The following is a 111,658-nucleotide window of genomic DNA, read 5'->3' as shown; positions in this document are numbered from 1 at the left end:
CGCAGCAGCTTGACGCCGGGCGCCGCGCGGCCGGGCTTGGTCGGGGTGGGCCAGACCGGGCCGGCGCAGAAGTAGTCGACGCCGGGCTCGGCCGCGGCGGCCGCGGCCTGCTCGTCGGCGTGCGTCGAGCGGCCGATCAGGATGTCCTCGCCGACGATCGCGCGGGCCGCGGCGACCGGCAGGTCGTCCTGGCCGAGGTGCAGGACGTCGGCGTGGACGGCGTGCGCGATGTCGGCGCGGTCGTTGACGGCGAGGAGGGCGCCGTGCCGCTCGCAGGCGGCGCGGAACACCCGCAGGTACTCCATCTCCTGCCGGGCCTCGAGGCCCTTCTGGCGGAGCTGGACGATGTCGACGCCGCCGGCGAGGGCGGCGTCGAGGAACTCGGGAAGGTCGCCCTGCCGCTCGCGCGCGTCCGTGCAGAGGTAGAGACGGGCCCGGTCGAGCCGGGCGCGCAGGGCCACGGCCCGGTCGGAGAGCAGGTGCCTGGACACGGTGGGGGCGGGTTCCTTCCTGGCGTGCCGATCGCGGGACCGCGCGCGGCGGGCGGCCGCCGCGGGCGGCCCCGCAATCCTGTCACGTGCGTCCGGCCGGGCCTTACCGGGGTGGCCCCGGCCGGGAAAGGCTCAGAACGCCAGTGCCTGGGCGCGCCGGCGGACCTCCGTCCCCCGGTTCTCGCTGAGCGCCTGGACGGGCGTCCCCGGCAGCGTGTCGTCGGCGGTGAACAGCCACCGCAGGGTCTCGACGTCGTCGAAACCCGCGTCCGACAGCAGCGTGAGCGTGCCGGAGAGGCCCTTGATGACCTGCCCGTCCTGGATGAAGGCGGCGGGCACCATCGGCTTCCCCTCGCGGCGGACCGACAGCAGCTTGCGCTCGTTGAGGAGCTGCTTGATCCGGCCGGGCTTGATACCGAGCCGCGCGGTCGCCTCCGGGAGGGAGAGCCACTCCCCGGCGAGGGCGTCGGTGTGGGGGTCGAGAGCGCTTTCTACGGTTGCGTGCAGTTGCGTCACGCCCCCTTGCTACCACGCCCCCACGACGCTCAAACCCTCACGGCCGGGCGGCGTCCCGTACCGGCACCGAGGGGTCGGCGAGCGCGGCGGCGTCGACGGGGGTGCGGTTGGCGATGAGCCGCTTGGCCTGGACCATGTCGCGGGGGGCGCCGACCGTGAGGATCGCCTCCAGCCGGTCGCCGGTGAGCCAGCAGACGGCCCACTTGGCGCCCGCCGGGTCGCCCCGGCGCACCATGCGCTCGGCGACGGGGTGGTGGCCGACGTACTGCACCATCCGCCCGAACTGCTCGGACCAGAAGTACGGGACGGCGTCGTACGCCCCGTCCTCGCCGAGGAGCGTCGCGGCGGCGACGGCGGGGGCGTTCAGCGCGGTGTCCCAGTGCTCGACGAGCAGCCGCCGCCCGAACCGGGCGGACCACCAGGCGGCGCAGTCGCCGACCGCGACCACGTCCCGCCGGTACGGGCCGTCCTCGCCGCCGGTGGAGACGCGGAACGAGGCGTCGGTCACGACCCCGCGGTCGACCAGGACGCCGGAGCCGTCCAGCCAGCCGAGATCCGGCCGGACGCCGATGCCCACCACGACCTCGTCGGCGTCGATCCGCTCGCCGCCCGCCAGCAGCAGGCCGCCGGGCTCGACCGCGGCGACCTTGACGCCGGTGCGCAGCTCGACGCCCGCCTCGGCGTACCAGGGGACGGTCAGGGCGCCGACCTCGGGGCCGACCGCGTTGGCGAGCGGGGTGTCGGCGGCCTCGACGACCGTCACCGCGCAGCCCTTCTTCGCGGCCGTGGTGGCGACCTCGGCGCCGATCCAGCCGGCTCCGACGATCACCACCCGGGCGCCCGCGGTGAGCCGGCCGCGCAGCGCGCGGGCGTCGTCGATGGTCCGGACGACGTGCTGCGGGCCGTCGCCGGGCAGCGTGACCGGGGTGGCGCCGGTGGCGATGACGAGGCCGTCGAACGGCAGGTCGCCGGCCGCGGTGGCGACCGTCCCGCCGCCGCCGGGAGCGAGCCGCAGGCCGGTGGCGCGCTCGCCGAGCAGCAGCCGCGCGCGCAGGGCGTCCCAGTCGGCGTCGACCGTCGTGTCGTCGCTCTCCCCCGCCAGCACGGCCTTCGACAGCGGCGGCCGGTCGTACGGCCGGTGCCGCTCGGCCGACAGCAGGGTCAGCTCGCCCTCGTACCCCTTGCCGCGCAGGGCCTCGACGGCGCGCACGCCGCCCAGCCCGCCGCCCACCACGATCACGCTCTCCATGGCCGTCAACCCTAGTCGGCGGGCCCGGACGCAGACCAGACAGGTGTCCAGACGGGTGACCAATATCATCCCGGTCGCGGGCGGACGTATGGTGGGGGTGCAAGGAGCGCGGGAGCCCGGTCCGACCGGGCTGAGAGGGCGGCTGACCGGGCCGCCGACCGCTGGAACCTGATCCGGATCATGCCGGCGAAGGGAGCGAGGATTGGACATCGCCATCATCGGCGCGGGCGTCGTCGGGCTGGCCGCCGCGTGGCGCACCGCCGCCCGCGGCGCCGCCGTCACCCTGATCGACCCGGCCCCCGCGAGCGGGGCCTCCGCCGTCGCGGCGGGCATGCTGACCCCCGTCAGCGAGCTGACCTACGGCGAGGAGCCGCTGCTGCGCCTCGGGCTCGCCTCCCGCGACCGGTACGGCGCGTTCGTCGCCGAGCTGGAGGAGCTCACCGGGCTCGGCACCGGTTACCGCACCGACGGCATCATCGAGGTCGCGTTCGACGCCGACGACCTCAGGCACCTGGACGACCTGCGGCGCTTCCAGGAGTCGCTCGGCATCCCCGCCGAGGCCCTGAACGGGCGCGAGTGCCGCAGGCTGGAGCCGATGCTGGCGCCCGGCGTCCGCGGCGGCCTGCTCGCCCCCGAGGACGGCTCGATCGACCCCCGGCGGCTGGCCCCGGCGCTGCTGGCCGCCGCGGAGAAGCACGGCGTGCGGCTCGTCCGCCGGAAGGCCGCCGCGCTGCTGGTGGAGCACGACGCCGCCGCGGGCGTCCGGCTCGACGACGGGTCCGAGGTCCGCGCGGACAGGGTGCTGCTGGCCGCCGGCCCCTGGTCGGGCGACCTGGAGGGGCTGCCGCCCGGGACCGTTCCACCGGTCCGCCCCGTCAAGGGCCAGGTGATCCGGCTCCGCACCCGCGTGCCGTTCCTGCGGCGCGCCACCCGCGGGCTGGTGAAGGGCTCGTCGGTCTACCTCGTGCCGCGCGCCGACGGCGAGATCGTCCTCGGCGCCACCCAGGAGGAGATGGGCTTCGACACCCGCGTCACCGCCGGCGGGCTGTGGGAGCTGCTGCGCGACGCCCGCGAGCTGCTGCCCGGCATCACCGAGCTGGAGTTCGCCGAGGTGACGGCGGGGCTGCGGCCCGGCTCGCCCGACAACGCCCCCGTGATGGGCCCCACCGCGCTGCCCGGCCTCGTCCTCGGGACGGGCCACTTCCGCAACGGCATCCTGCTCACCCCCGTGAGCGGCGACATCCTGGCCGAGGTGCTGCTGGACGGCACCGTGCCGGACGTCGGCCGCCCCTTCACCCCCGACCGCCTGACGGAGACGGCATGAAGATCATCATCAACGGCGAGCCGCGCGAGCTGCCCGCCGGCACCAGCGTGGCGGCCGCGGTGGCCGGCTACACCGGGCGGTCCGGCCCGGCCGAGGCCGGGCTGGCGGCCGCGCTGAACGACGAGGTCGTCCGGCGCTCGCAGTGGGAGGCGACGACGCTGAAGGAGGCGGATCGGCTCGAGGTGCTGACCGCCGTGCAGGGAGGTTGAACATGAACGGCACCGACGGCACCGGCGTTCCCGGCGGCACCTCGGGCGGCGCGGCGGACGGCCCGCTGGTCATCGCGGGCGAGGAGGTCGGCTCCCGGCTGATCATGGGGACCGGCGGGGCGCCCAGCATGAGCGTGCTGCGCGAGGCCCTGACCGCGTCCGGCACCGCCCTCACCACGGTCGCGATGCGGCGGGTCGACCCGTCGGCGCGCGGCTCGGTGCTGGACGTCCTGCGCGAGTGCGGCATCCGCGTGCTGCCCAACACCGCCGGCTGCTTCACCGCGGGCGAGGCCGTGCTCACCGCCAAGCTGGCCCGCGAGGCGCTCGGCACGGACTGGGTGAAGCTGGAGGTCATCGCCGACGAGCACACCCTGCTCCCGGACCCGATCGAGCTGGTCGAGGCCGCCGAGCAGCTCGTGGACGACGGGTTCACCGTGCTCCCGTACACCAACGACGACCCGGTGCTGGCCCGCCGCCTGGAGCAGATCGGCTGCGCGGCCGTCATGCCGCTGGGCTCCCCCATCGGCTCCGGCCTCGGCATCCGCAACCCGCACAACATCGAGCTGATCGTCGAGCGGGCGGGCGTCCCGGTCATCCTGGACGCCGGCCTCGGCACGGCCAGCGACGCCGCGCTGGCGATGGAGCTGGGCTGCGACGCGGTGCTGCTGGCGACCGCCGTGACGCGGGCCCAGTCGCCGGCCCGGATGGCCGCCGCGATGCGGCACGCCGTCGAGGCCGGGCGGCTGGCGCGGCTGGCCGGGCGCATCCCGCGGCGCAAGTACGCGCAGGCGTCCTCGCCCTGGGAGGGCCTCAGCACCTGAACCGCGAGCGTTAAGCAACGCTACAGCCACGGTTGTAGCAGATTTAACTGGACCTGAAGCGCAACCACGGGCGATCGTTCGGTGTCCGTCGAAACGATCCGTACCTAAGGTTCAGCGCATGATCCAGCAAGAAGAGGCCGTGCCGGCCGGACCAGGGCGGCGGGCCCAGCGGCTCGCCGTGGCCGCCGCGACCGTCACGGTCGTCCTGTGGGCGTCGGCGTTCGTGGCCATCCGCAGCGCGGGCGAGGACTACGGGCCCGGCGCCCTCGCCCTCGGCCGGCTGCTGGCCGGCACGGTCACGCTCGCCGCGTTCTGCCTGATCCGCCGCGAGGGCCTGCCGCCGCGCGGCGCGTGGCCCGGCATCGCCGCCTCCGGCGTGCTGTGGTTCGGCGCGTACATGGTCGCCCTCAACTGGGGCGAGCAGCTGGTCGACGCCGGCACCGCCGCGATGGTGGTCAACATCGGCCCGCTGCTGATCGCCCTGTTCGGCGGCTGGCTGCTCAAGGAGGGCTTCCCGCCCGCGCTGCTGGCCGGGATGGCGGTGTCGTTCGCGGGCGCGGTCGTGGTCGGCCTCTCCATGTCCGGCGAGGGCCGGTCGCCGCTGCTGGGCGTCCTGCTGTGCCTGGTCGCGGCCGTGACGTACGCGGCGGGCGTGCTCAGCCAGAAGCCCGCCCTCCGGCACGGCTCGGCGCTCCAGGTCACCACCTGGGGATGCGCGATCGGCGCGCTGACCTGCCTGCCGTTCGCCGGGCAGCTGGTCTCCCAGGCCGCCGACGCCTCGTTCGGCTCCACGCTGAACATGATCTACCTGGGCGTCTTCCCGACCTCGATCGCGTTCACCACCTGGGCGTACGCGCTGGCCCGCACCTCGGCCGGGAAGATGGGCGCCACGACCTACGCCGCGCCCGCCCTGGTGGTCGGGATGTCGTGGGTCCTGCTGGACGAGGTCCCCGGCACCCTCACTCTCGCCGGCGGCCTGCTCTGCCTGGCCGGTGTCGCCGTCTCGCGCCGCCGGGGCCGCGCCCCCGTCCCGGCCGCCCCGGCCCCGGTCGCGGCCGTCCCGACTTCTGGGGCGGAACCCGTACAGGCCGGGAAAGAACCCGTACCATAGGGTCCGGCGGCCTGAGCAAGGCCCGGCCCCGCCGCCGAAGATCACCCGGAGAGGTCATCCTCCGGGCTGATGGGTTCCGTCCGGGAAGGCCTTTACACTCGCTCTGATGGACACTACGGTCGCTGATCCACTCGTCGGGCAGGTGCTCGACGGGCGCTACCGCATCGAGTCCCGGATCGCCCGCGGCGGGATGGCGACGGTCTACGTGGCCCGCGACATCCGGCTCGACCGCACCGTGGCGATCAAGGTGATGCACGCCGGGCTCGCCTCCGACGAGGACTTCGTCCGCCGCTTCATCGGCGAGGCCAAGGCCGCCGCGGCGCTCTCCAACCCCAACGTCGTCGCGGTCTACGACCAGCGCACCGACGGCGAGCACGTCTTCCTCGTGATGGAGTACGTGCGCGGGCGCACCCTGCGCGACCTGCTGGCCGAGCGCGGCCGGCTGGGCCCGCGCGCCGCACTGGAGATCATGCAGCCGGTGCTGGCCGCGCTGGGCGCCGCCCACCGGGCCGGCCTCGTCCACCGCGACGTCAAGCCCGAGAACGTCCTGATCGACCAGGACGGCCAGGTCAAGGTCGCCGACTTCGGGCTGGCCCGCGCCGAGACCGCCAGCGGCATGACCAAGACCGGCATGATCATCGGCACCGTCGGCTACCTCGCCCCCGAGCAGGTGCTGTCGGGCAGCGCCGACGTCCGCTCGGACGTCTACGCCGCCGGCATCCTGCTGTTCGAGCTGCTCACCGGCGAGCTGCCGCACCAGGGCGACACCCCCCTGGCCGTCGCCTACAAGCACGTCAACGACCGGGTGCCGCCGCCGTCCACGCTCGCCCCCGGCCTCCCCCACCCGGTGGACGCCCTGGTCGAGCGGGCGACCGCCAAGGACCCCGCGTACCGCCCCCAGGACGCCAACGCCTTCCTCGGCGAGGTCGCCGAGGTCCACGCCGGCCTGCCGCGCGACATCGACGAGCGCCTCCAGGCCGCCGCGCCCGCGCCGGGCCGCACCGCCGTCATGGAACCCGCCGCCCACAGCGGCACCCGGGTGTACGAGGACGTCCTCACCCTCCCCCGCGACGCCGGCCCGCCGCCCCGCCCGTCCGCCGGCGAGCGCACCGTGCGCGCCCTCACCGGCCGCTACACGCTCATCGCCATCGGGGCGGTCGCGGCGATCGTCCTCGGCTGGGCCATCTGGTACCAGACCTCCGGCCAGTACGACCACGTCCCCGAGCAGATCATCGGCAAGCCGGTGGCCGAGGTGCGCGACCAGTTGGAGGCCGGCGGCCTCGACGTCCAGGTCGCCGAACCCGCCTACAGCGACCGCGTCCGCAAGGGCGGCGTCGCCGCGTCCGACCCCGGCCCCGGAGCCCGGATCACCGAGGGCGGAACGGTCACCCTGACCCCGTCCAAGGGCCTGACGCCCAAGGAGGTCCCCGACGTCACCGGCAAGCCGGTGGACGAGGCCAGGCGGATCCTCCAGGAGAAGGGCTTCCGGGCCGGCCAGGTCAGCACCTCGCCGTCCCAGACGGTCGCCAAGGACAAGGTCATGCGCACCGACCCGCAGGCCGGCGAGACGCAGTCCCCCGACGACCCCGTGAAGATCGTCGTCAGCAGCGGCATGTCGATGCCGTCGCTCCTCGGCCGCAACGGCGACGAGGCCCAGAACCAGCTGCGCTCCATGGGCCTCGACGTCAAGGTCGAGAAGCGCCGCGAGGAGAGCAGGCGCCCCGGCACCGTCATCGGCCAGGACCCCGAACCCGGCACCGGCGTCTCCCGCGGCGACGACGTCACCCTCGTCGTCAACGAGCGCGACTGCCTGTTCGGCAACTTCTTCTGCGACGAGGGCGACCGCGGCGACGGCGAGCAGATCCCCGTCCCCCGGGTCATCGGCCAGTCCTTCGACGACGCCCGCCGCGCCCTCCGCTCCTCCGGCTTCAAGATGAAGATCGGCAGCCGGGTCGGCGGCCGCGTCCTGGGCCAGAACCCGGTGTCGGGCACGGCCCCGAGAGGCTCGGAGATCACCGTCTGGGGCTGACTCTTCGTGGAGGGGCGACCCTCCACACCACCCGGCCCGGGGCGGCCGCCCTCCGCTCGTTCCTCGCCGCGGGCACCCACCCCGGGGCAGGGGACTCCGTCCCCCGCACCCCCTGCTGGGGACTTCGTCCCCTCGACCCTCTTTTGGCCCTCCGGCGCTCGCGCGGCTTGGCCGGGGCTGTCGGGGGGCGCGACTAGGCTGGTCCGGTTATGACTTCTCTGAATAACCCCGTCGGGGGGCATGTTCCGGTGGCCGGAGGGCTGGCCACGGGCGGGCTGAAGTACGCCGCCGAGATCGGGGCCGAGACCGTCCAGGTGTTCGTGTCCAACCCGCGCGGGTGGGCGCTGCCGGAGGGCAAGCCCGCCGAGGACGCCGAGATGCGCGAGCAGGACGCGGTCTCCGTGTTCGTGCACGCGCCCTACCTGGTCAACTTCGGCTCGCCCAGCGCCGAGACGCTGGAGAAGTCCGTCGCCACCGTGCGGCACTCGCTGCGCCGGGGGCACGCCATCGGGGCGCGCGGCGTCGTCGTCCACACCGGCTCGGCGGTGAGCTGGTCGTACGAGGAGGCGATGGACCAGGTACGCGAGCACGTGCTGCCGCTGCTGGAGGAGATCCCCGAGGACGGGCCCGACCTGCTGCTGGAGCCGATGGCGGGCCAGGGCAAGATGCTGTGCGCCCGGGTGGAGCAGCTGGGGCCGTTCTTCGAGCGGCTGGAGCGGCATCCCAAGCTCGGCGTCTGCTTCGACACCTGCCACGCGTTCGCGGCCGGGCACGACCTGGCCGCCCCCGGCGGGGTGAAGGAGACCATGGACGCCCTCGTCGCCACGGTGGGGGCGGGCCGGCTCAAGCTCGTGCACGCCAACGACTCCAAGGACGACTGCGGCTCGTTCAAGGACCGGCACGAGAACATCGGGGCCGGGCGGATCGGCGAGGCGCCGTTCGCGGAGCTCTTCCGCCACCCGGCGGTGGCGGGCGTGCCGTTCATCATCGAGACGCCGGGGCGCGGCGCCGAGCCGCACGGCAAGGACGTGGCGACGCTCAAGCGGCTGCGCGACGGCTGACGGGCACGGAAGAAAAAGGGCCCGGACGCCGCTGAACAACCCCCCGACTGTCCAGCGGCGCCCGGACCTGCCGCCGCCTGATCCCACCCCCCCGGTACGGGATCTGGCGGCTCTGATCCGGCGTTCGACGCAACGTCACGCCGGATCTCCAGTTGTGTCCATCACCGGAGGTTCGCGCCCTCCGGAAGCTTTGATGCGGTGTTGTGATGTTGCACCGTGCGCCTGCACTTTCCGATGCGCGGTGCCACTGAGAACACTAAGCCTCCGCAATACCGATCGGGACCCGTGACCCGCCGCACGCGATAAACGGTCAGTAGCGATCGGTGTACGTAGCGTAGTGGCCGGACGAGCGGTCGATTCCGCGCGACGAGCGGCATCGGGAACGGTCCACCCGCCCGGACGAGCGGTGTCGAAAAATCACCGGGCCCATGTCAACGCCTCCCCCGCCGCCTCCCGGCCCCCCGCCGCCACGGAGGGTGAGCACCGGAAGCCCCTCAGCGCGCCGCACAGCGCCTCCCGGCCCGCAGGACGAACCCGCGTCCGGCCCGGCACGGACGGCAAGACGTACGGCGCGCAGAGCCGCCGGCCCGCAATACTGCTGCGGCGGCCGGAACCCGGGCGGGACGGCACGGGGATCAGTTCGGGGTTTCGGGCGGCGGCGCGGCGTGCCGGAACCGGCGGACCAGCAGATCGCGGACCTCCCGGGTGTGGCGCCGGCTCACCGGGAGCAGCTCGCCGCCCACCTGGACGGCCGCGCGGCCGCCGTCGAAGCGCAGCTCGCTGATGTGGGCGGACGCGACGAGCGTGCTGCGGTGGATGCGGATGAAGCCGGCCGGCTGCCAGCGCCGGGCCAGGGCGGCCAGCGGCATCCGCACCAGGAAGCTGCCCTCCTGCGTGTGCAGCCGCACGTAGTCGCCGTGGGCCTCGACGTGGGTCACCGCGCGGCGGGACACCAGCCGGGTGCGGCCGGCCAGCTCGACCGGCACCATCTCGTCCTGGTCGGGACGCTCGGCGCCGTCCTCCGCCGCGGCGTTGCGGCGCACCACCTCGTCCAGCCGCCGGACGGCCTCGGCGAGCCGTTCCGGCCGGACGGGCTTGAGGAGGTAGTCGAGCGCGCCGAGATCGTAGGCGGTGACGGCGCAGTCGTCGTGCGCGGTCACGAACACCACGTGCGGGGGCGCCGCGAAGCCGGTCAGCAGCCGGGTGAAGTCGAGCCCGTCCAGGCCCGGCATGCGGATGTCGAGGAAGACGGCGTCGAGGCGCTCGCCCGCCACCAGGACCCGGCTGACATCGCGGAGCGCGGCGGCGGAATCGGCGGCGCAGCCGACGTGGGAGATCCGCGGATCGGCCCGGAGGAGCCGGACGAGCTCCTCCAGAGCGGGCACTTCGTCATCGACGGCCAGTACGCGCAACATGAGATGACCTTGCCGCGATTACCGTACGTCCGCAATCGGTTTCGCTAGGTGAGTCTGTGTTTCTACAGCGGCGGCGACTCGTCCGCGTCCTCCTGGTACGAGTAGCGCTGCTCCCGCCAGGGGTCGGCGACGTTGTGGTAGCCGCGCTCCTCCCAGAAGCCCCGGCGGTCCTTGACCATGTACTCGATGCCGCGCACCCACTTGACGCTCTTCCACGCGTACAGGTGCGGGACGACGAGCCGGATCGGGAAGCCGTGGTCGGGCGACAGGCGCTCGCCGTCGCGGTGGGTGGCGAACATCGTCCCGTCGGCCAGGAAGTCGCTCATCCTGATGTTGGCGCTGTAGCCGTACTCGGCCCACACCATCACGTGCGTGGCGGCCGGCTCCGGCGGCGCCGCCTCCAGGATCGCGGCCGTGGACACGCCCTCCCAGAGGTTGTCCGGGATCGTGAACTTGGTGACGCAGTGGAAGTCGGCGACGGCCTTGGTGCGGGGCAGCGCCTCGAACTCGTCCCAGGACCAGCCGTACTGGCCGCCCGACGCGGTCGCGCCGAACACCCGGAAGTCCCAGTCCTTGGGACGGAACTTGGGGACGGGGCCGTAGTGCAGCACCGGCCAGCCGCGGGGGACGTACTGCCCGGGCGGGAGGGCCCGCTCTTCTTCATCGGGTGGGGACATGACGCGGGCAATACTGCCATCCGTAGTGAGCTGAGCCATATTCGCCCCCCGTCCAGGCGGACCGGCGGGGCCCATGGGCTACGCTGTGGGCCATGCGCAACGTGGTGTATCTCTTTTGGTTCGACCGGCCCGGGAGGCTGGTCTGCCAGGCGTTGCGCTGACAGACCTCGAATGACGAAGCCCCGGGCCGCAGGCCCGGGGCTTTTCGCGTTCAAGGGTGATTTCCGCGGACCTCGCGAGGAGGTGCCGCGCCACGAGGAGAGGCAGCAACCATGGTCGTCGTCATGGCTCCGGAGGCCACCGAAGCCGATATCAAGGCCGTCGTCTCACTGGTCGAGACGGCGGGCGGCGACGCCTTCGTCAGCCGCGGGGTGGAACGCACCATCGTCGGCCTGGTCGGGGACGTCCAGCAGTTCGGCTCGCTCAACCTGCGCGGCATGGGCGGGGTCAGCGACGTCATCCGGATCTCGGCGCCGTACAAGCTGGTCAGCCGGGAGAACCACGCCGAGCGCTCGGTGGTGCGGGTCGGCGGGGTGCCGATCGGCCCCGGCACGATGACGCTGATCGCCGGCCCGTGCGCGGTGGAGACGCCGGAGCAGACCCTCCAGGCGGCGCAGATGGCGCAGGCCGCGGGCGCCACGCTGCTGCGCGGCGGCGCGTTCAAGCCGCGCAGCTCCCCGTACGCGTTCCAGGGGCTCGGCGAGGCCGGGCTGCGGATCCTGGCGGACGTGCGCGCGGAGACCGGCATGCCGATCGTCACCGAGGTCGTGGACGCGCAGGACGTGGAGCTGGTCGCCTCGTACGCCGACATGCTCCAGATCGGCACCCGGAACGCGCAGAACTTCGCGCTGCTCCAGGCCGCCGGCGAGGCGGGCAAGCCGGTGCTGCTCAAGCGGGGCATGAGCGGCACGATCGAGGAGTGGCTGATGGCGGCCGAGTACATCGCCCAGCGCGGCAACCTCGACATCGTGCTGTGCGAGCGCGGCATCCGCACGTTCGAGAAGGCCACCCGCAACACCCTGGACATCTCCGCGGTACCGGTGGCGCAGCGCCTCTCCCACCTGCCGGTGATCGTGGACCCGTCGCACTCGGGCGGCAGCCGCGACCTGGTGCTGCCGCTGTCGCGGGCCGCGATCGCGGTCGGCGCGGACGGCGTGATCATCGACGTGCACCCGCACCCGGAGACCGCGCTGTGCGACGGGCCGCAGGCGCTCGTGGACGGCGACCTGCGCGAGCTGGCCCGGCTGGTGCGCGACCTGCCGCCCATCGTCGGCCGGTCGCTGGTGACCCCGGACGACGCCGCCGTCCCCGCCTGATCACCTCGCCTCTCCTCGCCGCGGTTCCGCGCGGCCGGCCCGCCCGGCCGCGCGGGACGGCTGGTAGCCTCGGCGCCATGGACTACTGGACGCCGAACTGCGGGCCGCCCCGCGCCTGAGGGGCGCGGCGATCATTCCCTGAGTTCTCGCGGTCCCGGCGCGCGCACGCGCCCGGACCTCTTTTCCCTGCGCCCCGAATCCGGATTCCTTCGTCCGATTCGAGTCCAGGAGCGTTCTCCTCGTGTCCGCATCTTCAGGCCGGTACGCCCGCGCCGCGACGCCCGGCGCCGGTACTTCCGCCGCCTCCCACTCCACCTCCCACTCCGGTTCCCACTCCCCCGCCCACGCCTCCCGCGGACCGCGCCGGTCGCCGGCCGGCGGCGGGGGCCTGCACATCCTGGTGGCCGCGTCCCTGTGGGGGACGACCGGCACCGTCCGCACGTTCGTGCCCGAGGCGTCCAGCGTCTCGATCGCGGCGGTCCGCATCGTCATGGGCGGCCTGCTGCTGCTCGCGCTCGCCGCGTGGACGGCGCGCGGTGCCGGGCTGCGCCGGCTGCTGGCCGTCGGCGGCCACCGGTGGTGGCTCTGCCTGGGCGCGGTGGCGCTCATCGCGTACCAGACGCTGTTCTTCGTCGCGGCCGCCCGGACCGGGGTCGCGGTCGGCACCGTGGTCACCATCGGCGGCGCGCCCGCGTTCGCCGGGCTGATCGGGCTGGTCACCCGGCAGTCGGCGTTCAGCGGCCGCTGGGCACTGGCCACGGCGGGCGCCGTGGCGGGCTGCGCCGCGCTGGTGCTCGGCGGGTCGGACGCCGGCGCGGACCCGCTCGGCATCGCGCTGGCGCTGCTGTCGGGGTTCTCGTACGCCGTGTACGCCACGATCGCCGGGATGCTGATCGCGCGCGGCGAGGACGACCGGGCCGTCGCCGGCGCGCTGTTCGGGATCTCCGCGGTGCTGATCCTGCCGGCCCTGCTGGCCACCGGCCCGGGCTGGGCGTTCGGCGGCACCGGCGCGCTGGTGGCCCTCCACCTGGGCGTGCTCGCGACGGCGGGCGCGTACGCGCTGTTCGCGCGCGGGCTGAAGACCACGCCCGCGACCGCGGCGACCACGCTGACGCTGGCCGAGCCCGCCGTCGCGGCGGTGCTCGGCACGGCCGTGCTGGGCGAGCGGCTCGGCGGGGTGGCGCTGGGCGGGCTGGCGCTGCTGGCGCTGAGCCTGCTGGTGCTGATCGTTCCGGCGCGCCGCTGAGCGTCCGCGCCCGGCGGCCCGCGCGGCCGCCGGGCGCGGATAACGGGAACGGAAAATTGGTCTGAACCACTGGGCAGCACGGGCCATGGCGAGGATGATGTCCGGCATGACAACGGGCGACGGGGACGCCGGCGGGCGGCTTTTCCCCGAGGACCTGGACGGCGTCGATCCGGTCGCGGCCGTGATGCTCGCCGACGCCTGCCGATCCATCGCGGCCTACCCCGAGCTGGTCGCGGTCGGCGCGCTGTTCACCGCGGCCGAGCGGGTGCCGGGCGGCTGGCAGGTCGTCTGCCCCTGCGATCCGCTGCCCCAGGGCGCCCGCGAGCTGCTGGCCGACCATCTGGAGGACGGCCGCGCGCCCGGCGCCGGGGACGGCCCGCTTCCGCGCGCCGTACGGCGGCTGCGGCTGGAGCCGGTCGACGAGCTGGCGGTGGACGGCCGGCACTTCCGCGTCATCAGGATCGAGCAGCTCGTCCGGACCGGCCCGGACGGCCCCGAGCCGCCCCGGCCCACCGACTTCGACCCGCATCCCGCCGACCGCCGGCTCCCCCGCCACCGGCCGTACGACCTGCTGGACGACGGGCAGAGCACCCCCGACCTGGCCACCGCCGAGCTGCTGTGCCAGCTGCTGGACGCCGCCGCGCGGGCCGGCACCGAGCCGTCGGAGTCGTTCCTGACGCCGGTGCAGCTGGCCCCCGCGTTCACGGTGGCGGAACGTTCCCACGGGCACTGGCGGCCGGTCGGCCGGCTGCACGACACGCCCCAGCAGGCGCGGGACGCGCTGGCGACCTACTTCCGGCACGTCGTCCCGGCGATCGAGCGGCCGGGCGAGGCGGAGCTGGCCGACTACGCCGAGGCCGCCGCGCTGATGTCCGGCGCGGGCCGCCGCAACGGGATCGGGGTGGCGGGCCGGCGCTTCCGCATCGTCCGGCTGGAACGCCTCACGCTGCTGGGCCCGGACGGGCCCGAGCCGCCCCGCCCGGGCGACGCCGACCCGCGCTGAGCCCGCCCGCGAAGGCCGGCCGGGTCAGCCGTCGCCGTAGACCGGGCGGTGCTCCTGGACGGACTCGGCCAGCTGCTCGGCGAGCTCCTCCACGTCCAGCCGCTTCTCGATCCTCTTCAGGTCGTCGATCTTCGCGCGGGTCTCGGCGCGGCGCGGGGCCAGCATCGAGCAGCAGTCCTCGTCGGGCAGCTCGGAGATCGAGAGCGTCCGGATCCGGCGCGCCTGGTCCATGATCTCGGTCTTGTCCATGCCGATCAGCGGCCGCATGATCGGCAGCTCGACCGCGTCGTCCAGCGCGGTGATGTTGGTGAGCGTCTGGCTGCTGACCTGGCCGAGCGCGTCGCCGGTGATCAGCGTGCCGCCGCGCAGCCGGCGGGCGACCAGCTCGCCGGTGCGCAGCATCAGCCGGCGCTGCGCGATGACCGCGAGCCGGTCGGCGCCCGACGACTTGATCTGCTGCTGGGCCTTGCCGAACGGCACCACGAACAGCCGCGACCCGCCCTGGAACTTGTCCAGCTCGCGGACCAGCGCGTACGCCTTGTAGATCGACTCCGGGCCGGTGAACGGCATCCCGGAGAAGTGCAGGTAGTCGACCCGCAGGCCGCGGCGCATCATCCGGTACGCGGCGACGGGCGAGTCGATGCCGCCCGACATCAGCACCAGGCCGCGGCCGCTCATCCCGACCGGGAGGCCGCCCTGTCCGGGGAGCCCGCCGGAGTAGACGAACGCCTCGTCCCGGTCGATCTCGATCGAGAGCGTGTGGTCGGGGTTCTTCAGCTTGACGCCGAGGCCGTACTTGACGGCGATGCTCGCGCCGATCCGGCGGTCGAGCTCGGTGGAGGTGAGCGGGAAGCGCTTGTCGCGGCGGCGGGAGCGGACGGCGAACGTGCCCTCGCGGCCGGCCATCAGCTCCAGGGCGGCGCGCTCGACGCTCTCCACGTCCTTGCCGACCCGCCACGCGCGGTGCGCCCAGACGATGCCCATGACGTCGCCGATCCGCGCGGCCAGGGCGTCGATCTTCTCGACGGTGGCGTCCTTGGTGCGGACGATCATCACGCCGTGCCGGCGGATCACGTCCACCCGGGCGATCGGGCGGACGGCGAGCCGGACGTTGTCGGCCAGCCGCCGCTCGAACTGCTCCCGGTTCTTGCCCTTGAGGACGACCTCGCCCAGCTTGAGCAGCACGCACGGCTCGCCGTCGACGGGTGCCTGCGCCGGCGCCCGCTCGGTGACGGGGGCGGGCGCGGCGTCGAGGGTGGTCATGCGGGATCCTCCTGGGGGAACACGTACGGGGGCGGGTCTCTAGTGTGACCCACAGACCGCAACGCCGCGACCGGGAAAGCTGTTCCCCGGCGCAGGCCGCCGTTCCCCCAGGAAGGAGGCCCGGCGGTCAGCCGAAGAAGACCTCGGCCTCGGCGTAGCGCTCGACCGGGACGGTCTTGAGCTCCTTGGTCGCCTCGTCGAGCCCGACGCGGACGATGTCGGTGCCGCGCAGCGCGACCATCTTGCCGTAGTCGCCGTCGCGGACGGCGTCGATCGCCTGGAGGCCGAACCGGGTGGCCAGCACCCGGTCGAACGCGGTGGGCGTGCCGCCGCGCTGGATGTGGCCGAGCACGGTGGCCCGGGCCTCCTTGCCGGTGCGCCGCTCGATCTCGTCGGCGAGCCGCTGGCCGATGCCGCCCAGCCGGACGTGGCCGAACGCGTCCTTCTCGCCGGTCTGCAGCTCCATCTGCCCGTCGATCGGGTGGGCGCCCTCGGACACCACGATGATCGGCGCGTACCGGGTCTTGAAGCGGCTCTCGACGTAGGCGACGACCTTGTCGATGTCGAACGGCTGCTCGGGGATGAGGATCACGTTGGCGCCCGCGGCCATCCCGGCGTGCAGGGCGATCCAGCCCGCGTGCCGGCCCATGACCTCGCAGATCAGGGCGCGGTGGTGGCTCTCGGCGGTGGTGTGCAGCCGGTCGATGGCCTCCATCGCCACGCCGACGGCGGTGTCGAACCCGAAGGTGTAGTCGGTGGCGTTGAGGTCGTTGTCGATGGTCTTGGGGACGCCGACCACGTTGACGCCGTTGGCGTACAGCTCGCGGGCCACCCCGAGGGTGTCCTCGCCGCCGATGGCGATCAGCGCGTCCACGCCGAGCCCGGCCAGGTTGTCCTTGATCCGCTCGATCCCGCCGTCGACCTTGATCGGGTTGGTCCGGGACGAGCCGAGGATGGTGCCGCCGCGCGGCAGGATGCCGCGCACCGCCTCCACGTCGAGGGCCATGGTGTCGCCCTCCAGCGGGCCGCGCCAGCCCGCCCGGAAGCCGACGAACTCGTAGCCGAAGACCTGCACGCCCTTGCGCACCACGGCGCGGATGACGGCGTTCAGGCCGGGGCAGTCGCCGCCCCCGGTCAGCACTCCGACGCGCATGCCCTCTCCCTCAGCAGACACCGGGCTCCTCCCTCGATCTCACGGCCAAGACTAGCGGTGCGCGCGCGGTCACACAGGGCATTCGCCCTCCGGCCGCGCGCGCCCTATTGGTCTAGACCATAGCCCGTCGCGCGCCCGCCGTGGCAACTTCCCCGACACGGCCGAGGACCTGGAGGGCGAACCCGCCCGGAACGCGCCGCACGGCGGCCCGCCGGCGGCGCGGCGGGGCCGTCCCGTCATAGGACCACCGCACCTCCGCCAGGGCCAGTTCCCGCGCCGCCGCGGGGTCCAGACCGTCCCGGTGCGCCCGCGCGAAGTCCCATCCGTCCCGGAACGACCCGCGCACCGGCCGCTCCCGCGCCCACGCGGTGAACGCGCCCCGCCAGGACGTCCCGAACGACGCGGCCAGCGCGGGCCAGGCGCGCGCCACCTCGCCCGCGCGCTTGAGGAGGATGCCGTCCGCGGCGGCCCGGACCGCCCCGGCGTCGAAGCCGGCCGGCATCGGCCCGCCCGCCGCCATGGCCCGGACGAGCGCCTCCTGCGCCGCCGCCAGCCCGGGATCGTACGGACCGGCCCCCTCCGGCGGATCGTGCGAGGCGGCGGCCTTCGGCGGGTCGTGGGGGGCGGTCATGTGACGGGGGCCAGCCCGGCGGCCGCGGCGATGGCGTCCAGCTCGGCCCGCAGCTCGGCGGCGGGCGGGTAGCGGCCGTCGCGCTCCAGCAGGAACGCGGGCGGGCGGTGCCGCGCGCACAGCTCCCCGATCAGCTCCAGGACCTCGCGCGGCACGGGCGCGGTGTGGGTGTCGTGGTACCGGCCGCCCGCCTCGGCGCCGCCGGCGACGTGGCAGTAGGCGACGCGTTCGAGCGGCAGCCGGTCGAGCAGGGCGGCGGGGTCCGCGCCGCGGTTGCGGGCGTTGGCGTGGACGTTGGCGACGTCGAGGAGGAGGAAGGCACCGGTGCGTTCCGCCAGCTCGGTCAGGAAGTCGCCCTCCTCGTACTCGGCGTCCGGCCAGTCGAAGAGGGCGGCGATGGGCTCGACGGCCAGCGGCACGGGCAGCCCGTCCTGGGTGCGGCGGATGTTGGCGGTGAGCGCGTCCAGGGCGGCCCGGGTGCGCGGCACGGGCAGCAGGTGCCCGGCCTCGATCCCGCCCGCCCGGACGAACGCGACGTGCTCGCTGACCAGCGGCGCGCCCAGCGCCTCGGCGCAGGCGGCCAGGTGCGCGACCCGGCCGGCGGCCACCGGCTCGGCGCCGCCGAGCGACAGCTTCACCCCGTGCGGGACGATCGCGGCGCCGCGCTCGCGCAGTTCCAGCAGGGCGGGCGCGGGATGCGCCGGATGCACGGACTCGGCGATCACCTCGGTGAAGCGCAGCCCGGGCAGCGCGGCGACGAAGCCGGCGATCTCCGGCCGCCAGCCGATCCCGACGCCCACCTCGGGAAGGCCCATCAGCCGCCACCGCCTCCACCGCCACCGCAACCGCCGCCTCCACCGCCGCCCCCGCCGCAGCCGCCACCGCCGCCCGAGCCGCCGCCTCCGCAGCTCGATCCCCCGCCGCACGAGCCGGACGAGCACACCGCCGCCGTGGAGGAGCAGGACGAGCCGCCGTGGCCGCCGGAGGCGGTCGGGACGCCGGTCAGCGCCAGGTAGCGGCCCAGCCCGGCGGTGTGGGCGAACAGCGGGTCGACGGCCATCAGCGCCGCCGTTCCGAACAGGGCCACGCCCGTCAGGACGGCGGCGGGCGGCAGCCCGGTGTAGGAGGGCGAGTACGCGGGGTCCAGATGGGTGTGGGCGGCCCGCACCGCCTCCAGCGCCCGCTCGCCCTCGCCGGTCGGCTCCTTGCCCGGGCCGAGCGCCTCGGACGCGAGGTACAGCCCGAGCAGTGTCGCGAACACCAGCAGGACCTGGGGGAAGTCGCTGTAGACGTCCGCGATGACGAAGACCACGAAGCCGAGCACGCCCCAGCCGCGGACCGTCCACTGGAGCGCCCGCAGCCGGGTCCGCCCGGCGGGCGCGACCACCAGCCCCAGCGCCGCCAGCCCGTCGCGCAGCTGGCCCACCGCCGCCCGCACGCCCGGCTCGGCGGTCAGCTCGGCCAGGGTGCCCGCCCGGCCGGAGCCGAGCGCGCCGTAGACCGCGGCGTCCAGCGGCATCTCCGCGGCGCGCGGCCCGCCGGCCGCGCGCGGCACCGCGACGAGCCGGCCGTCGGCATGGACGTCGACGGCGCCGTCCAGCCGCATGGCCGTCAGCGAGGCGGCGATGGCGTGCCGGCCGCCGCCGTGCATGTACGCGATCTCGTACGGGTGCGGCTCGCGCTGCGGCGGGCTCCCCCGCCGGACCCGCCGCCGGACGGCCCCGAGGACGGCCAGCAGTAGCAGGCCGGCCAGGAAGTGGGCCGCGACCGCCCCCAGGGCGGGGGTCCAGAACTCGTCTCCCATCGCGCTCCCGTCCTCGATGCTCTCTGTCGCTCAGACGCCGGAACGGCCGGGCCGGTTCGGGGCGGGCGGCTACTCCCGGTCCAGGCCCTTCTCGATGGCGTAGCGGACCAGCTCGACGCGGTTGTGCAGCTGGAGCTTGCCGAGGGTGTTCTGGACGTGGTTCTGGACGGTGCGGTGGGAGAGCACGAGGCGCTCGGCGATCTGCTTGTACGTCAGGCCCTTGGCGACCAGGCGCAGCACCTCGGTCTCGCGCTCGGTCAGCCGCGGGGCGCCGTCGTCGGCGCGCGGCGCGGCGGCCAGCCGGCGGTACTCGCCCAGCACCAGCCCGGCCAGGCCGGGGGTGAAGACGGCGTCGCCGTCCCCGGTGCGGCGGACCGCGTCGAGGAACTCCGCGCGCCCGGCCGACTTGAGCAGGTAGCCGGTCGCGCCGGCCTTGACCGCGTCGAGGACGTCCTGCTGCTCGCCGCTGGCCGACAGCACCAGGACGCGGACGGGCGGGTCGGCGGCGACCAGGTGGCGGGTCACCTCGACGCCGCCGACGTCGGGGAGCTGGAGGTCGACGACGGCCACCTGCGGGCGGGCCGCCGCGGCGATGCGGATCGCGGCCTTACCCTCGCCGGCCGTGGCGACCACCTCGTGCCCGGCCTCGGCCAGGTCGCGGGCCACGGCGTCGCGCCACATCGGGTGGTCGTCCACCACCATCACCCGGAGCGGCGCACCGGAGGACTCGTTCACGCCCGCATCGCTAACGCCCACATCGTTCACGTCCACAGCGTAGGCCGACCCTGGACAGCGAAATGCCCGTGTGATTCAACCGGGATCGGGGTGTGATACGCGGATAGGGGCATAACTGGATGGAACAGCCCTATACAGCCCCTTCCAGCCCCCTCGCGGAGGCCGCATGGCGCGCCGTGCGTACCGTCTCCACGCGTCCATGGCCTGGCCGTCCGCCCTGGTCATGGCCCTGTCCCCCGCCCTCGCCGGATGCGGCGCGGCGGAATGGCACTACGTCAAGAACTCCGGCGCCAGGACGTACTTCAAGGTCCCGGCCGGCTGGCGGGAGATCGACCAGCGGACGCTGGACCGCACGCTCGCGCCCGAGGACCCCGACTCCGCCGCCGCCGGCGTCCGCGCGAGGAACATCTGGTCGATCGCGTACGACGCGCACCGCGACCCGGACGCCACCCACCTGTACGGGCTCGGCAGCGACGAGCCGTTCGTCTACGCCGTGATCCGCCCGCTGACCGAGGCCGAGCGGAACGCGGTCTCGCTGGACCAGCTGCGGGACGCGTTCCTGCCGGTGACCGAGAAGGCCCGGCAGGCGAGCGCGCAGGAGGGCGCGGCGCTCGGCGCGTTCGAGCTGCTCCGCGACCGGGTGCTGACGCCCGGCGGCGGGCTGCGCGGGGTCCGCGCCACCTACAACTACCGGCTGCCCAACCTCTACTCCTTGCAGACCTTCGACGTGACCTCCTACAGCAGCGACCAGGGGCGCCTGTACGTGCTGGTACTGCGCTGCTCGGCGCGCTGCTTCCGGGAGCGCGCGAAGGAGCTCGACACGATCGCCCGGTCCTTCACGGTGAGGAACGACCGATGATCTTCCGGCGCCACAGGCCCGCCGCGACTCCCCCTGGCACGCCCCCGAAGGTCTCGCTGGTCAAGGAGCCGCGGCCGGCGCGCGGGGCCACCCGGCCGAGGCAGGCGGCGTGGGACCGGGGCAAGTACCTCCTCCTGCTGACGCTGGTGTGGTTCGTCCTGGTGTGGGCGGCGATGGCCGACAACCCGCTGCTGCCGTTCACGGACGCGATGCGCGAGCAGTCCCGGGCCGCCTCCTGGGTGATCGCGCTGTTCGGCCTGGAGCTGGTCCGGCAGGTCCACTTCCTCGTCAGCGAGCGCTGGGCGGGCTACCACCGGTTCTGGACGCACCGCGTCTTCGGCGGCTTCGAGCGCTTCACCCACCGGCGGTTCCGGCCGTGGACGCGGTTCCGGGTGTGGCGGGCGACGGTCTGGGCACTGTGGATCGCGGTGTTCGCGGTGGTGGCGGGCAAGATCCTGGACACCTCGCCCGCGCTGGCGCTGTTCGAGGCGCCGCGGCTGCTGTGGCAGGCGCTGCCGTTCCTGCTCCAGATCGTCTTCCTGTTCTTCGTGATCATCATCCAGTTCGTCGGGCTGTTCTGGTTCCTGTCGCGCGGCGGCATCGACACGTACATGCCCGACGACATCACCACCCGGTTCCGCGACGTGTGGGGCCAGGACCACGTGGTCGAGCGGATCAAGGAGAACATCGTCTTCCTGGAGCGGCCCCGGGAGATCGAGGCCAAGGGCGGGTACGTGCCCGGCGGCATCCTGCTGTGGGGCCCGCCCGGAACCGGCAAGACCCTGATGGCCGAGGCGGTCGCGGGCGAGACCGGGCACCCGTACGTGTTCGTCGACCCCGGCGCGTTCATCCAGATGTTCATGGGGATCGGCGTGCTCAAGGTCAAGTCGCTGTTCCGGAAGCTGCGCAAGCTGGCGCTGCGGTACGGCGGTGTCATCGTCTTCTTCGACGAGGCCGACTCGCTCGGCCGGCGCGGCGCGCTGGCCCAGGCGGGGCCCGGCGGCCGGCCCGCGGGCGCGTACGAGGCGCCCGGGTGCCACGGGACCTCCTACCTGTCGGACGACGTCCGGCGGCGGCTGGCGCGCGACCGGTTCTTCATGGGCGGCGGGATGAACGCGGGCGGCGGCGGTGACATGGGCACGCTGCAGGCCCTGCTCACCGAGCTGTCCGGGCTGAAGAAGCCGCGCGGGTTCGTCAACCGGTACGTGCGGCGGCTGTTCGGGATGCGCCCCAAGCCGCCGCCCAAGTACCGGATCCTCGTCATCATGGCCACGAACATGCCGGAGGCGCTGGACGAGGCGCTGCTGCGCCCCGGCCGGATCGACCGCATCTACAAGGTCGGCTACCCGTCCAAGGCCGGCCGGACCCGCACGTACGAGGGCTACTTCGGCAGGGTCCGGCACGAGCTGACGGGCGAGCAGATCGCCAAGCTGGCCACCATCACCCCGTACGCCACCGGCGCGACGATCAAGGACCTGGTGAACGAGTCGCTCATCACCGCGATCCGGGCCGGCCGCGAGGTCGTCACCTGGGCGGACGTGATGAAGGCCAAGCAGCTCAAGAGCCTCGGCCCGCCCGAGGGCGTGGAGTACCACGACCGCGAGCGGCACGCCACGGCCGTCCACGAGGCGTGCCACGCGCTGGTCGCCTACCGGGTGCGGCGCCATCTGGAGATCGACGTCGCGACCATCGAGAAGGGCGCCGAGTACCTCGGGATGGTCGCCAGCATCCCGGTGGAGGACCAGTTCACGCAGTGGCGCAGCGAGTACGAGGCCGACATCCTGGTGTCGCTGGCCTCGCTCGCCGGCGAGCGGATGTTCTTCGGCGGCGACAGCTCGTCCGGGGTGTCGGGCGACCTGGAGTCGGCGACCCGGGTGGCCTCGCTGATGGAGGGCTACTGGGGCATGGGCTCCACGGTGTCCTCGCACGCGGTGTCCAGCCAGCTGGGCGTCGGCGCGCCCGGCGGGGGCGGCGGCAAGGGCGCCGAGGCCGCCGAGGCGGAGATGCGGCGGCGGCTCGCCGACCGGATCGAGGCCCGGCTCGCCGGGCTGCTGGCGAGCGCCGAGCGGATCCTGGCGGACGACCGGGCGCGGGTGCTGGCCGTCGCGCACGCGCTGGAGACGCACAAGACGCTGCAGGGCGACGACGTGGCCGCGGTGATCGAGGGGCGGGCGGGCCCGCTGGTGGACGGGCGGATCTACGCCGACGCCGCGTTCGCCCGGAAGCTGGAGTCCTACCACCAGGCGGCGCTGGCCGCGCACCGCGGGCGCACGCCCGTGCGGCTCGCACTGCCCGCCGTTCCGGAACCGCCCGTGCGCGACAGCGCGCGCACGCCCTAGCCGTCCCGGGGTCCGGGCCGGCCGGCGGGGACCGTCATCTCGATCTCGGTGCCCTGGCCGGGCGCGGTGACGACGGAGACCGTGCCGCCGAGGTCGCGGATCCGGCCCCGGATCGACTGCGCGACGCCGAGCCGGCCGGCCGCGGCGGCCTCCGCCAGCCGCCCCTCCGGCATGCCGGGGCCGTCGTCGCGGACGCTGACCGTGATCTCCCCGGCGCCGTCGTCCTCGACCAGGACCCACGTGCGGGTGCCGGCGGGGCAGTGCGCGCGGACGTTGCCGAGCGCCGCCGCGACGGCCGCGCCGACCTCCTCGGCCGCGTGCCGCGGCAGCCGCACGGGCGTGGCCGGCGTGGAGACGGTGACGAGCGGGGAGGCGTGCGCGTCCAGCAGCGGCCGCAGGTCCGCCTCGGGGGGCTCCGCCGCCTCTCCCGGGCGGCGCGGCGGCGGGACGCTCCCGGCCCCGGTGCCGATCAGGGCGCGCAGCGCGGCCTCCTGCTCCCCCGCCAGCCGGCCCAGCTCGGCCGCCTCGCCGCCGATCTCGCCGCCGCGCCGGTGCACCATCGCCAGCACCTGGAGCGTCGAGTCGTGGATGCGGCGGGCGAGCCGCTCGCGCTCCCGGGTCGCCGCCTCCAGCTCCACCGCCCGCGCCAGCCGCGCCTCGGCCTGGAGGGCCAGCTTCACCACGTGCCCGCCCGCCAGCCCGGCCAGGCCGAGCAGCACGATGCCGTTGAACGTGCTGGAGCCCGGCCCCTGGAGCCGGTGCAGCGTCCCGGCCGCCACGTGCACCAGGATGTTGGCCATGCCCAGGGCCAGCGCCGCCGACAGGCCGTACCGCTTGCCGCCCGCGACGGCCCACGACAGCACCACCGAGGCCACCCAGGACGCGGTCAGCAGCGCCCGGCCGCCCGCCAGGTTCGCGGCGGTCTCCACCCACACGGTCGCCATCATGCAGCCGGCCGCGACGAGCAGGTCGGCGGCCAGCAGCGGCCACCCGCGCCGCCGCGGGTCGGCGAACAGGTAGGTGGCGGCGAACGTCCAGGCCACCATGACGGCCAGCACCGCCCACCCGCCGGCCGGGTGCGCGTAGTCCCCGGAGTTGCGGACGATCAGTACGGCCGCGTACGCCAGCGCCGCGAACCGGTAGACGGCGACCGCGCGCCAGAGGGCCGCTTCCAGTCCCATGGCGTCAGTTCCGGGCGGTGCGGGCGCGGCTCACTCGTCGTCGTCGACCGGGCGGGGCTCCTTGCCCGCCAGCTCGGCCTTGACCTCGGCCGCGTACCGGTCGACGTACTCCTGGCCGGACAGCTCCCGGATCGCCTCCATGATCTCGTCGGTGATCTTGCGGAGCACCTCGCGGTCGTTCTCCTGGCCGTAGTAGCGGGAGAAGTCCAGCGGGCGGCCGAACCGCACCCCCGGCCGCACGCCCAGCCTGGGGTACGGCTGCCCGGACGGCATCAGCTCGAACGTGTTGATCATGGCCATCGGGATCACCGGCACCCGCGACTTCAGCGCCAGCCGCGCCACGCCCGTCTTGCCGCGGTAGAGCCGGTTGTCCGGCACGCGGGTGCCCTCGGGGTAGATGCCCAGCAGCTTGCCCTCGCGCAGGATCCGCAGGCCGGTCTCCAGCGCGGCCTCGGCGGCCGTACCGCCGGTGCGGTCCACCGGCACGACCCCCACGCCGGTGAAGAACGCCTTGCTGAGCAGCCCCTTGATCCCCTTGCCGGTGAAGTAGTCCTCCTTGCCGATGAAGAAGATCGGCCGCATCAGCGGCAGCGGGCCGAAGAAATGATCGGCGAACGACAGGTGGTTGCTGACCATGAGGGCCGGGCCGCGCTTGGGGACGTTGCGCATGCCGGAGTTCCGCGGGCGCCACAGGAGGTACATGATGGGCGAGAGGACGATCCGGAGCAGGATCCAGAACCAGAGCATGCCGACACCTTTTTCTGTCTTCCTCCGGCCGCGCCCACCTGCGGCCGGGCCTTCCGAACACTCCGACGAACGGGGGATGATGCGACATCTTCCCATCCCCCGGCCCGCCTGCCCACACCGCGGGCCCGGCGGGGATGGTATGAACGTAGGCTCAGCGCAGGGAATCACGATCGGGTGTGCTCCAAGGGCTTGTTCCGGGCGGCGCAGCGAATACCGTGGGACACACGTTCCGTGGCGTCCTGGAGTGTCGCCGCCCCCCGCGGGCGGCCCGCTCCGGGCGCGCGCGGGCGCACACGTCTATGGGGGAGCGGAGGCCGTCATGCCGGTGCTGTCGGTCACGCCGGAGTCGACGAAGGAGCCGGCCCCGTGAATCGCCGTGGCAATGGACTGTCAGCGGACACCTACGCGCCGCTGGTCGACCTCGCCCCGCATCTGGCCGACGTCATGCTCACCGCGCTGGGCGAGGCCGGGGTGGCCGCGTACGCCGCCACCCCCGGCGAGCTGGCCGGGCTGGCGGAGGAGGCGGCCGCCGCGCGGGACGTCCTGGACCGGCTGTACGTCGACGTGGAGATGAAGCCGGCGGCCGAGGACATCCTGCGGATGCACCTGGCCCGGCTGCGGGACGAGCGCCGCGACCTCGACCTGCGCGACGGCGATCTGCGGGACTCCGATCCGCGGGACTCCGATCTGCGGGACTCCGATCTGCTCGACGCGGACCCGCGCGACGCCGACCGCCGCGAGCCCGACCACCGCGATGCCGACCACAGGGACGCCGACCGCCGCGACACCGGGCCGCTGGACCCGGCGGGCGGCGCGGGCGGCGAGGCCGCCGGCGGGAGCGGCGGGCCGGACGTGGAGAAGCTCGACGAGGACGCCATCTGGGCCGAGATCGTCGCCGGGTTCGACGCGGTGCCCGAGGGCGACCGGGTGCCCTGGCCCGACCAGGAGAACATCGACGAGCCCGAGCCGCGCCGCCCGCCCGGCGAGGGCGACGACCGCACCGGCCTGCTCCCCCGCGCCCGGGTGATCAAGTTCGGCGACGACGGGGAGCCCGCGGGCAAGGCGGGCGAGGAGGGCGAGGTCGACGAGGACGGGCACTACGTCCCGCCGCCCCCGCCGCCGCTGCCCGCCGCCGACCCGCTCACCAAGGGCGCGTGGGTGGCGCTGGTCGGCGGGCCGCTCTACCTGCTGCTCACGGTGATCCTGGACTGGGAGGTCCCCGGCTGGGCCGCGTTCCTCGCGGTCGCCGCGTTCATCGGCGGGTTCGTCACGCTGGTGCTGCGGATGGGCGACGAGCCGCGCGACGGCGACGACGGCGCCGTCGTCTAGGGCAGCGCCAGCTCGGCCAGCAGCGGCCGGTGGTCGGACGCCCGGACGTGGGCGGCGGCCGCGTCCTCCCCCTCGCCGCCGGGTTCCCCGGGCACGCCGCAGCCGGCCACCCCGATCTCCGGGCTCGCGAAGATCCCGTCGATCCGCCGCCGCGGCGCCCGCGCCGGGAACGTCGCCGCCCCGCCCGCCGGCGCGGCGGCGTACGCGTCCCGGAACGGCCCGCACAGCAGCGTCCAGGCCGCCCCGCCGGGCTCCTCGTTGACGTCGCCGGCCAGCACCACCGGGGCCGGGTAGGCGGCGCGGACCCGGCCGAGCAGCTCCACGATCTCGGCGGCGTGCGCGCGGCGCGGCCCGTCCCGCAGGTCCAGATGGGTGCTCGCGGCGATCAGCCGGGCCGCCGCCCCTTCCCCCGCGCCCGCGCCGACCTCCAGGACGGCGACCGCCAGCCCGCGGCGGTGCAGCCCGGGAACGGGCGACAGCAGGTGGTACTCGCGGTGCAGCACCCGGGCGCGCGGGCCGTGCAGGACGGCGAGCCCCGCCGCCCGCCGTCCCGAGGCGACCGCGAGCCCGGCGGCGCGGGCCAGCCGGCGGCGCTTGAGCCGCCATCCCAGGAAGCGCGGGACCTCCTGGAGGCACACCACGTCGGGGCGCAGCCCGCGCACCACCGCCGCGACCGCGGCCGGGTCGTCCCGCAGCGACCGGATGTTGTAGCTCAGCACCCGTACGGGCGTCACGGCCCCGCCGCGGCTCAGATGCGGGCGAGGTCGGCGGCGCCGACGATGCCGGCGGCCGAGCCGAGCTCGGCGATGCGGATGTCCGGCAGCGGGCGGTGGCCGCGGCCGGTGAGCGCGTTCGCGAACGCGGTGCGGGCCGGCTCCAGGATGAGGTCGCCCGCGTCGGACAGGCCGCCGCCGATGATGAACGCGCCCGGGTCCAGGATCGCGGTCAGGTCGGCCATCCCCTGGCCCGCCCACTGCGCCACCGTGCGGAAGCACTCCAGCGCGGCCGGGTCGCCCTCGCGGGCGGCCTGGCTCACCTCGGGGCCGCTGATGCCCTCGGGGCGCCCGTCGCCCAGCTCCAGCAGCCGGCCCGCCATCGCGGGCGCCACCCGGGCCAGCTCGCGGGCCTCGTGCACCAGCGCGTTGCCGCTGGCGTACTGCTCCCAGCAGCCGCGGTTGCCGCAGCCGCAGCGGCGGCCGTCCGGGACCACCCGGAAGTGGCCGACCTCGGCGCCGATCCCGAACCGGCCGCGGTACAGCTCGCCGCCGATGATGATCCCGCCGCCGATGCCGGTGCCGAGCGTGATCAGCACGATGAAGTCGTGGTCGCGGCCGGCGCCGAAGCGGGCCTCGCCCCAGGCCGTGGCGTTGCCGTCGTTCTCGACCACGACGGGCAGCCCGACCAGGCTCTCGACCTTCTTCTTGATCGGCTCGTCCCGCCAGGCGAGGTTCGGCGCGAACAGCACCGTCGAACGGGTCTGGTCGACGAACCCGGCGCTGCCCAGCCCGACCGCCACCACGTCCGCGTACTTGCCCTTGAGCAGGTCGACGACCTCGGCGATGACGGACGCGGTCTCCTCGGGGTCGGTCGAGGGGGTGGGCCGGCGGACCTGCTCGAGTATCCGCCCCCGGTCGTCGACCACACCCGCGGCGACCTTGGTGCCCCCTACATCAACGCCGATGGTCAGGGTCATCTACGCTTCCTCCTCCTCGCGGCGCCTCGCGGAGCCCTCGTCCTGCCCGGTGCCCTCGGCGTGCCCGGTGCCCTCGGCGTGCCCCGCGTGGCCCGCATGACGCGCGTTCCTCGCGCGCCAGGCCCGCCCGGTGCGGTCGAGCGCCACGGCCACGTCGAACGCGGCCGCGGCCAGCGACCGCCCGGCCTCCAGCACGTGCTCGCGCACGCCCGGCCCGGCCTCGCGGGCCACGGCGATGCCGCGGCAGACGGGGCAGTCGAGGCACTCGGGGGCGCCGGTCGCGATCCGCGGGGGCGCCTCGCGGTCCCCGGCGCCCTCACCGGGTCGCGCGCCCTTCCGGGGCTCCGCGGTCTGCCCGGGTTCCGCGGGTTTCGGGGGGTCTGCGGGTTTCGGGGGGTCCGCGGCCACCGCGCGGCTCCACACGTCGCCGCCGCCCTCGGTGTCGTCGGGACGGGCGTCCCGGGAACGGCCGCCCGCGCCGCCGCCCGCCTCGCCCATCCGCCTGCGCAGCGTCTCGAAGAGCTTGACCGCCTCGTCGAGGAGATCGCCCGACTGCTCGTTCATGAGACCATTGTCCATCCGTCGGCGGGACGAAACCGCACCGCCACCCCGCGTGCCCGGGGCAGGATAGCGCTCACGCCTCGACGTGTCGCTTGAGCCCCTTGAGCGCCGAGTCGGTGATCCGCTTCTCGGCCTTGCGCTTGACCATGCCGATCATGGGGACGCGGACGTCCACGGCCAGCTCGTAGGTCACCACCGTGCCGCCGGCGGCCTCCTCCAGGGAGTACGACCCGTGCAGCCCGGTGACCACGTTGCCCTTCTCGACCAGCTCCCAGCTCACCCGGTCGTCGCCGCCCCAGTCGTACAGCAGCCCGACGGTGTCGCTGAACGGGCCGCCGTCGAAGGTCAGCGTGGCCCGGGCGGCGCGCCCGTCGGCGCCGGTCTCCTGGACGCTGAAGTCCTTGATCCCGCTGGCCCACTCCGGGTACGCCTCGAGATCGGCGATCACGGCCATGATCTCGGCCTTGCCGGACCGGATCGTGATGGAAGAACTCGTGCGGTCCGCCATCGATGCTCTGCCCTTCTGCGCGACCGTTCGGGATGTCGTCCTCAGAGAAGTATCCGTCACAGCGACAGCACGTAGGGAACCCCGCTCCCCCGGAAATGCCCCACGTTCACGCATTCGGTGCGACCGATTCGCATCCGCCGCACGAGCGGCTGGTGGACGTGCCCGAACAGCACGTACCTGGGCTGCGTCTCGCGGATGGCCTCCAGCACCGCCTCGCTCCCCCGCTCGAACCTGCGGGCGACGGTGTCGTACAGCAGTTCCGGCACCGCGGGCGGGATGTGGCAGCACAGCACGTCGACCGCGCCGACCGCCGCGACCTTGGCCGCGTAGTCCTCGTCGCTCAGCTCGTACGGGGTCCGGTATTCGGTCTTGAGGCCGCCGCCGACGAAGCCGAACCGCAGCCCGCCGATCTCGGTCGTCTCGCCGTCCAGGACCGTGTGGCCGTCGCGCAGGTGCTCGGCCCACATGGACGGGACGTCCACGTTGCCGTAGGTCAGGTACGCGGGCGCCGGCATGGCGGCGAACAGCTCGGCGTACTGGCGCCGGACGGCCTGCTGGATGTGCGGCCAGGCGCCGCCCTCCAGCGACTCCCACAGCCCCCGGGAGAACGCGCGGGCCTCGTCGAAGCGCTTGAGCGTGCGCAGCTCGATGAACCGGTCGGCGTTCTCCTGGCCGAACAGGTCGGCGAAGATGCCCTGGCCGTGGTCGGAGTAGTCGATGAAGAGGATCAGGTCGCCCAGGCAGATCAGCGCGTCCGCCCCGTCCCCCGCGCTCTTGAGGGCGTCCGCGCGGCCATGGACGTCGCTCACCACGTGGATCCGCATGAACCGACTCTAATAGGACACGGGGGCCAGGACACGCGCCCGGGCACCCGCGCCGCCACGGCGGCGCCCCCTCGGATCCCCCTGCGACGCCCCAGACCGGGCCGGCCGTGTCAGGCGCCCGCGGCGGCGGCGACCAGGGAGCGCCACTCGCGGACGAGGCCGGCGTCCACCGGCGCGTCCCAGGACCCGTCCGGGCGGACGGCGGTGCCCACGTGGAAGGAGGTCACCCCTGCGGCGGCGAGCAGCGCCACGTGCTTGCGGCGCAGCCCGCCCCCGGCCATGATCATCGAGGCCGCGGCCGGGCCCCCGGCGGCACGCCTGACCAGCGTGTCCACCCCGGCGTCCACGCCGCGCGGCGAGCCGGCGGTCAGCACCGCGTCCGGCCCGGACCCGTCCGGCGGCCCCGCGCCCAGCTCCCGGACGGCCCGCCACGCGGCGGCCGGGTCGGCGGCGTGGTCGACGGCGCGGTGGAACGTCCAGGGCAGCGGCGACACCTCGGCCGCCAGCTTCCCGGCCGCGCCCGCGTCGATCCCGCCGAGCGGGTCCAGGAAGCCGAACACAAACCCGTCCGCGCCGGCCTCCCGGTGCAGGTCGGCGACCCGGCGCAGCCGGTCCAGCTCGTGCACGGTCGTCCGGAAGCCGGGATTGGCGCGCAGCATCACCCGCAGCGGCAGCGACGTGGCCGCGCGCATCTCGGCGACCACGTCGGGGTCGGGTGTGAGGCCGTCGGCGGCCATGTCGGCGACGACCTCGATCCGGCCGGCGCCGCCCTCCTGGGCGGCGCGCGCGTCCGCCGCGGTCAGCGCGATCACCTCGAGCAACGACACGACGGCCCCCGTGGTCAGCGTCCCGATGGTTCTTCCCGACCAGAGCGTAGGCGACCCGGGCGGCGGCGCGGAGGGGAGCGCGGGCGACTTTGCGCCACCGTTAACAGCGCGGGGTCCGGCCGGGAGCCCGCGGCGGGGTGACACGAGGGAAAACGCCGTGCGGATTGTCACCTGGGGACGAATTACCTACTCACGGGTATCATTCGACCGCGGGAACGCTGTACCGTCGTCCCCGCCATCTGCCGTGTCAACCGAGGAGTGGGCCGTGCGCGAGTTCAGCGTCCCCGCGATGGTGGATATCCCCGAATCCGCCAATCTGACCGACGCGCCCTTCACCAGAGCCGCCGAGAGTCCCGGAACGGTCGTGCTGCGGCGCCGCGGCGACGGCGACGCGTGGCGGTCGGTGACCGCCGGGGAGTTCGCCGCGGAGGTGACCGGCGTCGCCAAGGGCCTGGTCGCCGCGGGCGTGGAGCCCGGCGACCGGGTGGCGCTGATGTCCCGCACCCGGTACGAGTGGACCGTTCTGGACTACGCGATCTGGGCCGCCGGCGCGGTGACCGTCCCGATCTACGAGACCTCCTCGGCCCAGCAGATCGAGTGGATCATCGGCGACTCGGGCGCCAAGGCCGTCTTCGCCGAGACCTCCGCGCACCTGGCCGCCATCGAGTCGGTACGCGGCGACCTGCCCGGCCTCGAGCACGTGTGGGGCATCGACGCGGGCGACCTGGAGGACGTCACGGCGGCCGGCGCCGAGGTCTCCGACGCGGCGTTCGAGGAGCGCCGCCGCTCCCGGACCGGCGCCGACCTGGCCACCCTCGTCTACACCTCGGGCACCACCGGCCGCCCCAAGGGCTGCGAGCTGACCCACGCCAACTTCGTGTCCACGGCCCGCAACGCCGTCCAGGGCGCGATCGCCGAGATCGCCGTCGAGGGCAGCTCGACGCTGCTGTTCCTGCCGCTGGCGCACGTGTTCGCCCGGCTGATCCAGGTCGCCACCATCGAGGCCGGCATCGTCCTCGGGCACAGCGACATCCCCAGCCTGCTGCCCGACCTCGCCTCGTTCCGGCCGACGTTCCTGCTGGCCGTCCCGCGCGTGTTCGAGAAGGTCTACAACGGCGCCGAGCAGAAGGCCGCGGCCGAGAGCAACGTCAAGGCCAAGATCTTCCACGCCGCGGCCGACACCGCGATCGCGTACAGCAAGGCGCTGCAGGACGGCCGGCCCGGGTTCGGGCTCAAGGCCCGGCACAAGGTCTTCGACGTCCTGGTGTACGGCAAGCTGCGCGCCGCCGTCGGCGGGCGCGTCGAGTACGCGGTGTCCGGCGGCGCCGCGCTGGGCGAGCGGCTGGGCCACTTCTTCCGGGGCGTGGGCATCACGATCCTGGAGGGGTACGGGCTGACCGAGACGACCGCGCCGGCCACCGTCAACCGGCCCACCGCCATCAAGATCGGAACGGTCGGCAAGCCGATCCCCGGCGTCACCGTGCGGATCGCCGAGGACGGCGAGATCCTCGTCCAGGGCGTCAACATCCTCACCGGCTACTGGAACAACGCGGAGGCGTCCAAGGAGGCGCTGGAGGACGGCTGGTTCCACACCGGCGACCTCGGCTCGCTCGACTCCGAGGGCTACCTGAGCATCACCGGCCGCAAGAAGGAGATCCTGGTCACCGCCGCGGGCAAGAACGTCGCGCCCGCCCCGCTGGAGGACCGGCTGCGCGCCAACCCGCTGATCAGCCAGTGCCTGGTGGTCGGCGACGGCCGCAAGTTCATCAGCGCGCTGATCACGCTGGACGAGGAGGCGCTCGGGCCCTGGAAGGAGCGCCACGGCAAGCCCGCCTCGATGACGGTCGCCGAGCTGCGCTCCGACCCCGACCTGATCGCCGAGATCGACGCCGCGGTGGCCGACGCCAACCGCAGCGTCAGCCACGCCGAGGCGATCAAGAAGCATGTGATCCTCGGCGTGGACTTCAGCGAGGAGGCCGGGCACATGACGCCGAGCCTCAAGGTCCGCCGGCACGCCGTGGTGAAGGACTTCGCCGACGAGATCGACGCGCTCTACTCCTGAGCGTCCCGGGCGAGGGCGGCGACGGCCTCGCCGACGGGCGTGTCGCCGCCGATCAGCTCCAGCACCCGGCGGCGCACGTCCCGGGCGTCCAGCAGCGCCACGATCACGGCGGCCACGTCGTCGCGGGTCACGGCCTCGTGGCCCACGTACGGCGCCGCGAGCGTGACCGTGCCGGTGCCGGGGTCGTCGGTGAGCCGCCCGGGGCGCAGGATCAGCCAGTCGAGGCCGTCGCGCGCCCGCAGGTCGTCCTCGGCCTGCTTCTTGGCCCGGATGTAGGCGGCCCAGACCTCGCCCCGGTCGGCGGCGGGCTCGGTGTCCACCCCCATGGCCGAGATCTGCAGGAACGGCCGCACGCCCGCGCGCTCGGCCGCGTCCGCGACCAGGACGGCGGCGGCGCGGTCGACGGTCTCCTTGCGGCCCGTCCCGCTCCCGGGCCCGGCCCCGGCGGCGAACACGACCGCGTCGGCGCCGGCGATCTTGCCGGCGACCTCGGCGGCGTCCGCCCGTTCCAGGTCGCACGGCACCGGCCCGGCCCCGGCGGCCCGGACGTCGTCGGCATGGTCCGGATTGCGGATGAGGCTCAGCACGGTGTCCCCGCGCGCGGCCAGCAGCCGGGCCAGCCGCAGCGCGATCTTCCCGTGCCCTCCCGCGATGGCAACGTTCATATCCGCGATCTTACGAACCGGGCCGGGGACGCGGCGCGGCCGGTTCAGCAGCGGCGCCCGCCGTTGATGCACCGCACGGCGCGCTGCATCAGCCGCTCGGGCATGACGTTCACGAAGTCGGCGTGGTCGGTCACCGGATCGTGCCCCTGCTCGGGGAAGGAGTCCACCGCGAACGCCTGCGCCCGGTTGGGCAGGTTGTAGCTCAGCGTCAGCCGCAGCTGCGGGACGGCCTGGGTGCCCTGCGGGCACGCGCCGTTCGCCTGCGGGAAGACGATGTGCGTGCGGTGGTTGGCGCTGTCGGTGTTCTGGCCGTCCCAGCAGCTCGGGAAGTCCAGCACCCGCATGACCTGGCTGTTGCGCGGGCACAGCGGGTACTTGTCGGTGAACCCGCGGTCGGTGAAGCCGCTGCAGGTCCAGAACGCGCGCGCGTTGGCGAGGCCGTTGGTGCCCGCCTTGGCGTCGCCCATGATGACCCGCAGGAACCGCGGCATCGCGGTCACCTTGCTGCGCGGGTTGCCGCGGAACTGGATGTTCGCGCGGGACGGCAGCACGATCGAGCCGACGTTGCCGTCGGCCGCGCTCTGCTGGGCGGCCTCGGAGTCGTCCTGCCCGTTCCGGTCCCGCATCACGGGCCAGTAGTAGGTGGACAGGTCGCCGTTGGTGCAGGTGGTGCCGGACGCGGCCAGGCTCTCGTCGGTCGAGAACGCGTCGGCCGACTCGTTGCCCACGTAGTCGTGGATGTGGTGGGCGCCGTTCTGCACGCCGGGCGCCACGATGAAGTTGTCCGGGTTGTGGTGCTCTTCCTGGTTGGTTCCGCACCGGGAGCTGAACGTGCCGCGCGAGGCGCCGCGCGCGTTGCGCACCTGGCGCACCCGCGGGGCCTGCCGGATGTTCGCGAAGTCGTCGGCGTTGGGGCCCTCGGCGATCGGCGACTCGTTCCCGCCACCGCCGTCGCCCCCGCCCTCGCCCTCGCCGGGCGGCGCGGACGGATCGGCGGACGGGTCGGCCGGCGGGGCCGACGGGTCCGCGGACGGGTCGGCCGGCGGCGCCGACGGGTCGGCGCCCGGGTCCTCGGGCTGCTGCCCGCCACCCTGATCGGGCGGCTCGGCGGGGTCGGCGGAGGCGGTCGGGGACGGCCGCGCGGGCGACGCCGCGGCCGGCGCCGCCGGTACCGCGGTCAGCAGCAGCAGCGCCGGCAGTACGACGGCCACGCCTTTCCTTCTTCGCATCCTGCTTCTCATGTGAACTCCGTGTCAGCGGGGACCGCCGGCCCTCAGAAAAGGGCCGACTTGGGGACGAGACCGGTGCTCTCCAGCAACGTCATATGGGTGTTCACGTACCTCATCGCGCGTTCCGCGAAGGCACGGATCTCGCTGTTCTCGGTTTTCGAGCGGATCTGGGCGATCAGGGCGAAGACCTGGCCGTGCGCCTCGCGCAGCCGCCGCACGAACGTGCGGTCGTACTCGGCGCCGAACTGCCCCGACATCTCCGCCAGCCACGCCTTCTGCGAGCCGTTCGGCTCGTTCGGCAGGATGACGTCGAGCCGCTCCGCCACCGCGCGGGTGTCCTCGTCGAGGCGCAGATGCTGCTCGGCGATCATCGCCGCGATCTCCTTGACCCGCGGCGAGGCCGCGCGCTGCTGCGCCTGCTGGCCCGCGGGCATCTCCCACAGCCCGGCCTCCCGGACCTTCGTCAGCAGGCTCCGGTCGGACGGGCTCAGCCGGCCCCACCGGGTCTGCACGTAGCCGCCCGTGAGCTGGCCGGCCCGGGTGTCGCCGTCGGCCGGGGCCCCCGGCACGCCCGGCGCCCCGATCACCACGACGAACGCCGCAGCCGCCGCCAGGATCGTCGCCGCGGTGAGCACGGCGCGGCTGCGTCCCAGCCGCGGCAGCCGGCGCGCCTCCGCCATGCCGTACGACTTCCGCAAAGGGATACACCCTCCTTTCGACTGCTTCCCGATCGCCCTGGCAAGGGTTTTCAGGAGATACGCACCGGGTCCCGCCCGGGTTCACCGGAACGCATATTCATTTTTGCTTCTCTTTTGGCCGGCCCGCTATCGAGCATAGACATGAAGAATGGCCGGGCCAGGCATTTCATGGCCCGTTAAGGCGCCCTTATCCCGGGCGGGCGCCGGGCCCGGTCAGTCGCGCCGGGCGGCGCTCTTCCCGCTCCGGCCGCCCTTCCCGCTCCGGCCGCTCCTGGGCATTCCGGTGGTGACGCGCAGCGCCAGCGCGGGGCACATCGCCACCGCCTTCTGCACGTCCCGCTCCAGCCAGGCCGGGATGTCGGTGCCGAGCACCACCGGGAAGCCGTACCGGTCGAGCTGGATCAGCTCCGGGACGAGGTAGGCGCACAGGCCGTGCCCGTCGCAGCGGCTCCAGTCGATCGCGACGCGGCCCTCGTCCCCGGTCGGCACCGGCAGCGGCAGCACGCCGTAGACCGGCTGCCCGCACGTGCCCGACACCCGGTGGATCTCGATGTCCGCCGCGAACGCCTCCATCGCCGACAGGACGAACCTCGCGGTGCCGTCCGGATGCGAGCAGGCGCCCCGGCCCAGGCCGATGCCCGCGGCGCGGCGCACGTCCTCCACGCTGCCCGAGCCGTCGCTCAGCGCGTTCAGCGTGCGGACCACGTCGGGCAGCCCGAGCCGGCACGGGCCGCACTGCCCCGCCGACTGCGCCGCCAAGTACGACGCGATCCGGGTGGTCTCGCCGAGCGGGCAGGTGCCCTGCGGCAGCGGCAGGACGATCCCGGCGCCGACGGTGCCGTTCACCGCCTTCATGCCCTTGCGCGACAGCACCGCGCGGAACACCGCCGCCGGGTCCAGCCACATGCCGTGGTAGCCGCCGACGAGCACGCCCTGCCCGGCGTCTGTCTCGCAGTGCCCGAGCGCCGCCGACAGCGGCGTCCCGTACGGCGCCTCGACGACCTGCGTGCCGCCCACGGTGAGCAGCGTCGTGCCCGGCTCGTCCTCGGTGCCGGCCGAGGCGTACAGGTCGGGGCCCAGCGAGACCAGCACCGCCAGCTGCGCGAACGTCTCGGTGTTGGACAGCAGCGTCGGGCAGCCGTCCACGCCCGACTCGGCGACCCGGACCTTCTGACCCGGCGGGATCGGGATCTCGCCGTTGATCGCCCGTACCACCGCGCCGGCCTGGCCGGAGATGAACCGCTCGGCGAGCCGCACCACCCGGCCCGGCATCCGCCGCTCGACGATCGCGGCCCGTACCGAGCGGGCGGCCTCGTCGTCCTCGACCGCCACCACGATGCGCTGGGTGCCCAGCGCGGCCGCGGCGATGGAGGCGCCGTCCAGCACCAGGTGCGGGGCCCGGGTGAGCAGCACCTTGTCCTTGGAACTGCCCGGCTCGCCCTCCGCGCCGTTCACCACGACCACGGCGTCCGCGGCGGGCCGCCGCCGGTCCTCGTCCTCGCCGGGCAGCAGCCGGGTCTGGTCCGCGCTCGGATGGGTGATCCGGGCCGCGACGGCGGCGAGCTTGCGCGCGAACGGGAACCCGGCCCCGCCGCGCCCGCGCATGTCGACCTGCTCGGCCATCGCGACCAGGTCCTCCAGCACGGGCGTGTTCAGCTTCCCGTGCACGGCCTTGTGCCGTTCCAGGTCGAGCCGGTCGAACCGGTCGAAGCCCAGCGTGAGCCGGGGGCCGCCGATGTTGGAGACGGTGATCGTGCCGCTCATCGCGTCAGCTCGCCGTCGCGCGGGTCGAACCCGCCGCCGCGCGGATCGGCCCCGGCGGCGGCGCGGCGGTCCTCGCGCCGCCCCGCGGCCGACCGCGCCTCCCGCCCGCGCGCCGCGGACGGCGCCGTCACGTTGTCGCCGACGCGGCGCAACTCGCGCGGCTTGAAGACCACGAACATCCGGGCGATCACCGCGAGCGCCACGAACCCGGCGCACAGGATGTAGCTCAGCGTCACCCACGTCGCCGCCGACCGGCCCGCGGTCAGGCCGTGCGCGATGCCGAGCGGCCACGCCAGGTACGCGATCGAGTGGATCGACCGCCACACCCAGGGCCGGGCGCCGCGGGCGAACCAGACCCGCATCATCCCGCTCACCGCCACCACGACCATCAGCTGGAACGCCAGCGTCCCATACCCGATCGGCCCCACGCTGGGCACCACGACCTGCGCCGGGAGCGCCAGCCCGCCGACCACCTTGATCGTGATGTGCGCGACCACGAACGTCAGCGCCAGCACCGACGCCGCGCGGTGCACGGCCTGCGCCAGCACCCGGTGCCGGATCGCCAGGATCAGCCGCTCGGTCGCCAGCAGCCCGCTGACCACGGCCGTCGTCAACGCCAGCAGGGTGAAGACCCCGGCGAAGAACGAGAGGAAGCGCTGCACGTCGCCGGCCACGGCGGCACCCTGCGGGGTCGCCGCGCCGATGAGCACCAGGACCGCGCCGATGAGCACGGCGCGCAGCGCCCACGTCGGCACGACGGGATCGTCGCTACTTCGCGTCTGCACTGGTGGAACTCCTGTTCTAGGTCGCTGAGGGGGCGGGCTTCTTCTTCGCGCCCGCCTCGCCTTCGTCGCCGGCCCCCGGCTTCGGGAGCGCCGGGTCGTCCGCGTCCGGGACCGCGCCGAGGTTGGCGAGCAGGCCGCCCGGGAGCACCTGCAGGGGGCCGCGCTCGGCGAAGCCGAGCAGCGGCTTGGCGCGCTGCCTGAACGTCCAGCCGCCGATCCGCGTGCCCTCCAGCGGCACCTCCTCGGCGCCGCGCCGCAGCGAGAACTGCACCAGCGACCGGGGCGCCGGGGCCCCGCCGCAGGGCCGCTCGGCGCCGATCCGGCCGAGCGGCGCGCCGCGCGCGACCGTGCCGCCGCTGCGGGCCGCGGTCACGTCCCGCATCCGGTAGTACGTGCTGGCGAGCCCGCTGGGGTGCACCACCATGACCATCCCGCTGCCGGCCCGGCCGGCGCAGAACCGGTAGACCCGCCCGGCGGCGGCCGACAGCACCCGGCCGTCGCCGCCCCAGAAGGCCAGCGCGCCCAGCGGCCGCGCCTTGCCCGCGCCGTCCGCGCTGCCGATCGACCACGTCTTGCCGAGCCGCCACGGCAGCATCAGCCCGTCCCCGGCGCGCGTGCCGTTCGCCGCCGCGACGGCCTGGTCGGCCGTCAGCGAGCTGTACCGGCGCAGCGCCGCCACCTCCGCCGCCGGCATCAGCTCGGCGGGCATGCGCCCCAGGATCGCGTTGAACGAGCTCGTCCCCGACAGCGCGACCTGCCACTGCCCCTCGCCCCACCGCCCGGCGAAGAACGCCCCCTCGGGCGAGGCGGAGCTGCCCGCCGGCACCGGGATCGTCGTCGTGCCGAACGCCCACCGCTTGTCGGCGCTCACCCGGTCCACCCCGACGATGGGCGGCCGGTCGGGCGCCGCGCCGTACGCCTGGCGCGCCGCGAGCCCGTGCTGGTCGGTGGTGAGCTTGGTGATGCGCTCGGTCAGCGTGCGCGTGTCCGGCGCCGCCGCGACGGGCCCGGTACGGTCCGGCGCCGGCCGCCGCTCGACGTCCGGGGGCACCTGGGCCACCTGGCCGGGCGACCGCAGCTCCAGGTCGCTCCCCGCGGGGCCGGGGTTGCCGAACGTCGTCCCCTCGATCAGGCTGCGCTCCACGATCGCCAGCAGCGACAGCCCGACCACGATCGAGAACACGAGCGTCCCGGTGCGCATCCGGTCCGCCGGCCCCCGCGCGCCACGCGCCCGCTGCTGCGGCAGCGCCCGCGGGGTGGCGTGCTGCCTGCGCGGCTTCGGCTGCTTCCTGCCGCCCCTGCGGTCCCTGCCCCCGGCGCGGTCCCGCCGCCGCGCGGTCCGGTCCCGCCGCACGGGCTCGCGGTCCCAGAAGCTCGACGACTCGACGTCCCCCGGGAGCACGCCGTGGGACGACCGCGCGGCCGCCCGTTCCCGGTCGCCGGGCCGCGCCGCCTCCCGCCGCACGCCCGGCACCGCCGCGCTCCCGACGGCCTCACGAAGCCGAGGATCACGAAGGCCGACATCACGGAGACCCGGATCGCGGAGGCCGGGATCACGAAGGCCGACATCGCGGAGACCGGCATCACGAAGGCCGCTGTCACGCGGTCCTGGGGCCGGTGGGATGGCGGCCGGTTCGGCGTACCACGGGAGGCCGTCGGGGGGCGTGGCGCGCGGCGACCTCGCGTCGCGCACGCCGGCGGGCACCCGGGGGGCGGGCAGGCCGGAACCGCCGCGTGGGGGCGGGCCCGGGTCCCGGGCACGCCGATCGCGTGCGTCGCCGCCGCGCGGGCCCTGGGGGCGCGGGCCGCCTACGCCCGCGTTGCGCGGGTCGGCCGGCTGCTCGCGCCGGGGGCGTTGCCTGGACCGGGGACGTGCCGGGTCCGCCCAGAAGGCTTCATACGTGCTTTGGGACGCATGCCTACTGTCGCGTCGCGCCATGTCCTCTCCTGTGGAGGAGGGGAGGCTCGGCGAAACGGCGTCGTGGTTCCGTGCGCTCCGGAGAGCGCGTTCCTGATCGTCACGGACGGCGGCCGGAACCCGCTCCGCTCCCGCCGCGCCCTGGAACGGCCCGCACGGGGCCGCTCCGACAACCCCGGAGCATACGCCCTGGTGGTCCCGTTATGGAGATGGTGACAGGAAATCCCTCCGGAATCCGCCGCCCGCTCCGCGGGCCCGCCCGCGTCTTCGCTGCTCAGGCACCTTCACCGGCGGAACGGCCCGGCGGCGGCCCGGACCGCCCGCGGCGCCCGGGCGCCCGCGTCGCCGCAGGTCAGGCCGGGTACGGCGGGGGTCCGGCTTAGGCCCGGCTCAGGTTCGCCTTAAGCCCGCCATAACGGTCGTGCCGCAACCCCGCGCGGCGCCTAGCGTCGGTCCTGTCAGACGGCCGCCGGCGCACGGAGGAGGTACCCCGATGAACGACCTCCGCGGGGTGGCCCACCCCTCCTCCGGCCCGCGCCCGGCCGGATGCCGGGACCGTGCCCGGCACTCCCGTCCACGCACCGCCGATCCGCGGCGACCGGCCGTCCCGCACGACGCGCCCGCCTCCAGGTTCTCCCCCCACACAGGGCGCCGGGCCGGGGCACCGCCGATCGGAAGCCCTCCTCGACAGGGAAGCGCGTGGAACCGGTCTCCGGGAGTGCCGGCGCGGTCCCACCCCTGAGCCGGACGGGCCGCGGCCCGCGCGTTCAGCCCGTCCAGGGCAGCCGCAGGGCCTCCAGCTCCGGATCGGCCAGCACCGACTCGATCAGCGCGGGCGGCCCCACCACCTTGGTGCCCCACAGGTCCCAGTCGCAGTAGACGACCCAGGACCGGTCGTCGGCCCACAGGTTCGACGGGCAGCTCTCCATCGCCGGATGGTCGTACAGGTCGGCGGCGTCGCCCAGCCGGCCCGCCAGCACGGTCTCCCGGTCCCAGTCGTTGGTGACGAGCGAGCAGTAGTACGCCAGGCAGCGCCGGTCCTCGCCGTCCACGTCGTGCCGGACGAGCAGCGCCATCAGCCGCCGCCAGCCCTCCCGGTCCAGGCAGCCCTCGGCGGGCGGCTCGATCGCGGCCGACCAGCTGCCGGTCGGGTGGGCCTGGCGCAGGCAGCGGATGCCCGGCCGCTCCCCCGCCGGTACGGCCGGCTCCCCGAACCCGCGCGCCAGCTCCGCCCAGCGCAGCCGCCGCCACCCCGCGCCGGGATGGCCGCCGCGGCCGAGCCGGGTCCCGGTGACGACGGCGCCCTCCATGAGATCGCCGTCCTTGTCCGGCTCGGCCAGCCCGGACGCCCGGGCCGACCGGAGCACGTCGTCATGGGTGGTGGTGACCAGCCCGTCCTTCCACACGTACATCGAGTGCAGGATCCACGCCGCGTCCGGGCGGCGCGGGGGCTCGTAGCCGGTGTGGCCGTGCTCGGGATCGAGATCCTTCAACCAGCCGGTGGCCTCCTCGGAGACCGGCTCCCACGCGTCTTCGACGTCCGCCATGACACGCATACTGCCACTGCCGGCGGTGGGCGCGGCACCCGCGGGGAGCCCGGGCGCGGTCAGCCGGCCAAGAGGGCGTCCAGCCGGGCGGCCTGGAGGTTCCAGCGCCACTCGCGCTCCACCCACGCGCGGCCCCTGGCGCCCATCTCGCGGGCCCGCGCGGGGTCGCTCAGCAGTCCGGTCAGCGCGCGCGCCACCGCCGCCACGGAGCGCCCGTCGACGACCTCTCCGGTCTCGCCCTCCAGCACGGCGTCGGGCGCCCCGCCCGAGTCGCCCGCGACGACGGGCAGGCCGGTCGCGGACGCCTCCAGGTACACGATGCCGAGGCCCTCCACGTCGAGCCCGCGGCGGCGCGTCCGGCACGGCATCGCGAACACGTCGCCCGCGTCGTAGTGCGCGGGCAGCTCCTCCCACGGAACGCTGCCGGTGAAGACGACCGCCCCGGCCACGTCCCGCGCCTCCGCCAGCTTCTCCAGCTCGGCGCGGTACGGCCCGCCGCCCACGAGGAGCAGCGCCGCGTCCGGGACCTTCTTCAGCACGTGCGGCCAGGCGTGGATGAGGGCGTCCTGCCCCTTGCGCGGGACGAGCCGCGACACGCAGACGGCCACGGGCCGGTCCGCGAGCCCGTGCCGGTGGCGCACCTCGGCGCCGCCCGCGCCGGCGCGGAAGACCTCCTCGTCCACGCCGGGCGCCAGCCACGCCATGCGGGCGGCCGCCGCGGGCGACAGGGCCCGCGCCATCCGGGACCGGGTGTAGTCCCCCAGGTACGTCAGCGCGTCCGTGCCGTCCCCGATCCGCCGCAGGAGGCCGCGCGCGACCGGGAGCGCCGCCCAGCCCGCCTCGTGCCCGTGGGTGAGCCCCACGAGCCGCTCGGCGCCGCGCGCGCGCAGCGCCGGCGCGAGGAGGCCCAGCGGCGCCGCCGCGCCGAACAGGACCGAGTCGCACCCCTCCGACCGCAGGACCTCCGCGGCCCGGCGCAGCACGGTCGGCTCCGGCACCATCAGGGACGTCGGGTGCCGGACGACCGGGAACGGCTGCGCCGCGTCGAACTCCGCCGCCCCCTTCCAGGCGGGCGCGTAGACCACGACCGAGCCGGGCGGGCGCCGTACCGCGAGGTTGTGCACGAACGCCTGGATGCCGCCCGGCCGGGGCGGGAAGTCGTTGGTGACGACGAGGGTCTTGGTCATCTCTCCCCGGATCTGCCCGGATCTCCCCGGAAACGCGAGCCGGGGCCCGCCGCCGGTGGTCCGGCGGCGGGCCCCGTGCCCGTGGCGATCAGTACCGTCAGTGCTTGTCGGTGAGCTGCTTCCGCTCGCCCTCGGCGACCTCGTGCCCGTCGCCGTGCTCGCCGTGGCCGTGCTCCTCGACGGGGATGTCGTCGCTGGTCCAGGCCCGGTGCAGCCGCGAGCGCAGGTGCCCGAGCGGGCCCTTGCTGCTCGGCGCCGGAACGCCGTTGGCGTCGACGGCGGGCGCCTCGGGACGGGCGTTCTCCTTGCTCAGGATCACCGCCCGCTCCTCCTCGCGCGCCGGCTCGTGCCGCTCGCTGAACTTGCCCTCGGGCGACATCAGGATGATGCCGCTCTCGACGCCGTGCCCGATCACGTCCGCGTCCTTGCGCTGGAGGCCCAGGCAGATCCGCTTGGTGATGACGTACGCCAGCACCGGCCCGAGGAAGACCGCGACCCGGAAGAACCAGGTCGTGGCGAACAGCGACACGTGGAACCGCTCGGCCAGCACGTCGTTGGCGCCCGCCAGCCACAGGAGGCCGTAGAACGTCACCGCGGCCATGCCCACGCCGGTGCGGACCGGGGCGTTGCGCGGCCGGTCGTTGACGTGGTGGTGGCGCTTGTCGCCGGTCACCCACTGCTCGATGAACGGCCACAGGGCCGCCCCGGTGAAGATGATCCCCAGCGGCAGCAGCGCCGGGATCAGCACGTTCAGGCTGAGCGTGTAGCCCCAGGCGGTGATCTCCCAGTTCGGCATGATCCGCAGGGAGCCCTCCAGGACGCCCATGTACCAGTCCGGCTGGGACGCCGACGAGATGGCGCCGGGATCGTACGGCCCGAACAGCCAGATCGGGTTGATCTGGGCGAACGCCCCGAGCAGCGCCAGCACGCCGAAGACGAACAGGAAGTAGGCGCCCGTCTTGGCCATGAAGACCGGGTAGAACGGGTAGCCGTAGACCTCCTTCTCGGTCTGCTGCTTGACCGGCATCGCGGTGTGCTTCTGGTGCCACATGATCATCATGTGCGCGGTGACCAGGCCCAGGATCAGGGCCGGGATCAGCAGCACGTGCAGGGTGAACAGCCGCGGGATGATCTCCCCGTTGTTGCCCTCGGGGAACTCGCCGCCGAACAGGAACATGTAGCCGTACGTGCCGACCACCGGGATCGACTCCAGCACGCCCTGGGTGATCCGCAGGCCGGTGCCCGACAGCAGGTCGTCCGGCAGCGAGTAGCCGAACAGGCCCTCGAGCATGCCCAGGACGAACATGCTGATGCCGATCAGCCAGTTGAGCTCGCGCGGCTTGCGGTACGCGCCGGTGAAGAACACCCGCAGCATGTGCGCCAGGATCGACGCCATGAACAGCAGCGCCGCCCAGTGGTGGATCTGCCGCATGAGCAGGCCGCCGCGGACGTCGAAGCTGATGTGCAGGGTCGAGGCGTAAGCCTGCGACATCTTCACGCCCTGCAGCTTGGTGTACGACCCGTCGTACACCACCTCGTGCATGCTCGGCTGGAACCAGAGCGTCAGGAACGTCCCGGTCAGCAGCAGGATGACGAAGGAGTACAGGGCGATCTCGCCCAGCATGAACGACCAGTGGTCCGGAAAGACCTTCTTCACGTTCCGCTTGAAGAAGGTGGTGGAGCCCAGGCGGTCGTCGAGGAAGTTCAGCGTCCCGTCGACCGCCTTCGGGGCGGTTGCCTCGCTCATCCGCGCTCCCAGAAGCTCGGTCCGATCGGCTCGGGGAAGTCGTCGGTGGCCACCAGGTAACCGTTCTCCACGCTCAGCGGAAGCTGCGGCAGCGCGCGCGCCGCCGGCCCGAACACGACCTTGGCCGCGTCGGTGGCGTCGAACGTGGACTGGTGGCACGGGCAAAGGATGTGGTGCGTGGTCTGCTCGTACAGGGCCGCCGGGCAGCCCACGTGCGTGCAGATCTTGGAGTACGCCACGATGCCGCCGACGTGCCAGTTCTCGCGGCCCTTGGCCGGCTTGAACTGGTCGGCCGGAACGTTGATCAGGATCGTGACCGCCTTGGCGATCTCGTTCAGCGGGTGGTGCGCGTCCTCCTCGATCCCCTCCGGGAGGACCGTGATCATCGCACCGGGCGAGCTGAAGTCGCTGACCTTGAGCGGCTTGTTGGTCCCGTCGACGACGAGCCGGACGCCCTTCTTGCCCTCCTCCTTGGCCTTCTTGACGGCCTCGCCCCAGAACGTGTGGCGCAGCCGCTTCTCCGGCAGCGGGCCGAGGTCGCGCAGCAGCACCAGCGGCGCCAGGCCGAGCGGCGCGGCCGCCAGCAGCAGCGTGCGGCGCAGCAGCGGCCGCTTGGTGATGCCGCTGTCCTCGGCGCCCTCCAGGAAGTCCCGGGTGAACGCCTGCCGGGTCTCCTCGGGGGCGCGGTGATCGTGCCGCTCCTGGACGATCGGCTTGCTGGTCATCAGCCGGCGCACCCAGATGGTGACGCCGATGGCCAGCGCCAGGAACGACAGCGCCATCATGCTGCCAAGCCAGAGGTTGGACTCCTTGGCCCGGTGGATGCCGTGCATGCCGCCGTCGCGGCCGCTCCAGCCGATGTAGTAGGCGATGAACGCCACGCTGCCGGCGAAGGCGAGCAGGAAGAACAGGGCGACGATCCGCTCGGCCCGCTTGGCCGACCTCTCGTCCAGCTCCTGCCCCGCGCCCGCGGGCGCGGAGACGTCCTCGCTGGCCAGCAGCTGCTTCTCCACCGCCGGCGACGGCGTACCTACCACGCGCTCGCGCGCGCCGCCGTCCTCGCTCGGCTCCCTGCCGGAGCCGGTCGTGTCCTTGTTGTCGCTCATGACTTCTTCAGCTTCTTCGGCTTCTTCGCGGTGATCCACGCCGCCGCCAGCACGAGCAGGCCGAGCCCGACCAGCCAGCCCACCAGGCCCTCGGACACCGGGCCGATCCGGCCGAGGCCGTTGCCGCCCGGGTTGGGCTCCTCACGGGTCTGCACGATGTAGGCGATGATGGCGCGCTTGTCCTCGGGCGTCAGCGTGGTGTCGTTGAACACCGGCATCGCCTGCGGGCCGGTCAGCATGGCCTCGTAGATCTGCGTCGGGGTGACGTCGCTGGTGTCCAGCGGCGGGGCGTACTTGCCGCCGGTCAGCGCGCCGCCCGACCCCACGAAGCTGTGGCACTGGGCGCAGTTGGTGCGGAAGAGCTTGCCGCCGAGCGCGGCGTCGCCCTTCTCCGGGTCCACGGCCTCGGCGCTGGGCACCTCGGGCCCGCCGCCCAGGGACTGGATGTACGCGTTCAGGTCGCGCAGGTTCTTCTCGGCCTGCGCCTTCTGCTTGAGGGCGGCCTCGCGCTTCTCCGGCTCGGCGTAGTCCGTCTTGATGTTGACGTCGAAGGCGGGGATCGGATCCTTGCGCGGCATCTGCGCGCCAGGGTTCATCGCGGGCATCCGGCCCGTGCTGACCTGGAAGTCGACGGATGCGGCGCCCACCCCGATCAGGCTCGGGGCCATCGCGTTGCCCTTGGCGTCCTTGGTGCCCTCGCCGTTCAGGCCATGGCAGCTGGCGCAGTTCTTCTCGAACAGCTGCTTGCCGTTCTGCAGATCGTTTGCGGCCTGCGCCGTGTTCGCCGCCTGGGCGTGGTCGGGCTTCGGTTGGAAACCGGCGTAGATCACGCCGATCGCCGCCAGGGCCGCCAGCACGACGGCGTAGCCCGCCCACGGGCGCCGTCGCCATGCGGTGAACCTTTTCACGGAAATCCCCGTTCGGGTCATGTCGTCGGTAGAGAGGTCGATCTGGTCAGAGGTCGAGCACGTAGATCGTCGCGAACAGGCCGATCCAGACCACGTCCACGAAGTGCCAGTAGTAGGACACGACGATCGCGCTCGTCGCCTGCTCGTGGGTCCAGCGCTTGGCCGCGTACGTCCGCCCGAGGACGAACAGGAACGCGATCAGGCCGCCGGTCACGTGGAGACCGTGGAAGCCGGTCGTCAGGTAGAACACCGAGCCGTAGGCCGAGGAGGCCAGCGTCAGGCCCTCGTGCGTGACGAGGTTGTAGTACTCGTAAGCCTGGCCGGCGACGAAGTAGGCCCCCATCAGGAACGAGAGCACGTACCACTCGCGCAGGCCCCACCGGCGGAAGTTCAGCAGCCCGCCGTCCCGGCCGACCTTGCCGGCCTCGGCCTTGAACACGCCCATCTGGCAGGTCACCGAGGACAGCACCAGGATGGTCGTGTTGAACGTCGAAAGCGGCAGGTCGAGATGGGCTCCCGGCCACGCGTGCTCGCCCTGCTGGCCGATCGTCACAGAGCGGATCGTGAAGAACATCGCGAACAGAGCCGCGAAGAACATCAGCTCGGACGACAGCCAAACGATCGTCCCCACGCTGACCAGGTTGGGACGATTCGCCCGAGCGTGAGGTGTTGTCTGTATCGCGGATGCTGTTGCCACGGGCGACATTATTACGTCACCGGTCCCGCGACCCGTGCAGGACCCCCCTTCAGCGCCTTCCGAGCGTGTCCCCCGCGCGTTGCGCGCGCGGCCCGCCGGCGGCCTCCGCCGTGCCCGTAACGCCTGCTGGGAAAGGGCCCGCGGCCCCCGGGCCGGTGCGAATCGAGGCGGCCGTGGCCGAAGACGTACCGGCCCGGTAACCTTCTCAGCCATGAGCACCGCCCCGGAGAGCCCGATGAAGGTTCTCGTCTACAGCGACGACGCGAACACCCGTGCCCGGATCCGGCTCGCCATCGGGCGCCGGCCCGCCGCCGACCTCCCCCTGGTCGAGTACGTGGAGTGCGCCACCCAGCCGGCCGTGGTGGAGCGGCTCGACGAGGGCGGCATCGACGTCGCGGTGGTCGACGCGGAGGCGCAGCCCGCCGGCGGGCTGGGCGTCTGCCGCCAGGCCAAGGACGAGGTGTACGACTGCCCGCCGTTCCTGGCGATCATCGCCCGCCGGGACGACGGCTGGCTGGCCACCTGGTCGCGCGCCGACAAGGTCGTGGGCCTGCCACTGGACCCGATGGCGCTGGCCAACGGGGTCGCCGAGCTGATGCGCGACCGCGCCGCCAAGCGCCTTCCGGTCCTGTAGAAGCCGAAGGGGAACCATGGACGCGCGTACCGGCTGGCCGGCGCTGCTGAACGCCCTGCTCGACGGCGAGTCGCTGACGAGCCGGGAGACCGCCTGGGCGATGAACCAGATCATGGCCGGCGAGGCCACCGACTCGCAGATCGCCGGATTCGCGGTCGCGATGCGGGCCAAGGGCGAGACGGTCGCCGAGGTGTCCGGCCTGGCGGACGGGATGCTGGCCAACGCCACCCCGATCGAGGTGCCCGGCCGGCTCGGCGACCTGGTCGGCACCGGCGGCGACCGGGCGCACACCGTCAACATCTCCACGATGGCCGCCGTGGTGGCCGCGGCCGGGGGCGTGAAGGTCGTCAAGCACGGCAACCGCGCCGCCTCGTCATCCTGCGGCGCCGCCGACCTGCTGGAGGAGCTGGGCGTCGCGATCGACCTGCCGGCCGACCGGGCGGCGCGGGTGGCCGACGAGGCCGGCATCACGTTCTGCTTCGCGCCGCTCTACCACCCGGCGTTCAAGTACACCGCCAAGCCGCGCCGCGAGCTGGGCACCCCCACGGTCTTCAACTTCCTCGGCCCGCTGACCAACCCGGCGCGGACGTCCACCCAGGCGGTGGGCGTGTTCCACCCGCGGATGGCGGGCATCGTCGCGGGCGTGTTCGCCGAGCGCGGCTGCTCGTCGCTGGTGTTCCGCGGCGACGACGGCCTCGACGAGCTCACCACGACCGGGACCTCGGCGGTGTGGGTGGTCCGGGACGGCACCGCCACCGAGACCACGTTCGACCCGGCCGAGCTGGACATCCCGCCGGCCACGCCGGACGACCTTCGCGGCGCGGACGCCCCGTACAACGCCCGGGTGGCCCGCGCGGTCTTCGCCGGGGAGCCGGGCCCGGTCCGCGACATGGTGCGGCTCAACGCGGCCGCGCTGATGGTCGCCTACGACGGCGCGCCCGCGCCGGAGGAGCTGACCGGCGCGCTGCGGGCGGCCTACGCCCGGGCCGGCGAGATCATCGACGCCGGCGCGGCGGCCGCCACCCTCGACCGCTGGATCAAGGCCACCCAGTCGCTGCGCCCCTGAGGGCCGCTGAGCCCCTCAGAAGCTGCTCTGGGCTGCTCTGAGCTGTTCTGGGCTGCTCTGACCTGGTCTGGGTCCTCCTGAACGCCTCTAGTCGGCGTCCGGGAGGCCGAGCGCGAACGCGGCCTCCAGGTCGTGCTGGGAGTACGTGCGGAACGCGATGTGGGTCTCGGTGTCCCGGATCCCGGGGATCTTGTTGAGCCGGCCGGGGATCACGTCGTTGAGCTCGTCGTGCCGGCGCACCCGCACCATGGCGATCAGGTCGAACTCGCCGGTGATGGAGAAGACCTCGCTGACGCCGTCCAGCGCGGCGATGCTCTCGGCCACCTCGTGGATGCGCGCGACGTCGGCCTTGACGAACACGATCGCAGTGACCACTGCGCCCTCCCCCTCGGGAACCGTCGGATCCGGAAACAGCCCGACTCTACCGGCAGCGTCCGCCTAGCCGCGGCTCAGGGCGGCCAGGCGCCGCGACGGGCCCGCCTGCCGGGCCAGGGCCGCGAAGCCCATCCCGGCCAGGAAGCCGGCGATGTGGGCGACGTAGGCGACGTTGCTCTCGGTGTCGCCCAGCGACAGCCACTGGAGGACGAACCAGTAGCCCAGCACGACCCAGACGGGCAGCCGGATCACGATGACCGGCGGGACCAGGCTGACGATGCGGCCGCGCGGGTTGAGGACGAGGTACGCGCCCAGCACCCCGGCGATGGCGCCGGACGCGCCGATGAGCGGGGTGGTGGAGTCGGGCGAGACGTAGGCGAACCCGTACACCGAGACCAGGCCGAACAGCAGGTAGGCCAGCAGGTACCGCCACCGGCCGAGCCGGTCCTCCACGCCCATGCCGACCACGAACAGCGCCACCAGGTTGCCCAGCAGGTGCAGCGCGCCCGAGTGCAGGAACATCGAGGAGAACGCCGAGACCCACGGCGCCTTGTCGAAGTCGGCGGCGCCGCAATGGGCCGTCACCTCGGCCGGCATCGGCTGCTGCCGGCCGGTCGTCAGCTCCTTGGGCACCGCGCCGTGCTCGAAGGTGAAGCGGGCGGCGTTGCACTCGCGGACCCTGCCGTCGCCGTACCAGCTGGAGAAGTTGGCCATGGGGGTGAGCAGGAAGACCACCACGTTGGCGGCGACCAGCAGGTAGGTCACCCACGGGACCCGCCGGGCGGGCTGGCTGTCGTAGAGGGGCAGGGCCATGGCAGGGGATCCTCGCAGATCACCGGAAATCGGGAACCGGACGTCCGCTCACCTTAGTGGGCGGGCGGCCCTCGGCTCCCCGGGCCGGCGGGCGGCGTAGGCGTTGTCGATCCAGCCGCGCAGCCGCTCGGCGCCGTGGACGGGGCAGGTCCAGGTGCCGTCGACCTCGACCGGGCGGACGCCGGGCGCGTCCATCCAGCGCAGCACGCACTCCATCTCCTCGGCGGCCGCCGCGCCGCCCGGCGCGCCGGTGGCGTCCGACCAGGGGAAGACCGTCTCGGCGGTGGCGATGAGCGCGTCGACGTAGGGCCGGGGGTGGGCGCGCGGCGGGATCGTGCCGGCCGCGGCGAGCCGGCCGTACCGGACCACGGCCAGCTCCCAGCCGCCGTCGAAGGCGGGCCGGGCGGCCACCACCTGGGCGCAGCCGGCCAGCGCGGCCAGCCGCTGGGCGCGCGCGGCGGCCCGGACGAACGCGGCGAGCCGGTCGCGCTGCACGGCGGCCTCCTCGTAGCGCTGCTCGGCCGCGAGCCGGTCGATGCGGACCTGGGCGGCGGCGACGACCGGCCGCACGTCCCCGGCCAGCACCGACCGGGCCGAGCTCACGTGGAGGCCGTACGCCTCGGCGGACTCGCGGCCCTCGCAGGGCGCCCCGCACCGGCCGAGCTCGGACAGCGCGCAGCCGCGCGCCTTGCCGCGCTCGATCAGCCGGGGCGTCAGCCGCTGGGTGCACTGCCGCAGCGGGACGGCCTCGTGCAGCGCGGCGCGGGCCTCCTCGGCCTGCCGCTGGGAGGTGAGCGGGCCGAGGTAGGCGGCGCCGTCGTCGCGGCAGTCGCGGACGATCGACAGCCGCGGGAACGGCTCGACGGTGAGCTTGAGCCACATGACCCGCTCGGGGAACTTGGAGCGGCGGTTGTAGCGCGGCTTGTGCTCGGCGATCAGGCGCAGCTCGCGGACCTCCGCCTCCAGCCCGGTGGCGCACACGATGGTGCGGACGCGCTCGGCGAGCCCGACCATCTCGCGGACCCGCGGGCGGGTCTCGGAGCCGGTGAAGTAGCTGCGCACCCGGCTCCTGAGGTCGCCGCTCTTGCCGATGTAGAGGGCCTCGCCGGAGGCGTCCTCGAAGACGTACACGCCGGGGGCGCTGGGCACGTCGTCGGCCAGGTGCCGCTTGCGGCGCTGCTCGGGCGTCGGGGCCTTGGCGAAGCCGCGCAGCTCCTCCAGGGAGGTGACGCCGAACGAGCCGATCCGCTCGATCAGGCCGTGCAGGACGTCGACGGTGGCGCGGGCGTCCTCCAGGGCGCGGTGGCACGGCCGCGTCGGCGTGCGGAAGAAGCGGGCCAGCGTCTCCAGCTTGCAGTTGCGGACCTCGTCGCGGGTGAGGACGCGGCGCGCCAGGTCGACGGTGTCGATCACCGCGAACGGGGGCCACGCGTACCCCTCCCGGGCGCAGGCGGCCTTGAGGAAGCCGATGTCGAACGGGGCGTTGTGCGCGACGAGCACGCAGCCCCGGGCGAACTCCAGGAAAGCCGGGAGCACCGACCCGATCCGCGGCGCGGCGGTGACCATCGCCTGGGTGATGCCGGTCAGCGCGGTGATGAACGGCGGGATCTCGCCGCCGGGGTCGACCAGCGTGCCGAACTCGCCGAGGTGCGCGCCGCCGCGGACCTTGACGGCGCCGATCTCGGTGATGGCCGACTCGGCCGGCGAGCCGCCGGTGGTCTCCAGGTCCACGACCACGAAGGTGACCTCCGCCAGGGGGGTGCCCAGGTCGTCGAGGGTGCCCTGGACGGGCTGAGCCGCGGGGGGCTCGGATCGTGCGGCCGTCATGGCGGCGACCGTAGAGCACGCCACCGACAGAAGGGCGGGCCGCTAGGGTTGAGAGAGCTGCGCACACGCGCACGCGAGCCGGCCGGGAGCCGGTCACGAGCCAGTCACGAGGCAGCGAGGAGCGGGATCATCGACAGCGGCCCGGAGGCGGCGGCGGAGCGCCTGGCGCGCCCCCTCCCCGAAGCGGTGCGGGCGGGGGTCGTGGAGGCCGCCGCCGAGCTGATCGGGGCGGTCCCGGCCGACGAGGTCCCGCTGCCGCTGCGCCGGTTCGCCCGCTTCGAGCGCCGCAAGCGCGCCAAGCTGGCGGGCCAGCACATCGCGGGCCAGCTGGAGAAGGACGAGGCGTTCCGGGAGCGGGTGGCGAGCCCGCTCGCCGAGGCGCAGCCCGAGCTGGCCGAGGCGGTGCGGGAGGGCAAGGCGCCGCCGGCCGCCGATCCGGTCCGGGTGGCGGTGCTGGCGTACCTGCTGCGCCCCGCGGGCTGGACCCGGCTGGTGGAGGCCGCCCGCGCCGAGCTGGAGCGGTCCGCGAGCGCGTCGGAGGGCGAGGCCGCCGAGCGGCGCATCGCCGAGCTGCGCGCCGAGGTCGCCGCGGCCCGTACGGCCCGGTCGGCCGAGGTGGAGCGGCTGCGCGCCGAGCTGCGCGACGCCAAGGCCGAGGTGGCGGAGCTGCGCCGCAAGCTGCACGACTCGCGGACCAGGGCCAAGGCGGCGCAGGAGCGCGCCGACGCGCTGGCCGAGGGCACCGAGCGGGAGCTGGCCGCCGCCCGCGAGAGCACCGCGGCGGCCGACAAGGAGCTCCGCAGGCTGCGCTCGAAGCTGGAGCGCGCGGAGACCTCGGCGGAGGCGGCGCGGCGCGCGTCCAGGGAGGGCCGCAACGTCGACGACGTGCGGCTGCGGATGCTGCTCGACACGCTGGTGGACGCCGCGCAGGGGGTGCGCCGGGAGCTGGCGCTGCCCTCGACGATCGCGCGGCCCGCGGACGCGGTGGCGGGCGCGGGCCCGGACCGCCCGGTGCACGCCGCGCTGCCCGGCCGCGCGCTGTCGGACGACGACCCGCACCTGCTCGACCGGCTGCTGACGCTCCCCCAGGTGCACCTGCTGGTGGACGGCTACAACGTCACCAAGACCGGGTACGGCGGGCTGCCGCTGGCCGACCAGCGCACCCGGCTGCTGTCGGGCCTGGGCGGGCTGGCCGCGCAGACCCGTGCCGAGGTCACCTGCGTGTTCGACGGTGCGGAGCTGGACGCCCCGGTGGCGATCCAGGCGCCGCGCGGGGTGCGGGTGCTGTTCAGCAGGCCGGGCAGCACCGCCGACGAGCTCATCGGCGAGCTGGTGCGCGCGGAGCCGCCCGGGCGGGCGGTGGTGGTCGTGTCGGCCGACCGGGAGGTGGCCGACGCGGCGCGGCGGGCCGGCGCCCGGCCCGCGCCCTCCACGCTGCTGCTCCGCCGGCTCGGCCGGTCCTGACCGCGGGCGAGACCTTCCCCGCTCGGATGCGCTTCGTGATCTTAATCTCACGGAACGCCGATAAAGCCCGCATTCAGGCGTCGAAGACTAACGAATCGGTTGTGACGGGTGGTGCCCGTCGCTAGTGTCGTCCGCTGACATCGTGGACGAGAGGGGCACAACCGATCGTGGCCAGTGATATCACCGAGGCGGGCCCGGCTCCCGGCCGTTCCCGCCAGGGCTTCATGGCGGGGCGCGGCGCCTCCCGCCGGTTCACGGCGACCGTCTGCCTCGCCGTGACCGCCTCGCTCGCCTTCCCCGCCACCGCTGCGCACGCCGACCCGAGCGCGGCCGACGCCCGCAAGAAGCTCACCAAGCTGAACGAGCAGGTCGAGCAGCTGGTGGAGAAGTACAACCAGGCGAACGAGAAGCTCAAGGTCGCCAAGAAGAAGTGGAAGGCGACCCAGGCGGCGGGCAAGGAGGAGCAGGCGACCTTCGAGCAGCTCCGCACGAAGATCGCCGCCATGGCCGCCAACGCGTACAAGCAGGGCGACACCGGCGACGTCGCCGGGTTCGTCGGCGCCGAGAACCCGCAGGCCGTGCTGGACCAGGCCGCCGTGTTCTCGCACCTGTCGCGCAACCGCAGCTCCGAGATGGCCCAGTTCCTGGCCTCGGCCCAGCGGGTGCGGCGGGAGCAGGCGCAGGCCAAGGCCGCCTACGACGAGGCGCTCGGCAAGGCCAAGGAAGTGAAGGCCAAGAAGGCCGAGGTCGACAAGTCGATCGCCAAGCAGAAGCGGCTGCTGGCCCGGCTGGGCGAGCCGACCTCCTCGGGCGGCGGCGCCACCGGCGGCAGCTACAACGGGCCCGCCAGCGGCTCGGCGCGCACCGCGCTGAACTTCGCCTACGCCCAGCTCGGCAAGCCGTACTCGTACGGCGCCGCGGGTCCGAGCTCCTACGACTGCTCGGGCCTGACCATGAAGTCGTGGGCGGCGGCGGGCGTCAGCATCACGCGGACGACCAACTCGCAGTACGCCGCCACCAAGCGGGTCGCCAAGAGCGCCCTGCAGCCCGGCGACCTGGTGTTCTTCAACAACCTCGGGCACGTCGGCATGTACGTGGGCGGCGGCAAGATGATCCACGCCCCGCGTACCGGCAAGAACGTGGAGGTCGTGAGCATCACCTCGGGCTACTACCTCTCCAACTACTACGGAGCAGGGCGGCCGTAGGACCGCGACCCCCGAGCGGCACCCACCGGCGGACCAGGAGTTATTCCTGGTCCGCCGGTTTTTTGTGCCCTATTTGCCAACTTCGCGACCTTTGGTACCTTGTGTCCCACTTACGGCGTCCCCCAGGCGTCGTTCCCGGCCCGTGGTGCACTCCAGCACCACCCGCCCCTCCCGCGGCGCCCCCCAGGTGCCGCCCCCGCTCGGCGCCTCCCAGGTGCCGCGAACCGGCCGGCCCGGCCGTCCAGTGAGCACACCGGCAGCGCGCATGGGTGCCGCCGGCGCCTCGCGGCGGCCCTCCCATCGGGCCGTGGCCGGGGGCGCGTCCCGTTCCACCGGGCCGCCCGTACCCCCTTCTCCTTCCCGCAGCGCCCTCGCCCCCGAGGGCGCCGGAAGACCTGACCAGACCCGATAGCGGGCGCCCGGCGCACGGGCGCCCACCCGCCGAATCCGCGATCGCGGAACCGGGGACCCACATGTCCCATGGGGTGAATCGGCCTCGTACCAGCCCGCACCGGCCCGGCGCCGGCCCGCGCTCGTACGCGCCGTAGGGCAGCTTCCACGCCCGAACCCGTCAGCTAACCCGGTAGGCGGCATGGAAGCTGAGGAGCCCTCCGTGGCAGGCAAGCACCGCAAGACCCATCCCCTCGTCGCCAGCCTCCGTACCACCGGCGGCATCGTCGCCGGCGCGACCGTCGTCGGCCTGGCCGCCGTCACGACGCAGGCGTTCGCCGGCGAGGCCGGCTCCCCCGGCCGCCCCGGCGCCTCACTGGCCGCCGCCGCGGCCCAGGCGGAGAAGGCCGGCGCGAACGGCGAGGCGAGCAAGCAGAGCAAGCAGAGCAAGGCGAGCAAGGAAGGCAAGGCCGGCGGGGCGAAGGGCTCCCGCGAGCGGACCAGGAAGCCCACCGCGGACGACGCCATCGAGCTGGCCAAGTCGCAGGTCGGCATCTCCGAGAACGGCTCGGGCCAGACCAAGTTCCAGGACTGGTACATGACGACCGAGCGGGCCAGGGAGACCGTGGCGCGCGACGGCGGCTCCATCAAGGCTTACGACGACGCCGCCTGGTGCAGCATGTTCATCTCCTGGATCGGCGACCGCATCGGCTTCAGCGACCAGCTCGGCAAGGACGCCTGGACGGTCGAGCACGCCAAGTGGTTCAAGGAGAACGGCCGCTGGGGCACCGAGCCCCGCCCCGGCGCAATCGTGTTCTTCGACTGGGGCGGCGGCAAGTCGCTCGACGACATCGTGCACGTCGGGATGGTGGTCGAGACGGCCGGCCGCGGCAAGGTCCGCACCGTCGAGGGCAACACCTCCAACGCCGTCAAGATCCGCGAGCGGTCGGCCGACCAGATCGTCGGCTACGGCTACCCCGACTACGCGAAGTGAGCCTTCCTCCGGCGGGCCGGACCACGCGCGGCGGTCAATAGGATCTCGCGCATGGACGGACCGGCCGGCGGGCGGTGGCGCGGCGTCCCGCGGCGGCGGACCCTGGCGGTCCTCGCCGCGGGCGCCGCGCTCTGCGCGCTCGCGGGCGCCGGCGTGACCGCCGCCCGCACCGGCCCCGGCGGTCCGGCGCCCGGCCCCGCCGCGACGGCCGCCGCCGACGTCGGGCCCCCCGACCGGCGGGCCGTGGAGGCCGTCCTGGCCAACCGCGAGCGCGCCGTGCGCGACCGCGACCGGACCGCCTTCCTCGCCACGGTCGCCGCCGCCCCGGCCGGGTACCGGCGAGCGCAGGCCGTGATGTTCGACAACCTGCTCAAGCTGCCCCTGGAGGGGTGGCGGGAGCGCTTCGCCGCGGTCGCGTCCACGGCGGGCGGCGCCGCGACCGTCCAGGTGGAGCTGCGCTACCGGCTGCGCGGCCACGACGCGGCGCCGCTGGTCCGGACCCGCCACCTGGCGTTCGCGCCGCGCGGCGGCCGCTGGGTCATCACCGGCGACGGCGCGGGCCGCGGCCTGGCCGACGACGCCGAGATCTGGGACGGCGGCCCGATCACCGTGGTCAGGGGCCGTTCGGTGCTGGCCGCCGGCGACGGCCCCGGGCTGGCGGAGATCGCGCGGCGCCTGGACGCGGCCGTACCGGCGGTGGACGCGGTCGCCGGCCCGCTCGCGGAGAAGGGCTGGGAGCGCCGCGCCGTCGCGCTCGTCCCCGCCGACCCCGCGCGGGCCGGGGCCCTGGCGGGCGGCGGCGGCGAGCCGGCCGGGATCGCGGCGCTCGCGACCGTCATGCCCGCGGTCCGAGGCGGCGGCGCCGACCGCATCGTCATCGCCCCCGATTCCTTCGGCCGCCTCAACGCCCTCGGCCGCGACGTCGTGCTGACCCACGAGCTCACCCATGTCGCCACCGGCGGCGCCCGCGACGGCCGCACCCCGCTGTGGCTGATCGAGGGCTTCGCCGACTACACCGGCTACAAGGGCCGGCGGGTGGGCGTGCGGTCGGCCGCCCGCGAGCTGCGCGCCGAGGTCGCCGCCGGGCGGCTGCCCGCCGCGCTCCCCGGCCGCGCCGCCTTCGAGGACGGCGCGGACCGGCTCGCGCAGTCGTACCAGGAGGCCTGGCTGGCCTGCCGCATGATCGCCGAGCGGTACGGTGAGGCGACCCTCGTCCGGCTCTACCGGGCCGCGGGCCGGAGCTCCGAGGACGCCGCCCTCCGCTCCGTCCTGGGCCTGGGCACGGCCGCCTTCACCGCCGCCTGGCGCGACTACCTGCGGGAGGAACTGCGATGACCGACCGGCGCTCCAGGACGGCGGCCGCGATCACCGCCGCGGTGCTCTTCGCCGGAGTGGGCGCCGTGCTGGCCCTCACCACCCCGTGGAACCCGCTGGACGGCCCCGCGCCCGGCGGCCCCGCCCCGGTGGACCCGGCGCGGGACTTCAGCGCCTCGGAGATCGCCCGGTCGCGCGCGTTCGACGCCGCGCTGGCGCCGCGCGCGTACCTCGGCCTCCTGGCGGGGCTGGCCGTGGTCCTGGTGCTCGGGCTCACCCCGCTGGGCGCCCGGCTCGTCTCCTGGACGACCGCGCGGGTACGGCGCCGGCCCCTGCGGGTCGCGGTGGCCGCCGTGGCGCTGACGACGGTCGTCCACGCTGCCGGGCTGCCGTTCGGGGTGTGGGGCGAGGCCGTCCTGCGCGACTACGGGCTGTCCACGCAGAGCTGGCCGGAGTGGCTGCTGGACGAGGCCAAGTCGCTCGTCCTCACCTGGGTGATCTGGACGATCGCGCTCGTGCTGCTCTACTGGCTGCTGCGCCGCTTCCCGAGGTACTGGTGGACGGGCGCGACGGCCGGCGGCTTCGCGCTGGTCGTGGCGGTCTCGTTCCTGTACCCGGTGGTGTTCGAGCCGGTCTTCAACAGGTTCCACTCGCTGCCCCGCGGCGAGCTGCGCACGAGCCTGCTGGCGATGGCCGAGCGCGACGGCGTCCCGGTGAAGGACGTGCTCGTCGCGGACGCGTCGCGGCGCACCACCGCGCTCAACGCCTACGTGTCCGGGTTCGGCTCGACGCGCCGCATCGTGGTGTACGACACGCTGCTGAAGTCCACCCCGCGGGCCCGGGTCGAGACGATCGTGGCGCACGAGCTGGGGCACGCCGAGAACGCGGACGTGCTCCACGGAACGCTGATCGGCGCGCTGGGCGTCTCCGGCGCCGTCTGCCTGTTCCACCTGCTGCTGAGCTCCCCGCGCCTGCTGCGGCGCGCTGGCGTCCGCACGGGCGCGGACGGGGGCGCCGAGGGCGAGGACGGCGGCGGGAACGAGGGCGCCGGTGCCGGCGGGCGGGCCGGGGGCGCCGCCGACCCCCGCTCGATCGCGCTGGTGCTCGCCATGGTGACGGTCGCGGCGCAGATCGGCGGCCCCGTCCAGAACCTCATCAGCCGGCGGATCGAGGCCCGCGCCGACGCCCACGCCCTGAACCTCACCCGCGACCCGGTCACGTTCGTGTCGATGCAGCACGAGCTGTCGGTGCGCAACATCTCCGACGTCGACCCGGACATCGTCGAGCGCGTCCTGTGGACGAGCCACCCGTCCGGCCCCGAGCGGATCGCCATGGCGCGCGACTGGGCGCGCCTGCACCGCGTGCCGGAGCCTCCCCCGCTGCGCCCCTAGGCGGGCCTCAGGCGGCCCTCAGGCAGCGGGGAGCGGGACCGAGCCGCTCGGCCCGATCTTGAAGCCCTGCTTCAGCGCGCTGCCCTTCACCCAGTCCCGCCAGGACAGCTGCCAGTAGCCCCAGCCGTTGGTCGGCTCCAGCTCCCGGTCGCTGCCGGTCACCTCGTACGGGTCGCCGCGGTGCGAGAAGTTGTAGAACCACTTCGCGTTCGACGGGCTCATGTTGATGCAGCCGTGGCTGACGTTCGCGCTGCCCTGCGAGCCCACCGACCACGGCGCGCTGTGCACGTACTCGCCGCTGTTGGAGATGCGGACCGCGTTGTAGACCGTCAGGCTGTAGTAGCCGGGCGAGCCGGGCCCGATCCCCTCCCACCCGGACGTCATCGTCACCGGGCTGCCCTTGTCCATCGTGAGGTGGACGCCGTTGGTGGTGGTGTACTTGCGGACGCCGCCCTTGCCCATGCTGACCGGCATCTTGCGGACGACCTTGCCGTTCTTCTTCACCACCATCTGGTGGGAGTTCTCGCTCGCCGTGCTGATGCGCGAGTCGCCCACCCGGAACCGCAGCGACTGGTCCTTGGTCCCGTACACGCCCTTGGCGCCCTGCACGCCCGCGAGGTGCGCGTTCAGCGTCACGTCGGTGTGCGCGGGCCAGTACTCCTTGGGACGGAACACCACGGACGGGCCCGGGTAGTCCTCGTCGAACCAGTGCCAGGCGCCCTCGACCGGCTTGCTCGACCGGACCTCCAGCGCCCGCTCGACCGCCGCCTTGTCGGTGATCTCCCGCTTGAACCGCAGGATGATGGGCATCCCGACGCCCACGGTCTCCTTGTCGTAGGGAGCCTCCAGCTGCGTGGCCAGCTCCTTCTCCGCCTTCGCGGTGGTGAACCGGGTGCTGACCGTGCGGGTCCGCCCGTCCAGCCCGATCGCGGTCGCGTGCACCGTGTACGCGGTGCCGGGCGCCAGCGTCCAGCGCGAGCGCCACTGGGTGCGGGCCGCGTTCAGCGACCCTTCGACCGCCTTCGCGCCCGACCGGGCGGCGTTCCCGTCCGAGTCCCCGTCCGCGCCGCCTTCCGCGGTCTTCGCCGTGCCGGCCTCCCTGGTGACGGTCACGTTCGCGATCGTCCCCCGCTCCGCCTTCACCGCGACGGGAGCGTCCGGACGCTGCTCGCCCGCACCGCCCGCCGGGCTCACCGCGAGGCTCACCGAGCCGCCGCCGGCCGCCGTCGTCGCGTCCGAGGCGCAGCCCGCCGCGAACCCCGTCCCCGCCGCCACGGTCACGCCCAGCAGCGCCGCTCCGGCGCGCCGGCCCCGTTCCGCCGATCCTCCTGTGCCACCGAACCGCACGTCGTCCCCCCGCTCGTCGTGAGATCCACGGAAGGTGCGCCCGGCCCGCCTGCGCCGGCCGTTCGGTACGGCCCGTTCTGTACCTACACAGTCCGTTGTGCCGCACATAGACGCACCTCATCCGAAAGGGCCGGTACCCGGGAAATTCCCTGGTACCGGCCCTCTGGGGGTTCTTTTACCTAATCAGTGGGCGAAATGGCCCCGGTAGTACTCGAAGACCATTCCGATGGTGGACATGATCGCGGCGAACGTACCGAGGATCACCATCCACCAGCCGAAGACCACGCCCAGCGCGATCAGCGCGGCCGACAGCGCCACGAACAGCGGCCACCAGCTGTGCGGGCTGAAGAAGCCCAGCTCGCCGGCCGCGGCCGAGATCTCGCCCTCGGGGTCGTCCTCGTACAGAGGCCCGGAGTTGGCCTTCTCCAGCCGGCGGATCGTGAAGTGGATGTAGAACCCGATCAGGCCCGCCAGGCCCACCGACAGCGCGAGCGCGGTCGTGCCGGTCCAGTCCTTCGACCACAGCCAGTAGACGACGTCGGTGGCGAGGAAGAACACCGCGCACCCGTAGAACATGAACGCCTGTACGCGCATCGCCCTAGCCCTTCTTCACGTTCGTCCCGGACGCCCCGGCGAGCTCGCCCTTGGCACCCACGTGCGGGTGGTGCAGGTCGAACGCCGGCCGCTCGGAGCGGATCCGCGGGATCGAGTTGAAGTTGTGCCGCGGCGGCGGGCAGGACGTCGCCCACTCCAGGGACGCGCCGTACCCCCACGGGTCGTCGACCTCGACGCGCTTGCCCTTCTTCCACGTGATGTAGACGTTGTAGAAGAACGGCAGCATCGAGACGCCGAGCAGGAACGCGAACACCGTCGACACCTGGTTCATGCCGGTGAACTCGCTGGCGTAGTCGGAGTACCGGCGCGGCATGCCCGCGGCGCCCAGCCAGTGCTGGATCAGGAACGTGCCGTGGAAGCCGATGAACAGCAGCCAGAAGTGCACCTTGCCGAGCCGGTCGTTCAGCATCTTGCCGGTCCACTTGGGCCACCAGAAGTAGAAGCCCGCGAACATCGCGAACACCACCGTGCCGAACACGACGTAGTGGAAGTGCGCCACCACGAAGTAGGAGTCCGACAGCTGGAAGTCCATCGGCGGCGAGGCCAGGATGACGCCGGTCAGGCCGCCGAACAGGAACGTCACGAGGAAGCCGATCGACCAGAGCATGGGCGACTCGAACGTGAGCTGCCCTCTCCATATCGTTCCGACCCAGTTGAAGAACTTGACCCCTGTGGGCACCGCGATCAGGAACGTCATGAACGAGAAGAACGGCAGCAGCACCTGGCCGGTGACGAACATGTGGTGCGCCCACACGGTGATCGACAGGCCCGCGATCGAGATGGTCGCGAACACCAGGCCGATGTAGCCGAAGACCGGCTTGCGGCTGAACACCGGGAGGATCTCCGTCACGATGCCGAAGAAGGGCAACGCGATGATGTAGACCTCCGGATGCCCGAAGAACCAGAAGAGGTGCTGCCACAGCAGCGCGCCGCCGTGCGCCGCGTCGAAGACGTGGGCGCCGAGCTTGCGGTCGGCCTCCAGGGCCAGCAGCGCGGCCGCCAGGACCGGGAACGCCAGCAGGACCAGGATCGAGGTCAGCAGGATGTTCCAGGTGAAGATCGGCATCCGGAACATCGTCATGCCCGGCGCGCGCATGCACAGGATCGTGGTGATGAAGTTGACCGCGCCCATGATGGTGCCGAAGCCCGACATGGCCAGGCCCATCACCCACATGTCGCCGCCGACGCCCGGCGAGCGGACCGCGTCCGACAGCGGGGCGTAGGCGAACCAGCCGAAGCTGGCGGCGCCGCCCGGGGTCAGGAAGCCGGCGATCACGATGATGCTGCCGAACAGGAACAGCCAGTACGCCAGCATGTTCATCCGCGGGAACGCCACGTCCGGCGCGCCGATCTGCAGCGGCATGATCACGTTGGCGAAGCCCGCGAACAGCGGCGTCGCGAACATCAGCAGCATGATCGTGCCGTGCATGGTGAACATCTGGTTGAACTGCTCGTTGCTCACCACCTGCAGGCCGGGCTTGTACAGCTCCAGCCGCATGACCAGCGCGAGCACGCCGCCGATCAGGAACATGATGAACGAGGTGATCAGGTACAGGTAACCGATCACCTTGTGGTCGGTGGACGACATCCAGGAGGCGATGATGCGCCCCTTGCTCGTCCGCGCCCCGGCAACCTTCAGGCTGCCCGGAGCCTCACTGACCGTGGTCATCGGGCACCCCCCGCCGCCTTGGCCTTCGCATCCGCGAGCCACTTGTCGTAGTCGGCCTCGGAGACGACCTTCAACTGGAACAGCATCCGGCTGTGGTCGACGCCGCAGAGCTCGGCGCAGCGGCCCTCATAGGTGCCGAGCTTGCGCGCCGTGAACTCGAACTCGTTGGTGTAGCCCGGCATGACGTCCTTCTTGTAGAGGAGCGCCGGCACCCAGAACGAGTGGATGACGTCGTTGGCGTGCAGCCGCACGCGCACCGTCTTGTTCGCCGGGATCGTCATGACCGGCTTGGCACCCGAGACCACGTTGGGGTCGACCGGAGTGCCGACCACCGAGGCGACGGTCTTCTCCTGGCCGGAGGCGTCCTTCTCCCGGTAGTCGAACTGCCAGCTCCACTGGAAGCCGGTCACGTCGACGACGACCGCGGGATCCTTGGTCACCTTCTCGACGTAGTTCTGGTCACGGGCGGTGAAGTAGAACAGCACGCCGATGATGACGAACGGGACCGCGGTGTACAGGATCTCGATCGGCATGTTGTAGCGCACCTGCGGCGGCAGGTCATCGGAGCGCTTGCGGTGGAACAGCACCGCCCAGATGATCAGGCCCCAGACCACGGCGCCCACGGCGAACGCCGCGATCCAGGAGCCCTGCCACAGCGTCAGCATGCGCTCGGCCTGGTCGCTGATCGGCTCGGGCATGCCGAGGCGCTTCACCTCACCGCTGCACGCGGTGGCGGTCAGCGCCAGCAGGCCCAGCGCGCCGGCGCTCGTCAATGCGCGGCGACCGCGCACAGGCGTACGCCGCTCCCTAGAGCGGGTCGGACTCACGGATTGCCTTCCCCACGGATTGAAAGCCCGGTCTGCCGGGCGGTGAGATCAGTTGTTACTCGTGTGGAGGACACATTAGCGCGAGGGTGCCGCACACCCCCGATCGGGTGCCCGGTTAGAGTCTCAACGTGGCCGATCGCAGCACCCCCGGCGCCTACTTCGACGCCGCGTCCACCGAGCCGCTCCACCCCGCGGGGCGCACGGCTCTGGTCGGCGCGCTCGACGCCGGCTGGGCCGACCCCGCGCGGCTGTACGGGTCCGCGCGCGGCGCCCGCGTGCTGCTGGACGAGGCCCGCGCCCGGGTCGCGGAGGTCCTGCGGGTCCGCTCCGACGAGGTGTCGTTCACGACCTCGGGCACCCAGGCGGTGCATCTGGGCGTGCTCGGCGCCCTGCGCGCCCGGCGGCGCGTCGGGGACCACCTGGTGGTGAGCGCGGTCGAGCACTCCAGCGTGCTGCACGCCGCCGAGGCGCACGAGCGCGACGGCGGCACGGTCACCACCGTCCCCGTCGACCGGCACGGCCGGGTCGACCCCGCCGAGTTCGCCGCCGCGCTGCGCCCCGGCACCGCGCTGGCCTGCCTCCAGTCGGCCAACCACGAGGTCGGCACGCTGCAGCCGGTCGCCGAGGCCGCCGAAGCCTGCCGCGCCGCGCGGGTGCCGCTGCTGGTGGACGCCGCCCAGTCGGCCGGGCGGGCGGACGTGCCGGGCGGCTGGTCGGTCCTGACCGCCAGCGCGCACAAGTGGGGCGGCCCGCCCGGCGTGGGCGTGCTGGTGATCCGCAAGGGCACCCGGTGGCGGTCCCCGCTGCCCGACGACGAGCGCGAGGGGCGCCGCGTGCCGGGCTTCGAGAACGTTCCAGCGATCTTCGCGGCGGCGGCCGCGCTGGCCGCCTACCGCGACGAGATGGCCGCCGACGCGCCGCGGCTGTCGGCGCTGGTCGACCGGATCCGCGCGGAGGTCCCCCGCCGCGTCCCCGACGTCGAGGTGGTCGGCGACCCGGTCCGGCGGCTGCCGCACCTGGTCACGTTCTCCTGCCTGTACGTGGAGGGCGAGGCCCTGCTGACGGAACTGGACAGGTCGGGTTTCGCTGTTTCGTCCGGCAGCTCCTGCACTGCGGATACGCTGCGTCCCAGTCACGTCCTCGAGGCGATGGGAGTGATTACCCATGGGAACGTCCGGGTATCGCTGCCGCGTGGCGCGAATTCGACCGACGTCGACCGCTTCCTCGCCGTGCTCCCCGGCACCGTCGCCCGGCTGCGGCGGACCGCGGGGGTGAGCGCACCATGAGCTCCACGATCACGACGCCAGGAAGGCGGGCGCGCCCATGAGGTTCCGAGGCCGTGCGAAGACGGGCTCCCACCGCGCCGGCGCGCCGGTCCCCGCGGCCGCGCCCGCACCCGCCGCGCAGCCCCAGCAGTCCGCGCCCGCCGCGGCGGCCGGCCCGCCGCCGGTTCTGGTCATCGACGCGCTGGGCCGCAAGTGCCCGATCCCGATCATCCTGCTGGCCGAGCGGATCCGGGAGATCCCGGTCGGCGAGGTCGTCGCCGTACTCGCCGACGACCCCGCCGCCCACACCGACGTGCCCGCCTGGTGCCGGATGAAGTCCCAGGACTTCATCCGCGAGGAGACCCTCTCCCAGGGCTGGGCCTTCCACATCCGCAGGACGTATTGAGGCCCCCAGAACCTCCTCGGCTCAGGCCGCGAGTGGGCGCGTTAAAGCGCCCGTTCGCCGCCGAGCGGAGGCGAGGCCGTCAACTCGGGCAGACCAGGTGGGGGGCCACCTCGGTGGCGGCTTCGGGGCCGTAGACCTCGGTGAGGCGGTCGAGGAAGGACTGCTTGCCGAGGCGGTACTCCTGCGGGCCGGCCGACTCCAGGACGTTGGCGGCGATGATGTTGCCGACCTGGGCGGCGCGCTCCAGGGACAGGCCCCAGGCGATCGCCGACAGGAAGCCGGCGCGGAACGCGTCGCCGCCGCCGGTCGGGTCGACGACCTTGGCGACCTTCGCGGCCGGGACGTGCAGGCCCTGCTCGCCCTTGCGGTCGATGACGACGCCCTTGGCGCCGAGGGTGGTGACGCGGACGGCGACCCGGTCGAGGATCTCGGCGTCGGACCAGCCGGTCTTCTCCTCGCAGAGCGCCTTCTCGTACTCGTTGGTGAACAGGTACGCGGCGCCGTCGATGAGCTTGCGGACCTCGGTGCCGTCCATGCGGGCGAGCTGCTGGGACGGGTCGGCGGCGAAGGCGTAGCCGCGGGTGCGGCACTCCTCGGTGTGCCGGACCATGGCCTCGGGGTCGTTGGCGCCGATCAGGACCAGGTCGAGGCCGCCGACGCGGTCGGCGACGGGGCTCAGCTCGATCTGGCCGGCCTCGCTCATCGCGCCCGCGTAGAACGTGGCGATCTGGTTCTGGTCCTGGTCGGTGGTGCACAGGAACCGGGCGGTGTGGTGCAGCTCGGAGACGCGCACCGAGGCGGTGTCGACGCCGTGCCGCTCCAGCCAGGAGCGGTAGTCGGCGAAGTCGTCGCCCACCGAGCCGACCAGGATGGACTTCGTCCCCAGGCTGCCCATGCCGAAGCAGATGTTGGCGGCGATCCCGCCCCGGCGGATCTCCAGCTCGTCCACCAGGAACGACAGTGAGACCCGTTCGAGCTGGTCGGGGATGAGCTGGTCGGCGAACCGGCCGGGGAAGGTCATCAGATGATCGGTCGCGATGGAGCCTGTCACGGCGATGCGCACGGCGTCGCTCTCCTTGCTGGTGTCGTCCGGCTATGTGTCCGGCTGTTCGTGCAACCCGGAAAGACTACTTGCCATCGCACCACGGGACCCAGCCGCCGTCACATCGCCCGGGCGTTCCGGGGACATGACGAAAGCGGCCCGGACACAAGGTCCGGACCGCCTCGTCGCGCCGCGCGCGGCTCCTAGTTGAAGGAGTCGCCGCAGGCGCAGGAGCCCGACGCGTTGGGGTTGTCGATCGTGAAGCCCTGCTTCTCGATCGAGTCGACGAAGTCGATGGTGGCGCCGGTCAGGTAGGGGGCGCTCATCCGGTCGACCCGGACGCTGAGCCCGCCGAAGTCCTGGATCTGGTCGCCGTCCATCTCGCGCTCGTCGAAGAACAGCTGGTAGATCAGGCCCGAGCAGCCGCCGGGCTGCACGGCGACACGCAGGGCGAGGTCGTCCCGGCCCTCCTGCTCGAGCAGGCCCCTGGCCTTCTCAGCGGCGGCGTCGGTGAGGATGACGCCCTGCTGCGTGGTCTCCTGCGTGGTCGTCTCGCCTGCCGTCATGTAAGTCAGCTCCCGGGTCTCGCTGCGCCGCCGGAGCGGCGTTCCGTCGCATGTCATCGAGGACGCCGTGCGCCTCTTCTGTAGGCCAACGTACCTCGGAATGAGGCCATTCCCCGTTCCGTGCAGTGTTTCACACGCCCCGGCGGGGGCCCTGCCGGAAAGTCCGGCACTCCCGGTGTGCGATGATTAGTCGTCAAAGCGACGATAAGCCCCGTCGCAGGAGGGAGACTCCCGTGACCACCCCTGTGCGTGACCTTCCACTGCTGTTCCTGGGCGAGGGGTCCGACCCGGCCAGCGAGCGCGGTGTGGACTGCCCGGGCGAGCTGCCGCCCGCCTCGGACCCGGACCTGGTGGAACGGGCCGCCGCCGCGAAGGCGGCGCTCGGCGACCAGGTGTTCGTCCTGGGGCACCACTACCAGCGCGACGAGGTCATCCGGTTCGCGGACGTGACCGGTGACTCGTTCAAGCTCGCCCAGCAGGCCGCGGCCCGTCCCGAAGCGCCCTACGTGGTGTTCTGCGGGGTGCACTTCATGGCCGAGTCGGCGGACATCCTCACCGCGCCGCACCAGCAGGTGATCCTCCCCGACCTCGCGGCCGGCTGCTCGATGGCCGACATGGCCACCTTCGACCAGGTCGAGGAGTGCTGGGAGGTGCTGGAGGACGCCGGGATCGCCGACGACGTGGTCCCCGTCACCTACATGAACTCCTCGGCCGACATCAAGGCGTTCGTCGGGCGCCACGGCGGCACGGTCTGCACCTCGTCCAACGCCAAGCGGGCGCTGGACTGGGCGTACTCCAAGGGGAAGAAGGTGCTGTTCCTGCCCGACCAGCACCTCGGCCGCAACACGGCCGTACTGGAGATGGGCTTCTCGCTGGACGACTGCGTCGTCTACAGCCCGCACCGGCGCGAGGGCGGCCTCTCCCCGCAGCGGCTGCGCGACGCGAAGATGATCCTGTGGCGGGGGCACTGCTCGGTCCACGGCCGCTTCAGCAAGGAGTCGGTGGACGACGTGCGCGACCGCGTCCCCGGCGTGAACGTGCTCGTCCACCCCGAGTGCCGGCACGAGGTGGTGCTGGGCGCCGACCAGGTCGGGTCCACCGAGTACATCATCAAGGCCATCGAGGCGGCGCCGTCCGGCTCGGCGTGGGCGGTGGGCACCGAGCTGAACCTGGTGCGGCGGCTGGCGAACGCGCACCCGGACAAGAACGTGATGTTCCTCGACAAGACCGTCTGCTACTGCTCGACGATGAACCGCATCGACCTGCCGCACCTGGTCCGGTCGCTGGAGACGCTCGCCGCCGGCGAGGTCGTCAACCGGATCGAGGTGGAGGCCGAGACGGCGCACTACGCCCGGGTCGCCCTGGACCAGATGCTCGCCCTGCCCTAGCGGGCGGTGCCCTAGCCGACGGCGCTGTTCTCCGTCCAGCGGCGCAGCAGTTCCCCGTCGCCGGAGAACTCCAGGGCGGGGTCGCCCGGCTTCAGGCGGCCCCACAGGAAGAGGTAGACGTCCGAGGCGCTCCCGCGGACGGAGGCGCCGGGCCTCCCGGCGCCTCCGTCCGCGCGGGCCCACTCGAAGCCGTCCGGCAGGAGGCGCAGCGTCCAGCGGGTCCCCGCGTCGGCGGTCTCGAAGCCCAGCTCGGCGCCGTCGCCGCGCAGGTTCGCGACGTTCGGGGAGAACGCGGCGGCGCTCGGCAGGTTCTCCAGCAGCTCGTCGATCCCGTCCACCGCGACGGCGCGGTCGACCTCGGGGCGCCGGCCGAGGGCGATCTCCAGGTCGCAGCGGTGGACGGCGGTCTCGTGCAGCATCCGGCGGGACCAGAAGCGGGCGTGGTGGTCGGGCCCCCATCCCCAGACGGGGACGTCCCCGCCGGTGGCGCGCAGCGTCCTCATGAGCAGCGCGCCGCCTTCCCGGTACCAGGCGGGCGTCTCCTCGGGCGCGGCCGGGTCCGTGACGCCGAGGGCGCGCCGGCTCCGGCGCTCCGGGACGCGCAGGCGCACGGTGGCCTCGGCCCAGCGGTGCGTGCCGCCGAGGTGGACGGTCAGCTCCCCGACCGTCCAGCCGGGGCAGGTCGGCACCGGTGCGGCGAGGTCCGCGCCGTCCAGGAGGGTCGCGTACGCGGCGATCTCGGTCTCGGCGGCGTCGCCGTGGCGGGAGTGGCTCCAGGGCTCCGGGTTCATGGGCGAAAGAATCCCATATGTCCCGAAGGTCAGAGACCGGGGGCGCCCCAGACGGGGAACCAGCGGCTCAGCTCGTCCTCGAACGGCAGGTCGGCGCCTATCGCGCCGCGCACCTGGAGCTCCAGCGCGTTGTCGCGGCGCTCGCCGGGCAGCGGCGCGAACGGGTAGAACGTCCCGCGCTTGTAGAGGTAGACCAGCCCCAGCCGGCGGCCGTCCGGCCCGCGGAACCCGGCCAGCGAGCACAGCAGGTGCGGGCCGAAGCCGTGCGACTCCAGGGTGGAGTTCACCGCGTGCAGGTCGGTGACCACGGCGGGCAGGTCGGACGGGTCCTGCCGGGTCAGCAGCCAGGTGTAGCCGTAGGAGTCCTCGCTCAGCTCGACCGCGGGCCCCTCGTCGGCGTCCAGCAGCTCCCGGACGTCGCGCTGGAGCCGGGCGAACGCGCCGCCCTCGGCCGCCCGGAAGCACACCGAGCCGAGCCCGGTGGGCGTGAACCCGGTCGCCGCCTCCAGCGTCACCGCGGCCGTGGACAGGCCGAACAGCCGATCGAGGTCGGGCTCGACCGGCTTGGAGCGGCCGAGCAGCGTGTCCAGGAACCCCATCTCACGCTCCCCTGCTCAGCTGCCCGGAGATCCTCTCCAGCTGCGCCAGCCGCTTCTCCAGCGGCGGGTGCGTGGAGAACAGCGAGGAGACGCTGAAGCCCTTGCTGAACGCGGGCGCGAAGAAGAACGCGTTGAACGGCTCGGCGGCGCGCAGGTCCCGCGTCGGGATCCGCGCCATCTCGCCGGAGATCTTGGTCAGCGCGCCGGCCAGCGCCGAGGGGCGCCCGGTCAGCAGCGCCGCCGCCCGGTCGGCCGACAGCTCCCGGTAGCGCGACAGGGCGCGGGTGAGCAGGAAGCTCACCGCGTACGCCACGGCGCTGACGAGGATCACCGCCAGCAGCACCAGGCCGGTGTTCTGGTCGCGCCGGTTGAAGCCGCCGAAGAAGCCCGCCTGGATGCCGATCCGGGTGAGGAGGCCGGCGACGACGCCCAGGAACGAGGCGATCGTCATGACCGCCACGTCCCGGTGGGCGACGTGCGCCATCTCGTGCGCGAGCACGCCCTCCAGCTCCACCGCGTCCAGCCGCCGCAGCAGCCCCGTGGTGACGCAGACGACGGCCTTCTTCTGGTTGCGGCCGGTGGCGAACGCGTTGGGCACGTCGGTGTCGGCGATCGCGACGCGCGGCTTGGGGGCGTCCGACATCGCGCAGACGCGGTCGACGATGCCGTGCAGCTCGGGCATCTGCTCCGGCGTGACCTCCCGGCCGCGCATCGCGAACATCGTCAGCCGGTCGGAGAAGAAGTACTGCGCCAGCAGCAGCCCCGCGGCCACCACCAGCGCGACCAGCCCCCAGCTGGGCGCGATCACGTAGAACGCCGTCACGAAGACCACGTAGACGAGCCCCAGCAGGAACATCGTCACGAGCATGCGCGACGTGAGCCCCCGATCCGAGGCGTAGCGCGTGCGTGCCATCCGGACCCCCCTCACCGGCACTGCTTCCCGGTTCTCCCGTAACAACGCGCGAGAGCCGGTGTTTGTGCCTGTACACGCCTGTGACCTGGGCGTCCGCGCCTCAGCGGGGATCGGGGCTCGGGGGGTCGGGGGCTCAGTCGGGGATCAGGCCCTCGTCCCCCAGCATCTTCCGGACCTCGTCCATCGCGGCGTCGGCGGGCGGCAGGATCAGCTCCGACGGCTCCAGGCTGTCCTCGGGCAGCGCCTTGCCCACGGCGCGCGCCTTGTCGAGCAGGCCGTGCAGCGCACCGCGGAAGCGCGCCTCGTCGCCGGACTCGATCGCCTCCTCCAGGAGGTCGTCCAGCTCCCCGAGCGCGGTGAGATCGTCGGCCGCGATGTCCAGCTGCCCCTCGCCCATGATCCGGACGATCATTGCGCACCGCCGGGCTGCTGCGGCCACTGCTTGGCCTGGGGGGCGTCAACGCCCTGCTCCTGCTGGGCGCCGCCGGGGGTCCCCTGGTTGAGCTCCTTGGGCGCCGGGCCCTGGCCGAGTTCGGCCTTGAGGCGCTCCAGCTCCAGGTCGACGCCGGGCCCCGAGCCCATCCGGTCGAGCTCGGCCTGGATGTCGTCCTTGGGCCCGGAGAAGTCCTCCAGCGCGCCCGAGGCCAGCAGCTCGTCGATGGCGCCCGCGCGGGCCTTCATGTTCTCGGTCTTCTCCTCGGCGCGCTGGATCGCGAGGCCCACGTCGCCCATCTCCTCGGAGATGCCGGTGAACGCCTCGTTGATCTTCGTCTGCGCCTCGGCGGCCGTGTAGGTCGCCTTGATGGTCTCCTTGCGGGTGCGGAAGGAGTCGACCTTGGCCTGCAGCCGCTGGGAGGCGAGCGTCAGCTTCTCCTCCTCGCCCTGCAGCTGCTGGTACTGCGCGCGCAGGTCGCCGAGCTGGGAGTCCAGCCCGGCCCGCCGGGTCAGCGCCTCGCGGGCCAGGTCCTCCCGGCCCACCTGCAGCGCCTTCTTGCCCTGGTCGGTCAGCTTGTTCTGCTGCGACTCCAGCTGGTTGATCTGCAGCTCGAGACGCTTGCGCGAAGTGGCGACGTCGGCGACACCCCGACGGACCTTCTGCAGCATCTCCAGCTGGCGCTGGTAGGAATAGTCCAGGGTCTCGCGGGGATCCTCCATGCGGTCCAGCGCCTTGTTCGCCTTGGACTTGAAGATCATCGACATTCGCTTCATCACGCTCATCGCGCGGCGCCGGTCCCTTCGTGTGCTGTGCTCAGTCACAAACTGGGCTCAATGACCACTGCTGGGGTTCTTATCACCCTACGCGTTAACGCGCGAGGCAGCCACGATGTTCGCAGCCGGTAGGCTGATCCCTGTGTTCCGACGTCGTACCCAGGAAGCCCCCGAAGATCCTCCTCAGGTCGTAAAGCCGGGAGGAAAGGGCCGTCCCACACCTAAGCGGGCGGAGGCCGAGAAGCGCCGCCGCCAACCCATCACGGCCCCGTCCAACCGCAAGGAAGCCTACAAGCGCGTCCGCGAGAAGCAGGCGGCCGAGCGGGTCAAGGCCCGCGAGGGCATGGCCAAGGGCGACGAGCGGTACCTCCTCAAGCGCGACAAGGGCCCGGTGCGCCGGTTCGCCCGCGATTACGTCGACGCGCGCCGGACGGTCGGCTCCTACCTGATGTACGGCATGTTCGCGATCGTCGCGCTCAGCCTCCTCCCGGTGACCGCCGCCAAGCTCGCGGTGCTGTTCGCGCCGCCGGTGCTGCTGGCCGTGGTGTTCATCGAGGGCATCATGATCAGCCGCGGCGTCAAGAAGCAGGCCGCCCTGCGCTACCCGGATGAGGACGCCAAGGGCGTCGGCCTGTACGCGGCGATGCGCGCCATGCAGATCCGCCGCCTCCGCGTCCCGTCCCCGCAGGTGAAGGTCGGCGAGAAGGACAAGGTCGGCGGCGAGCCCGTCGCCAAGTAGGGCCGCCCGGCGCCGGAAGCACGCTCCGCGGCACCCGATCATGTCCGGTTAGGGTCGGGCGCATGGAGTTCAGAAATCTTGGCCGCAGCGGCCTCAAGGTCAGCGAGATCTCGTACGGCAACTGGCTCACCCACGGTTCGCAGGTCGAGGAGGACGCCGCCCGCGAGTGCGTCCGGGCGGCCCTGGACGAGGGCGTCACCACGTTCGACACCGCGGACGTCTACGCCGGGACGCGCGCCGAGGAGGTCCTCGGCCGGGCGCTGGAGGGGCAGCGCCGCGAGGGGCTTGAGATCTTCACCAAGGTCTACTGGCCGACCGGCCCCGGCCCCAACGACCGGGGGCTGTCGCGCAAGCACGTCTTCGAGTCGATCCACGGTTCGCTGCGCCGGCTGCGGACCGACTACGTGGACCTCTACCAGGCCCACCGGTTCGACTACGAGACCCCCCTGGAGGAGACCCTCCGCGCCTTCGACGACCTGGTGCGGCAGGGCAAGGTGCTGTACGTCGGAGTCTCGGAGTGGCGCGCCGAGGAGATCGAGCGCGCCCTGAAGATCGCCGATGAGATGGGCTTCGACCGGATCGTCTCCAGCCAGCCGCAGTACTCCATGCTCTGGCGGGTCATCGAGGAGGAGGTCGTCCCGCTGAGCGAGCGGGAGGGCATCGGGCAGATCGTCTGGTCCCCGATCGCGCAGGGCGTGCTGACCGGCAAGTACAAGCCGGGGCAGCCGCTGCCGGAGGGATCGCGCGCCACCGACGACAAGGGCGGCGCGGACATGATCAAGCACTACCTGAACGACGACCTGCTCACCCGCGTGCAGGAGCTGGGGCCGGTGGCCGCCGACCTCGGGCTCAGCATGGCGCAGCTCGCGGTCGCGTGGGTCCTGCAGAACCCGAACGTCTCCTCGGCCATCGTCGGCGCCTCCCGCCCCGAGCAGGTCCGCGACAACGTCAAGGCCGCCGGGGTCAAGCTGGACGCGGACGTGCTGAAGAGGATCGACGACATCCTCGGCCCGGTCGTCATCCGCGACCCGGGCAAGACCAGGTCGCCCGAGCGCCGTCCCTGACGCGCGCCCGCCTTCGGCCGGAGGGAACGGGCGGGCCGCCGGCACGCGGGATCACTCCGGGTCGTGCAGGCTCATCGGGCCGTAGACGGCGCTGTCGCCGTCCAGGAGCGTCACCTGGTCGATCCCTTCCTCCCGGAGCCCGCGCCAGTTCTCCCCCAGCCACGTCTCGGCGTCGGCCTGCGTGGTGAACGTCTCCTCCGCCACCCCGGCCTGCCGCCCGTCGGACTTCTCCAAACGCCAGCTCCACGCCATCGCGCTCGCCTCCTGCCTCTCCGCGGTGAGACTAGTACCGATCAGGCGGCGTTCTCGATCGCCGCGCGGAGCTGCTCGGCCGTGGCCGTCCGGCTCCGGTCGACCTCCTGGCCGTCGATCCGCACGGACGGGGTGCCGGAGACGCCGGCGGCGACGTAGGCGCGGCTGGCGGCCAGCACGGCCGGGGCGCGGTGCTGCTCCCGCACGCAGGTCTTGAACGCCTCGTCGGTGACGCCGAGCGGCGCCGCGTACGAGATCAGGTCCTCGATCGCGTACCCCTCGGTGTGCTCGCTCGCCGGCTGGTGGGCGTACAGCGCGTCCTGGTACGCCAGCCAGCGGGCGCCGTCGCCCAGGCAGCGCATCGCCGAGGCGGCGCGCAGGGAGTTGGAGTGCATCGGCTCGCTGCCCTTGGCGAAGATCACCATCGGCCGGAAGACGACCTTGGCCTTGCCGGCCACCGCCAGCTCCTTGAGCATGGGGTCGATCATGCGGTCGAAGTTGCCGCAGGGCGGGCAGGCGAAGTCCTCGTACACCTCGACCAGCGGCCGCTCGACGCCGGGCCGGGTCATGGTGAGGCTGCCGTCGGTGCCGGGGCGGGCCTCGGCGCCGCCGTGGATCTCGCCCGCCTGGAGCCGCTCCGGCGGCACGTCGCCGCCGCCCCCGCCGCTCTCGTCGCCGCCCCTGAGGAAGAGGACGACCCCCGCGACCGCGACCAGCACGACCGCGATCCCGGCGGCCACCAGGCCGATCACCAGCCCGGCGCCGCCCTTCTTGCGGGGCTGCGGCGGCCCCGGCGCCATCCAGGGCCCGCCGGGTACGGGCCCGTGCGGTCCCGGCGGCCCTGGCGGCCTCGGCGGACCTGGCGGGCCGGGCGGTCCCGGGGGCTGCGACCACGGCGTGTTCGGAGGGTTCCCCACCGTGCCTCCTGCTTCGTCGAGTGAGGGATCTATTGTTGCGGACGCGATGAACATCGAGCTCCCCGGAACCGCGGGTCCCGCCGGCTGGCCGGAGACCGGCTGCCGCTGCGCCTCCTGCTCCCGGCTCCGTACCGCCGGCGTCCGGTACGAGCCGTTCCGCGCCCTGATCGACGGCGTGCCCCTCACCGCCTGCCCGCAGGAGGAGGTGCCCGGCGGGCGCGACGTGCGGGCCCCGTCCGGCGGCCGGGTGCTGGTCGCCGATCCGGGCGGGCGGCCCGAGCCGCGGGGCGCGTACGACGCGGTGCTCCTGGACCCGGCCGTCCCCGACCAGCTGGGACGGCTGCGGCGGCTCGGCGCGGTGCGCCCCGGCACCCGGATCTCCTTCGTCCACCTGGACCACCGCCTCCGCTCCCCCGAGGAGCTGGAACGGCGCCTCTCCCACTGGCTCGCCCCCGTACCGGGGCCCCACCGCACCCTGCTGCTGGGCGGGACGCGGTCGGGCAAGTCCGCCGAGGCGGAGCTGCGCCTGGCGGCCTGCCCGGACGTCACGTACCTCGCGACGAGCGCCCCCCGCGACGACGCCGAGTGGAACGCCCGCGTCGAGGCCCACCGGCGGCGCCGCCCGTCCTGGTGGCGGACGGCCGAGACGACCGCCCTCGCGGAGGCCCTCGAAGGAGCCGAGGGCGCCGTGCTCGTCGACGGGATCGGCACCTGGCTGGCGGCCGCGATCGACGAGGCGGGCGCGTGGGACGACCCGTACGCGGTCCTCCCGCGCCTGGACGAGCTGGTCGGCGCCTGGCGGCGCACGGGCGCGCGCGTGATCGCGGTCAGCGACGAGGTCGGGCTGTCGCTCGTGCCCACGACCTCCTCCGGGCGCGCGTTCCGGGACCTGCTCGGCCACCTCAACCAGCGGCTGGCGGCCGAGTCGGAGGAGGCGGCGCTGGTCGTGGCCGGCCGGGCGGTGGAGCTCCCGTGATCGCCGGGCTCCGGCTGTCGGTGTCGCTGCTGACCATCGTCCCCGTCCGCGCGGCCGACGCCGGCCGCACGGCCGCGCGGCAGGCGATGCTGCTCGCGCCGGCCACCGGCCTGATCGTCGGCGCCGCCGCGGCCGTCCCGCTGCTGCTCGGGCCGGCCGGGCTGGACCCGCTCCCCCGCGCCGTCCTCGCCGTCGCCGCGATGGCGCTGGTCACCCGTGCCCTGCACCTGGACGGCCTCGCCGACCTGGCCGACGGCCTCGGCAGCGCCCGCCCGCCGGCCGAGGCCCTCGCGATCATGAAGCGGTCCGACATCGGCCCGTTCGGCGTGGTGACCCTGCTGCTCGCCCTGCTCCTCCAGGCCGCCGCCCTCGCGAGCACCCCGGACGCCGCCGCCGCGGTCATGATCGCCGCGGTCGGCGGCCGGCTGGCCCTGCCCTGGGCCTGCCGCACCGGCGTCCCCTCGGCCCGCCCCGGCGGCCTGGGCGCCCTGGTCGCCGGAACGATCTCCACTCGGGCCGCCCTGGCCACGACCGTCCCGGTCCTCCTGGCAGCCGCCCTGACCGGCGCGGTCACCGAGCTGGGCAGCGTGCGCGCCGTCCTCGCGGTCTCGGCCGCCCTGCTGGTCGCGCACCTCATGCTCCGCCACGCCGTCCGCCGCCTGGGGGGCGTGACCGGCGACGTCCTCGGCGCCCTGGTGGAGCTGGCGGCGACCGCGGCCCTGCTGGTCCTGTCCGCCGCCTGACCCGGTCAGGCGGCGGTCTCGCGCTCCCGCAGGACGGTGTTGGGGTTGATCTCCAGGGCGGCGGCCGGCTCGCGGGCGGGCGGCACCCGCTCGCCCGGCGCGCACTCGCCGGTCGCGATGGCGCGCCGGATCGCCGCGGCCACCTGCTCGTGCAGGGGGCGGGGGTCGTCGTCGTTCAGGCGCAGCAGCATGGCGCTAATGGCAATAGCACCATTAGCGTCATTCCGGACGCGCGAGGCCGGCCGGGGAGCCGTCCCGTACGGCGTTGCGGGAGGTAAGGCTTGCTCCAAAAGGGCGAAACCGGTCAGCCGGAGGACTAACATCGGGGTACGTGACGAGCATCAGCCTGGACAGCGCAGACCCAGCAGTTCTCGACGTCGACGCGATCATCATCGGCGTCGCCCCGGCCGCCTCCGGAACGGGCGGCGAGCCCCTCCCGCAGAACGCCGCGGACCTCGACCGGGCTCTCGACGGCCGGCTCGCGGGAGCGCTGGCCGCGCTCGGCGCCACCGGCAAGGCCGGCGAGATCACCAAGCTGCCGACGCTGGGCGCCGTCCCCGCCGCCGTCGTGGTGGCGGTCGGGCTGGGCGAGTCCCCCGACGCCGAGGGGCTGCGCCGCGCCGCGGGCGCCGGCGTGCGCGCGCTGGCCGGCACCGGGAAGGTCGCCGTCGCGCTGCCCGCCTCCTCCGCCGAGGACGTCGAGGCGGTCGCGCTGGGCGCGCTGCTCGGCAACTACAGCTTCGGCACGTACCGCACCGGCGACCGCAAGGAGCCGGTCGCGGAGATCACCGTGCTCGCCGGCGACGGCACCGGCGACGGCGACACCGCGCTCAAGCGCGCACGGACGCTGGCCGAGTCGGTCGCGCTGGTCCGCGACCTCGTCAACACCCCGCCGTCCGACCTGGTCCCCGAGGACCTGGCCGGGCACGCCGAGCGGATCGCCGGCGAGACCGGCCTCGACATCACCGTGCTGGACGAGAAGGCGCTGGTCGAGGGCGGCTACGGCGGCATCGCCGGCGTCGGGCAGGGCTCGGTCAACCCGCCCCGCCTGGTGCGGCTGGCCTACTCCCACCCCGAGGCCGCCAAGACCCTCGCCCTGGTCGGCAAGGGCATCACGTTCGACTCCGGCGGCCTGTCGCTCAAGCCCGCCGAGGCCATGGACTGGATGAAGTCCGACATGGGCGGCGCCGCGGCCGTGCTCGGCGCCATGCGCGCCATCGCCGAGCTGGCCCCCAAGGTGAACGTGGTCGGCTACCTGGCCATCGCCGAGAACATGCCCAGCGGCACCGCGCAGCGCCCGTCCGACGTGCTGCGCATCTACGGCGGCAAGACCGTCGAGGTCCTCAACACCGACGCCGAGGGCCGGCTCGTGCTCGCCGACGCGCTCGTCCGGTCCGGCGAGGACTCCCCCGACCTGATCGTGGACGTGGCCACGCTGACCGGCGCGCAGCTGGTCGCGCTCGGCACCCGTACCACGGGAGTCATGGCCAACGACGACGACGTCCGTGAGAAGGTGGTGGCGGCGGCCGGCCGCGCCGGGGAGCAGTCCTGGGGCATGCCGCTGCCGGCGGAGCTGCGCAAGGGGCTCGACTCCGCGGTGGCCGACATCGCCAACATCAGCGGCGAGCGCTGGGGCGGCATGCTGGTCGCCGGCGTGTTCCTGCAGGAGTTCGTGCCCGACGGCGTCCGCTGGGCGCACCTCGACATCGCCGGTCCCGCGTTCAACAAGGGCGAGCCGTACGGCTACACCCCCAAGGGCGGTACCGGCGCCGCGGCCCGTACGTTGGTGCGGATCGCCGAGGATCTCGCGGCCGGGATTCTCTGACCTCCGGCGGGTGTTGACCCGGGCGGGAGGATGAAGGGGTTCCCCGGAACCGTCCGGGGCACCATGGAAGTCCGGGGCGCGCGAGCGCGACACGGGGAAAGAGGGAGCGTCCAGTGGCCAACAGCGGCCCCTACGACATCGTGGTCCTAGGTGGTGGCAGCGGCGGGTACGCGTGCGCGCTGAGGGCGGCCGAGCTCGGCCGTTCGGTGGCGCTGATCGAGCGCGACGTGCTCGGCGGCACCTGCCTCAACCGGGGGTGCATTCCCACCAAGGCACTGCTGCACGCGGCCGAGGTGGCCGACCAGACCCGCGAGGCCGCGAAGTTCGGGATCCGGGCGAGCTTCGACGGCATCGACATCGCGGGCGTCAACGCGTACAAGGACAAGGTCGTCACCGGCACCGTCAAGGGGCTGACCGGCCTGATCAAGTCCAAGGGCATCGAGGTCATCGAGGGCGACGGCCGCCTCGCGGGCCCCAACTCCGTGGCCGTCACCGCCGCCGACGGCTCCACCCGCACGGTCGAGGGCGCGCACCTGGTGCTGGCCACCGGGTCGCGGCCCAGGAGCCTGCCCGGCCTGGAGATCGACGGCGAGCGGGTCATCTCCAGCGACCACGCGCTGAGGCTCGAGCACGTGCCGGGCTCCGTCGTCATCCTCGGCGGCGGCGTCATCGGCGTGGAGTTCGCCAGCGTATGGCGCTCGTTCGGCGCCGAGGTCACGATCGTCGAGGCGCTGCCGCACCTGCTGCCGCTGGAGGAGGAGTCCAGCTCCAAGCGGCTGGAGCGCGCGTTCCGCAAGCGCGGCATCAGGTTCGAGCTCGGCACCCGCTTCCAGGAGGTCAAGACGACCCAGGGCGGCGTCGCGGTCTCGCTGGAGAACGGGACGACGATCGACGCCGAGCTGCTGCTGGTAGCGGTCGGCCGCGGTCCGGTGTCGGACGGCATCGGCCTGGAGGAGGCCGGCGTCGAGACCGAGCGCGGCTTCGTCAAGGTCGACGAGTTCTGCCGGACGAGCGTCCCCACGATCTCGGCCGTCGGGGACCTGATCCCGACCCTCCAGCTGGCGCACGCCGGCTTCGCCGAGGGCATCCTGGTGGCCGAGCGGCTCGGCGGGCTGAGCCCGGCGCCGATCGACTACGACGGCGTGCCGCGGATCACCTACTCCGACCCCGAGGTCGCGTCGGTGGGCATCACCTCCGCGACCGCGCGGGCCCGCGGGCAGGAGATCAACGAGGTCACGTACGATCTTGCCGGGAACCCCAAGAGCAAGATCCTGGGGACCCAGGGCGAGGTCAAGGTGATCGCGGCCGTCGACGGGCCCGTCCTCGGCGTCCACATCGTGGGCGCCCGCGCCGGCGAGCTCATCACCGAGGGCCAGCTCATCTACAACTGGGAGGCGCTCCCCGCCGAGGTCGCCCAGCTGATCCACCCCCACCCGACACAGTCCGAGGCCGTCGGCGAGGCGCACCTGGCTCTCGCCGGCAAGCCACTGCACGTGCACGGCTGAACGCCGGCACCGAGATACACCACTCTCTAAGGAGTCGCTGAGAGCCATGCCGGTCTCCGTCACCATGCCCCAGCTCGGCGAGAGCGTCACCGAGGGCACCGTCACCCGCTGGCTGAAGAAGGAGGGTGAGCACGTCGAGACCGACGAGCCGCTTCTCGAAGTGTCGACCGACAAGGTCGACACCGAGATCCCCTCCCCCGCCTCGGGCATCCTGACCAGCATCAAGGTCGCCGAGGACGAGACCGTCGAGGTCGGCGCCGAGCTGGCGACCATCGGGGAGGGCGGCGAGGCGGCTCCGGCCCCGGCCGCTCCGGAGCAGCAGCAGGAGGAGGCGGCGCCGGCGCAGCCCGAGCCCGCCCCGCAGGAGCGGGCCGAGCAGCCCGCGCCGCAGCCCGCTCCGGCCGCGGCGCAGCCCGAGCCGCAGGGCCCGCCGCCGTCGGCCTGGCCGCCGCCGGCCGCCCCGCAGCAGCCGTCGCCGCCGGCGCCCGCGCCGGCCGCACAGGAGTCCGCGGCACCCGCGCCCGCTCCGGCTCCGGCGCCCGCCCCGTCGGGTGAGGGCCCGTACGTCACGCCGCTGGTGCGCAAGCTCGCCGCCGAGCACGACGTCGACCTGGGCTCGATCAAGGGCACCGGCGTCGGCGGCCGCATCCGCAAGCAGGACGTCCTGGAGGCGGCGCGCGCCGCCCAGCAGGCCGCCCAGGCCCCGGCCCCCGCGGCCCCGGCCCAGGCGCCCGCCCCGGCCGCCGCTCCGGCTCCGGCCGCCGCGCCCGCCGCGCCGCGCCGCGCGGCCCCGGCCGCCGCGCCCGCCGAGCAGCTCGCGCTGCGCGGCAAGACCGAGAAGATGACCCGCATCCGGCAGACCATCGCCCGCCGGATGGTCGAGTCGCTGCAGGTCTCGGCGCAGCTCACCACCGTGGTCGAGGTCGACGTCACCAAGATCGCGCGGCTGCGCGACCGGGCCAAGGCCGACTTCCAGGCCCGCGAGGGCGTGAAGCTGTCGTTCATGCCGTTCTTCGCGCAGGCGACGGTCGAGGCCCTCAAGGTCCACCCCAAGCTCAACGCCGTCATCAACAGCGAGACCAACGAGGTCACCTACCACGACGTGGAGAACCTCGGCCTCGCCGTCGACGTGCCCGAGCGCGGCCTGATGGTCCCGGTCGTCCACAACGCCGGCCAGCTCAACCTGGGCGGCCTGGCGCAGCGGATCGCCGACCTGGCCGAGCGGACCCGCACCAACAAGGTCAGCCCGGACGAGCTGGCCGGCGGCACGTTCACGCTGACCAACACCGGCAGCCGCGGCGCGCTGTTCGACACGCCGATCCTCAACCAGCCGCAGGTCGGCATGCTCGGCACCGGCGCCGTCGTCAAGCGCCCCGCCGTCATCGACGACCCGGAGCTGGGCGAGGTCATCGCGGTGCGCTCGATGGTGTACCTGGCGCTGAGCTACGACCACCGCCTCATCGACGGCGCCGACGCGGCCCGCTTCCTGGGCACGATCAAGCACCGGCTCGAGGAGGGCAACTTCGAGGCCGAGCTCGGCCTCTGAGTCCGCTGAGTCCGCGGTAGTCCTGAGGACCCTGCCGTTCCCGTACGGGAGCGGCAGGGTCCTTCTACATGGGCGCTCTAGGGTGTCGGTATGAAGGTGGTCGTGTCCGGGTCGAGCGGACTCATCGGTACGGCTCTCGTGCGGGCGCTCCGCCGCGACGGGCACCACGTGGTGCGGCTCGTGCGGCGGCCACCGGGGGATCCCGACGAGGCGCGCTGGGACCCGCGCGGCATGGTCGGCCATGCGGCGCTGGAGGGCGCCGGCGCCGTGGTGCACCTGGCCGGGGCCGGGGTCGGCGACCGGCCGTGGACGGCGGCGCGCAAGCGGCTGATCCGGGAGAGCCGGGTCCAGGGGACGCGGACGCTCGCCGAGGCGGTGGCCCGGGCCGGGCCGGGCGTCTTCGTGTCCGGCTCCGCGATCGGGTACTACGGCGGCACCGGCGGCCGGGAGACCGACGAGTCCGGGCCGCCGGGCGAGGGGTTCCTGGCCGGGCTGGTGCGCGACTGGGAGGCGGCGGCCGCCCCGGCGGCGGAGGCGGGCGTACGGGTCGTCCACCCGCGCACGGGCGTCGTGCTCACGGCCCGCGGCGGCTACCTCGGGCGGACGCTGCCGCTGTTCAGGCTCGGCCTCGGAGGTCCGCTGGGGAACGGCCGCCAGTGGCTCAGCTGGATCACCCTGCACGACACCGTGGCGGCGCTGCGGCACCTGATCGGCGCGAGCGGCCCGGCGGACCCGAGCGGCACGGGCGGCACGGACGGCACGGGCGGCGTGCCGGACATGGCGGGCCCGGTCAACCTCGTCGCCCCGAACCCGGTCACCAACGCCGCGTACACCAAGGCGCTCGGCCGCGCGCTGCACCGTCCCGCGGTCGTCCCCGTCCCGGCGGTGGCGCTGCGGGCGGCGCTGCGCGGCTTCGCGGACGAGGGCGTGCTGATCAGCCAGCGGATCGTGCCGCGGCGGCTGGAGGAGTCCGGGTTCGCGTTCGCCCATCCCGAGCTCGGCGGGGCGCTGGAGGCCGCCCTGAAGGACCGCTGAGACGGAACGGCGAGAAGGGCCGGGATTCCCGAAAGTCACCCTCTGCGCCCGGCCATGCCCGTACGGTGAGCGTCATGAGCACCGACGGGCAGCCCCACATCCTCGCCATCGGCGGCGGCGACTTCATTCCCGACGACCGCGAAGGGACCGTCCCCAGCCCCCTGATGCGCTACGCGTTCGACCTGACCGGGCAGGACCGGCCCCGGGTCTGCTTCCTGGCCACCGCGGGCGGCGACGACCAGGCCGGGATAGGGCGGGCGTACGCCGCGTTCAGCCGGGCCGACGCCGAGGTGACCCACCTGGCGCTGTTCCCGATGCCCAGCGTGCCCGACATGCGGGCGCACCTGCTGGCCCAGGACCTGGTGTACGTGCTCGGCGGCAGCGTGGTGAACCTGCTCGCGGTCTGGCGGGCGCACGGGCTCGACGAGATCCTGCGCGAGGCGTGGCGGGCCGGGGTGGTGCTCGCCGGGCGGAGCGCGGGCGCGCTGTGCTGGCACACCGGCGGCACCACCGACTCCTTCGGGCCGCGGCTGCGGCCGTTCACCGACGGGCTGGGCCTGCTCCCCTACTCCTGCGGCATCCACTACGACAGCGACGACCAGCGGCGCCCGCTGCTGCAGCAGCTCGTCGGGGAGGGCACGCTGCCGGCGGCGTACGCGGCCGACGAGGGCGTCGGGCTGCACTACGTCGGCACCGAGTTCGTGCAGGCCGTCTCGTGCGTGCGGGGCGCCGGCGCCTACCGCGTGGAGCCCGACGGGCCCGGCACCGCGAAGGAGAGCCGGATCGACCCCAGGCTGCTCGCCGACCTCTGAGGCATAAGCTGAAGGGCGTGAGCGAGGTAGACGTACGCGCGACGGCGCGCGAACTGGTGATCGTGCATGTGGGCTTCGGGACGGCCGCGGTGCCGTACGAGACCGGCTGGGACCTGCAGAAGCGCACGCACGAGCGGCGGGTGAACGACGAGATCCCCGACACCGTGCTGCTGATGGAGCACGAGCCGGTCTACACCGCCGGCAAGCGCACCGAGGCCCTCGACCGTCCGTTCGGCGACCCCGGCGCGCCGGTGGTCGACGTGGACCGCGGCGGCAAGATCACCTGGCATGGGCCGGGGCAGCTGACCGGGTACCCGATCGTGAAGCTGCCCGACCCGGTGGACGTGGTCGCCTACGTCCGGCTGCTGGAACGGATGATGATGGACGTCTGCGCCGAGTTCGGGCTGGCGACCACCACCGTGGAGGGCCGCAGCGGGCTGTGGGTGCCCGGCACCCCCGACCGCAAGATCGGCTCCATCGGCATCCGGGTGTCGCGCGGCGTCGCGATGCACGGCTTCATGCTGAACTGCGACAACGACCTCGGCTGGTTCGACCGGATCGTGCCGTGCGGCATCCGCGACGTGGGCTCCACGTCGCTGACCGCCGAGCTCGGCCGCCCGGTCACGGCCGCCGAGGTGACCCCGGTGGCCGAGCGGCACCTGGCGGCGGTGCTGGGGGCCACGGAGTACGTCCACCGCACCACGGCGCAGATCGACGCCGCCTGAGCGCCGCCCGGCCCGGCCGGGATCAGCGCTCGGCCATCACCTTGTAGACGGCCTGCCCCTCGTCCGCCGCGGCGCGGTAGAAGCGGGTCAGGCCGTCGTAGGCGGGCTTGAGGGACGCGGCGTCCGGCCGGAGCGACCGGGCGTCCTGCACCCCGGCCGCGGCCATCGCCGCCGGGTCGTACCGGCCGGCGACGCTCCCGTACGGGGTGGCGGCCAGGTGGTCGGCGGCGGGCTTGACCCGGTCGGGCGCCAGGTAGATGACGTCCGCGCCCAGCTCGCCCGTGCCGTCCTCGGTGAGCAGCCGGCCGCCGCAGACCACGTCGGACTCCGGCGGGCGCCCGTCCCACGGGTCGCCGGTGATCAGGTAGTGCAGCGCCTGCCAGCCGCCGCCCAGGTCCAGGACGCAGGGTGCGGGCTGCCGGCGCCGCCAGTCGGAGGCACCGAAGATCAGGCGTGCGATCGCGCCCGGATCCCGCTCCCCTTCCAGCACGGGCGGCACCCTGAGGTACGACATTGCCAGGCCCACGGTGGATCCTCCTGCTGACGGCTCTGCTTGGCGACAGGGAGTCACCTTAGGAGATCAGGTGGTGTCCATGGGAGAAACCCGGATATCGGCCTGGTTGCGAAGTGTGATCTTCATTGCCGATGCGGGGGCACCGGGGATCCGGACGTACCCTGAAGGAGTGACGACGGTGACACCCGAGGGGCGCAAGCTCCTGCGCATTGAAGCCCGCAACAGCCAGACCCCGATCGAGCGCAAGCCCGAGTGGATCAAGACCCGGCTGAAGATGGGACCTCAGTACCGGGAGCTCATCGGCCTGGTGAAGTCCGAGGGCCTGCACACGGTCTGCCAGGAGGCGGCCTGTCCCAACATCTTCGAGTGCTGGGAGGACCGCGAGGCCACGTTCCTCATCGGCGGCGACCAGTGCACGCGGCGCTGCGACTTCTGCAACATCGACACCGGCAGGCCGGCCGCGCTGGACCGCGACGAGCCGCGCCGGGTGGCCGAGTCGGTGCGGACCATGGGGCTGAAGTACGCCACCGTCACCGGCGTCGCGCGCGACGACCTGGAGGACGGCGGCGCCTGGCTGTACGCCGAGACCGTCCGGCAGATCCACGCGGCCGTCCCCGGCTGCGGCGTCGAGCTGCTGATCCCCGACTTCAACGCCCGCCCCGAGCAGCTGGCCGAGGTGTTCTCCTCGCGGCCGGAGGTGCTGGCCCACAACGTCGAGACGGTGCCGCGGATCTTCAAGCGGATCCGTCCCGGCTTCCGGTACGAGCGCTCGCTGGAGGTCATCACCCGCGCCCGCGAGGCCGGGCTGGTCACCAAGTCCAACCTCATCCTGGGCATGGGCGAGACCCGCGAGGAGGTCTCCGAGGCGCTGCGCGACCTGTACGAGGCCGGCTGCGAGCTGATCACCATCACCCAGTACCTGCGGCCGACCCCGCGGCACCACCCGGTGGAGCGCTGGGTGAAGCCCGAGGAGTTCGTGGAGCTGAACGCCGAGGCCGAGGAGATCGGGTACGCGGGCGTGATGTCCGGGCCGCTCGTGCGCTCCAGCTACCGCGCCGGCCGCCTGTACAAGCAGGCGATCGAGGCGCGCAGCAGCTGAGCGCCCCTTCTCCGGGCGTTCCCCCGCACCCGGACATGGTCCAGACCGGACTATCCTTGTAGGCATGTCTAAAAAGCCCACGGACGGAGGCCAGGAGCGTCCGGGCCGCCTCAAGCAGATCCGCATGGTCGCCCAGGTCCTCCGGCAGGCCGATCCGAAGGCCCTGCCGATCGTGTTCGCCTCGGCGATCGGGACCCTGGTCGTCGTCATCCTGATCGGGCTGCTCTTCGGCCAGCTGTGGTTCTTCATCCCGCTGGGGATCCTGGCCGCGATCGCCGTGGGCATGATCGTGTTCGGCCAGCTGGCCCAGCGCGCGCAGTACAAGGTCATCGCGGGGCAGCCGGGGGCCGCCGCCGCGATCCTGAAGAACATGCGCGGCGGCTGGACGGTCACCGAGGCGGTGAGCGGCAACCGCAACCTGGACATGGTGCACCGCGCGGTCGGCCGTCCCGGCGTGATCCTGGTGTCCGAGGGCCCGCGCAACCGGGTGGGCCCGCTGCTGGGCGCGGAGAAGAGGCGCATCTCCCGGGCGGCGCAGCAGGTCCCGATCTACGACGTGCAGGTCGGCGAGGAGGAGGGCCAGATCCCGGTCGGCAAGCTCCAGCGCCACCTGATGAAGCTGCCCCGCAACCTCACCAAGGGCCAGGTCGCCGAGCTGAACGACCGGCTGCAGGCCCTTCCCCGCAACATGCAGATGCCCAAGGGCCCCATCCCCAAGGGCGCCCGGATGCCGAAGGGCCCCAAGCCCAAGACCCGCTGAGGCCCCGGGCCCGGAACGGCGAAAAGCGCCCCGCGGGGCGCTTTTCTCGTTTTCCGTGATCGCCCGTACGGGCTAGATGTTGACCACGGCCGTGTTGGCGGCCCGGTCGTGCAGGCCGCGGTAGTCGCGGTCCCAGACCAGCGCGGGCACGACCAGCAGGAGCAGGAACGTCCGCGCCAGCGACCAGACGGGGCCGACCGGGCGGCCGTCGAGGCGGACCACCCGGATGCCGGCCAGCCGCTTGCCGATGGTGGTGCCGAGCAGCCCGGTCAGCAGCCAGACCATCACGCCGAACACGACGAGCGTCCACATGCTGCGCTGCGCGGGCTCCCAGCCGAACGTCCGGGTCAGGAACGTGGCGATCAGCAGGGACGCGCCCCAGTCGACGAAGAGGGCCACCAGCCGGCGGCCGTAGCCGGCGACCGCGCCGCTCCCCTTCTCCGGCAGGCCCAGCCGCGTCCCCGGCGTACCGAGGTCGGCCCCGGCCGAGCGGGCGCCTCCCAGCCACGTCTGCGTCCACCGCGCGTTCGCGGGCTGGCGCTCCTTACCGGTGCTCATGACCATACGGTATCCGCTTGCTGGGCGGGCTCTTACCCGGCCCCGGGCAGGGGCCTTGGGGGAAGTGACGCAAACCACAGAGTGATGCGTAACACAGTCGAAACATACGAGACACGACCGGGAAACGGCCGGTTCCTAGGCTGCCGGGAGCCGTAAAGCGCCCCAAGGAGGCTGGATGTTCAGCAGCGCCGATGAGGTCCTGAGCTTCATCAGGAACGAGGACGTGCGTTTCGTCGACTGCCGGTTCGTGGACCTGCCGGGCAAGATGCAGCACTTCACGTTCCCCGTGGAGAGCTTCGGCGAGAGCGTCTTCACCGAGGGGCTGATGTTCGACGGGTCGTCGGTCCGCGGGTTCCAGGAGATCCACGAGTCCGACATGCTCCTGCTCCCGGACCCGAGCACCGCGGTGCTCGACCCGTTCCGGCAGCACAAGACGCTGATCCTGAACTTCTTCGTCCACGACCCGCTGACCGGCGAGGCGTACAGCCGGGACCCGCGCAACGTCGCCAAGAAGGCGCAGGACTACCTGCGCGGCACGGGGATCGCGGACACCTGCTACTTCGGTCCCGAGGCCGAGTTCTACATCTTCGACGACGTCCGCTTCGAGACCAAGGAGAACGCGGGCTACTACTTCCTCGACTCGATCGAGGGCGCCTGGAACACCGGCCGCGAGGAGCCCGGCGGCAACCTGGGCGCGAAGCCCCCGTACAAGGGTGGGTACTTCCCGGTCCCGCCGATGGACCACTACACCGACCTGCGCTCGGAGATGGTCGCCCAGCTGATCGCCTCGGGCATCACGGTCGAGATGCAGCACCACGAGGTCGGCACCGCCGGCCAGGCCGAGATCGACTTCCGCTTCGACACGCTGCTGAAGACGGCCGACAACCTGCTGCTCTACAAGTACATCGTGAAGAACGTCGCGCGCGCCGCCGGCAAGACCGTGACGTTCATGCCCAAGCCGATCTTCGGTGACAACGGCTCCGGCATGCACTGCCACCAGTCGCTGTGGAAGGACGGCTCGCCGCTGTTCTACGACGAGGTCGGCTACGCGGGCCTGTCGGACAACGCGCGCTACTACATCGGCGGCCTGCTCAAGCACGCGCCGTCGCTGCTGGCCTTCACGAACCCGACGGTGAACTCCTACCACCGCCTCGTCCCCGGCTTCGAGGCCCCGGTCAACCTGGTCTACTCGCAGCGCAACCGGTCGGCCTGCATCCGGGTGCCGATCACCGGCTCCAACCCGAAGGCCAAGCGCATCGAGTTCCGGGTGCCCGACCCGTCCTGCAACCCGTACCTGGCGTTCTCGGCGATGCTGATGGCCGGCCTGGACGGCATCAAGAACAAGATCGAGCCCGCCGAGCCGGTCGACAAGGACCTCTACGAGCTGCCGCCGGAGGAGGCCCGCGCGATCCCGCAGGTCCCCGGCTCCCTGGAGGGCGTGCTCGACTCGCTGGAGGCCGACCACGACTACCTGCTGGAGGGCGGCGTCTTCACGCCGGACCTGGTCGAGACGTACATCGCGATGAAGCGCGAGTTCGAGATCGACCCGATCCGCCTCCGCCCCCACCCCCACGAGTTCGAGCTCTACTACGACATCTAGGCCGCCGCCCGTCCGGCCCGCGAGAGCCCCGCCGTCCGTTCCGGGCGGCGGGGCTCTCGCGTGCGGGAAGAACGCGGCGGCGCTCCTGGTTTGCGATGATCGGAGAGCGTGGACGATCAGCGCGATCCATCACCACGGGCGAGCAAGGGAGCTCCTGATGACCTCCGTGAACGTGAAGCGGACCGGGGACGGGTTCGAGGCGACCAACGACCGCGGGGCGCGGGTGGCGATCGGGTCCGGTGACGAGGAGGGCGTGTTCACGCCCGTGGAGCTGCTGCTGGCCGCGCTGGGCGGGTGCGAGATCGTCACGGTGGAGCCGCTGACGGCCAAGCGCGGGCACCGGCTGGTGCGGCTGGCCGCGACGGTGTCGGCCGACAAGGTCGCCACGAGCACGCTCGGCACGATCCGGATCGAGTACGACGTGGAGCTGCCCGAGGGCCCCGAGGGGACCGCGAAGGCAGCCGAGGTGTTCGAGGCGGTGGCCAAGCGGGTGCACGAGCGCTACTGCACGGTCGGCAACGCGCTCAAGGAGCCGATGAAGGTGGAGCAGATCCTGCCCTAGCCGCAGGTGGTGCCGTTCCGGGGGACGGCGCCGTCCAGGAGGTAGCGGTCGACGGCCTCGCGGACGCAGGCGTCGCCGGTGTCGTACGCGCCGTGCCCCTGGCCCTTGAGCGTGAGGAGGACGGCCTTCCCGCCGAGTGCCCGGGCGAGGGCGGGCGACCAGGCGTACGGGGTGGCGGGGTCGCCGGTGTTGCCGACGACGAGGATGGGCGCGGCGCCCGGGGCGCTCACCCGGCCGGCGTCGCGGTCGCCGTCGACCGGCCATCCGGTGCACTGGAGCAGGCCCCAGGCCATCGACGGCCCGAAGACGGGTGACGCCTCGGTGAAGCGCGGTACGAGCCGCCGGACCTGGTCGAGGGTCCGGCGCTCGGCGGTGTCGGCGCAGGTGATGGCGGTGTTGGCGGCGACGGAGTTGGTGTAGCGGCCGTCGGGGCGGCGGCCGAGCTGGAGGTCGGCGAGGGCGAGCAGCTTGCTGCCGTCCTCGGCCTCGGCGGCCTCGGTGAGGCCCTCGCGCAGCACCGGCCACAGGTCCTCGGAGTAGAGCGCGGCCATGACGCCGGTGACGCCGAGGCTCTGGGTGAGCGTGCGGCCCGCCGGGTCGCCGGTGGGCAGCGGCCGGGCGTCCAGCCCGCCGAGCAGCCCGCCGACCTTGGCGAGCACCTGCCCCCGGTCGCGGCCGAGCGGGCAGGCGGTGGCGCCCTGGCCCGCGCAGGACGCGGCGAACGCGCCGAGCGCCCGCTCGAACGCGGCGGTCTGCTGGAGGTCCGTCTCCACGTCGCTGAGCCCGGTGTCCACGGCGCCGTCCAGGACGGCGCGGCCCACGTCGCCCGGCTTCTGGTGGGCGTAGGCGCCGCCGAGCCACGTCCCGTACGAGATCCCGAAGTAGTGCAGCCGGGCGTCGCCCAGGACGGCGCGGACGACGTCCAGGTCGCGGGCGGCGGAGGGCGTCCCGACGTACGGCAGGACGCGGCCCGCGCGGGCCTGGCAGCCCTTGTCGTACGAGAGGCGCGCGTCGAGGAAGGCGCGCTCCTCGGCGGCGTCGTCGGGCGAGTCGTCCATAGCGGCGATGTCGTCCATCCGCCGGTCGTCCACGCAGGTGACCGGGGCGCTGCGGCCCACCCCGCGCGGGTCGAGGCTCACCAGGTCGTAGCGGGTGCGGAGGCGCGCGTACCGGTCGAGGGAGTCGGCGAGCGCGTCGACGCCGGAGCCGCCCGGGCCGCCGAAGTTGAGGACGAGCGAGCCGATCCGCTCGCCCGGGCCGGTCGCGCGGGCCCGGATGAGGGTGAGGCCGATGGTGTCGCCGTCCGGCTCGGAGTAGTCCAGCGGGACGGTGACGACGGCGCACTCGGGCGCGGGCGCGGGCACCGGCGGGCGGGACCGGGAGCCGGCGGGCGACGGCAGGTCGCGGCACGGCCCCCAGGACGGGCGCTGCCCGATGATCGCGGCGGGCGGCCGGTCCTCGGGGCCGGGGTCCGGGGTCTCGCCGCCGCCGCCCGAGCAGGCCGCCGCCGTGCACAGGGCGAGGGCCGCGAGCGCTGAGCGGACCGTGCCCGTGCGCGCCATCACCCCTCCGTTCCGATCACGGGGGGACGCTGCTGGCCTACCCATCGTCCTGGAGAACGATGCGTGCGCACCCCTGACCTCGGTCTACTCCGCGGCCCGGAACCACCTCACCCGAAAGTCCGTATCCTGCGCCGATTCCGTACTACTCAGGTCTGAGAGCAAGACCGTCCGCGCCGGTGATCTCAAAAGGACGGCCGCGCGGCAGAGTTGCGAGCATGGCGCAAATCGCCCCGCCGCCCCCCAGCGGCCGCACTGACCAGGTCCGCGAGGCCACCCCGCCGCGGTCCGCCCGGCTGCCGCTCCCGCGGGCGCTCACCGCGCCGCCGCTGTGGCGGGAGCTGCTGCTGATCGCCCTCTTCTACGCCGCCTACACGCTGACGCGCATCGTGCTGGTCCAGGACGGGACCGCGCAGGCGTTCGCCAACGCCGACCGGATCCTGGGGTTCGAGCGGGCCATCGGGATCGACATCGAGCTGGCGATGAACCAGACGCTGCTGTCGGTGCCCTGGCTGGCGCGCACCGCCAACGTCTTCTACGCCACCGCGCACTTCGCGGTGACGCTCGGGGTGGTGGTGTGGATCTACCGGAGCCGGCCGCACGACTACCGCTGGCTGCGCACGGGGCTGATGGTCGCCACCGGGCTGGCGCTGGCCGGCTTCTGGCTGTACCCGCTGGCGCCGCCGCGCTTCCTTGGGGACGAGGGCTTCGTCGACCCGGTCACCGCGCTGAACTCGCTGGGCCTGTACTCGGGCGACGCCTCGGGGTCGTTCACCAACCAGTACGCGGCGATGCCGTCGATGCACGCCGGCTGGGCGCTGTGGTGCGGGTTCGCGCTGGTGCGGCTGGCCACCCGGCGCTGGCTGAAGGCGCTGGGCGTGCTGTACCCGCTGACCACGGTCGCGGTCATCCTGGCCACGGCCAACCACTACCTGCTGGACGCGGTCGCCGGCATCGCGCTGATCGCCGGCGCGCTGGCGCTGTCGTGGCTGCTCTACCACCGTTACCCGGCGCAGCTGAAGCGGCTGGGAGCGCGGGCGTCGGGTCCGGCGCTGCGGCACGTCGCGTTCCTGCTGATCGTGCCGCCGCGCGCGAAGTCCCCCGCGCCGGCCCCGGAGACCGTCGGGGGCGTCTCCGGGGCCCGGCCCGAGCGGTCCCGGGCGGGGGCGGCCGCGGACGCGCCGGATCAGGTGGTCCCCTGATCGGGGACGCCGTAGAAGACGCGGTCGACGACGGCCCTGGCCCGGCGGGCGTGCCTGCGGTAGTCCTCCAGCAGGTCGCCCGTCCCGGGGTAGCCGAGGACGCGGGAGACGGCGCTGCGCTCCTTGTGGTGGTCGGTCGGGAGCAGGTCGGAGGCGCGGCCCCGGACGAGCATCACGGTGCCGCGGATCCGGGTCGCCAGCCGCCACGCCTCCGCGAGGACGGCGGCGTCCTCGGCGTCCAGGAGGCCGGCGGCGGCCGCCGCGTCCAGGGCGGCCAGCGTGCGGGTGGTGCGCAGGGCGGGGGCGTCGTGGCCGTGCCGCAGCTGGAGCAGCTGGACGACCCATTCGACGTCCGACAGCCCGCCGGGCCCGAGCTTGACGTGCAGCCTGCGGTCGACGCCGCGCGGCAGCCGCTCGGACTCCATCCGGGCCTTCAGCCGCCGGATCTGCCGTACGGCGTCGTCGTCGATGCCGTCCTCGGGGAAGCGGACCGGGTCGATCAGGGCGCGGAACCGCTCGCACAGCTCCGGATCGCCGATGATCGGGTCGGCGCGCAGCAGCGCCTGGGCCTCCCAGGGCGCCGACCAGCGGGCGTAGTACGCGGCGTACGAGGCCAGCGTGCGCACCAGCGGCCCCTGCCGGCCCTCGGGCCGCAGGTTGGGGTCGATCTCCAGCGGCGGGTCGGGGGCGGGCAGCGCCAGCAGCCGGCGCAGCTCCTCGGCCACCGCGTGCGCGGCGCGGCCCGCCTCCCGCTCGTCGGCGCCGGGCGGCGGGTCGTGCACGAACATCACGTCGGCGTCGCTGCCGTAGCCCAGCTCGTGGCCGCCGAACCGGCCCATCGCGACCACCGCCATCCGGGTGGGCAGCGGCTCGCCGCGCTCGGCCTCGATCCTGCCGATCGCGGCCTGGAGCGCGGCCTCGATGGTGACGGCGGCGATGTCGGTGAGCGCCTCGCCGGCGTCCCGGACGCCGGTGAGGTCGAGCAGGTCGGCGACGGCCACCCGGAGCAGCTCGCGGCGGCGCAGCCCGCGCACGACGGCGGCGGCGTTCTCGGCGGCGGCCCGCGCGCCGCCCTCGGCGGCCGCGCCCGGCTCGGTGCGGCGGCGGACGGCGGCCAGCGCCTCGGTGCGCAGCGCCCCGTACGAGCGCGGCGCCAGCTCGGCGGAGTCGCCCAGCATCGTCACGGCCTCGGGGGCGCGCAGCAGCAGGTCGGTGGCGTACCGGCTGGAGCCGAGCACCCACGCCATCCGCTCGGCGACGGTGACCTCGTCGCGCAGCAGCCGCAGGTACCAGGGGGTGGTGCCGAGGGCGTCGCTGACCTGCCGGAACCCGAGCAGGCCCGCGTCGGGGTCGGGCGCGTCGGCGAACCAGCCGAGCATCACCGGCAGCAGCGTCCGCTGGATCGCGGCGCGCCGCGACACCCCTGAGGTGAGCGCCTCGATGTGCCGGAGCGCCCCGGCCGGGTCGTTGTAGCCGAGCGCGACGAGGCGGGTCCGGGCGGCCTCTGGGGTGAGCCGCGCCTCCTGCCCGGGGAGCCGCGCCACGGCGCGCAGCAGCGGCCGGTAGAAGAGCTTCTCGTGGATGCGGCGGACCTCGCGGGCGTGCCGCCGCCACAGCGCGGTGAACTCGCCGACCGGCTCGGTGCGCAGGCCGAGGGCGCGGCCGAGGCGGCGCAGGTCCGCGGGGTCGTCCGGCACCGTGTGGGTGCGGCGCAGCCGGTGCAGCTGGACGAGGTGCTCGACGCGGCGCAGGAACCGGTACGCCGAGGCGAGGGCCGCGGCGTCGTCGCGCCCCACGTACCCGCCCTCCGACAGCGCGGTGAGCGCGCCCAGCGTCCCGGCGCCGCGCAGCGTCTCGTCGGCGCGGCCGTGGACGAGCTGGAGCAGCTGGACGGCGAACTCCACGTCCCGCAGGCCGCCGGGGCCGAGCTTGAGCTGCCGGTCGGCCTCGGGGTCGCGCTCGTTGAGGTGGGCCTCGACCCGGCGGCGCATGCCCTGGACGTCCTCGACGAAGCCCTCCCCCGCCGCGGCCTTCCAGATCAGCGGGGTGATCGCGGCCAGGTAGCGCTCGCCCAGCTCGGCGTCCCCGGCCACCGGGCGCGCCTTGAGCAGGGCCTGGAACTCCCAGGTCTTGGCCCAGCGCTCGTAGTAGGCGCGGTGGCTGGCGAGGGTGCGGACCAGCGGCCCGGCCTTCCCCTCGGGGCGCAGGCCGGCGTCCACCTCCCACAGGGGGCCCTCGGGGGTGCTGGCCGAGCAGGCGCGCATGAGCGCCGAGGCGAGCCGGGTCGCGGTCCGCAGCGCGGCGTCCTCGCCCGCGCCGGGCTCCGTTCCCCGATCCGTTCCCTCGGCGCCCTCGCGGGCCTCGGCCACGAAGATCACGTCGACGTCGCTGACGTAGTTGAGCTCGCGGCCGCCGCACTTGCCCATGCCGATCACCGCGAGCCGGCAGGACGCGTGCCCGGGCACCTCCGCGCGGGCGACGGCCAGCCCCGCCTCCAGCGCCGCCGCGGCCAGGTCGGCCAGCTCGGCCGCCACCTCCGCGACGTCCGCGACGCCGGCCAGGTCGCGGCCCGCCAGGGCCAGCAGGTGCCGCCGGTACTCCGCCCGCAGCGCCACCAGCGTCGCCGTCCCCGCGTCCGCGGCGACCGGCTCGGCGTCCGCCGGATCGGCGCCCACGGCCGCCAGCAGCGCGGCGCGCAGGGCGGCGGCGCCGGCCTGGCCGGGGGCGGGCTGGAGCGCTCCAGCCTCGCCCAGCGCCCGCCAGTGGCCCGGATGCCGGACGAGGTGGTCGCCGAGGGCCGCGCTGACGCCGAGCACCGCGGGCAGCCGCTCGCGGACGGCGCCGTCCTTGCGGAGCGCCGCGCGCAGCTCCTCGCCCTCCCCCGCCGCGTCGGCCGCCGCCAGCAGCCGCAGCAGGCCGTCCAGCGCCAGGTCGGGGTCCGCCGTGCCGCCGAGGGCGTCCAGCGCGTCGTCGTCGGGGGCGGTGCCCGCCCGGGCCGCCTCCAGCAGCGCGCGCTCGGCGCGGCCGGCGTCGGTGAACCCGAGCCGGGCCAGCCGGCCGGTCAGGGAGGGACGGCGGTCGGATGTCCACGGCTCGCTCACGGCCTCAACCGTAATCCGGGACGGCCCGCCGCCGAGCGCGATCGGCCCGCCGGAAGGTTGCGATTTCGCTGCGTTCCCCTCACCACCGCCTCCGACCTGGCGTTACACCGCTGGCCGGTGGCGGTCGGGAACGGCCGGGGCCAGGGATCAGAGGACGGCGAGCAGCCGCTTGCGCTCGAACTCGGTGACCTGGCGGCGGTACTCCTCCCACTCAGCGCGCTTGTTGCGCAGGAAGAAGTCGAAGACGTGCTCGCCCAGCACGTCCGCCATCAGCTCGCTGCGCTCCATCGCGTGGATCGCCTCGTCCAGGCTCTGCGGGAGCGGCTCGATGCCCATCGCGCGGCGCTCGGCCGAGGTCAGCGCCCACACGTCGTCCTCGGCGCCGGCGGGCAGCTCGTACCCCTCCTCGATGCCCTTGAGGCCCGCGCCCAGGATCGCGGCGAACGCCAGGTACGGGTTGGCGGCGGTGTCCAGCGACCGGAACTCGATCCGCGTCGCGTGGCCCTTCTGCGGCTTGTACATCGGGACGCGGACCAGCGCGGACCGGTTGTTGTGCCCCCAGCAGATGTACGAGGGGGCCTCGCCGCCGGCGCCCGCTGTGGAGCCGACGCCGCCCCACAGCCGCTTGTACGAGTTGACGAACTGGTTGCACACGGCGGTGAGCTCCGCCGAGTGCCGCAGCACGCCCGCGATGAACGCCCGGCCGACCTTGGAGAGCTGGAACTCGGCGCCCGGCTCGTAGAAGGCGTTGCGGTCGCCCTCGAACAGCGACATGTGGGTGTGCATGCCGGAGCCCGGGTGCTCGGTGAACGGCTTGGGCATGAACGAGGCGTTCACCCCCTGCTCCAGGGCGACCTCCTTCATCACCAGCCGGAACGTCATGATGTTGTCGGCGGTGGTGAGCGCGTCCGCGTACCGCAGGTCGATCTCCTGCTGGCCGGGGCCGCCCTCGTGGTGGCTGAACTCCACCGAGATGCCCATCGCCTCCAGCATCGTGATCGCGTTGCGCCGGAAGTCGTGCGCCGCGCTGTGCGGGGTGTGGTCGAAGTAGCCGCCGGCGTCCACCGGCTCGGGCTCGCCGCCGTCCTCGGGCTTGTCCCTGAACAGGTAGAACTCGACCTCGGGATGGGTGTAGAAGGTGAAGCCGAGGTCGGCGGCCCGGGCCAGCGCGCGCTTGAGCACGTACCGCGGGTCGGCGAAGCTGGGGGTGCCGTCCGGCATCAGGATGTCGCAGAACATCCGCGCCACTCCGGGCGCCTCGCTGCGCCAGGGCAGCACCTGGAACGTGGACGGGTCCGGCTTGGCGATCATGTCGGCCTCGTACACCCGGGCGAAGCCCTCGATGGCCGAGCCGTCGAAGCCGATGCCCTCGGCGAACGCCCCCTCCAGCTCGGCGGGCGCCACCGCCACCGACTTCAGGAACCCGAGCACGTCGGTGAACCACAGCCGGATGAAGCGGATGTCGCGCTCCTCCAGCGTGCGGAGCACGAACTCCTGCTGACGGTCCAAGGCCCTCTCCTCTGACGACGCCGTGCCCGCGTCCGGCCCGTTCCCGGTGGTCTTCCCGGTACGCGCGGGCCGGCGTTTCCGCAGGTGCTGACAGGTCTGGCTAGCTTGCAGTATGCCCGGCGGCTGTTACCGCGACGTTACGTACGACGATCGCCGCTTCGGCCTGGAGCGAAACCGCCCATAACACCGTTCCAAACTCTGCCACACATCCCGGGATGCCCCGCACCGGGTGCGGGCGGGGCATCCCCGGGCGGTCCCGGATCGCCCGCGGGGCGCCTTCCGGGCCGGCTCCGCCGGCTCAGCCGGCGTGCCCGCCCGCCTCGCGGGTGTCGCCGACGCGGGCGGCGGCCGGGTCCAGGACGCGGGACAGGAACGTCCGGGTGCGCTCGTGCCGCGGGTCGGCGATCACCTGCGCGGGCGGGCCCTCCTCGACCACGACCCCGCCGTCCATGAACACCACCCGGTCGGCCACCTCGCGGGCGAAGCTCATCTCGTGGGTGACGACCAGCATGGTCATCCCCTCCTCGGCCAGCTCCCGCATGACGCCCAGCACGTCCCCGACCAGCTCGGGGTCCAGCGCGGACGTCGGCTCGTCGAAGAGCATCACCTCCGGGCCCATGGCCAGCGCGCGGGCGATCGCGACCCGCTGCTGCTGGCCGCCCGACAGCTGCGCCGGGTACGCGCCGAACTTGTCGCCGAGCCCGACCCGTTCCAGCACCTCGCGCGCGGTGTTCTCGGCCTCGGCCTTGCCGCGCTTGAGCACCTTGCGCTGCGCGATCGTGACGTTCCCGAGCGCGGTGAGGTGCGGGAAGAGGTTGAACGACTGGAACACCATGCCGATCCGGCGGCGGACGGCGTCGATGTCGACCTCCGGGTCGGTGACCTCGGCGCCGGCGACCCGTACCGTCCCCTTGGTGGGCTCCTCCAGCAGGTTCACGCAGCGCAGCAGCGTGGACTTGCCCGACCCGGACGGGCCGATCACGCAGACCACCTCGCCGGACTCGACGTGGAAGTCGATGCCGCGCAGCACCTCGTTCGCCCCGAACGACTTGTGCAGCTCCCTGATCTCGATGGCGCTGTGTACGGCCGTCATCGCGTCCCCTTCCGCTGCCGGGCCTCCAGCCGCCGGGCCAGCAGGCTCAGCGGGATCGTGAGCAGCAGGTAGCAGATGCCGGCCACGATGATCGGCGTGGTGTTGCCCTGCTGGCCCGCCAGGTCGCGGCCGAACTTCGTCAGCTCGCGCTGCTCCAGCGTGACGCCCAGGAAGAGCACCAGCGAGGAGTCCTTGCACAGCAGCACCAGCTGGTTGGTCAGCGGCGGGATGATGATCCGGAACGCCTGCGGGATGACGATCGAGACCATCGCCCGGCCGTGCGACATGCCCAGCGAGCGGGCCGCCTCCAGCTGGCCGCGCGGCACCGCCTCGATGCCGGCCCGGATCGTCTCGGCCATGTACGCGGTCGCCGTCAGCCCGAGCGCCAGGCCCGCCTGACCGGCCACGCCGCCCGGGACGTTCGCGCCGGGGAAGGCCAGCGGCACGCCGACGCCCACGAAGATGAAGATCAGCAGCAGCGGCAGCCCGCGGAAGATCTCGATGTAGACGGTGGCGAACCAGCGGTACGGGGCCACCGACGACAGCCGCATCAGGGCGACCACGAGCCCCGCCACCAGGCCGAGCACGAAGCCGAGCCCGGTGTAGACGGCGGTGTTGAGCAGCCCGACCGTGATGATCTCCGGGAACAGCTCCTTCGCCACGTCCAGGTTGGCGAAGTTGGCCCGCAGCTGCGGCCAGTCGGCCAGCAGCACGATCACCAGCACGACGGCGAAGAACAGCGTGTACTGGCCGCCGAGGGTGAGCCGGCGGCGGCGCCGCCGGGACATCCCCGACGGCGCCGCGGCCTTCACGGGCTCGGCCGTCACGGCGTACCGCCGCCCGATCCGCCGTCACCGGTCTTGGGCATCGGGCCGATCCACTTCTCGTAGATCTGCTTGTACGTGCCGTTCGCCTTCGACTCGGCGATCACCTGGTTGGTGATCTCGACCAGCTTGGGGTTGTGGCCCTTGCGGATCCAGAACCCGTACTGCTCGCCGGTCTCCAGGTTCGCCACGATCGCGTACTTGGCGGCGTTGGCGGGATCCTTCAGCCAGCCCTGCACGACCGGGTAGTCCTGCACGATCACGTCGACCTGGCCGGTGCGCAGGCCGTCCAGCTCGGCGAGCGAGTTGTCGAACGAGCGCGGGTCGAGGCCCTTGCCCTTGACGAAGTCCTCACCGGTGGTGGACGCCTGGGAGCCGAGCTTGAGCTTCTTGGCCTTGACGTCGTCCAGCGACGTGATCCCGCTGTCCTTCTTCGCCATGAGGGCCTGGGTGGCGTCGAAGTACGGCTTGGACACGTCCATGAACTTGGTGCGGTCCGGCTTGATCGTCATCCCGCCCATGACGATGTCGCACTTCCCGGCGTTCAGCGCCGAGCCGGTCTTCATCGTCTCGAACGGCGTGTCCACGATCTTCTGCGTGACGCCCAGCTTCTTGGCCACCAGGTCGATCATGTCCACGTCGAACCCGACCACCTTGCCCCCCTTCTCCTCCTGGAAGGGCGGGTAGGGCAGGTGGGTGCACGAGGTCAGCGACCCCTTCTTGATGAGCTTGACGCCCTGCACCGTGGCGCCCTCGTCACCGCCGCAGGCCGTCGCGGCCGCCAGCGTGAGGGCGACCGCCGCCGTTCCCAGCGCGAAGCGCCGGGGGGTTGGTACGGACACGATTCCTCCTGATTTTCTGCGGATCGCCGGACCCTACCGCGCGGCGCGCCGGCCGGGGCGGTCCACCTCCCCTCTTCCATTTCCCGAAATTTGACGTGGCGATCATCGGTCCGGTCTCGGAATGATCAATAACGTGGGTCCCGTCGTGGACGCCTCACTGCTGCTCTCGCTCACCGACCGCGCCGCCTCGCTGGCCGCCCCGTCGGTGATGCGCGCCGATGCCTGGAAGCTCGGCGAGCGGGTCGGCGCGTGGGCCCGCGGCCGGGGGCTGGTGCTGGGGGACCCGGACACCTCGCCGCTCGGCCGGGCCCGCTGCGAGCGGCTCGCCGCCCGCCTCTTCCCGGCCGCCGAACCGGCCCGCGTCGACCTCTTCGCGCGCTGGCTGACCTGGACGTTCGCGCTGGACGACACGCTCGACGAGACCTCGGTCGCGGGCAGCGCCACCAACGTCCACGCGGTGTTCGAGGACCTGACGAGGGCGCTGCGCCGCGGCCACGCCAGCCCGGGGGCGCGGCCGCTGGAGACCACGGTCGTGGAGCTGTGGCAGGCCACCGGGCGGCTGATGAGCCGCGAGTGGCGCCGCCGCTTCCTCGCCCACCTGGACGAGCACCGCGCGGGCTGCGCCGACCAGGCCGTGCACCGCCGGACCCGGCGGCTGCCGGCGCCGGGCGAGTACGCGGCGCTGCGCCGCCGGGGCGCCGCCCCGTACCTGTACGACCTGATCGAGGCCGTCCTCGGGGTGGAGCTGCCGGAGCGGCTTCTCGGGCTGCCGGCGTTCCAGGACCTGCTCCAGGGCACCGCCGACGTGCTCAACTGGTCGAACGACGTCGCCTCCTACGGCCGCGAATCCGTCCTCGGCGACGCGCACAACCTGGTGATCGTGCTGTCGGCCACGTACGGCGTCGACGCGGCCCGGGCCGGCGGGCGGGTCGCCGATCTCATCGCGGCGCGTTCCGACGGGGTGCTCGCCGGGGCGCGGGCGATGGTCGGCGTGATCGACAAGCTGCGGCTGACCCCGGCCGAGTGCGCCGCCGCGCGCCAGGTCGTCCGGGTGCTGCTGGGGGCGCCACGGGCGCACATCGACTGGCTGGCGGAGTCGGGCCGGTATACCTCGGGATCGAACGGGCATCGTCTGGACGCGCTGGCCTCGCTCCGCTGACCGCGGTCCGGGACTGGCACGGAACCGTACTTCTCGTCATAATGACGATACCCATTCGTCTGCTTTAGGCTGGTTGAAGTGGCACAGCTTCGGATCGCTCTCGCACAGGTGAACCCGACGGTCGGCGATTTGGAGGGGAACGCCGGCCTCATCGTGGACTGGACCCGGCGCGCCGCCGACGCCGGCGCGCACCTGGTCGCCTTCCCCGAGATGGCGCTGACCGGTTACCCCGTCGAGGACCTCGCCCTCCGCTCCTCCTTCGTCGAGGCGTCCCAGCGCGCCCTGGAAGGCGTCGCCCGCCGGCTCGCCGACGCGGGGCTCGGCCACGTCCCGGTCGTCACCGGCTACCTCGACCGCCGACCCCTCAGCATGCTGCGCGCCGGCATGCCCGCCGGGTCGCCGCTCGACGCCGCCGCGTGGCTGCACCAGGGCGAGGTCCTCGTCCGCTCCGCCAAGCACCACCTGCCCAACTACGGCGTCTTCGACGAGTACCGCATCTTCGTCCGCGGCGACACGCTCCCCGTCGTCCGGGTGAACGGCGTGGACGTCGCCACCGTCATCTGCGAGGACCTCTGGCAGGACGGCGGCCCCGTCAGCGTCACCTCCACCGCCGACGCCGGCCTGCTGCTGGCCGTCAACGCCTCCCCGTACGAGCGCAACAAGGACGACCTCCGCCTCGAACTGTGCGCCGACCGCGCCCGCGAGGCCGGCTGCGCCCTCGCGTACGTCAACATGGTCGGCGGCCAGGACGAGCTCGTCTTCGACGGCGACTCCCTCATCGTCGGCGCGGACGGCACGCAGGTCGCCCGCGCCCCGCAGTTCGTCGAGCACCTCCTGCTCGCCGACCTCGACCTGCCCGCCGCGTCCCTGGAACCGGTCACCGGCACCGTCAACGCGGGCGACGGCACCATGATCACCATCGACCACCGGGTGGTGACCGAGGAGCTCCTCCCCGCGTACGAGCCGGACCCGCTCACCACCGCCGACCCCCTCCCGGACCTCGCCGAGGTCTACGGCGCGCTCGTCCTCGGCACCCGCGACTACGTCCGCAAGAACGGCTTCCGCTCGGTCCTCCTCGGCCTGTCCGGCGGCATCGACTCCGCGCTGGTCGCGACGATCGCCGCCGACGCGCTCGGCCCCCAGGACGTCCACGTCGTCCTGCTCCCCAGCCGCTACTCCACCGAGGGCTCGGTCACCGACGCCGAGGAACTGGTCAAGCGCCAGGGGCTGCACTCCCGCGTCGTCCCGATCCGCGGCATGGTCGACGCGTTCGAGGCCGAACTCGACCTGCACGGCCTGGCCGCCGAGAACCTCCAGGCCCGCATCCGCGCCAACGTCTGGATGGGCCTGTCGAACGAGCACGGCCACCTCGTCCTGACCGGCGGCAACAAGAGCGAGCTCGCCACCGGCTACTCCACCCTGTACGGCGACTCCGCCGGCGGCTTCGGCCCCATCAAGGACCTCACCAAGACGATGGTCTGGGCCCTCGCCCGCTGGCGCAACACCCAGGTCGGCTCGCACCTCCCGTTCCTCCACCCGTTCGAGGAGGAGCCCATCCCCGAGGCCATCATCGTCAAGGAGCCGTCCGCCGAACTGCGCCCCGACCAGAAGGACCGCGACACGCTCCCGCCGTACGACGTCCTCGACCCCCTCCTGATCGACTACGTCGAGCGCGACATGGGCCGCGACTCCCTCGTCGCCGCCGGCCACGACCCCGCCATCGTGGACCGCGTCATCCGGCTGGTCGACCTCGCCGAGTACAAGCGCCGCCAGTACCCCCCGGGCCCCAAGATCACCGCCAAGAACTTCGGCCGCGACCGCCGCCTCCCCATCACCAACCGCTGGCGCGAACCCGCCCGCGACCGCTGAACCCGTCCTGGCCGGCTCCCGTCGCCCGTACGCTCCGGCTCAGACGCTGTGGTGGTTCTGGCCCGGCCAGGTGGTCTCGGGCTCGTAGGGGTCGGGGTCGACGCCGGGGACGATCTGCTCGCACCAGACGACCTTGCCGGTGGAGGTGCGGCGGGTGCCCCAGCGGTGGGCGAGCTGGCTGACGACCAGCAGGCCGCGGCCGTTCTCGTCGTCGTCGGCGGCGTGCCGGAGGCGGGGCAGGGCGGCCGAGTGGTCGAGGACCTCGCAGACCAGGGTGCGCTCCAGGAGGAGGCGCAGCTCGATCGGCTTGTCCGGGGCGTACCGGAACGCGTTGGTGATCAGCTCCGAGACGATCAGCTCGGTGGTGTAGACCAGGTCCTCCAGGTCCCACTCCTCCAGCTGCGCGCGGACCAGGCCGCGGGCGCGGCGGACGGCGGCGGGGTCGGACGGGAGGGTCCAGGACGTCCAGCGGTCGTCGGGCAGCCGGCGCAGGCGGGCCAGCAGGACGGCGATGTCGTCGCGGTGGTGGTCGGCGTACACGCCGGCGAGGGTGGCCTTGGCGAGGTCCTCCATGGAGCGCTCGGCGGTGCCGGGGCCGAAGATGCCGCGGAGCCGGGCCAGGCCGTCGTCGATGTCGCGGCCGCGGTTCTCGACCAGGCCGTCGGTGTAGATGACGAAGACGCTGCCGTCCTCGACGGCGAACTCGCGGCTCTCGATGGTGGCGGTGCCGGCGACGCCCAGCGGCGGGGCGGGCGGGATCCGCAGGTACTCGTTGTCGCCGTCGGGGCCCACCAGCAGCGGCGGCAGGTGGCCGGCGGAGGCGACCTCCAGGGTACCGGAGGTGGCGTCGTACACGGCGTACACGCAGGTGGCGAAGTGCGGCTCCTGCTCGCCGAGCTCGACCATCAGCTCGTGCATGACGTGCAGCGCGTCGGCGGGCGGCAGCTCCAGGTTGGCCAGCGTGTGCAGCGCGGTGCGCAGCCGGCCCATGGTGACGGCGGCGCGCACGCCGTGCCCGGCGACGTCGCCGACGATCAGCGCGACGCGGGCGCCGGGCAGCGCGATCGACTCGTACCAGTCGCCGCCGACCTCGACCAGCTTGCTGCCGGGCAGGTAGCGGTGCCGCACCTCGACCGATGAGGGCGCCGACAGCCGGTGCGGCAGGAGGCTGCGCTGCAGGGCGAGGGCGGTGGCGCGTTCCCGGCTGAACAGCCGGGCGTTGTCGATGACGATGGCGGCGCGGGCCGCGAACTCCATGCCGATCTCGACGTCGTACGCGTCGAAGCGGCGGAAGCCGGGCACCCGGGTGCAGGCGATGAAGCCGAGCAGCGTGTCGCGGGCGATCAGCGGCAGCAGCACCATCGAGGCGCCGGTGAGCAGCTCGCCCGCCGGGTTGCGGCGCCAGCGGGCGGCGATGTCGGCGGCCTTGGCGGCGTCGACGTGCGGCAGGTGGACGGGCTGGGCGTTCTCCAGGACGTCGCGGTACGGGGTGCCCTCGGGGTAGACGAGCACCTCGCCGACCGGGAACGTGGCCGTCCACATCGGGTTGCCGTCGTCGGAGGTGACGGCGATGCGGCGCAGCACGGCCGCGCCCGACTCGCTGTGCACCTCGTCGGCGGCCACCAGGCTCTCCAGCACCAGGACCGAGGCGGTGGTGCAGTAGTGCGGGACGATGACGTCGACCAGGCCCTTGGCGGACTGGTCGAGGTCGAGCGAGGCGCCGAAGCGGGTGAGCGGGTCGTCCATCAGGGCGCGCCGCATGAGGGCCGGGTCCTGGTAGCGCTCGCTGGGCGGCAGCGGCACCCGCACGTGCAGCAGCCCCATCGGGGCCTCGCCGCCGACCATGGGCTGCGCGGTGATGACGGCGTCGGCGGACGCGGCGGCGCCGTTGGCGGCGGCGGCGCCCTCGCCGCCGCGGCGTACCGGGAGCACGGCGGTGCGCTCCTGGCCCGCGGCGATGGCCTCCAGCAGCGCCTCCATGTCGGCCTTGGCCTCGTCGTCGACGAGCTCGCCGGGGGTACGTCCGATCAGGTCGGCGGGCGCGTGCCCGAGGACGGCCGGGGCGTTGGGCCCGCACTGGACGATGCGCCGTGTCCCGTCGATCGCCAGGACCAGGGTGCGGGACGCGGAATCGGCGGTGGGCGCGTCGCCGCGCGACGCCATGACGGATCTCACCAGACGCGCTCCAGACAACCGGTCGTCCTATCACTCCCAGCGACAGTATGAGGCATCAGGCATGATCCAGGGAGAAGATCACGGCGCACTGGGCGAAATGGTGCAGAACATCTAACTATGAGGACCATGCTTGTGGCCGAGCGGACGCCCGGGAAGCCCGAAGCACGACCACTTTCGGCCTCTATGCGTCGTTTGCACTATTTGCCCCGGTCGCCATTCCCTTGAGCAGGGTGTCGATGACCGCCTCCGGGAAGCCCTCCGGAACGCGGTCCCGCGGCGTCTTGTGGGCGAGCGAGCCGACCATGAGGGCGATCGCCGCCTCGATGTCGAGATCGTGGCGGAGCTCGCCGTTCTCCACTCCCCTGAGGAGTACGCGGCGCAGCACGTCCCGGCGCGGCAGCAGCACGTCGTGCCGGTAGCGCGCGAACAGCTCCGGATGCTTCTCGGCGCTGCCGACCACGTTCCAGAAGCAGCGCGCGTGCCGGTGGTCGCGCTCGGCCCCCATCGCCTTCGCGATCATCAGCAGGTCCTCCCGCACCGACACCCCGGCGGGCTCGCTCAGCGGCGTCTTGACCGCGGCCAGCGCACCGACGATCAGCGCCTCCTTGTTGGGCCAGCGCCGGTAGATGGTCGTCTTGCCGACCCCGGCGCGGGCGGCCACCGCCTCGATCGACACGCCCGCCACCCCGGACTCCTCGGCCAGCAGGTCGAGCGTGGCCTCGATGATCGCCTTCTCGGCGCGCTCGCTGCGGGGCCGGCCGGGGCGGCCCGTCGTCGTCTCAGTCATGTCGGCACCATTCTCGAACCCTCGCGCGGCGCCGCCCGCGTCACACGCGGGCGGTCTCCCGCCGTTCCGCCTCCTCGGCGGGGGCGCCGGCGCGGTCGCGGCCGGGCAGCCATTTCAGCACGACCAGCGCGCCGGCGAGCGCGATCACCGCGCCCGCGCCGCCGGCGATCTGCATGCCGTGCACGAACGCGGCGTCCGCGGCGGCGATCAGGCCGGGCACGCCGAGCCCCTCGGCGACGCCGTGCGCGCCCTCGATCGACTGGCCGGCCAGCTCGCGCGCCGGCTGCGGCAGCGCGTCCAGCCGGTCGCCGAGGCCGTCGCGGTAGACCGACGCGACCAGCGAGCCGAGCACGGCGACGCCCATCGCCACGGCGACCTGCCGGGCCGTGTTGTTGAGCGCCGACCCGGCGCCCGCCTTCTCGCGCGGCAGCGCGGACATGACCGACTCGGTGGCGGGCGGCATGACGTTGGCCATCCCGGCGCCCTGGACGAAGAAGACGGCCCCCAGCAGCCACAGCGGCGTCTGGCCGTCGATCCCCATCGCCCAGTACGACGCCAGCGCGCCCGACACCAGCAGCAGGCCGGCCGCGCACACCGCCTTCGCGCCGAACCTGCGGACCAGCGCGGCGCTGCGCGGCGAGAAGATCAGCTGCGCGGCCGCGAACGGCAGCAGCATCGCGCCCGACTCCAGCGCGCTCATGCCGCGGACCGACTGGAGGTAGAAGCCGACGAAGAAGATCATGCCGGACGCGGCGAAGAAGACCAGCGCGATGGCGGCCACCGCGGCCGACAGCCGCGGGTCGCGGAACAGCCGCACGTCCAGCGCGGGATGGTCGGTGCGCGCCTCGTGCCAGGCGAACAGCGCCAGCACGGCCAGGCCCGCCCCGATCGGGCCGAGCACCCCGGCCTCCAGCCAGGCGCCGTGCTCGCCGCCCTGGATGATCCCGTACGAGAGCGCGACCAGCCCGATGATCGACAGCAGCACGCCGGCCGGGTCGAGCCGCCCGGGGTCGGGGTTGCGGGACTCGGGCACCAGGAAGATCATCAGCACCGTGCCGAGCACGATGACCGGCACGTTGATCAGGAAGACCGAGCCCCACCAGAAGTACTCCAGCAGCAGCCCGCCGGTCACCGGCCCGATCGCGATGGCCAGCCCGACCGCGCCGCTCCAGATGCCGATCGCGCGGGCGCGCTCGTGCGGCTCGAAGACGTTGGTGATGATCGACAGCGTCTGCGGCATGATCGCCGCGCCGCCCAGGCCCATCAGCGCCCGCGCCCAGATCAGCTGGCCGGGGCTCTGCGCGTACGCCGACAGCAGCGAGGCCAGCGCGAACACCGCCATCCCCGCGACCATCACCCGCTTGCGGCCGAGCCGGTCGCCGACCACCCCGAAGGTGAACAGCAGCCCGGCGAAGACCAGGGTGTACGAGTTGATCGCCCATTCCAGCTGGCTCTGCGTCGCGCCGAGTCCGGCGTCCGGGTCGGCGATCGTCTTGAGCGCGACGTTCAGGATGGTGTTGTCGAGCACGACGACGAGCAGGCTGAACGTCAGCACGCCGAGGATGTACCAGCGCCTGCGCCTGATGGTCTCGGGGTCCACGGGCACTCCCTGGTCCGGCGATACGGGAACGTTTCGTAAATGGCTCGCCCCGAGCGTACGGCCGGATCGAACGATACGCAACCGTATCGTTTCGAAAGGCCGGGGAGAGCCCGGCCACACGGGAATCTGGGGGGTACCCGAATCGTTGGGTGAGTGGGATCATCGAACCCGTCCGGGTACGCCACCGTGGCGCCTCGAGACTGGAGGTACACCGTGTCTTCTCACGCTGCCCCCTCGCAGCAGAACGCCCAGCTCAGCGGCCGGACCGAGGCTGCGCCCAACGCCCTCTACGGCGGCAGGGGCGAGCGCCGGGTCACCGTACGCGACATCGCGGCCGCCAAGGAGCGCCACGAGAAGTGGCCGATGCTCACAGCGTACGACGCCCTCACCGCGCGCGTCTTCGACGAGGCCGGCATCCCCGTCCTGCTCGTCGGCGACTCCGCCGCCATGGTCGTCTACGGGTACGACTCGACGATCCCCGTCACCGTCGACGACCTCATCCCCCTCACCGCCGCCGTCGTCCGCGGCTCCAAGCGCGCCATGGTGGTCGCCGACCTGCCGTTCGGCTCGTACCAGACCGGCGTCGCCGAGGGGCTGGCCACCGCGACCCGCTTCCTCAAGGAGACCGGCGCGCACGCCGTCAAGCTGGAGGGCGGCCGCCGCGTCCTGCCGCAGGCCGAGGCGATGGTCGCCGCCGGCATCCCGGTGATGGGCCACCTCGGCCTCACCCCGCAGTCGGTCAACGCCTTCGGCGGCTACCGGGTGCAGGGCCGCGGCCAGGCGGGCGACGAGCTGATGGCCGACGCCAAGGCCCTGGAGGCGGCCGGCGCGTTCGCGGTCGTGCTGGAGTGCGTCCCCGAGGACCTGGCCGCCAAGGTCACCGCCTCGCTGTCGATCCCGACGATCGGCATCGGCGGCGGGAGCGCCACCGACGCGCAGGTGCTGGTCTGGCAGGACATGGCCGGGCTGTCGCCGCGCACCGCAAAGTTCGTCAAGAAGTACGCCGACCTGGCCACGATCCTCGGCGACGCGGCCCGCACCTACGCCGACGAGGTCGTCGGCGGCGTCTTCCCGGCCCCGGAGCACGCCTACCACTAGGCGCTCTCCCCCGGCCCGCCCCGGTGCGAGGCCGTGCCCCCGCGGCGCGGCCTCGCGCCGCCGCCGGGCCGGTCCTCAGGACGGGTCCGGGTCGCCGCCGATGCCGTTCGGGGAGTGCCGGGTGCGGTGCGAGGAGCGGGCGACGATCAGGCGGTCGCCGGGCTCCAGCCGGGCGCAGGCGGAGTCGTCGTACGGCAATGCCCGCCCGTCCCGCACGATCGCGATGGCGGGCTCGCCGACGGCGCCGATGGGCCCGCCGACCTCCTCCGCGCGGACGTCGCGCTCGACCAGGTCGAGGCCCGCGCCCTGCTCCAGCAGGTCCTCGATCACCTGGCTGACGAACGGCTGGCTGGTCGACACGCCCAGCAGCCGGCCCGCGGCCTCGGACGAGGTGATGACGTGGTCGGCGCCGCTCTGCCGCAGCAGCGGGACGTTCTCCGACTCCCGGACGGCCGCCTGGATCTTGGCCCCCGGGTTGAGCTGCCGCGCCGTGAGGGTGACCAGCACGGACGTGTCGTCGCGGGCGCTGGCCACGATCACCACCCGGGCCCGCTCGACGGCCGCCTGCCGCAGCACCGAGCTGCGGGTGGCGTCGCCGACGATCCCGGCCAGCCCGGCCTCGGCGGCCTCCGCCACGATCCGGGGGTCGGGGTCCACCACGACGATGTCCTCGCGGCGCACCCCGGTGGTGAGCAGCGTCTTGACGGCGCTCCGCCCCTTCGTGCCGTACCCCGCCACCACGATGTGGTCGCGCACCCGGGACCTCCAGCGGTTCAGCCGCCAGTCGGCGCGGGTGCGCTCCGCCAGGACCTCCAGGGTCGTGCCCACGAGGACGATCAGGAACAGCACCCGCACCGGCGTGACGAAGACGATGTTGACCAGCCGCGCCCCCGAGCCGACCGGCGTGATGTCGCCGTATCCGGTCGTCGACACGGTGACGGTGGCGTAGTAGAAGCAGTCGAGCAGCGACAGCGTGCCGCCGGCGTTGTCGCGGTAGCCGTCCCGGTCGGCGTAGACGGCCGCGACCACGGCGAACAGCAGCAGCAGCGCGATCCCGATCCGCTTCAGGACCGCGGCGACCGGCCCGGTACGGGCCGCGGGCAGCAGCACCCGCGGCCGGCCCGCGCCCGCCGCGCCTCCCGCGTCGCCCATGTCGCCCGCCATGTGAAGAACCGTACTGCCGCCGGCGATCAGACGTCGGTGATCCGCAGCCCGGCGTGCGCCTTGTAGCGGCGGTTCATCGAGATGAGGTTGGCGGTGAACGCCTCGACCTGGCCGGCGTTGCGGAGCCGGCCGCCGTACACGCCGCGCATGCCGGGGATGCGGCCGGCCAGCGCCTGGACGAGGTCGGTCGCCTCGCGGTCGTCGCCGAGGACCAGGACGTCCAGCTCCATCTCGCCGACCTCGGGGTCGAGCAGCAGCTTGGCCGACACGTGGTGGAACGCGGCCACCACCCGGCTCTCGGCCAGCACGGCGGCGGCCTGCTGCGCGGCGCTGCCCTCCTCGACCTCCAGCGGGAACGCGCCGCGCTTGTCGAAGCCCAGCGGGTTCACGCAGTCGACGACGATCTTCCCGGCCAGCTCGGCGCGCAGCGACTCCAGCGTGGCCTTGTGGCCCTCCCACGGGACCGCCACGACCACCACGTCGGACTCCCCGGCGGCGACGGGGTTCTCCGCGCCGCGCACCGGCAGGTCGGCGCCCAGGTCGTCGGCCGCCTCCTGGGCCCGCTCGGCCTTGCGCGATCCGATCACGACCCGGTGGCCGGCCAGCGCGAACCGCCGCGCCAGCCCCTTGCCCTGGTCGCCGGTGCCGCCCAGGATCCCGATCGTCAGGCCGGACACGTCGGGAAGGTCGTACGGGGTCTTCTGCTCAGTCATGATTGCGAGTCTGCCAGGTGGCCCCGCGGCCGCCCCGAACCGGCCTGGCGCATCACGGAAAAGGCCCCGTCGCACACGGCCGGTTACGGCACCATGGAGGCGTGGACGCCGAGCAGATCACGATGCTGCGCGAGGTGCTGGCCGCGACCGGGTGGCTGGAGCGCACCGGCGAGTTCGGCCGCGCGCTGCGGACGAGCGCGCGCACCCCGGGCGGGCTGCTCCTGGTGGGCACCCCCGCCGAGGACCCCTGGCATCTGGCCGCCCACCTGGACGACGAGAGCCGGCTGGCGGCGCTGCCCGGCCTGGCGCCCACGCTGGTGCGCTGGTCGCCGCCGCCGGGCGCGCCCGCGCACCTGGCCGTCGGGCTGGACCGGCTGGAGGCGGCCCGGCGCGGCGAGACGCTGTTCGTGGTCGCCGAGGAGGCCGCGCCGGCGCCCCTGCTGGAGCGCGTCGACGACGCCCGCCGCACCGGGGCGGTCGTGCTGGCCCTGGAGGGCGGTGACCGGGAGCTGCGCGGGCTGGCGCACGAGGCGCTGACCGTACCGGCCGAGGACGCCCTGGTCAGCTTCGACGGCGCCCAGCACCTGGTCAGCGCGGCGGCCGGCGCCGCCGAGGGGTGGGGCGGTCCCGCCCGCGCCCCCCGCCGCCTCCGCGACCGCCTGGCCCGCCTGCTGGAGACCGTCAGCGGCCCGACGCTCGACGAGCCCGGCCGCCACTGACCGCCCGCCGGGTCGACTCGTGGCGTGTCGCGCTTCCGCGCGGCGGCCGGGGGGCCGACACGCCACGAGTCAACGGCCCGGGGCGGCCGCTAGTCGTCTTCGTCCTGGCGGCGCCACGCCTCGTTGCGCTGCCGGGCCAGCTCCAGTGCCCCGGCGGCGGCCGTCTCCGACTCGTACGGCCCCATCCGGTCCTTGTTGGGGCAGCCCGCGCCGTGCTCGACCCTCATGTGCTTGAGGCAGAACCACCAGTCGCCGTCGTCCTTCATCCCGGCCTCCCTCGATCTCGCCGCCCGCCTCGGGATTCGTGCCCAGGCGGGGCTGACTACACTCGCTCACTATGACGACCCAACTACTCCGGCCCGGCCGCGTCTCTCCCATGCGCAAGGTTCCCGCGCACATCCCGCGCCCGGAGTACGTAGGGAAGAAGGTTCCCAGAACGGGCGAACCGGACGTCAAGACGCCCGAGATCATCGAGAAGATGCGGGTGGCCGGGAAGATCGCCGGGCAGGCGCTGGAAGAGGTCGGCAAGCACATCCGGCCGGGCGTCACCACCGACGAGCTGGACGTGATCGGGCACGAGTTCCTGCTCGACCACGGCGCGTACCCCTCCACCCTGGGCTACCGCGGCTTCCCCAAGTCGCTGTGCACCTCGATCAACGAGGTGATCTGCCACGGCATCCCGGACGACACGGTGGTGCGCGACGGCGACATCATCAACATCGACATCACCGCGTTCATCGACGGGGTGCACGGCGACACCGACGCCACGTTCCTGTGCGGGGACGTCGACGAGGAGTCGCGGCTGCTGGTCGAGCGCACCCACGAGGCGATGATGCGCGGGATCCGCGCGGTGAAGCCGGGGCGGGCGCTGAACGTCATCGGGCGGGTCATCGAGTCGTACGCCAGGCGGTTCGGGTACGGCGTCGTCCGCGACTTCACCGGCCACGGGATCGGGACGACGTTCCACTCCGGCCTGGTGGTCCCGCACTACGACGACCCGGCCGCGACCACGCTGATCGAGCCGGGGATGACGTTCACGATCGAGCCGATGCTGACGCTGGGGTCGTACGACTACGACATGTGGGACGACGGCTGGACGGTCGTCACCAAGGACCGCAAGAGGACCGCGCAGTTCGAGCACACGCTGCTGGTGACCGACGACGGCCACGAGATCCTGACCCTTCCCTGACGTACCGGTGACCATGCTCGCGGGTACAAAAAGGATCTAGAGCCAGAACATCGCCCAGACCGGCTCGGGAGAGCGATGCTCATGAGAGCCCCAGTGCCGTACGAACCCCGTGTCCCGTCGGACAGCATGCCGCCGGGACGCGCGGCCGTGAGCGTGACATGGGCCGCGCTGCCCTTCCTGACGCTCGGGTACGCGACACCGTTCACGTTCGCGGCGGCGGCGCTGTGGCGGCGCAGCGCGCACCTGGCGGTGGCCTCCCTGGCCTACGTCGGGATCTTCGTCCTGCTGCTCACCCTGCTGCCGGACATCGACAAGGAGCAGGGCGGCACGAGCAGCGCCGTGGGCGTGCTGACGTTCCTGCTGTCCATCGTGGGCTGCGGGCACGCGTTCCTGATCCGCCGGAAGGTGTTCGACCCGGACGGGCTGTCGGGCGTCGACAACGAGGCGGCGATCGAGCGGGTCCGGCGGCAGCGGACGC

At 73.6% G+C, this 111,658-nt stretch carries 106 protein-coding genes and 2 riboswitches (2 of these 108 cut by a window edge); of the genes, 44 read left to right on the top strand and 62 right to left on the bottom strand.

What is annotated here, in order from left to right; translation table 11 throughout:
- From thiE to ACA361_RS16525, 3 genes are all read right to left on the bottom strand, one after another.
- Positions 1-491 carry the 5' portion of a thiamine phosphate synthase gene (gene thiE / locus ACA361_RS16535; protein WP_375012853.1) on the bottom strand. 184 nt of this gene lie to the left of the window's left edge, so the window shows 491 of its 675 coding nt (coding positions 1-491); the start codon lies at positions 489-491; its stop codon lies off the left edge, out of view.
- Between the two features lie 132 nt (positions 492-623).
- Complete coding sequence (locus ACA361_RS16530) at positions 624-1,007, bottom strand: Rv2175c family DNA-binding protein (RefSeq protein WP_375012852.1); 384 nt, start codon at positions 1,005-1,007, stop codon at positions 624-626.
- Positions 1,008-1,044: 37 nt separating this feature from the next.
- Positions 1,045-2,256, bottom strand: coding sequence for an NAD(P)/FAD-dependent oxidoreductase (locus ACA361_RS16525; protein WP_375012851.1), 1,212 nt, complete (start codon positions 2,254-2,256; stop codon positions 1,045-1,047).
- Positions 2,257-2,354: 98 nt separating this feature from the next.
- Positions 2,355-2,468: riboswitch (TPP riboswitch) on the top strand.
- Here ACA361_RS16525 and thiO point away from each other — a divergent pair.
- The 6 genes from thiO to ACA361_RS16495 all read left to right on the top strand — a co-directional run bounded on the left by thiO (position 2,459) and on the right by ACA361_RS16495 (position 8,811).
- Positions 2,459-3,580 carry a glycine oxidase ThiO gene (thiO, locus tag ACA361_RS16520; RefSeq protein ID WP_375012850.1) on the top strand — a complete coding sequence of 374 codons (1,122 nt, stop codon included), beginning with the start codon at positions 2,459-2,461 and terminating at the stop codon, positions 3,578-3,580. Its footprint overlaps the riboswitch before it by 10 nt.
- The gene (gene thiS, locus ACA361_RS16515; RefSeq protein WP_375012849.1) at positions 3,577-3,789 is read left to right on the top strand and encodes a sulfur carrier protein ThiS; all 213 of its coding nucleotides are present in this window, start codon (positions 3,577-3,579) and stop codon (positions 3,787-3,789) included. Before thiO ends, thiS begins: the two co-directional genes overlap by 4 nt.
- Positions 3,790-3,791: 2 nt before the next feature.
- Positions 3,792-4,610 carry a thiazole synthase gene (locus ACA361_RS16510; RefSeq protein ID WP_375012848.1) on the top strand — a complete coding sequence of 273 codons (819 nt, stop codon included), beginning with the start codon at positions 3,792-3,794 and terminating at the stop codon, positions 4,608-4,610.
- A gap of 118 nt (positions 4,611-4,728) precedes the next feature.
- Positions 4,729-5,721 (top strand): DMT family transporter, encoded by a 993-nt coding sequence (locus tag ACA361_RS16505; RefSeq protein ID WP_375012847.1) that lies wholly within the window; start codon positions 4,729-4,731, stop codon positions 5,719-5,721.
- A 106-nt stretch (positions 5,722-5,827) separates the two neighbouring features.
- Complete coding sequence (gene pknB / locus ACA361_RS16500; RefSeq protein ID WP_375012846.1) at positions 5,828-7,750, top strand: Stk1 family PASTA domain-containing Ser/Thr kinase; 1,923 nt, start codon at positions 5,828-5,830, stop codon at positions 7,748-7,750.
- Positions 7,751-7,959: 209 nt separating this feature from the next.
- Positions 7,960-8,811, top strand: coding sequence for a deoxyribonuclease IV (locus tag ACA361_RS16495; RefSeq protein WP_375012845.1), 852 nt, complete (start codon positions 7,960-7,962; stop codon positions 8,809-8,811).
- A gap of 635 nt (positions 8,812-9,446) precedes the next feature.
- Here ACA361_RS16495 and ACA361_RS16490 read toward each other — a convergent pair.
- On the bottom strand, positions 9,447-10,226 hold the full coding sequence (locus tag ACA361_RS16490; RefSeq protein WP_375012844.1) for a LytR/AlgR family response regulator transcription factor: 780 nt from the start codon (positions 10,224-10,226) through the stop codon (positions 9,447-9,449).
- Between the two features lie 62 nt (positions 10,227-10,288).
- Positions 10,289-10,903 carry a sulfite oxidase-like oxidoreductase gene (locus ACA361_RS16485; RefSeq protein WP_375012843.1) on the bottom strand — a complete coding sequence of 205 codons (615 nt, stop codon included), beginning with the start codon at positions 10,901-10,903 and terminating at the stop codon, positions 10,289-10,291.
- A 272-nt stretch (positions 10,904-11,175) separates the two neighbouring features.
- Between ACA361_RS16485 and aroF the strand changes: the two genes are divergently transcribed.
- The 3 genes from aroF to ACA361_RS16470 all read left to right on the top strand — a co-directional run bounded on the left by aroF (position 11,176) and on the right by ACA361_RS16470 (position 14,468).
- A complete protein-coding gene (gene aroF, locus ACA361_RS16480; protein ID WP_375012842.1) occupies positions 11,176-12,219 on the top strand; it encodes a 3-deoxy-7-phosphoheptulonate synthase in 1,044 nt (347 codons plus the stop codon).
- A 241-nt stretch (positions 12,220-12,460) separates the two neighbouring features.
- A complete protein-coding gene (locus ACA361_RS16475; protein ID WP_375012841.1) occupies positions 12,461-13,465 on the top strand; it encodes a DMT family transporter in 1,005 nt (334 codons plus the stop codon).
- 106 nt (positions 13,466-13,571) lie between these two features.
- On the top strand, positions 13,572-14,468 hold the full coding sequence (locus ACA361_RS16470) for a DUF5954 family protein (protein WP_375012840.1): 897 nt from the start codon (positions 13,572-13,574) through the stop codon (positions 14,466-14,468).
- Positions 14,469-14,492: 24 nt separating this feature from the next.
- Here ACA361_RS16470 and thiI read toward each other — a convergent pair whose 3' ends face one another.
- From thiI to ACA361_RS16440, 6 genes are all read right to left on the bottom strand, one after another.
- A complete protein-coding gene (thiI, locus tag ACA361_RS16465; RefSeq protein ID WP_375012839.1) occupies positions 14,493-15,731 on the bottom strand; it encodes a tRNA uracil 4-sulfurtransferase ThiI in 1,239 nt (412 codons plus the stop codon).
- Between the two features lie 127 nt (positions 15,732-15,858).
- Positions 15,859-16,884: a 6-phosphofructokinase gene (locus tag ACA361_RS16460; RefSeq protein ID WP_375012838.1), complete on the bottom strand. Its 1,026-nt coding sequence runs from the start codon at positions 16,882-16,884 to the stop codon at positions 15,859-15,861.
- A 112-nt stretch (positions 16,885-16,996) separates the two neighbouring features.
- Positions 16,997-17,515, bottom strand: coding sequence for a hypothetical protein (locus tag ACA361_RS16455; protein ID WP_375012837.1), 519 nt, complete (start codon positions 17,513-17,515; stop codon positions 16,997-16,999).
- Positions 17,512-18,330, bottom strand: a complete 819-nt coding sequence (locus ACA361_RS16450; RefSeq protein WP_375012836.1) for a DUF692 domain-containing protein — start codon at positions 18,328-18,330, stop codon at positions 17,512-17,514. The genes ACA361_RS16455 and ACA361_RS16450 overlap by 4 nt, the downstream gene beginning before the upstream one ends.
- Complete coding sequence (locus ACA361_RS16445; protein WP_375012835.1) at positions 18,330-19,319, bottom strand: TIGR04222 domain-containing membrane protein; 990 nt, start codon at positions 19,317-19,319, stop codon at positions 18,330-18,332. Before ACA361_RS16445 ends, ACA361_RS16450 begins: the two co-directional genes overlap by 1 nt.
- A gap of 69 nt (positions 19,320-19,388) precedes the next feature.
- Complete coding sequence (locus ACA361_RS16440) at positions 19,389-20,021, bottom strand: response regulator (protein WP_375012974.1); 633 nt, start codon at positions 20,019-20,021, stop codon at positions 19,389-19,391.
- Positions 20,022-20,253: 232 nt separating this feature from the next.
- Between ACA361_RS16440 and ACA361_RS16435 the strand changes: the two genes are divergently transcribed.
- Together ACA361_RS16435 and ACA361_RS16430 are read left to right on the top strand one after the other, a co-directional pair.
- Positions 20,254-20,913 carry a hypothetical protein gene (locus ACA361_RS16435; RefSeq protein ID WP_375012834.1) on the top strand — a complete coding sequence of 220 codons (660 nt, stop codon included), beginning with the start codon at positions 20,254-20,256 and terminating at the stop codon, positions 20,911-20,913.
- Positions 20,910-23,252: an AAA family ATPase gene (locus ACA361_RS16430; RefSeq protein WP_375012833.1), complete on the top strand. Its 2,343-nt coding sequence runs from the start codon at positions 20,910-20,912 to the stop codon at positions 23,250-23,252. The genes ACA361_RS16435 and ACA361_RS16430 overlap by 4 nt, the downstream gene beginning before the upstream one ends.
- On the opposite strand, the gene macS is transcribed toward ACA361_RS16430, so the two are convergent.
- The gene (gene macS / locus ACA361_RS16425) at positions 23,249-24,433 is read right to left on the bottom strand and encodes a MacS family sensor histidine kinase (protein WP_375012832.1); all 1,185 of its coding nucleotides are present in this window, start codon (positions 24,431-24,433) and stop codon (positions 23,249-23,251) included. The two genes, ACA361_RS16430 and macS, sit on opposite strands and share 4 nt — an antisense overlap.
- Before the next feature lie 30 nt (positions 24,434-24,463).
- The gene (locus tag ACA361_RS16420) at positions 24,464-25,180 is read right to left on the bottom strand and encodes a lysophospholipid acyltransferase family protein (RefSeq protein ID WP_375012831.1); all 717 of its coding nucleotides are present in this window, start codon (positions 25,178-25,180) and stop codon (positions 24,464-24,466) included.
- A gap of 366 nt (positions 25,181-25,546) precedes the next feature.
- Between ACA361_RS16420 and ACA361_RS16415 the strand changes: the two genes are divergently transcribed.
- A complete protein-coding gene (locus ACA361_RS16415; RefSeq protein ID WP_375012830.1) occupies positions 25,547-26,509 on the top strand; it encodes a hypothetical protein in 963 nt (320 codons plus the stop codon).
- Here the strand turns inward: ACA361_RS16415 and ACA361_RS16410 are convergent.
- The 6 genes from ACA361_RS16410 to ACA361_RS16385 all read right to left on the bottom strand — a co-directional run bounded on the left by ACA361_RS16410 (position 26,506) and on the right by ACA361_RS16385 (position 30,922).
- Complete coding sequence (locus tag ACA361_RS16410) at positions 26,506-27,243, bottom strand: endonuclease/exonuclease/phosphatase family protein (protein ID WP_375012829.1); 738 nt, start codon at positions 27,241-27,243, stop codon at positions 26,506-26,508. The genes ACA361_RS16415 and ACA361_RS16410 overlap by 4 nt on opposite strands.
- Positions 27,244-27,257: 14 nt before the next feature.
- Positions 27,258-28,202 (bottom strand): ROK family glucokinase, encoded by a 945-nt coding sequence (locus ACA361_RS16405; protein ID WP_375012828.1) that lies wholly within the window; start codon positions 28,200-28,202, stop codon positions 27,258-27,260.
- Complete coding sequence (locus ACA361_RS16400) at positions 28,203-28,766, bottom strand: hypothetical protein (RefSeq protein WP_375012827.1); 564 nt, start codon at positions 28,764-28,766, stop codon at positions 28,203-28,205.
- Between the two features lie 70 nt (positions 28,767-28,836).
- Positions 28,837-29,271 (bottom strand): SRPBCC family protein, encoded by a 435-nt coding sequence (locus ACA361_RS16395; RefSeq protein WP_375012826.1) that lies wholly within the window; start codon positions 29,269-29,271, stop codon positions 28,837-28,839.
- A 56-nt stretch (positions 29,272-29,327) separates the two neighbouring features.
- Entirely contained in the window at positions 29,328-30,095 is a 768-nt protein-coding gene (locus ACA361_RS16390) for a metallophosphoesterase (RefSeq protein WP_375012825.1), read from the bottom strand.
- A gap of 110 nt (positions 30,096-30,205) precedes the next feature.
- Positions 30,206-30,922 (bottom strand): copper homeostasis protein CutC, encoded by a 717-nt coding sequence (locus tag ACA361_RS16385; RefSeq protein ID WP_375012824.1) that lies wholly within the window; start codon positions 30,920-30,922, stop codon positions 30,206-30,208.
- Between the two features lie 265 nt (positions 30,923-31,187).
- Between ACA361_RS16385 and ACA361_RS16380 the strand changes: the two genes are divergently transcribed.
- Positions 31,188-32,984 (top strand): AMP-dependent synthetase/ligase, encoded by a 1,797-nt coding sequence (locus ACA361_RS16380; RefSeq protein ID WP_375012823.1) that lies wholly within the window; start codon positions 31,188-31,190, stop codon positions 32,982-32,984.
- On the opposite strand, the gene ACA361_RS16375 is transcribed toward ACA361_RS16380, so the two are convergent.
- From ACA361_RS16375 to ACA361_RS16320, 12 genes are all read right to left on the bottom strand, one after another.
- Positions 32,975-33,649, bottom strand: a complete 675-nt coding sequence (locus ACA361_RS16375) for an NAD(P)H-binding protein (protein WP_375012822.1) — start codon at positions 33,647-33,649, stop codon at positions 32,975-32,977. The genes ACA361_RS16380 and ACA361_RS16375 overlap by 10 nt on opposite strands.
- A 44-nt stretch (positions 33,650-33,693) precedes the next feature.
- A complete protein-coding gene (locus ACA361_RS16370; protein ID WP_375012821.1) occupies positions 33,694-34,860 on the bottom strand; it encodes a DUF1996 domain-containing protein in 1,167 nt (388 codons plus the stop codon).
- Between the two features lie 62 nt (positions 34,861-34,922).
- Entirely contained in the window at positions 34,923-35,576 is a 654-nt protein-coding gene (locus ACA361_RS16365; protein ID WP_375012820.1) for a DUF4142 domain-containing protein, read from the bottom strand.
- Between the two features lie 213 nt (positions 35,577-35,789).
- Entirely contained in the window at positions 35,790-37,340 is a 1,551-nt protein-coding gene (locus ACA361_RS16360; protein WP_375012819.1) for a ferredoxin, read from the bottom strand.
- On the bottom strand, positions 37,337-38,125 hold the full coding sequence (locus tag ACA361_RS16355; protein ID WP_375012818.1) for a hypothetical protein: 789 nt from the start codon (positions 38,123-38,125) through the stop codon (positions 37,337-37,339). The genes ACA361_RS16360 and ACA361_RS16355 overlap by 4 nt, the downstream gene beginning before the upstream one ends.
- A gap of 16 nt (positions 38,126-38,141) precedes the next feature.
- Positions 38,142-39,599: a hypothetical protein gene (locus ACA361_RS16350; protein ID WP_375012817.1), complete on the bottom strand. Its 1,458-nt coding sequence runs from the start codon at positions 39,597-39,599 to the stop codon at positions 38,142-38,144.
- Positions 39,600-40,810: 1,211 nt separating this feature from the next.
- Positions 40,811-41,590 (bottom strand): hypothetical protein, encoded by a 780-nt coding sequence (locus ACA361_RS16345; RefSeq protein WP_375012816.1) that lies wholly within the window; start codon positions 41,588-41,590, stop codon positions 40,811-40,813.
- Positions 41,591-41,649: 59 nt separating this feature from the next.
- Positions 41,650-42,777 (bottom strand): glycosyltransferase family 4 protein, encoded by a 1,128-nt coding sequence (locus ACA361_RS16340; RefSeq protein WP_375012815.1) that lies wholly within the window; start codon positions 42,775-42,777, stop codon positions 41,650-41,652.
- 97 nt (positions 42,778-42,874) lie between these two features.
- The gene (locus ACA361_RS16335) at positions 42,875-44,524 is read right to left on the bottom strand and encodes a cytochrome bc complex cytochrome b subunit (protein WP_375012814.1); all 1,650 of its coding nucleotides are present in this window, start codon (positions 44,522-44,524) and stop codon (positions 42,875-42,877) included.
- Entirely contained in the window at positions 44,521-45,630 is a 1,110-nt protein-coding gene (locus ACA361_RS16330; RefSeq protein WP_375012813.1) for a Rieske 2Fe-2S domain-containing protein, read from the bottom strand. Before ACA361_RS16330 ends, ACA361_RS16335 begins: the two co-directional genes overlap by 4 nt.
- Positions 45,627-46,538 carry a c-type cytochrome gene (locus ACA361_RS16325; RefSeq protein WP_375012812.1) on the bottom strand — a complete coding sequence of 304 codons (912 nt, stop codon included), beginning with the start codon at positions 46,536-46,538 and terminating at the stop codon, positions 45,627-45,629. Before ACA361_RS16325 ends, ACA361_RS16330 begins: the two co-directional genes overlap by 4 nt.
- Positions 46,539-46,584: 46 nt before the next feature.
- Positions 46,585-47,244 carry a heme-copper oxidase subunit III gene (locus tag ACA361_RS16320; protein WP_375012811.1) on the bottom strand — a complete coding sequence of 220 codons (660 nt, stop codon included), beginning with the start codon at positions 47,242-47,244 and terminating at the stop codon, positions 46,585-46,587.
- A gap of 202 nt (positions 47,245-47,446) precedes the next feature.
- Here ACA361_RS16320 and ACA361_RS16315 point away from each other — a divergent pair, with 202 nt between their 5' ends.
- Both ACA361_RS16315 and trpD read left to right on the top strand, forming a co-directional pair.
- Positions 47,447-47,869 (top strand): hypothetical protein, encoded by a 423-nt coding sequence (locus ACA361_RS16315; protein WP_375012810.1) that lies wholly within the window; start codon positions 47,447-47,449, stop codon positions 47,867-47,869.
- Between the two features lie 16 nt (positions 47,870-47,885).
- Positions 47,886-48,935 (top strand): anthranilate phosphoribosyltransferase, encoded by a 1,050-nt coding sequence (gene trpD, locus ACA361_RS16310; RefSeq protein WP_375012809.1) that lies wholly within the window; start codon positions 47,886-47,888, stop codon positions 48,933-48,935.
- An 87-nt stretch (positions 48,936-49,022) separates the two neighbouring features.
- Here the strand turns inward: trpD and ACA361_RS16305 are convergent, their stop codons facing one another.
- From ACA361_RS16305 to ACA361_RS16295, 3 genes are all read right to left on the bottom strand, one after another.
- A complete protein-coding gene (locus ACA361_RS16305) occupies positions 49,023-49,310 on the bottom strand; it encodes an Lrp/AsnC family transcriptional regulator (protein ID WP_375012808.1) in 288 nt (95 codons plus the stop codon).
- 63 nt (positions 49,311-49,373) lie between these two features.
- Positions 49,374-50,123 (bottom strand): rhomboid family intramembrane serine protease, encoded by a 750-nt coding sequence (locus ACA361_RS16300; RefSeq protein ID WP_375012807.1) that lies wholly within the window; start codon positions 50,121-50,123, stop codon positions 49,374-49,376.
- Between the two features lie 48 nt (positions 50,124-50,171).
- Positions 50,172-51,950, bottom strand: a complete 1,779-nt coding sequence (locus ACA361_RS16295; RefSeq protein ID WP_375012806.1) for a DEDD exonuclease domain-containing protein — start codon at positions 51,948-51,950, stop codon at positions 50,172-50,174.
- Positions 51,951-52,136: 186 nt separating this feature from the next.
- Here ACA361_RS16295 and ACA361_RS16290 point away from each other — a divergent pair, with 186 nt between their 5' ends.
- From ACA361_RS16290 to ACA361_RS16270, 5 genes are all read left to right on the top strand, one after another.
- Positions 52,137-53,414 carry an NYN domain-containing protein gene (locus ACA361_RS16290; protein ID WP_375012805.1) on the top strand — a complete coding sequence of 426 codons (1,278 nt, stop codon included), beginning with the start codon at positions 52,137-52,139 and terminating at the stop codon, positions 53,412-53,414.
- Positions 53,415-53,581: 167 nt separating this feature from the next.
- Positions 53,582-54,619 (top strand): NlpC/P60 family protein, encoded by a 1,038-nt coding sequence (locus ACA361_RS16285; RefSeq protein WP_375012804.1) that lies wholly within the window; start codon positions 53,582-53,584, stop codon positions 54,617-54,619.
- 429 nt (positions 54,620-55,048) lie between these two features.
- Positions 55,049-55,225, top strand: a riboswitch (cyclic di-AMP (ydaO/yuaA leader).
- 7 nt (positions 55,226-55,232) lie between these two features.
- Positions 55,233-56,003 carry a CHAP domain-containing protein gene (locus tag ACA361_RS16280; RefSeq protein ID WP_375012803.1) on the top strand — a complete coding sequence of 257 codons (771 nt, stop codon included), beginning with the start codon at positions 55,233-55,235 and terminating at the stop codon, positions 56,001-56,003.
- A gap of 51 nt (positions 56,004-56,054) precedes the next feature.
- The gene (locus ACA361_RS16275; protein WP_375012802.1) at positions 56,055-57,338 is read left to right on the top strand and encodes a hypothetical protein; all 1,284 of its coding nucleotides are present in this window, start codon (positions 56,055-56,057) and stop codon (positions 57,336-57,338) included.
- Positions 57,335-58,708, top strand: coding sequence for a M48 family metallopeptidase (locus ACA361_RS16270; RefSeq protein ID WP_375012801.1), 1,374 nt, complete (start codon positions 57,335-57,337; stop codon positions 58,706-58,708). Before ACA361_RS16275 ends, ACA361_RS16270 begins: the two co-directional genes overlap by 4 nt.
- Positions 58,709-58,726: 18 nt before the next feature.
- On the opposite strand, the gene ACA361_RS16265 is transcribed toward ACA361_RS16270, so the two are convergent.
- From ACA361_RS16265 to coxB, 4 genes are all read right to left on the bottom strand, one after another.
- Complete coding sequence (locus ACA361_RS16265) at positions 58,727-60,055, bottom strand: Ig-like domain-containing protein (protein ID WP_375012800.1); 1,329 nt, start codon at positions 60,053-60,055, stop codon at positions 58,727-58,729.
- A gap of 183 nt (positions 60,056-60,238) precedes the next feature.
- Positions 60,239-60,649, bottom strand: coding sequence for a cytochrome c oxidase subunit 4 (locus ACA361_RS16260; RefSeq protein WP_375012799.1), 411 nt, complete (start codon positions 60,647-60,649; stop codon positions 60,239-60,241).
- Between the two features lie 4 nt (positions 60,650-60,653).
- Positions 60,654-62,339, bottom strand: a complete 1,686-nt coding sequence (gene ctaD, locus ACA361_RS16255) for a cytochrome c oxidase subunit I (RefSeq protein WP_375012798.1) — start codon at positions 62,337-62,339, stop codon at positions 60,654-60,656.
- A complete protein-coding gene (gene coxB / locus ACA361_RS16250) occupies positions 62,336-63,112 on the bottom strand; it encodes a cytochrome c oxidase subunit II (RefSeq protein ID WP_375012797.1) in 777 nt (258 codons plus the stop codon). Before coxB ends, ctaD begins: the two co-directional genes overlap by 4 nt.
- 182 nt (positions 63,113-63,294) lie before the next feature.
- On the opposite strand from coxB, the gene ACA361_RS16245 reads away from it, so the two are divergent.
- Together ACA361_RS16245 and ACA361_RS16240 are read left to right on the top strand one after the other, a co-directional pair.
- A complete protein-coding gene (locus tag ACA361_RS16245; RefSeq protein ID WP_375012796.1) occupies positions 63,295-64,452 on the top strand; it encodes a cysteine desulfurase family protein in 1,158 nt (385 codons plus the stop codon).
- A gap of 166 nt (positions 64,453-64,618) precedes the next feature.
- On the top strand, positions 64,619-64,837 hold the full coding sequence (locus ACA361_RS16240) for a sulfurtransferase TusA family protein (protein WP_375012973.1): 219 nt from the start codon (positions 64,619-64,621) through the stop codon (positions 64,835-64,837).
- Positions 64,838-64,916: 79 nt separating this feature from the next.
- Here the strand turns inward: ACA361_RS16240 and ACA361_RS16235 are convergent, their stop codons facing one another.
- Both ACA361_RS16235 and ACA361_RS16230 read right to left on the bottom strand, forming a co-directional pair.
- Positions 64,917-65,900: a carbohydrate kinase family protein gene (locus tag ACA361_RS16235; protein WP_375012795.1), complete on the bottom strand. Its 984-nt coding sequence runs from the start codon at positions 65,898-65,900 to the stop codon at positions 64,917-64,919.
- A 182-nt stretch (positions 65,901-66,082) separates the two neighbouring features.
- Positions 66,083-66,445: a HesB/IscA family protein gene (locus ACA361_RS16230; protein ID WP_375012794.1), complete on the bottom strand. Its 363-nt coding sequence runs from the start codon at positions 66,443-66,445 to the stop codon at positions 66,083-66,085.
- Between the two features lie 233 nt (positions 66,446-66,678).
- On the opposite strand from ACA361_RS16230, the gene nadA reads away from it, so the two are divergent.
- A complete protein-coding gene (gene nadA / locus ACA361_RS16225; protein WP_375012793.1) occupies positions 66,679-67,833 on the top strand; it encodes a quinolinate synthase NadA in 1,155 nt (384 codons plus the stop codon).
- Positions 67,834-67,844: 11 nt separating this feature from the next.
- On the opposite strand, the gene ACA361_RS16220 is transcribed toward nadA, so the two are convergent.
- From ACA361_RS16220 to ACA361_RS16200, 5 genes are all read right to left on the bottom strand, one after another.
- Positions 67,845-68,624 carry a maleylpyruvate isomerase family mycothiol-dependent enzyme gene (locus ACA361_RS16220; protein WP_375012792.1) on the bottom strand — a complete coding sequence of 260 codons (780 nt, stop codon included), beginning with the start codon at positions 68,622-68,624 and terminating at the stop codon, positions 67,845-67,847.
- Between the two features lie 29 nt (positions 68,625-68,653).
- Positions 68,654-69,223 (bottom strand): hypothetical protein, encoded by a 570-nt coding sequence (locus ACA361_RS16215; RefSeq protein WP_375012791.1) that lies wholly within the window; start codon positions 69,221-69,223, stop codon positions 68,654-68,656.
- 1 nt (position 69,224) lies between these two features.
- Positions 69,225-70,136 (bottom strand): zinc metalloprotease HtpX, encoded by a 912-nt coding sequence (gene htpX, locus ACA361_RS16210; protein WP_375012790.1) that lies wholly within the window; start codon positions 70,134-70,136, stop codon positions 69,225-69,227.
- 133 nt (positions 70,137-70,269) lie between these two features.
- Positions 70,270-70,548 (bottom strand): hypothetical protein, encoded by a 279-nt coding sequence (locus ACA361_RS16205; RefSeq protein WP_375012789.1) that lies wholly within the window; start codon positions 70,546-70,548, stop codon positions 70,270-70,272.
- Entirely contained in the window at positions 70,545-71,354 is an 810-nt protein-coding gene (locus ACA361_RS16200) for a PspA/IM30 family protein (RefSeq protein WP_366625408.1), read from the bottom strand. The genes ACA361_RS16205 and ACA361_RS16200 overlap by 4 nt, the downstream gene beginning before the upstream one ends.
- A gap of 133 nt (positions 71,355-71,487) precedes the next feature.
- Here ACA361_RS16200 and ACA361_RS16195 point away from each other — a divergent pair, with 133 nt between their 5' ends.
- On the top strand, positions 71,488-72,084 hold the full coding sequence (locus ACA361_RS16195; RefSeq protein WP_375012788.1) for a DUF3043 domain-containing protein: 597 nt from the start codon (positions 71,488-71,490) through the stop codon (positions 72,082-72,084).
- Positions 72,085-72,146: 62 nt separating this feature from the next.
- Positions 72,147-73,148 carry an aldo/keto reductase family protein gene (locus tag ACA361_RS16190; RefSeq protein ID WP_375012787.1) on the top strand — a complete coding sequence of 334 codons (1,002 nt, stop codon included), beginning with the start codon at positions 72,147-72,149 and terminating at the stop codon, positions 73,146-73,148.
- 51 nt (positions 73,149-73,199) lie between these two features.
- Here ACA361_RS16190 and ACA361_RS16185 read toward each other — a convergent pair whose 3' ends face one another.
- A complete protein-coding gene (locus ACA361_RS16185) occupies positions 73,200-73,382 on the bottom strand; it encodes a hypothetical protein (RefSeq protein ID WP_375012786.1) in 183 nt (60 codons plus the stop codon).
- Between the two features lie 59 nt (positions 73,383-73,441).
- Positions 73,442-74,200: a DsbA family protein gene (locus ACA361_RS16180; RefSeq protein WP_375012785.1), complete on the bottom strand. Its 759-nt coding sequence runs from the start codon at positions 74,198-74,200 to the stop codon at positions 73,442-73,444.
- A gap of 163 nt (positions 74,201-74,363) precedes the next feature.
- Here ACA361_RS16180 and ACA361_RS16175 point away from each other — a divergent pair, with 163 nt between their 5' ends.
- Both ACA361_RS16175 and ACA361_RS16170 read left to right on the top strand, forming a co-directional pair.
- Positions 74,364-75,293 (top strand): bifunctional adenosylcobinamide kinase/adenosylcobinamide-phosphate guanylyltransferase, encoded by a 930-nt coding sequence (locus ACA361_RS16175; protein ID WP_375012784.1) that lies wholly within the window; start codon positions 74,364-74,366, stop codon positions 75,291-75,293.
- The gene (locus ACA361_RS16170) at positions 75,290-76,036 is read left to right on the top strand and encodes an adenosylcobinamide-GDP ribazoletransferase (protein ID WP_375012783.1); all 747 of its coding nucleotides are present in this window, start codon (positions 75,290-75,292) and stop codon (positions 76,034-76,036) included. Before ACA361_RS16175 ends, ACA361_RS16170 begins: the two co-directional genes overlap by 4 nt.
- Positions 76,037-76,041: 5 nt before the next feature.
- Here the strand turns inward: ACA361_RS16170 and ACA361_RS16165 are convergent, their stop codons facing one another.
- Positions 76,042-76,227 (bottom strand): GntR family transcriptional regulator, encoded by a 186-nt coding sequence (locus ACA361_RS16165; RefSeq protein WP_375012782.1) that lies wholly within the window; start codon positions 76,225-76,227, stop codon positions 76,042-76,044.
- A gap of 140 nt (positions 76,228-76,367) precedes the next feature.
- Between ACA361_RS16165 and ACA361_RS16160 the strand changes: the two genes are divergently transcribed.
- The 6 genes from ACA361_RS16160 to lipB all read left to right on the top strand — a co-directional run bounded on the left by ACA361_RS16160 (position 76,368) and on the right by lipB (position 83,484).
- Entirely contained in the window at positions 76,368-77,861 is a 1,494-nt protein-coding gene (locus ACA361_RS16160; RefSeq protein WP_375012781.1) for a leucyl aminopeptidase, read from the top strand.
- 113 nt (positions 77,862-77,974) lie between these two features.
- Entirely contained in the window at positions 77,975-79,366 is a 1,392-nt protein-coding gene (lpdA, locus tag ACA361_RS16155) for a dihydrolipoyl dehydrogenase (protein ID WP_375012780.1), read from the top strand.
- Between the two features lie 46 nt (positions 79,367-79,412).
- Positions 79,413-80,912, top strand: coding sequence for a 2-oxoglutarate dehydrogenase, E2 component, dihydrolipoamide succinyltransferase (gene sucB, locus ACA361_RS16150; RefSeq protein ID WP_375012779.1), 1,500 nt, complete (start codon positions 79,413-79,415; stop codon positions 80,910-80,912).
- A gap of 90 nt (positions 80,913-81,002) precedes the next feature.
- Positions 81,003-81,947, top strand: a complete 945-nt coding sequence (locus ACA361_RS16145) for a TIGR01777 family oxidoreductase (protein WP_375012778.1) — start codon at positions 81,003-81,005, stop codon at positions 81,945-81,947.
- A gap of 74 nt (positions 81,948-82,021) precedes the next feature.
- A complete protein-coding gene (locus tag ACA361_RS16140) occupies positions 82,022-82,759 on the top strand; it encodes a Type 1 glutamine amidotransferase-like domain-containing protein (protein ID WP_375012777.1) in 738 nt (245 codons plus the stop codon).
- 17 nt (positions 82,760-82,776) lie between these two features.
- Positions 82,777-83,484, top strand: coding sequence for a lipoyl(octanoyl) transferase LipB (gene lipB, locus ACA361_RS16135; RefSeq protein ID WP_375012776.1), 708 nt, complete (start codon positions 82,777-82,779; stop codon positions 83,482-83,484).
- A gap of 22 nt (positions 83,485-83,506) precedes the next feature.
- Here the strand turns inward: lipB and ACA361_RS16130 are convergent, their stop codons facing one another.
- Complete coding sequence (locus tag ACA361_RS16130; RefSeq protein ID WP_375012775.1) at positions 83,507-84,010, bottom strand: YfbM family protein; 504 nt, start codon at positions 84,008-84,010, stop codon at positions 83,507-83,509.
- Between the two features lie 157 nt (positions 84,011-84,167).
- Here ACA361_RS16130 and lipA point away from each other — a divergent pair, with 157 nt between their 5' ends.
- Both lipA and ACA361_RS16120 read left to right on the top strand, forming a co-directional pair.
- Positions 84,168-85,097: a lipoyl synthase gene (gene lipA / locus ACA361_RS16125; RefSeq protein ID WP_375012774.1), complete on the top strand. Its 930-nt coding sequence runs from the start codon at positions 84,168-84,170 to the stop codon at positions 85,095-85,097.
- A gap of 64 nt (positions 85,098-85,161) precedes the next feature.
- Positions 85,162-85,857, top strand: coding sequence for a DUF4191 domain-containing protein (locus tag ACA361_RS16120; RefSeq protein ID WP_375012773.1), 696 nt, complete (start codon positions 85,162-85,164; stop codon positions 85,855-85,857).
- 72 nt (positions 85,858-85,929) lie between these two features.
- Here ACA361_RS16120 and ACA361_RS16115 read toward each other — a convergent pair whose 3' ends face one another.
- Complete coding sequence (locus ACA361_RS16115; protein ID WP_375012772.1) at positions 85,930-86,415, bottom strand: RDD family protein; 486 nt, start codon at positions 86,413-86,415, stop codon at positions 85,930-85,932.
- A gap of 175 nt (positions 86,416-86,590) precedes the next feature.
- On the opposite strand from ACA361_RS16115, the gene glnA (ACA361_RS16110) reads away from it, so the two are divergent.
- Positions 86,591-88,015 carry a type I glutamate--ammonia ligase gene (glnA, locus tag ACA361_RS16110; protein ID WP_375012771.1) on the top strand — a complete coding sequence of 475 codons (1,425 nt, stop codon included), beginning with the start codon at positions 86,591-86,593 and terminating at the stop codon, positions 88,013-88,015.
- 157 nt (positions 88,016-88,172) lie between these two features.
- Positions 88,173-88,577 carry an OsmC family protein gene (locus ACA361_RS16105; protein WP_375012770.1) on the top strand — a complete coding sequence of 135 codons (405 nt, stop codon included), beginning with the start codon at positions 88,173-88,175 and terminating at the stop codon, positions 88,575-88,577.
- Here the strand turns inward: ACA361_RS16105 and ACA361_RS16100 are convergent.
- Positions 88,574-90,139, bottom strand: a complete 1,566-nt coding sequence (locus ACA361_RS16100; RefSeq protein ID WP_375012769.1) for an alpha/beta hydrolase — start codon at positions 90,137-90,139, stop codon at positions 88,574-88,576. The genes ACA361_RS16105 and ACA361_RS16100 overlap by 4 nt on opposite strands.
- A gap of 215 nt (positions 90,140-90,354) precedes the next feature.
- On the opposite strand from ACA361_RS16100, the gene ACA361_RS16095 reads away from it, so the two are divergent.
- Positions 90,355-91,338 (top strand): phosphatase PAP2 family protein, encoded by a 984-nt coding sequence (locus tag ACA361_RS16095; RefSeq protein ID WP_375012768.1) that lies wholly within the window; start codon positions 90,355-90,357, stop codon positions 91,336-91,338.
- On the opposite strand, the gene ACA361_RS16090 is transcribed toward ACA361_RS16095, so the two are convergent.
- From ACA361_RS16090 to ACA361_RS16070, 5 genes are all read right to left on the bottom strand, one after another.
- A complete protein-coding gene (locus ACA361_RS16090; protein ID WP_375012767.1) occupies positions 91,323-94,439 on the bottom strand; it encodes a bifunctional [glutamine synthetase] adenylyltransferase/[glutamine synthetase]-adenylyl-L-tyrosine phosphorylase in 3,117 nt (1,038 codons plus the stop codon). The genes ACA361_RS16095 and ACA361_RS16090 overlap by 16 nt on opposite strands.
- 147 nt (positions 94,440-94,586) lie before the next feature.
- Positions 94,587-95,948, bottom strand: coding sequence for a type I glutamate--ammonia ligase (gene glnA / locus ACA361_RS16085; RefSeq protein WP_375012766.1), 1,362 nt, complete (start codon positions 95,946-95,948; stop codon positions 94,587-94,589).
- A 298-nt stretch (positions 95,949-96,246) separates the two neighbouring features.
- A complete protein-coding gene (locus tag ACA361_RS16080; protein ID WP_375012765.1) occupies positions 96,247-97,041 on the bottom strand; it encodes an amino acid ABC transporter ATP-binding protein in 795 nt (264 codons plus the stop codon).
- Positions 97,038-97,868, bottom strand: coding sequence for an amino acid ABC transporter permease (locus ACA361_RS16075; RefSeq protein ID WP_375012764.1), 831 nt, complete (start codon positions 97,866-97,868; stop codon positions 97,038-97,040). The genes ACA361_RS16080 and ACA361_RS16075 overlap by 4 nt, the downstream gene beginning before the upstream one ends.
- On the bottom strand, positions 97,865-98,707 hold the full coding sequence (locus ACA361_RS16070; RefSeq protein WP_375012763.1) for a transporter substrate-binding domain-containing protein: 843 nt from the start codon (positions 98,705-98,707) through the stop codon (positions 97,865-97,867). Before ACA361_RS16070 ends, ACA361_RS16075 begins: the two co-directional genes overlap by 4 nt.
- A 133-nt stretch (positions 98,708-98,840) precedes the next feature.
- Here ACA361_RS16070 and ACA361_RS16065 point away from each other — a divergent pair, with 133 nt between their 5' ends.
- Both ACA361_RS16065 and ACA361_RS16060 read left to right on the top strand, forming a co-directional pair.
- The gene (locus ACA361_RS16065) at positions 98,841-99,866 is read left to right on the top strand and encodes a terpene synthase family protein (RefSeq protein WP_375012762.1); all 1,026 of its coding nucleotides are present in this window, start codon (positions 98,841-98,843) and stop codon (positions 99,864-99,866) included.
- A 78-nt stretch (positions 99,867-99,944) separates the two neighbouring features.
- Positions 99,945-101,735, top strand: coding sequence for an NAD+ synthase (locus ACA361_RS16060; protein WP_375012761.1), 1,791 nt, complete (start codon positions 99,945-99,947; stop codon positions 101,733-101,735).
- Positions 101,736-101,774: 39 nt separating this feature from the next.
- On the opposite strand, the gene ACA361_RS16055 is transcribed toward ACA361_RS16060, so the two are convergent.
- The 3 genes from ACA361_RS16055 to ACA361_RS16045 all read right to left on the bottom strand — a co-directional run bounded on the left by ACA361_RS16055 (position 101,775) and on the right by ACA361_RS16045 (position 106,297).
- Entirely contained in the window at positions 101,775-103,910 is a 2,136-nt protein-coding gene (locus ACA361_RS16055; RefSeq protein WP_375012760.1) for a SpoIIE family protein phosphatase, read from the bottom strand.
- A gap of 181 nt (positions 103,911-104,091) precedes the next feature.
- Positions 104,092-104,697, bottom strand: a complete 606-nt coding sequence (locus tag ACA361_RS16050) for a TetR/AcrR family transcriptional regulator (protein WP_375012759.1) — start codon at positions 104,695-104,697, stop codon at positions 104,092-104,094.
- Between the two features lie 40 nt (positions 104,698-104,737).
- Positions 104,738-106,297, bottom strand: a complete 1,560-nt coding sequence (locus ACA361_RS16045; RefSeq protein ID WP_375012758.1) for an MFS transporter — start codon at positions 106,295-106,297, stop codon at positions 104,738-104,740.
- A gap of 213 nt (positions 106,298-106,510) precedes the next feature.
- Here ACA361_RS16045 and panB point away from each other — a divergent pair, with 213 nt between their 5' ends.
- A complete protein-coding gene (panB, locus tag ACA361_RS16040) occupies positions 106,511-107,395 on the top strand; it encodes a 3-methyl-2-oxobutanoate hydroxymethyltransferase (RefSeq protein ID WP_375012757.1) in 885 nt (294 codons plus the stop codon).
- A 75-nt stretch (positions 107,396-107,470) separates the two neighbouring features.
- On the opposite strand, the gene ACA361_RS16035 is transcribed toward panB, so the two are convergent.
- Positions 107,471-108,559: a potassium channel family protein gene (locus tag ACA361_RS16035; protein WP_375012756.1), complete on the bottom strand. Its 1,089-nt coding sequence runs from the start codon at positions 108,557-108,559 to the stop codon at positions 107,471-107,473.
- 26 nt (positions 108,560-108,585) lie between these two features.
- The gene (gene npdG / locus ACA361_RS16030) at positions 108,586-109,272 is read right to left on the bottom strand and encodes an NADPH-dependent F420 reductase (RefSeq protein WP_375012755.1); all 687 of its coding nucleotides are present in this window, start codon (positions 109,270-109,272) and stop codon (positions 108,586-108,588) included.
- Positions 109,273-109,394: 122 nt separating this feature from the next.
- Here npdG and ACA361_RS16025 point away from each other — a divergent pair, with 122 nt between their 5' ends.
- Positions 109,395-109,991: a hypothetical protein gene (locus tag ACA361_RS16025; RefSeq protein ID WP_375012972.1), complete on the top strand. Its 597-nt coding sequence runs from the start codon at positions 109,395-109,397 to the stop codon at positions 109,989-109,991.
- Between the two features lie 89 nt (positions 109,992-110,080).
- Here the strand turns inward: ACA361_RS16025 and ACA361_RS16020 are convergent, their stop codons facing one another.
- Positions 110,081-110,257, bottom strand: a complete 177-nt coding sequence (locus ACA361_RS16020; protein WP_375012754.1) for a hypothetical protein — start codon at positions 110,255-110,257, stop codon at positions 110,081-110,083.
- Positions 110,258-110,328: 71 nt separating this feature from the next.
- Here ACA361_RS16020 and map point away from each other — a divergent pair, with 71 nt between their 5' ends.
- Together map and ACA361_RS16010 are read left to right on the top strand one after the other, a co-directional pair.
- Complete coding sequence (gene map, locus ACA361_RS16015; RefSeq protein ID WP_375012753.1) at positions 110,329-111,180, top strand: type I methionyl aminopeptidase; 852 nt, start codon at positions 110,329-110,331, stop codon at positions 111,178-111,180.
- Between the two features lie 147 nt (positions 111,181-111,327).
- Positions 111,328-111,658: the 5' portion of a ComEA family DNA-binding protein gene (locus ACA361_RS16010; protein ID WP_375012752.1), read on the top strand. Its footprint extends 296 nt past the window's final position; 331 of the gene's 627 nt are visible here — the first part of the coding sequence; it begins with the start codon at positions 111,328-111,330; its stop codon lies beyond the right edge, outside the window.

The organism is Actinomadura sp. 21ATH, assembly GCF_041951345.1.
Taxonomy (GTDB): Bacteria; Actinomycetota; Actinomycetes; order Streptosporangiales; family Streptosporangiaceae; genus Spirillospora.
The sequence above is the reverse complement of the archived record's forward strand: the minus strand, read 5'-3'. Positions and strand labels throughout refer to the sequence as shown.

What these genes read in the sequence shown, in the direction of transcription:
- pknB (WP_375012846.1), top strand. Translation starts at nt 5,828, where the DNA reads ATGGACACTACGGTCGCTGATCCACTCGTCGGGCAGGTGCTCGACGGG.
- ACA361_RS16345 (WP_375012816.1), bottom strand. Translation starts at nt 41,590, where the DNA reads ATGGCGGACGTCGAAGACGCGTGGGAGCCGGTCTCCGAGGAGGCCACC.
- ACA361_RS16495 (WP_375012845.1), top strand. Translation starts at nt 7,960, where the DNA reads ATGACTTCTCTGAATAACCCCGTCGGGGGGCATGTTCCGGTGGCCGGA.
- ACA361_RS16435 (WP_375012834.1), top strand. Translation starts at nt 20,254, where the DNA reads ATGGCCTGGCCGTCCGCCCTGGTCATGGCCCTGTCCCCCGCCCTCGCC.
- ACA361_RS16165 (WP_375012782.1), bottom strand. Translation starts at nt 76,227, where the DNA reads ATGCTGCTGCGCCTGAACGACGACGACCCCCGCCCCCTGCACGAGCAG.
- ACA361_RS16470 (WP_375012840.1), top strand. Translation starts at nt 13,572, where the DNA reads ATGACAACGGGCGACGGGGACGCCGGCGGGCGGCTTTTCCCCGAGGAC.
- ACA361_RS16395 (WP_375012826.1), bottom strand. Translation starts at nt 29,271, where the DNA reads ATGGCGGACCGCACGAGTTCTTCCATCACGATCCGGTCCGGCAAGGCC.
- thiS (WP_375012849.1), top strand. Translation starts at nt 3,577, where the DNA reads ATGAAGATCATCATCAACGGCGAGCCGCGCGAGCTGCCCGCCGGCACC.
- htpX (WP_375012790.1), bottom strand. Translation starts at nt 70,136, where the DNA reads ATGGCACGCACGCGCTACGCCTCGGATCGGGGGCTCACGTCGCGCATG.
- ACA361_RS16035 (WP_375012756.1), bottom strand. Translation starts at nt 108,559, where the DNA reads ATGGCGGGCGACATGGGCGACGCGGGAGGCGCGGCGGGCGCGGGCCGG.
- ACA361_RS16320 (WP_375012811.1), bottom strand. Translation starts at nt 47,244, where the DNA reads ATGTCGCCCGTGGCAACAGCATCCGCGATACAGACAACACCTCACGCT.
- ACA361_RS16390 (WP_375012825.1), bottom strand. Translation starts at nt 30,095, where the DNA reads ATGCGGATCCACGTGGTGAGCGACGTCCATGGCCGCGCGGACGCCCTC.
- ACA361_RS16360 (WP_375012819.1), bottom strand. Translation starts at nt 37,340, where the DNA reads ATGAGCGGCACGATCACCGTCTCCAACATCGGCGGCCCCCGGCTCACG.
- trpD (WP_375012809.1), top strand. Translation starts at nt 47,886, where the DNA reads ATGGACGCGCGTACCGGCTGGCCGGCGCTGCTGAACGCCCTGCTCGAC.
- ACA361_RS16420 (WP_375012831.1), bottom strand. Translation starts at nt 25,180, where the DNA reads ATGCTCTGGTTCTGGATCCTGCTCCGGATCGTCCTCTCGCCCATCATG.
- ACA361_RS16450 (WP_375012836.1), bottom strand. Translation starts at nt 18,330, where the DNA reads ATGGGCCTTCCCGAGGTGGGCGTCGGGATCGGCTGGCGGCCGGAGATC.
- ACA361_RS16025 (WP_375012972.1), top strand. Translation starts at nt 109,395, where the DNA reads ATGCTGCGCGAGGTGCTGGCCGCGACCGGGTGGCTGGAGCGCACCGGC.
- ACA361_RS16105 (WP_375012770.1), top strand. Translation starts at nt 88,173, where the DNA reads ATGACCTCCGTGAACGTGAAGCGGACCGGGGACGGGTTCGAGGCGACC.
- ACA361_RS16145 (WP_375012778.1), top strand. Translation starts at nt 81,003, where the DNA reads ATGAAGGTGGTCGTGTCCGGGTCGAGCGGACTCATCGGTACGGCTCTC.
- ACA361_RS16100 (WP_375012769.1), bottom strand. Translation starts at nt 90,139, where the DNA reads ATGGCGCGCACGGGCACGGTCCGCTCAGCGCTCGCGGCCCTCGCCCTG.
- ACA361_RS16275 (WP_375012802.1), top strand. Translation starts at nt 56,055, where the DNA reads ATGGACGGACCGGCCGGCGGGCGGTGGCGCGGCGTCCCGCGGCGGCGG.
- ACA361_RS16405 (WP_375012828.1), bottom strand. Translation starts at nt 28,202, where the DNA reads ATGACCCTGACCATCGGCGTTGATGTAGGGGGCACCAAGGTCGCCGCG.
- ACA361_RS16335 (WP_375012814.1), bottom strand. Translation starts at nt 44,524, where the DNA reads ATGAGCGAGGCAACCGCCCCGAAGGCGGTCGACGGGACGCTGAACTTC.
- ACA361_RS16455 (WP_375012837.1), bottom strand. Translation starts at nt 17,515, where the DNA reads ATGACCGCCCCCCACGACCCGCCGAAGGCCGCCGCCTCGCACGATCCG.
- ACA361_RS16460 (WP_375012838.1), bottom strand. Translation starts at nt 16,884, where the DNA reads ATGCGCGTCGGAGTGCTGACCGGGGGCGGCGACTGCCCCGGCCTGAAC.
- ACA361_RS16505 (WP_375012847.1), top strand. Translation starts at nt 4,729, where the DNA reads ATGATCCAGCAAGAAGAGGCCGTGCCGGCCGGACCAGGGCGGCGGGCC.
- ACA361_RS16215 (WP_375012791.1), bottom strand. Translation starts at nt 69,223, where the DNA reads ATGGGGTTCCTGGACACGCTGCTCGGCCGCTCCAAGCCGGTCGAGCCC.
- ACA361_RS16485 (WP_375012843.1), bottom strand. Translation starts at nt 10,903, where the DNA reads ATGTCCCCACCCGATGAAGAAGAGCGGGCCCTCCCGCCCGGGCAGTAC.
- ACA361_RS16315 (WP_375012810.1), top strand. Translation starts at nt 47,447, where the DNA reads ATGAGCACCGCCCCGGAGAGCCCGATGAAGGTTCTCGTCTACAGCGAC.
- npdG (WP_375012755.1), bottom strand. Translation starts at nt 109,272, where the DNA reads ATGACTGAGCAGAAGACCCCGTACGACCTTCCCGACGTGTCCGGCCTG.
- aroF (WP_375012842.1), top strand. Translation starts at nt 11,176, where the DNA reads ATGGTCGTCGTCATGGCTCCGGAGGCCACCGAAGCCGATATCAAGGCC.
- ACA361_RS16375 (WP_375012822.1), bottom strand. Translation starts at nt 33,649, where the DNA reads ATGAACGTTGCCATCGCGGGAGGGCACGGGAAGATCGCGCTGCGGCTG.
- ACA361_RS16020 (WP_375012754.1), bottom strand. Translation starts at nt 110,257, where the DNA reads ATGAAGGACGACGGCGACTGGTGGTTCTGCCTCAAGCACATGAGGGTC.
- ctaD (WP_375012798.1), bottom strand. Translation starts at nt 62,339, where the DNA reads ATGACCACGGTCAGTGAGGCTCCGGGCAGCCTGAAGGTTGCCGGGGCG.
- ACA361_RS16430 (WP_375012833.1), top strand. Translation starts at nt 20,910, where the DNA reads ATGATCTTCCGGCGCCACAGGCCCGCCGCGACTCCCCCTGGCACGCCC.
- ACA361_RS16220 (WP_375012792.1), bottom strand. Translation starts at nt 68,624, where the DNA reads ATGAACCCGGAGCCCTGGAGCCACTCCCGCCACGGCGACGCCGCCGAG.
- thiI (WP_375012839.1), bottom strand. Translation starts at nt 15,731, where the DNA reads ATGACCACCCTCGACGCCGCGCCCGCCCCCGTCACCGAGCGGGCGCCG.
- ACA361_RS16140 (WP_375012777.1), top strand. Translation starts at nt 82,022, where the DNA reads ATGAGCACCGACGGGCAGCCCCACATCCTCGCCATCGGCGGCGGCGAC.
- ACA361_RS16050 (WP_375012759.1), bottom strand. Translation starts at nt 104,697, where the DNA reads ATGACTGAGACGACGACGGGCCGCCCCGGCCGGCCCCGCAGCGAGCGC.
- ACA361_RS16190 (WP_375012787.1), top strand. Translation starts at nt 72,147, where the DNA reads ATGGAGTTCAGAAATCTTGGCCGCAGCGGCCTCAAGGTCAGCGAGATC.
- ACA361_RS16490 (WP_375012844.1), bottom strand. Translation starts at nt 10,226, where the DNA reads ATGTTGCGCGTACTGGCCGTCGATGACGAAGTGCCCGCTCTGGAGGAG.
- ACA361_RS16270 (WP_375012801.1), top strand. Translation starts at nt 57,335, where the DNA reads ATGACCGACCGGCGCTCCAGGACGGCGGCCGCGATCACCGCCGCGGTG.
- ACA361_RS16300 (WP_375012807.1), bottom strand. Translation starts at nt 50,123, where the DNA reads ATGGCCCTGCCCCTCTACGACAGCCAGCCCGCCCGGCGGGTCCCGTGG.
- ACA361_RS16180 (WP_375012785.1), bottom strand. Translation starts at nt 74,200, where the DNA reads ATGGCGCCGGGGCCGCCGCAGCCCCGCAAGAAGGGCGGCGCCGGGCTG.
- ACA361_RS16115 (WP_375012772.1), bottom strand. Translation starts at nt 86,415, where the DNA reads ATGAGCACCGGTAAGGAGCGCCAGCCCGCGAACGCGCGGTGGACGCAG.
- ACA361_RS16230 (WP_375012794.1), bottom strand. Translation starts at nt 66,445, where the DNA reads ATGACGGCAGGCGAGACGACCACGCAGGAGACCACGCAGCAGGGCGTC.
- map (WP_375012753.1), top strand. Translation starts at nt 110,329, where the DNA reads ATGACGACCCAACTACTCCGGCCCGGCCGCGTCTCTCCCATGCGCAAG.
- ACA361_RS16080 (WP_375012765.1), bottom strand. Translation starts at nt 97,041, where the DNA reads ATGACGGCCGTACACAGCGCCATCGAGATCAGGGAGCTGCACAAGTCG.
- ACA361_RS16330 (WP_375012813.1), bottom strand. Translation starts at nt 45,630, where the DNA reads ATGAGCGACAACAAGGACACGACCGGCTCCGGCAGGGAGCCGAGCGAG.
- ACA361_RS16400 (WP_375012827.1), bottom strand. Translation starts at nt 28,766, where the DNA reads ATGAACGAGCAGTCGGGCGATCTCCTCGACGAGGCGGTCAAGCTCTTC.
- ACA361_RS16445 (WP_375012835.1), bottom strand. Translation starts at nt 19,319, where the DNA reads ATGGGAGACGAGTTCTGGACCCCCGCCCTGGGGGCGGTCGCGGCCCAC.
- macS (WP_375012832.1), bottom strand. Translation starts at nt 24,433, where the DNA reads ATGGGACTGGAAGCGGCCCTCTGGCGCGCGGTCGCCGTCTACCGGTTC.
- ACA361_RS16295 (WP_375012806.1), bottom strand. Translation starts at nt 51,950, where the DNA reads ATGACGGCCGCACGATCCGAGCCCCCCGCGGCTCAGCCCGTCCAGGGC.
- ACA361_RS16525 (WP_375012851.1), bottom strand. Translation starts at nt 2,256, where the DNA reads ATGGAGAGCGTGATCGTGGTGGGCGGCGGGCTGGGCGGCGTGCGCGCC.
- ACA361_RS16440 (WP_375012974.1), bottom strand. Translation starts at nt 20,021, where the DNA reads ATGGTGGTGGACGACCACCCGATGTGGCGCGACGCCGTGGCCCGCGAC.
- ACA361_RS16510 (WP_375012848.1), top strand. Translation starts at nt 3,792, where the DNA reads ATGAACGGCACCGACGGCACCGGCGTTCCCGGCGGCACCTCGGGCGGC.
- ACA361_RS16200 (WP_366625408.1), bottom strand. Translation starts at nt 71,354, where the DNA reads ATGAGCGTGATGAAGCGAATGTCGATGATCTTCAAGTCCAAGGCGAAC.
- ACA361_RS16120 (WP_375012773.1), top strand. Translation starts at nt 85,162, where the DNA reads ATGTCTAAAAAGCCCACGGACGGAGGCCAGGAGCGTCCGGGCCGCCTC.
- glnA (WP_375012771.1), top strand. Translation starts at nt 86,591, where the DNA reads ATGTTCAGCAGCGCCGATGAGGTCCTGAGCTTCATCAGGAACGAGGAC.
- ACA361_RS16205 (WP_375012789.1), bottom strand. Translation starts at nt 70,548, where the DNA reads ATGATCGTCCGGATCATGGGCGAGGGGCAGCTGGACATCGCGGCCGAC.
- ACA361_RS16175 (WP_375012784.1), top strand. Translation starts at nt 74,364, where the DNA reads ATGAACATCGAGCTCCCCGGAACCGCGGGTCCCGCCGGCTGGCCGGAG.
- ACA361_RS16260 (WP_375012799.1), bottom strand. Translation starts at nt 60,649, where the DNA reads ATGCGCGTACAGGCGTTCATGTTCTACGGGTGCGCGGTGTTCTTCCTC.
- sucB (WP_375012779.1), top strand. Translation starts at nt 79,413, where the DNA reads ATGCCGGTCTCCGTCACCATGCCCCAGCTCGGCGAGAGCGTCACCGAG.
- ACA361_RS16340 (WP_375012815.1), bottom strand. Translation starts at nt 42,777, where the DNA reads ATGACCAAGACCCTCGTCGTCACCAACGACTTCCCGCCCCGGCCGGGC.
- ACA361_RS16095 (WP_375012768.1), top strand. Translation starts at nt 90,355, where the DNA reads ATGGCGCAAATCGCCCCGCCGCCCCCCAGCGGCCGCACTGACCAGGTC.